Origin of the sequence: Pseudomonas cremoricolorata DSM 17059 = NBRC 16634 (assembly GCF_000425745.1) — a bacterium.
In the GTDB taxonomy this organism is placed as follows: Bacteria; Pseudomonadota; Gammaproteobacteria; order Pseudomonadales; family Pseudomonadaceae; genus Aquipseudomonas; species Aquipseudomonas cremoricolorata.
In genome coordinates, this window is sequence record NZ_AUEA01000006.1 from 167,537 (window position 1) to 280,308 (window position 112,772).

Here is a 112,772-nt window from a genome sequence, read left to right on the forward strand (position 1 = left end):
GCAGGCGGAAGATCCGTGGCTTGGGATTACCGGGCTGCGGACGCGGGGTGACGGTGCCGATTTCGACGAAACCGAAGCCCAGCTGGGCGAAACCGTCGATGGCGGCGCCGTTCTTGTCCAGACCCGCAGCAAGCCCGACCGGGTTGGCGAAGTTCAGCCCCATCACCGTCACTGGCGCTGCCGACGGACGCTTGCACAACAGGCTGTTGAGCCCCAGACGACCACCGGCACCGATCAGGTCCAGGGACAAGTCATGGGAGGTTTCCGGGGAAAGTTTGAACAGCAGCTGGCGGGCCAGGTTATACATGGGCAGGCGAGACTCGAGGGGCGTGGGTGGGCGATTATAGCCAGCCCGTCGACGCAACGACAGTTCAGTCGATGCGATAGGGTCATCTCGCAGGTTTGCGCGGGGATGGAGAGGCGAACGGTAAATCGCAGGCAAAGAAAAACCCGGCCGAAGCCGGGTTTTTCATGAAGCGTCAGACCAATTACTTGGCTTGGGCTTCTACTTGAGCTTCAACGCGACGGTTGATAGCGCGACCTTCTTCGGTGGCGTTATCGGCAACCGGACGGGACTCGCCGTAGCCAACCGAATCAACACGGTTGGATTCTACGCCGTACTGCTGAGTCAGTACTTGCTTGACAGCGTTGGCACGACGCTCGGACAGCTTCTGGTTGTAAGCGTCTGGACCGACGGAGTCAGTGTGACCTTCCACGGTGGTGGTGGTCTGTGGGTACTGCTTCATGAAGTCAGCCAGGTTCTTGATGTCGCCGTAGCTGTTAGGCTTGACGACCGACTTGTCGAAGTCGAACTTGACGTCCAGTTCAACGCGAACGACTTCGGCAACAGCCGGGCAGCCATCAGCGTCAACGGTAACGTTGGCTGGGGTGTCTGGGCACTTGTCGACGTTGTCGCAAACGCCGTCGTTATCGCTGTCGGTGCAGACGTCAGCAACAGGTGCTGGGGTCGGAGCGACTTCTTGCGATTTCGGGCTGCCACCGAAGTTCAGACCAACGCCAACGCTCGGTGCCCACTCGGTGTCACCTTGGTCGATGTTGTACTGAGCTTCAACGCCTGCACGGGCGTAGAACATGTCGGTGATGTACCACTTGGCACCAGCGCCCAGGTTGGCGAAGGTGGAGTGGTTACGACCGCCGCGGAAGCTCTGGCCGATCGACTGGTGAGAGAAACCAGCCGATACGTACGGACGGATAGCGTCGTACGGGTTGTTGAAGTGGTAAACGGCGTCCAGGGCGGTGTTCGAGCCCTTGATGTTCTTGCCGTCGTCGCCACGGGCGTTGTGCACTTCGTCGTAGCCCAGACGCAGTTCAACGTCGTCGGTCAGGAAGTAACCGATCGAACCACCGAACAGGTTGCCGTCGTTTTTGAAGTCACGCTGGCTGTCGAAGTATTCTTTTTTGTAGAAGATCTCGGTTTCAACAGCGCCCTGGCCTTGAGCCATGACACCAACCGAGGTAGCTGCGATGAGCGAGCCAATGGCCAAGCCCAAGGTATTTTTCAGTTTCATCCGTTAAATCCCCATCTGATGGTAGTTAAGCAGTCCCGCCACCATCCGGGTGGGGGCACAACTCGACGGCAAGTCTAGCAGAACTCACCGGCTGGTTAGAGGTATTTGCCGTCGACTAAGTTTCAGCCAGGCCTGCAAATTTTTCCCTCAATTTATCGAGTGCGCGCTTGTACCGCATTTTCGTTGCGCTCAGCCCCATGTGCATGATGTCAGCGATCTCCTGAAATTCCAGCTCTGCGACAAAACGCAGCACCAGGATTTCCCGATCGATCGGGTTGACATGCACCAGCCACTTATCCAGTCCGCCTTTTTCTTCTGGCTGCGGTGCCTTGTCTTCGGTGGCCTCTTCGACCGGGTCGAGACTCAGAGCATCCATCAGCCGTCGCTTGCGTCGCTCCTTGCGATACTGGGTAATGCACTCGTTGTACGTGATGCTGTAGAGCCAGGTCTTGAATTTCGATTTCCCCTCGAAATTCTTCAACCCGTACAGCACCTTCAGCATCACTTCCTGACAGACATCATCCGCGTCACGGTCGTTCCCCAAATAACGCGCACAGACGTTGAACAGAGTGCGCTGGTAACGCCGCATGAGTTCTTCATAGGCGCGGGTGACGTGGAAAAGCTCCTCATGCGAGCGCGCCACCAACTCTTCGTCCGTGAGCTCGCGGGGGTCGTAACGCATGGGCAGCGAGTAGACTTTATTCAAAACGCATCTGGCCGACAGTCAGGTCAATGTCGCCGCTCGGCCCCCAGGGCCCTTTTCAGCGGCGGCATACATTAACAGCTTTTGCCCGATTAGCGGCGGGTGACACGCTGTTCGAGCAGCTGCCGGTTGGACAGCGACACCAGCTCACCGTCGTCGGTCAGAAGCGTCGTCTTGACCGTGCCGATCTCCTCGATCAACCCTTCTACCTCGCCGATCTGCACGCTCTGACCGACCTGGAACAACTCACGCACATAGATGCCGGCAAGGATCTGCCCGGCGATTTCGCGACTGCCAAGGCCCATCGCCAGGGCAATCGCCAGACCAACGGTAATCAGACCGATGACGATCACATGGTTGAGCAGGTCGGTCTTGACCTCCAGCTGACTGATCGCGACCGAAATGGCAATGATGATCACCAGCCCCTGAACGATGCGTCCGACGCCCGCCGCGTACTCCAGGCCAATGCCTTCGGCGGCGCCGCGCACCAGGCCGTTGGCCAGTTGTGCCAGCAGCACGCCTGCCAGCAGCACCAATGCCGCACCGAACACCTTGGGCAGGTACAGAGCCAGCATGTCGAGGGTGGCCGAGACCCGCTCCAGACCCAGCGACTCAGCCGCCGAAACCAGGAAGATCAACAGCACGAACCAGTAGACGATCTTGCCGATCAGGGTCGACACCGGCACCTGGATACCGACCCGGCTGAACATCTTGGTCAGCCCGGTACCGCTCATCAGGCGGTCGAGGCCGAGCTTGGCGAGCAGTTTCGAAAGCAAGGTGTCGAGCAGCTTGGCCACCACGAAACCGAGCAGTACCACCACCAGCGCACCGAACAGGTTCGGGATGAAGTTCGCCACTTTAGTCCACAGCGCGGTCATTGCAGTGACCAGGCTCTGGGTCCAGAGATCGAGTTCCATAATCAGTCAGCCTTATCAGCTTTGCTGCCACCGGCAGCGGTGCGACGCACCGGCGCAACGTGCGCCGAGCCATTGTTGATGGCGACCATCAACGCCTGGCCGCAACGGCCCAGCAGGGTGAACAGGTCGCCAGCGCCAACCTGGCGGTTGGCAGTCTTGAGCACGCGTCCCAGGCAGGCGTCGTCATCACGGTCGTGGCCGGACGGCGACGCCTTGAGCAGGTCGCGCAGAGATTCTTCAAACGGATCGTGCATGGGCACCTCGCGCAATGTCAGTCAAAGACGAGGCCGTAGCGCCACAGGTCACAAAACCACCCTGCCCTTGCTCATACCCAGCGCAAACGCCGAAACAGCCACCACTGACCCAGCGCCAGGGCGACGACCACAAGGCTTGCGAAGATGAAGCCATTGGGGCTTTGCGACCAGGGGATACCGCCGACGTTGATACCCAGCAAGCCGGTGACGAAGCTCATCGGCAGGAAGATGCAGGTGATGATGCCCAGGCGGTACATGGTCCGGTTCATCCGTTCGTCGCGCTTGCGGTCCTCGCTTTCCAGCAGCAGCGCAGCTCGCTCGCGAGCCAGTTCCAGCTCTTCGAGGTAGCGGATCAGGCTGTTGTTGAGCTCGTTCCAGTAGTCGGCATCACGATCGGCGAACCAGCTCCACTTGTGCCTGGAGAGCTGCGCGTAGATGTCACGCTGCGGGGCCAGAAAACGCCGCAGTGCCGCGGCGCGGCGACGAATCAGTTGCAGGCTGCCCTGGGCCGGGGCGTGGCGAGCATCGGCCTCGACCTGCTCTTCTTCGAGGTCGACCTCTTCAGAGAGGTCGGTGACCAGCGCCTGGACCTTCTCGGTGAGCAGTTCGCCCATCACCACCAGCAGCTCGGAGGCCGTCTTCGGCCCACGGCCTTCGGCCAGTTGCTGAAGGATTTCATCGCTGGCGCGCAGGGGCCGCAAACGCAGGGAAATGATCCGCTGCGCCTGGGCGAAAATACGCACCGAGACCATGTCTTCCGGTTCGGCACCAGGGTTGAGGTTGACCCCGCGCAGGAACAGCAGCAGCTGTTCATCGGCCAGCGGCAACAGCCGCGGCCGGGTGTTTTCTTCCAGCAACAGCTCGCAGGCGAACTCGCTCAGGCCGCTGTCGCGCAGCAGCCAGGTGCGGGTCTGTGGGTGACTGCGATCCCAGTGCAGCCATAAGCTCTGCTCAGGCTGCAGTTGCAGATCATCCAGTTCGGTACGGGCGACCGCGCGCCCGCCGCCATTGCCATCGAGCAGCAGGGCGTGGACCAGCCCCCACTGCGCGTTTTCTTCTTCGAACATCGAAGCTCCATCAGCGCCGCCGGCGCGTTACTCGGGCATGGCCAGGGGAATCGCCGAGACGATCACGCCATTGTTGTCGGCATACAGGTATTGGCCCGGACGGAAGGTCACGCCGGCGAAGCTGACCTCCACATTCAGCTGGCCCTCGCCGCGCTTGTCGGTCTTAAGCGGATGGCTTGCCAGCGCCTGCACGCCGACGTCGGTCTGGATCAGGGCGTCGACATCGCGCACGCAGCCGTAGATCAGCAGCCCTTCCCAGCCATTCTTCGCCGCTTTCTCGGCGAGCATGTCACCGAGCAGCGCACGGCGCAGCGAACCACCGCCGTCGACCACCAGCACCTTGCCGGTGCCATCGAGGTCGACCTGCTCGCGCACCAGCGAGTTGTCTTCGAAACACTTGAGGGTGACGATCTGCCCGCCGAACGAATCGCGGCCACCGAAGTTGCTGAACATTGGCTCGAGCACCTGGATGTGCTCGGGGTAAGCGTCGCAGAGGTCGGGGGTGAGGTAGTGCTGCATGGCAAACTCCTGTCAGTCGTAACCAAAGGTAAGTTGTTGCAGTAGCGCGGGCCAAGGCTACACCGCCGAGGGCACCTCGGTCATCCGCGATGCTTCACCCTGCTCGGCGCCCGGCAGCGCCACCTGCGGCTGCTCGAGCCAATGCAGCACCCGCGGCCAGACGTCGGTCTGCGCAGCCTTGCTGACCAGCATGTCGACATGGCCGAAGGCCTCAGTGCCAGGAGCCTGCCCCAGGCACAGGTACTGCTTGTGCGCGCTGCCGATCTGCTCGAACAGCGCGCGGCAGGCCCAGGGCGGGTCCTGGCGATCCGCTGCACCCGAGACCGCCAGCACTGGCACGTTCACGCTTGCCAGCCCTTGCCACCAGTCGTTGCCCTTTTCGCCGAAGCGGCCAAACAGCCCCTGCCAGCGCAGCGCCTCGAACACCAGCCCCATCGGCTCGTCCTCCGGGCCACGCTTGAGCCGCGTTCCAGACACATGGGGAAAGCGCTTGAGCAGCATGCGTAGAGCCCACGCCAACGGCGGGATCTTCAGCGGCCAGCGGCGTCGGCTGACCTGGGTGCCGAAAAACGCCGCGCTGGCCACCTGGGTGTCATCCAGGTAGCCGCCGCCCATGGCGGCCGCCAAGGTGATGCCGCCCAGCGAATGGCCCAGCCAGTGCGGCGCCTGGCCGGTCTGCTCCATGACGAACGCGGCGATCAGCGGCAGATCCTCGGCGGCATAGTCGGCCACGCGGTTGTGCGCCCAGCACCGGTTGCGCGGCGACAGGCCGTGGCCGCGCATTTCCGGAATCCACACATCGAAGCCGGCACGCGCCAGGAACGCGCCCAGGCCGATGCCCTTGGGCGAGAACCAGAAACGCCGATTGGAGAAGCTGCCATGCAGCAGGATCACCGGAATGCCCAGGGCGCCGGTCGGCTCGACCTGGCCCAGGCGGGTCAGGGCGAGCTCCACGCTGGGGTCGGAAACGTTGCCGGCCTTGATGCGGTAGACGTCTTCACTGAGGTCGCCGCGCCGCTCGGCACTGAGCAAGGCGACGGGAAAGAGAGCACTGCTGCTTTGCATGGAATCTGGCGCACGAAAAAACGCCGAGTATAAATGCACACGCGGGCGCTGCCCAATGCCATTGAAGCCGGCATCCGGCGGCGCCCGCGCGTGCATCGCAGATCCGCTGCGGCCTGCGCCGCAGCGGCTGGCGGAATCAACCGGCGACTTGCTCTTCGGCGAGGAAGAACCAGGTCTCCAGCACCGAGTCAGGGTTGAGCGAAACGCTCTCGATGCCCTGCTCCATCAGCCATTTGGCAAGGTCGGGGTGATCCGATGGGCCCTGACCGCAAATACCGATGTACTTGCCGGCCTTGTTGCAGGCCGCGATGGCATTGGCCAGAAGCTTCTTGACCGCAGGGTTACGCTCGTCAAACAGGTGGGCGATGATCCCCGAGTCGCGGTCCAGACCCAGGGTCAGCTGGGTCAGGTCGTTGGAACCGATGGAGAAGCCGTCGAAGTATTCGAGGAACTCTTCGGCCAGGATGGCGTTGGACGGCAGCTCGCACATCATGATCACGCGCAGGCCGTTGTCGCCGCGGGCCAGGCCGTTTTCGGCGAGCAGATCGACCACCTGGCTGGCTTCGCCCAGAGTGCGCACGAACGGCACCATGATCTCGACGTTGGTCAGGCCCATGACATTGCGCACGTGCTTGAGCGCACGGCACTCCAGCTCGAAGCAGTCACGGAACGACTCGCTGATGTAGCGCGACGCGCCGCGGAAGCCCAGCATCGGGTTCTCTTCTTCCGGCTCGTACAGCTTGCCGCCGATGAGGTTGGCGTATTCGTTGGACTTGAAGTCCGACAGCCGCACGATGACCTTTTTCGGGTAGAACGCCGCGGCCAGGGTGCTGATGCCTTCGACCAGTTTGTCGACGTAGAAGCTGACCGGGTCGGCGTAGCCGGCCACGCGCTTGTCGACGCTGTCCTTGAGCTCCGGGGGCAGACCCGCGTAGTTGAGCAGCGCCTTGGGGTGCACACCGATCATGCGGTTGATGATGAATTCCAGGCGCGCCAAGCCTACCCCTTCGTTGGGCAGCTGGGCGAAGTCGAACGCACGGTCGGGGTTACCGACGTTCATCATGATCTTGAACGGCAGCTCGGGCATGGCATCGACCGAGTTCTGCTTGACGTCGAAGCCCAGCTCACCTTCGAAGATGAAACCGGTATCACCCTCGGCGCAGGAAACGGTCACGCCCTGGCCATCCTTGAGCAACTGGGTGGCATTGCCACAGCCGACCACCGCCGGAATGCCCAGCTCGCGCGCGATGATCGCGGCGTGGCAGGTACGCCCGCCACGGTTGGTAACAATGGCGCTGGCGCGCTTCATTACCGGTTCCCAGTCCGGGTCGGTCATGTCCGAGACCAGCACGTCGCCTGGCTGGACCTTGTCCATTTCCGAGACGTCGTTGATCACGCGGACCTTGCCGGCGCCGATACGCTGGCCGATCGCCCGGCCTTCGACCAGCACGGTGCCTTTTTCCTTGAGCAGGTAGCGCTCCATGACATTGGCACTGGCCCGGCTCTTGACCGTCTCGGGACGCGCCTGAACGATGTACAGCTTGCCGTCGTCACCGTCCTTGGCCCATTCGATGTCCATCGGCCGCTGGTAGTGCTTCTCGATGATCATCGCCTGCTTGGCCAGCTCGGCGACTTCCTCGTTGCTCAGGCAGAAGCGCGCGCGCTCGGCGCGGTCGACGTCGACGGTCTTCACCGAACGGCCGGCCTTGGCTTCCTCGCCGTAGATCATCTTGATCGCCTTGCTGCCCAGGTTGCGCCGCAGGATCGCCGGACGCCCGGCCTCCAGGGTCTGCTTGTGCACGTAGAACTCGTCCGGGTTGACCGCACCCTGAACCACGGTTTCACCCAGACCGTAGGCGCCGGTGATGAACACCACGTCGCGGAAGCCCGACTCGGTATCGAGGGTGAACATGACCCCGGCGGTGCCGGTTTCCGAGCGGACCATGCGCTGCACACCGGCAGACAGGGCGACCAGCTTGTGGTCGAAGCCCTGGTGCACGCGGTAGGCGATGGCGCGGTCGTTGAACAGCGAAGCGAACACTTCCTTGGCGGCACGGATGACGTTGTCGACGCCACGGATGTTGAGGAAGGTTTCCTGCTGACCGGCGAACGAGGCGTCGGGCAGGTCTTCGGCGGTGGCCGAGGAACGCACGGCGACCGCCATGTTGTCGTTGCCATCGGCCATGCTGGCGAAGGCGGTGCGGATTTCTGCGTCCAGGCGCGATGGGAATTCAGCGTCCATGACCCACTGGCGAATCTGCGCGCCGGTCTGGGTCAGGGCCGCGATGTCATCGACGTCGAGGGCGTCGAGCGCGGCATTGATGCGATCGTTCAGGCCACTTTGCTCAAGGAAATCGCGGTACGCCTGAGCCGTAGTGGCAAAGCCGCCCGGCACTGAAACCCCAGCACCGGCGAGGTTGCTGATCATTTCGCCCAGGGATGCGTTCTTGCCCCCTACGTGCTCTACATCATGGACGCCGAGCTTATCGAGGGAAACTACGTACTCTACCAAGGTGATCTCTCCGCTAACTGTGTTGGGAAAAGCTCAAAAAGGCGCCGCGAACCGATTCTGGCCGGACCGGGCGCTTGTGGCCTGGACGTGCAAATTGAGTAAGAATGCCGAACGTCGTGTTCGGCAAACCGAACCTATCATATCCAGAAACATTCAGCAGCTTAAGGCCCAAGGCGCACATGAAACGAACCGCGTTCTTCATCTCCGACGGTACCGGAATCACTGCTGAGACACTCGGGCAAAGCCTGTTGGCTCAGTTCGATACTACGCCTTTCAATAAATTCACCCGTCCTTATATCGACACTGCCGACAAAGCCCGCGCCATGGTTGCGCAAATCAACCTGGCGGCGGAACGTGATGGCGTGCGGCCAATCATCTTCGACACCATCGTCAATCAGGACATCCGCGAGATACTCGCTACCTCCAACGGCTTCATGATCGATATCTTCTCCTCGTTCCTGTCGCCGCTGGAGCAAGAGCTGATGGCCAGCTCTTCCTATTCGGTGGGCAAGTCCCACTCCATCGGTGGCAACTCCAACTATATGGAGCGCATCGAGGCGGTGAACTTCGCCCTGGACAACGACGACGGCGCCCGCACCCATTATTACGACAAGGCCGACCTGATTCTGGTAGGTGTATCACGCTGCGGCAAAACGCCGACCTGCCTTTATATGGCCATGCAGTTCGGCATTCGCGCAGCCAACTACCCGTTCACCGAAGACGACATGGAACGCCTGCAATTGCCTGCCGTACTGCGCAAGCACCAGAGCAAACTGTTCGGCCTGACCATCGACCCCGACCGCCTCACCGCGATTCGGCATGAGCGCAAACCCAACAGCCGCTATTCGAGTTTCGCCCAGTGCGAGTTCGAGGTGCGCGAAGTCGAGGGCCTGTTCCGTCGCGAGAACATCGCCCACATCAACTCCACCCACTTTTCCGTAGAAGAAATCGCCGCCAAGATTCTGGTCGAGAAAGGCGTCGAACGGCGCTTCAAGTAACCCTAAAGGTGCAGGTGGGCGCGCCGTTGGCTGAGAGCGACGGCGTAGCATGCGGTTACGACATTTCCATGACCGACCCAGCCGGTGGCAAAAAATCCCTCAACAAATCCCTCGGCGTGCCGATAGTTCAAAAAACCTTGCGACTATCTTCGGACACCTGCCGCCATGCGTAACAACCAACCGATCACTCAGAGAGAACGGACTTTCCCTGCCCAGCAGCGGTTGATCTCCACCACCAACGTCAAAGGCGTGATCAGCTACTGCAACGAGGCCTTCGTCGAAATAAGCGGCTTCGAGCGCGACGCCCTGATCGGCTCGCCGCACAACCTGGTGCGTCACCCGGATGTGCCGGAGGCGGTATTCGCGCACATGTGGCAGACCCTCAAGCAAGGCCTGCCCTGGATGGGCATCGTCAAGAACCGCTGCCAGAACGGTGATCATTACTGGGTCAATGCCTACGTCACGCCGATCTTCGAAAGCAACCAGGTGGTGGGCTACGAATCGGTGCGGGTCAAACCGACCGCCGAACAGGTGCGCCGTGCCGAGGCGCTGTACCAGCGGCTCAACCAGGGCAAGTCGGCCGTCCCGCGGCGCGACACCTGGCTGCCGGTGGTGCAGGACTGGCTGCCGTTCATTCTGGTCAGCCAGATCGGCTTCGTCATCGGCAGCTATTTCAGCCATGGCGCAGGCTTCGCCCTGGCTGCAGCGCTGTCGGTGCCACTGGGGCTGATCGGCCTGAGCTGGCAGCAGCGCGGGCTCAAGCGCCTGCTGCGCCTGGCTGAGCAGACCACCTCCGACCCGCTCATCGCGCAGATGTACACCGACAGCCGTGGCGTCCAGGCGCGCCTGGAAATGGCCATGCTCAGCCAGGATGCGCGCATGAAGACCTGCCTGACGCGCCTGCAGGACAGCGCCGAGCACCTCAGCGACCAGGCCAGGCAATCCGACAGCCTGGCCCATCAGAGCTCGGCGGGGCTCGAGCGCCAGCGGGTGGAAACCGAACAGGTGGCCGCTGCGGTCAATCAGATGGCGGCAACCACCCAGGAGGTCGCCAGCCACGTCCAGCGCACCGCCGACGCCACGCAGCAAGCCAATCGCCTGACCAGCCAGGGACGCACCATCGCCGGGGAAACCCGCGACGCCATCGAACGGTTGTCCAGCGCGGTCGGCGACACGGGGCGCACCGTGACGCAACTGGCCAAGGACAGCGATGAAATCGGCGGTGTGGTCGACGTCATCAAGGGCATCGCCGACCAGACCAACCTGCTGGCGCTGAACGCTGCCATCGAGGCCGCCCGCGCCGGGGAAATGGGCCGAGGCTTCGCCGTGGTGGCCGATGAGGTGCGCCAGCTGGCGCAACGCACCGCCGAGTCCACCGGGCAGATCCACACCCTGATCGCCAAGCTGCAGCAGACTGCCAACAACGCTGTGCAAACCATGGAGACCGGCCATCGCCAGGCCCAGGAAGGCGTCGAGCGAGTGATGCAGGCTGACCAGGCGCTGGTCGGCATCAGCGATGCAGTGGCAAATATCACCGACATGACCACGCAGATCGCCGCCGCCACCGAAGAGCAAAGCGCAGTGGCCGACGAAATCAGCCGCAACATCAGCACCATCGCCGACCTGGCCGATCAGACGTCCGGGCAGGCGCAGCGCTCGGCACTGCTCAGCGAGGAACTGACCAGCACCGCAGGCACGCAATACTCGCTGGTCGAGCGCTTCAACCGCTGACCCCTCCAAGGCCCCGGCGCAATGCCGGGGCCGGCATTACCAGTCGAGGCTCAGCCGCGACTGGAAGCAACGCTCCCCTGCCCCCAGTGGATCATCGAAACGCAGTTGCTGCGCCAGCAGCTTGAGCGGACGCTGGTAATCGTCCTGGTCGTTGCGCAGCGTCGGGTAGAACGGGTCGTTGCAGATCGGCGCACCCAGCGCCGCCATGTGCACCCGCAACTGGTGGGTCTTGCCGGTGATCGGCGAAAGGCCATAGCGCCACCACTGACCGTTGCGCTCGAGCACCTGGGCGTGGGTTTCACTGTTGGCGACCCCTGGCACTTCGTGCATGCGAAAGAACGGCTCGCCGTGTTCCAGGCGACTGCAATGCACCAGCGGAAACTGCCGCTCAGGGAGCGCGGCAGCGATGGCCTGGTAGTGTTTTTCGATACGCCGCTCGGGGAACAGCCGCTGGTACAGGCTGCGGCTCTGCGGGTTGGCGGAAAACAGCACCAGCCCGGCGGTGTGCCGGTCGATGCGGTGCAGCGGCACCAGGTGAGGATTGTCCAGGCGGCGGATGAGACGGCGCAGCAAGGTCTGCTCGACATACTCGCCCGACGGCGTCACGGGCAGGAAATGCGGCTTGTCGGCCACCACCAGATGCTCGTCCTGAAACAGCACCTGCTCGTGCACCGGAATCGGCTTTTCCTGCGCTACTTCGCGAAAATAGTGCACCCGCAAGCCACGTCGGTAGGGCTGATCGGCACCCAGCGCACGCCCATCGGCGCCCAGCACGCGACCCCGTGCGAAACGGTCACACCACTGCTCACGGCTGATGGCCGGGAAACGCTCGCACAGGCAATCGAGCACCGTGGCCCAGTTGCCCGGGGGCAGACACACAGTGCTGGCTTGCTGCCGGGCCGGGTCGAAAGTAGAAGTCATGAAACGCTCAGGTGAGATCAAACGCCGGATTATCCGCGATGCCCGGTGCTTCAGCCAGCCTGCTCGACCGGCTCGCAGCGCGCCTTGAGCCAGCGCAGCACCTGCACGGCATCCCAGCGCGCCGGGTCGTACAAGGCATAGGCCAGGCCCTGGTAACCCACCACATCCAGTGACCGGTGATAGCCCGCACGCTGGAATGACGCCTCGACCTCGGCGAAACAGGTGTTGAAGTGGACCTTGCCGAACGGCGTGTGCTCGTCGAGCACCAGGCCCTCGAGGCGCAGTTCCAGCACGGCATCGTCCAGCCGCCGCACATCCATGCGGTTGACGCTGTACTTGAGTTGCTCGACGTTGAGCATGGGCGCATCTCTATACTGTATTTATATACAGCATACGGAGTTGCCCAAGCGCCCGTCAAATCGTTGCAGCACGTAGAAACGCAACTACTTGCGCGGTCTCGAACGGCCAGTCCAGTTCCGCCCCGGTATCGGCTCGGCGCAGCACTGGAATACGCAGCGACAGCCGCTCGTAGGTAGACGGATCGTCGGTGATGTCCAGCAGTTCGACCAACAGGCCGTGCTCGACCAACGGCATGAGCATGGCCTCGGCCACTTCGCACAGGTGGCACCCGAGGGTGCCGTACAGTTGGCATTCCGGCAGCATGGAGGTTTTCCACCTAGTCTGGATCGAGGCACTATTCTAGGTCGGCGCCGGGCCAAGCGCATCTGCGCCAAGTCAGCTCGGACCAACGGCCACGCGGCACAGGCCCGTTGCTCTTGAACGCGCAGGCATAGACCGACAACCCCTACTGAACCTTCCGCAGGTCGGGTCACTCGAAATACCCACAGACACTTACAGGGAGCGCCATTCATGGCCAGAAAATCGGCAAAGACTGCACAAGACATCCTCATGGCTGACTTCCAGGCTCTGGTGCGCGATACGGAAAAGCTGCTCGCCGACACCGCCAACCTGGCCGGTGACCAGGCTGATGAGCTGCGCGAGCAGGTTCACGAGCGTCTGGTGCAAGCCCGCGAGAGCCTGCAGCAAACCCAGGAAAACGTGCGTGAGCGAGGCGAGGAAGCGCTGCTCACCGTTGAAACCTATGTCCAGGAAAAGCCTTGGCACGCCGTGGGTATCGCCGCAGGCGTAGGCCTGCTGATCGGCCTGCTGGCCAACCGCCGCTGAGGATCAGGTAATGGATAAGGACGCCATCGGCACTGCAGCGACCGGCAAACGCCTGGGCGCTGCGGTGCTTGGATTGCTGCATAGTCACGTCGAACTGTTCGGCATCGAGTTGCAGGAGCAGAAAGGCCGCACCTTGCGCCTGCTGCTGTTCGCAGGCTTTGCCCTGGTCTTTGGCCTGCTGCTGCTGTCGGCACTCTCGGGACTGCTGCTGGTGCTGGTGTGGGACAGCTATCGCCTCGCCGGCATCATCGGCCTGTGCGTGTTCTACGCCCTGGCCGCAGTGTTCTGCGGACTGCGCCTGAAATCGGCCGTGTTCGATGAATCATCACCTTTCAGTGCCACGCTCGAAGAGCTGGCCAAGGACCGGGAGCGCCTGTTGCCATGAGCCTGCCGCAAATGCCGACCAGCCGAGACCCCAAGGAAATGCGCAAGGCGCTGCTGCGTCTGCGCATGGAAATGCACCGCCAGGAAGTGCGCCTTGAGACGGCGCAACTGCTCGACCCGATCCGCCGCCTGCGCAACATGGGCAGCTCGGTGCAACACGGCCTGGATGGCCGTCGCCTGTCGTTCTGGAACCTGGCAGCCGTGGTGGCGCTGGGCTTCGTGACCGGCAAAGGCGTGCGTGGCGGCGGCGTGGGCCGCTTGCTGGGCTTGAGCAGCAGCCTGGTGCCGCTGGTTCGCGCGCTGATCGAAAGCCGTCGACGCTAGGCATCAGCCGCTTGCGCGGGACCCCGCTGCCCGCGCAAGCTCGACGCTCGACCTGATGGAGATGCAGCCTTGGACTGGCATAGCCTGCTGAATCGCGAGCGTCTGGGCAAAGCCCATTCCAGCCCGCAGGAAATGGGCCGCAGCCCATTTCACAAGGATCACGACCGAATCATCTTTTCCGGTGCGTTTCGCCGACTGGGGCGCAAGACCCAGGTGCATCCGGTGTACAGCAACGATCATATCCACACCCGCCTGACCCACTCGCTGGAGGTCAGCTGCGTGGGGCGTTCGCTGGGCATGGGCGTTGGCCAGACCCTGCGTGATCAGTTGCCGGACTGGTGCGAGCCCAGTGACCTGGGCATGATCGTGCAGTCCGCCTGCCTGGCCCACGATATCGGCAACCCACCCTTCGGGCACTCCGGCGAGGACGCCATTCGCTACTGGTTCCAGCAGGCTGCAGGGCGCGGCTGGCTGGATGACATGAGCGATGCGCAGCGCGCCGACTTCCTCAACTTCGAGGGCAATGCGCAAGGGTTGCGGGTGCTGACCCAGCTCGAATACCACCAGTTCGATGGCGGCATGCGCCTGACGTACGCCACCCTCGGCACCTACCTCAAGTACCCCTGGAGCGCACGGCACGCCGACGCTCTGGGTTACAAGAAGCACAAGTTCGGTTGCTACCAGAGCGAACTGCCCTTGCTGCAGACCATCGCCGACAAGCTCGGCCTGCCGCAACTGGAGGCGCAGCGCTGGGCACGCCACCCCCTGGTCTACCTGATGGAGGCCGCAGACGACATCTGCTATGCCTTGATCGACCTGGAAGACGGTCTGGAAATGGACCTGCTGCACTACACCGAGGTCGAGGCATTGCTGCTCGATCTGGTGGGTGATGATCTACCGGAAACCTACCGCCTGCTCGGTCCGGGCGACTCTCGCCGACGCAAGCTCGCGATCCTGCGCGGCAAAGCCATCGAACACCTGACCAACGCCGCGGCCGAGGCCTTCGTCGAACAGCAGCCAGCCCTGTTGCGCGGTGAATTGGCTGGCGACCTGGTGGAACACATGCACGGTCCGGCACAGCGCTGTGTGCTTCAGGCCAAGGACATGGCGCGCAAGAAGATCTTCCAGGACAAACGCAAGACACTGCATGAGATAGGCGCCTACACCACGCTGGAAATTCTCCTCAATGCCTTCTGCCTGGCTGCGCTCGAGCAGCAAGGCGGACGCACGCCGTCGTTCAAGAGCCGGCGCGTACTCGACCTGCTGGGCAACCATGCGCCTGACCCCAACGGCTCACTGCACAGTGCGTTTCTGCGCATGATCGACTTCATCGCTGGCATGACCGACAGCTACGCCAGTGAGATGGCCTGCGAGATGACCGGACGTTCCAGCCCGGTATGACCTGCCCGCGTCACGCGCCCAGGCGGCGTGTGACGCATTGGGACTATTCCTACATGGCAGCCGCAGACAATAAACAGTTACCGGAGAATCCACATAACTGGACACCAACTTGGGGTTGACACATACACGCTCAAGAACATTTCGTAGCCGGACTTCTGTTTTACTGTAAGCCATTTCCTATATCCGCCTGATTGCCCCAACCACCATGTGCGACCTCCTCCAACTACGTTAAGGTGCCGGCTGCCTACCCTCTCCCGCATGGAAAGCCGATATGCACTCAATATTCATCGTGGACGATCATCCGGTCATTCGCCTGGCCGTTCGTATGTTATTGGAGAATCAACACTACAAGATCGTTGGCGAATCAGATAATGGCGTCGACGCCATGCAGATGGTTCGCGAGAGCAAGCCAGACCTGGTGATCCTCGACATCAGCATTCCCAAGCTCGACGGCCTTGAAGTGCTGTCGCGCCTGCAAACCCTGGGCCTGCCGATGAAGGTGCTCGTGCTCACCGCGCAGTCGCCTGCCTTGTTCGCGGTGCGCTGCATGCAGTCCGGCGCGTCGGGTTATGTGTGCAAACAGGAGGATCTTGGCGAACTACTCAGTGCGATAAAAGCGGTGCTTTCCGGCTATAACTATTTCCCCAGCCAGGCCATCAATACCAGCTTGCAGGAAGACAACCGCGACCTTGAGTTGTTTCGCCTGATCAATGATCGCGAATTGATGGTCCTGCAACTTTTCGCGCAAGGGCGAAGTAACAAAGACATCGCCCGCGGCATGTTTCTCAGCAACAAGACCGTCAGCACCTACAAGAAGCGCCTGATGCAGAAGCTTCAGGTCGAGACGCTGGTCGAGCTGATCGACATCGCCAAGCGCAATGCGCTGGTCTGAGGCGCTGCCATGAACCTGTTTGCAGGTCTGCTGCTGGCCCTGATCCTCTGCTCGTTCGCCAGCCAGGCCCATACACGTCCCCTCGATGCGCATACCTACCTGTTGCTCAGCCGCGCCAGCGCCCAGGCCATCGACATTCCACTGACACCGCGGCAACGCCAGTGGATCAGCGGTCGCAAGCGCCTGGTGGTCGGCACCACCGCCCCAGACAATCCGCCGTTCGATATCACCATCGGCGGTCGCGAATATCAGGGCCTGACTGCCGACTACGTCGGGCTGATCAGCACGGCTCTGGGGCTTCCAGTGGAAATCCTCCGTCTGCCCGACCGCAAGGCGGCGATCGAGGCACTCAAACGCGGACAGATCGACCTGCTGGGCAGTGCCAATGGCTTTGAAGCGGCGAAAGCCGGGCTGGTGCTGTCGCGGCCCTACGCGGTCGATCAACCGGTGCTGGTGACCCGCGAAGACGAGACCCGTGCCCTGGACATGGGTCTTGAGGGCATGCGCCTGAGCATGCTCTATCACTACCTACCCAGCGCCGAAATCAGCGCCGCGTACCCCAATGCACAGTTGCAGACCTACGAATCGACCACCCAGGCGATCAACGCCGTGGCCTTCGACCAGGCCGACGTGTTCATTGGCGACACCATTTCCACCCATTACCAGATCAACCAGGGGCATCTGCCGCACCTGCGCATGGCCAGCTTCGGCAAACACGAAATGGTCGGCTTCAGCTTCGCCATGCGCCAGAACGAGACCCTGCTGCTCGAACTGGTCAATACCATTCTCGACGCCCTGCCCAGCACTGCCCGCACGGAAATCTCGCGGCGCTGGAGCGCTGGCAGCGACAATCTGCTGACCGACCGCAAGCTGCAGTTGTCGCAGCGCGAAGCGCGCTGGTTGCGCAACAATCCGGTGATGCGCGTGGTGGTCAACGAGAACGCGGCCCCGCTATCGTTTCTCGACAGCAATGGACACCTGCGCGGCATCGCTGCCGACCTGCTTGAGCTGATTCGCCTGCGCACCGGCCTGCGTTTTCAGGTGCAGCGTGGCGGCGATATCAACGACATGATCGCCGGACTCGTGCATGGTCGCAGCGACATCATCGCCACCTTCGCCGCCAACGAAGGCATCGGCAAAGGCCTGGGCATCACCCGCCCCTACCTGGAAACCTCATACGTGCTGGTGACTCGTGCCGATGCCGGGCAACCCACGACCCTCGATCAACTGGCCGGCAAACGTGTTGCCGTCGCCGCCCACGGCAGCATCGAGCGCAAGCTGAGCGTGAGCCACCCGCAGATCGCGCTGGTGCCAACCCAGAGCTCGTTATATTCGATCGGCCTGCTGGCCAGTGGCGCGGTGGATGCCACGGTGATCACCCTGATCGACGCCAACCATGCCCTGACCACGCGAGACAATCTGGTCATTCGCATGACCGTGGGCAGCGAACCGGCCAGCTTCGCCATGGCCACAGCCCCAGGCGCGACGGAACTGGCCTCGATTCTCGACAAGGCGCTGTTGAGCATCACCCCCGAGGAGCTGGGGGTGATCCACAGCCGCTGGCGCAGCTACAGCCTGTTCGACGACGCGCAGTGGCCGCTGTATCGACGCATCATCCTGCAAGTGGTGCTGATCACCGCAGCCATGCTGGTGCTGGCCCTGATGTGGAACGCGCGCCTGCGTCGGCAGATCGGCCAGCGGCGTCTTGCCGAGCGGGCCCTGAGCGATCAGCTCGAGTTCATGCGCGCACTGCTCAACGGCACCCCGCACCCGATGTACGTGCGCGACCGCGAGGGACGACTGCAAAGCTGCAACGAAAGCTACCTTGAGGCGGTCAACGCCGACGCCGAGGACGTGCTGGGCATGCGTCTGGAAGAAAGCGCACTGACCAACTGCGCCTACACGCGGCAGATGCAATCGGACTACCAGACCGTCATGGAGCAGGGAACACCGCTGATTCTCGACCGACCGATGCGCTTCAACGACGAGGAAAAGACCCTCTACCACTGGATACTGCCGTACCGCGACTCGCTCGGCGAAGTGCAGGGCATCATCGGCGGCTGGATCGACATCAGTGACCGACGCGAACTGGTACAGGACCTGCGTCTGGCCAAGCAACAGGCAGACGACGCCAACCGCGCCAAGAGCACCTTCCTGGCGACCATCAGTCATGAAATCCGCACGCCGATGAACGCGGTGATCGGCATGCTGGAACTGGCCCTGCGCCGGGCCGATCAGGGCGAGCTCGATCGCCCCGCCATCGAGGTGGCGCACCAGTCCGCCAAGGATCTGCTAGGTCTGATCGGCGATATTCTCGACATCGTGCGAATAGAGTCCGGGCACCTCTCGCTCAACCCGGAGGTGGTCGACCCCATCGAGTTGGTCGAGTCGGTGGGCCGCGTGTTCGACGGTTTGGCGCGGCAGAAGGGCCTGGCGCTGCAGGTGGCGATCGCGCCCGGCATGCGCAGCCATGTTCGGGTCGACCCTCTGCGCTTCAAGCAGGTGATCTCCAACCTAGTCAGCAATGCCATCAAATTCACCGAACAAGGACAGGTGCGTATCTGCGTGGCGCTGCGCGAGACCGCCACGGCAGGTTCGCTGATGCTCGACCTCGAGGTACACGACACCGGCATCGGCATAGACGAAGAGCAGCTGCAGCGCCTGTTCAGTCCGTTCGTGCAAGCCAACCCCAACAGTCAGGAAGCTCGCAACGGCACAGGTCTGGGGCTGGTGATCAGCCAGAACCTGTGCGAGATGATGGGCGGCAGCCTGTCCCTGGAAAGCCTGCAGGGCGTCGGCACCCGTGTGCGCATGCAAATGAGCCTGCAACGTGCCGAGCCGTCGGCGCCGCCGGCGATCTGCGAAGAAAAGACGCCGCCACTCGATCCGCACCTGCATGTACTGGTGATCGACGATCATCCGGCCAACCTGATGCTGATGACCCAGCAACTCGACCAGCTCGGGCTGAGCCACGAAAGCGCCAGCGATGGGCGGGAAGGCTTGAACACCTGGCGCGCGGGTGACTTCGACGTGCTCATCCTCGACTGCAACATGCCGCACATGAGCGGTTATCAACTGGCGCGAATCCTGCGCGCGGAAGAACAGCTGCATGGCCATCGACGCTGCACGATTCTGGGCTACACCGCCAACGCGCAACCCGAGGTGCGCCAGCAATGCATCGATGCCGGCATGGACGACTGCCTGCTCAAACCGATTTCATTGTCGGCGCTCAATCAGCGCCTGAGCGGCATCCGTGCTACCGGTCAGCGCCACCGCGGGCGCTCGCATCCCTTCGACTTGAACGGTTTGAGATCGGTGGTCGGCGACAGCCAGGCAGACCGCAGGCGGCTACTGGAAACCTTGCTGTCGAGCCTTCAGCACGACTTGCAGGTGCTGATGCAAATCGACCCGCAGGATGCGCCCGGCGCCCTCGCTGATCAAGCGCACAAGATTCTCGGTGCGGCGCGCATGCTGGACGCCAAGCCGCTGATGCAGGCGTGCGAACTGCTGCAGCAACAGCGCCAGGTGCAGCACCTGCGACGCAACCGCCAGTGCCTGGCGCGTCACATGCGCCGGGTCGAGAAGGCCCTGAGCCGCGAACTGCAGATCAGCACAGGCCAGAACTGAAACGGCCACCCGAAGGTGGCCGTTGTGCGTGGATCAGGAAGCCGAGTTGATCGGCTTTTCCGGATACCAGGCGTCCAGCAGTGGGCTGACTTCGACGCTGGTCAGTTCGCTACGGCCCTTGAGCCATGCTTCTACTGCAGCGCGCTGCTCTTCGCTGACCGAGCCACGCTCGGCCAGGCAGACCAGACCGAAGTCATCACCGCCGACGTAGTCCAGGCCATTGGCATCCATGGCTTCAGCCAGGAAAGCGCCGAGGAAAGCGTCGATGGCGTCGTCAGACAGGTCTTCCTTGAAAGCCAGGTTCAGCTCGAAACCCAACTCCTGGAATTCATCCACGCACAGTTTCTTGCGCAGTCGACGGGAACGGTTGGTAGCCATGAAACAATCCTCTTGAGTAATTACGCGCGGCACTTTAGCAGTTTCCGCGGGGCGGCGGCGCTTTTGTCTCAAAGCTGGCGCATGTGGCCTACGCTTGGGGCATAATGCCAACGCTGTTTTCACGGGGCCACCATCTCATACAGCCCCTCTGCCCATTACTTTCGTGCGCAGGTTTTTCCGACTCATGATCACATCCCTCCGTCCCCTGCTGCTCGCCGGCCTGCTGTTGCCGCTGGCGTTGTCCAGCCACGCTGCACCGGTCAACACCACCCTCTCGCCCAAAGTGCAACAGGCACTCAAGACCAACAAACTGCAGGAATCGGCGTTGTCGCTGGTGATGCTGCCGCTCGACGGTCCGGGCGCGGCCACGGTGTACAACGCCGATGTCTCGGTCAACCCTGCCTCGACCATGAAGCTGGTGACCACCTACGCCGCACTCGAGCTGCTCGGCCCGACCTACCAGTGGAAAACCGAGTTCTATACCGACGGCCCACTGAGCAACGGCGTGCTCAACGGCAACCTCTACCTCAAAGGTGGTGGCGACCCGAAGCTGAACATGGAAAAGCTCTGGCTGCTGATGCGTGATCTGCGCGCCAATGGCGTGCGCACCATCACCGGCGACCTGGTGCTGGACCGCAGCCATTTCGTTCAGCCGAACCTGCCAGCCTTCAACGATGATGGCGGTGACGAGAACAAGCCGTTCCTGGTCAAACCCGATGCGTTGCTGGTCAACCTCAAGGCACTGCGCTTCGTGGCGCGCAACGACGGCGGCAAGGTTTCCGTCTCGGTGGAACCGCCCATCGCCAGCATCCGCATCGACAACCAGGTCAAGGCCGTCGCCTCCAAGCAATGCAGCGGCGATGTGCGCTACAACCCGGTGCAGCAGGCCGATGGCATGAGCGTGGTGGTCAGCGGCCAGTTGGGCGATGGCTGCAACTCTCAAACCTACCTCTCGCTGCTCGACCATCCCACCTACGCAGCAGGCGCTGTACGCGCCATCTGGAGCGAACTGGGCGGCATCCTGCAGGGCCGCGACCGGGTCGAGAACGTGCCGAAAGATGCCCGACTGTTGGCCCGCGCCTTCTCGCCTGACCTGGTGGAAGTCATCCGCGACATCAACAAGTACAGCAACAACACCATGGCTCAGCAGTTGTTCCTGAGCATCGGCGCGCGTTTCCGTACCGATGCCGATGGCGATGATGCCCGTGCCGCTCAGCGGGTGATTCGTCAGTGGATGGCCAAGAAAGGCATCACCTCGCCGCACCTGGTGATGGAGAACGGCTCGGGGTTGTCACGTGCCGAGCGGGTCAGTACGCGGGAAATGGCCATGCTGCTGCAGGCCGCCTGGAAGAGCCCATACGCCGCCGAGTTCATCAGCTCGATGCCGCTGGTGGGCATGGACGGCACCATGCGCAAACGTCTCAAAGGCACCGCTCTGCGCGGCGAAGGCCACATCAAGACCGGCACCCTGAACACCGTGCGCGCCATCGCCGGCTTCACCCGCGACAGCAACGGCAACACCTGGGCGGTCTCGGCGATTCTCAACGATCCCAAGCCATGGGGCGCGGCGTCGATCCTCGACCAGGTGCTGCTGGACGTTTACCGGCAACCGAAGCTGGCCGGCAGCACCGCACAACTGCCTTGAAATGCGCTTGACCTGAGCCTTGGGCCGCCCAGCGGCCCTTGGCGAATGGATCTAATGGCGATCAGGCGCTGCAGCGATTTGGCCTGGCATCGACCGGCAGACAGATGCAAGGCATCCGTTCGCTCCCCTTACTGCGCGAACGCCCTGCCAAGCCCACCCGGCACACCACTGCTGTCGGTTTCCTGCCATGGCCCCTCGGGGTTCACCGACCAGCTCCAGCCGTTGTTCCAGCGGTAGTAGGTGCGCTGCCGGTAGAAGGTATTGGGCTGTTTATCGAGCACGTAAACGCCCATCTTCGGGTCCCAATGGCTGGCGCCGCCCGGTGGCGGTGCGAAGCTGGCCGAGGTACGCGGCATCGGCTTGGGTGCCGCTGTCGGTTGATCGGCTTTGGGAGCACCGGGTTTTGGCCCTGGCAGAGGCGTGACCACTGGCCCTTTGGGCGGCGGCGCGGTTTCGATGGGCGGTGCTGGCTGCTCCACCGGGCGATGGCCGGTACAGGCTCCCAGCCCCAGAGCCAGGGCGATCACGGTCAGGCGGGCGAAGCTGTTCATGGCGCGGTCTCTCTCGAATCGGGGCGATCGATGATCAGGTGCTGAGCAGCCTGGGTCGAGGTCGCCAGCGGCGCGCTCTGCCCGATCCACTCACCCTGGGTTGGCTGCCCGCTACGGGAAATGCGGGCTACCAGTTCGACTTGCCCGGCATCGGACAGTTTCATCTGCGCCATCATCGCATCGGCATCGCTCAGCTCGACCTCGATGGGCAGTTGCGCCACGGTCACTCGCTTGGCCGCCAGCGGCATGCCAGGACCACTGCTGGCGCGGGCGAAGATGAACACGCTGTCGTCAGGCCTGACCTTGCCTTGCAGCGCCGGCGCCAGTTCGACACGCACCTTGAGCCGCACCGCCGCAGTCGGTTGCCCGCCAGCTGCGCGCAGCTTTTCAGCGGCGCGGTCTATGCCGCCTTGCAATGCCGCGCGTGAGCTGTCGCCGGCAGGCAGTTGAGCCAGCAACCGCTGCCAGTAGCCGATCGCATCGTTGAAGCGTTCGCCCTCGAAAGCGGCAATGCCCAGCAAGCCCAGGCTGGTCACTTCATTGGGGTCGGCCTTCAGCGCTTCGTCGGCCAGTGCCTGCAGTTGCGGGCTCCAGCGTTTGTCGTTGGCAAAATACTGCGCCTGCGCCCACTGCCCGAGCAGTTCCGGCTGACGCCCGGCAAGCGCCACTGCGCGCTCGAAGGCCCTGGCGGCGTCACCCGGACGCTGATCGGCCATGTAGGCACGGCCAAGGAAATACAGGCTTTCGGCGGAATCGGGCTGGGCGTCGACGGCGCGCTCCAGGCGAGTGGTCATTTCCGCCAGCGAGGCCGGCGGCCTAGCGAACTCCTGGGTCAGCTTGACCTGTTCAGCCGCACCGAAATGCCAGTACAGCCCCAAGGCCAGCAACGGCATCGCCACCGCCAGCAACAGAGGAATAGTGATGCCCAGCACCCGCTGACGCGCAGGCCCGGCCTGCTCGGTATCGGCCAGCAGCTCGCGAGCGGCTTCGGTACGGCCCTGTTCGAGCTGCGCCGAGTCGAGCACGCCGCGTTCGGCCTGGGCGCTGAGCTCGGCCACACGCTCTTGATACAGCGCCACGTTGAGCGCGGTACGGTCCTGTTCCTGCTGCTGGCGACGACCGCGCAGGATGGGCAACGACAACACGCCGAACGCTACGAGCAGCAGCAGGCCGGCGCCAAGCCAGAATTCAGTCATGGGGATGATCTTTTTTCAGCAGATGGGCCAGACGCTCGCGCTCGGCCGGTGAAAGGTGCTCAGCAGCGCCCGAGGTCGCGCCACGTCGACGGCGCACGATCACCGCCATTACCACCAGCCCGCCCGCCAGCAGCAGGCCGGGGCCGAACCACAGCAGCCAGGTGCGAGATGTGAGGGCGGGCTTGTAGCGGACGAAGTCGCCGTAGCGGTCGACCATGAAGTCGACGATCTGCTGGTTGTCCTTGCCCTCGCCGAGCATGCGGAAGATTTCCCGGCGCAAATCGGCGGCGATCGGCGCGTTGGAGTCGGCTATGTCCTGGTTCTGGCACTTGGGGCAGCGCAGTTCCTTGGTCAGTCGCTGGTAGCGCTCGCGCTCGGCCTGGTCACGGAACTGATAGGTGTCGATGGCCGCGTGGGCGGCGCCTGCCAGGGTGATTCCGAGCACCAGTGCGGTGAACCAGGCCCTCATGGCCGCGCCTCGTCGAGCAGGCTCTGGTAGCGCGGGGCCAGCTGCTCACGCCAGACCGTGGCGTCGACCACGCCAACATGCTTGTAGCGAATGACGCCCTTGGCATCGACCAGGAACGTCTCGGGCGCGCCGTACACGCCCAAGTCCAGACCCAGGGTGCCCTGGGCATCATCGATGTTCAGCTGGTAGGGGTTATGGAATTCGGCCAGCCACTTCAGGGCCGCGGGGTTGTCGTCCTTGTAGTTGATGCCGTGAATCACCACGCCCTGCTCGGCAAGCTGGTTCAGGTACGGGTGCTCGACCTTGCACGAAGGGCACCAGGTGCCCCAGACGTTGACCAGGGCTGGCTTGCCGAGCAGGTCGCGCTCGGTCAGGGTGCGCTCGCCCTGCACCGATTGCAGGGAAAAGCTCGGGAACGGCTTGCCGATCATCGCTGAGGGCAACTCGTCGGGCTTGAGGAACAGGCCCTTGTACAAGAACACTGCCAGCAGCAGGAACACCGCCAGCGGCAGCACCATCATCCAACGTTTCATGCAGCAGCTCCGGCCATGCCCAGGGCTTCGCGCACCCGGGTCTTGATCTTGACGCGGTAGCGCCGGTCGAGCGCCGCCAGCACCCCGCCCAGGCCGGTCAACAGACCGCCCAGCCAGATCCAGCGGACATAGGGTTTGACATGCACGCGCACCGCCCAGGCGCCATTCTCGAGTGGCTCGCCAAGGGCGACGTAGAGGTCGCGGGTAAAGCCTGCATCGATGCCGGCCTCGGTCATCATCGACTGCTGCACGGTGTACAGGCGTTTTTCCGGGTGCAGCACGGCCACCTCGCTCCTCCCGCGGGAAACCCGCAGCGTGCCCTTGTCGGAAATGAAGTTGGGGCCTTCGAAATGCTGCGCCCCTTCGAAAAGGAACTGATAGCCGGCCAACTCGACGGTGTCACCGGGGGCCATGCGCAGGTCGCGCTCGGCGCTGTTGTTGCTCGACAGCACCACGCCCAGGGCACACACCACCAACCCCAGGTGCGCCACCTGCATGCCCCAGTAGCTGCGCCCAAGACTGGTCACGCCTTTGACCAGGCCTTTGTGGCGGGTCTTGTCGAGCAGATCGCGCAGGCCACCGAACACCACCCACGCGCCCAGGGCGAAGGTGCTCAGTACCGGCCAGTCGAAGTCATCCACCAGCCAGCCGGCCACGGGAGCGGCCAGAGCAGTGGCGATCAGCACCGGGGTGATCATGCTCACCAGCCATTGCCCGGGCGTGTCTTTCCAGCGCACCAGCACGCCGACGCCCAGCACCAGCATCAACAAGGCCATCAGCGGCAGGAACAGCGCATCGAAGTACGGTGGGCCGACCGAAAGCTTGGCTCCGGTCAGCGCATCGAGCACCAGTGGGTAGAGGGTGCCGAGCAGAATCATCGACGCGGCCACCACCAGCACCAGGTTGTTGGCCAGCAGCAGGGTTTCCCGCGACCACAGGGCAAAGCCCACCTGGCTCTTGACCACCGGCGCGCGCAGGGCGAACAGGGTCAGCGAGCCGCCGACCACGAACAGCAGGAAAATCAGGATGAACACACCGCGCGAAGGGTCGGCGGCGAATGCATGCACCGAGGTCAACACCCCCGAGCGCACCAGGAACGTACCGAGCAGGCTCAAGGAAAACGCAGCGATCGCCAGCAGCACGGTCCAGCTCTTGAACACCCCGCGCTTTTCGGTCACCGCCAGCGAATGGATCAGCGCAGTGCCCACCAGCCATGGCATGAACGAGGCGTTTTCCACCGGGTCCCAGAACCACCAGCCGCCCCAGCCCAGCTCATAGTAGGCCCACCACGAACCCAAGGTTATGCCGACGCCGAGGAACGCCCAGGCCACCAGGGTCCACGGCCGCGACCAGCGCGCCCAGGCCGCGTCCAGGCGGCCGCCCAGCAGCGCGGCGATGGCGAAGGCGAAGGCCACCGAGAAGCCGACATAGCCCATGTACAGCATCGGCGGGTGAACGATCAGGCCAATGTCCTGCAACAGCGGATTGAGGTCACGGCCATCGGTCGGCACCTGCGGCAAGAGACGCTGGAACGGGTTGGAGGTGGCGATCAGAAAGCTCAGAAAGCCCACGCTGATCATGCCCATGACCGCCAGCACCCGCGCCAGCATCACCTGCGGCAACTGCCGCGAGCACACCGACACGGCGAAGGTCCAGCCGCCGAGAATCAGCGCCCAGAGCAGCAGCGAGCCCTCGTGGGCGCCCCACACCGCGCTGAACTTGTAGTACCAGGGCAAGGCGCTGTTGGAGTTGCTGGCGACATACGCCACCGAGAAGTTGTCGGTCATGAAGGCGTGGCTCAGGCAGGCGAAAGCGAACGCCAGGAAAGCGAACTGCCCCCAGGCTGCCGGGCGCGCCAGGCTCATCCACAGGCTGTCGCCGCGCCAGGCGCCCACCAGCGGCACACTGGCCTGCACCAGGGCGAAACAGATCGCCAGAATCATCGCCAACTGACCGAGTTCAGGTACCAGCAGCGCGGCGTTCATGGGCGAGCCTGCGCAGCGGCGGCCTGGCCGTTTTCCTTGAGGGCCTTGGTCACCTCAGGTGGCATGTACTTCTCGTCGTGCTTGGCCAGCACCTCGTCGGCCACCACCACCCCTTCGGCATTGAGCTTGCCCAGGGCGACGATGCCCTGCCCCTCGCGGAACAGGTCAGGGAGAATACCGCGGTAGGTGATCGGCACCGACTTGTTGAAATCGGTGACCACGAAGCGCACGTCGAGCGAATCACCCGAGCGCTGCAGCGAGCCCTGCTCGACCATGCCGCCGGCGCGAATGCGGGTATCCTGCGGCGCCTCGCCATTGGCGATCTGCGTGGGCGTGTAGAACAGGTTGATGTTCTGCTGCAGGGCGCTCAAGGCCAGGCCCACGGCCAGGCCGAACCCAGCCAGCAGACCGAGGATGATGAACAGGCGTTTCTTGCGCTGCGGATTCACGACTTGCTCTCCCGGCGCAGACGACGCGCCTCTTCTTGCAGGTAACGACGCCGGGCCAGCACGGGCGCTGCGACGTTCACGGCCAGTACCAGCAGGCAGACGCCATAGGCCGACCATACGTACAGGCCATGCTGGCCCATGGCGAAAAATTCGCTGAAGGACGCGAAGTTCATCGCAGTGCCTCTCGACCCAGGTTTTTCAGTACCTCGTCCTTGACCCAACTGGCGCGCGCCTCGCGCCGCAACACTTCCAGGCGCATGCGCGCCAGCAACACCGCGCCGAAGAAGCAATAGAAGCCCAGCGCGGTCAGCAACAGCGGCAACCACATTTCCGCCGGCATGGCGGGCTTTTCGGTGAGGGTGAAGGTTGCGCCCTGGTGCAGGGTGTTCCACCACTCCACCGAATACTTGATGATCGGAATGTTCACCACACCGACGATCGCCAGCACCGCACAGGCCTTGGCCGAGCTGTCACGATTGCTGATCGCCTGGCCCAGGGCAATGATGCCGAAGTACAGAAACAGCAGAATCAGCATCGACGTAAGTCGCGCATCCCAGACCCACCAGCTGCCCCAGGTGGGTTTGCCCCACACCGCGCCGGTGACCAGCGCCAGGGCGGTCATCCAGGCACCGATGGGCGCTGCGCATTGCAGCGCGACGTCGGCCAGTTTCATCTTCCACACCAGCCCCACCACCCCGGCCACGGCCAGCATCACGTAGCACGACTGCGCCAGCATGGCGGCCGGCACGTGGATGTAGATGATGCGGAAGCTGTTGCCCTGCTGGTAATCCTGCGGGGCGAAGGCCAGGCCCCAGACCATGCCGACCAGCAGCAACAGGCCGGCGGCCACGGACAGCACCGGCAGCAGGCGGCCGCTGATGGCGTAGAACCATTTCGGCGAGCCGAGTTTGTGGAACCATGTCCAGCGTGTCTTCATCACGGTGTATCCAGGCTTATGCCGGGCTCGCAGGCCCGGTACTCGTTATTCACCGACGCTGATCTTCAGCCCGGCGGCAATCGCAAAGGGTGCCAGGGTCACGCACAGGGCCGCGAGGCTAGCGAGCCAGAGCAAGTGTCCGGTGGCCGGCATAGCTTGCAACGATGCCTGCAACGCACCACTGCCCAGGATCAATACAGGTATATATAGCGGCAAAATCAGCAGCGCCAGCAGCAGCCCGCCGCGCTTGAGCCCCACCGTCAGCGCGGCGCCGACCGCACCCAGCAGGCTCAGCACCGGCGTACCCAGCAGCAGTGAGAGCAGCAGCACCGGCAGGCAGCGAGCGGGCAAGCCGAGCATCAGGCCCAGCAGCGGCGCCAACAATACCAGCGCCAGCCCGGAAAAGATCCAGTGCGCCAGCACCTTGGCCAGCACCAGCAACGGCAGTGGCTGTGCCGAAAGCAGCCACTGTTCCAGTGAGCCGTCCTCGAAATCGCTGCGAAACAGGCCATCGAGCGACAGCAACACGGCCAACAACGCGGCCACCCATACCAGACCCGGCGAAAGGGTTTGCAACAGCTGGGTTTGCGGGCCGACCGCCAGGGGAAACATCGCCACCACGATGGCGAAGAACACCAGCGGGTTGAGCAACTCGGCGGGACGCCGGCACAGCAGACGCGCTTCGCGGCGCAGCAACAGGCTGAAGACACTCATGCGGCCCACTGCCCCAGGTTCAGTTCGCGGTAGCCCGACGGGCGCAGCGCGAGGCTGTGGTGGGTAGTCAACACCACCGCGCCACCTTTCTGGCAATGCGCGGCAAGGTGCGCTTCGAGCTGCGCCACGCCCTGTTTGTCCAGGGCCGTGAACGGCTCGTCGAGAACCCACAGCGGTGGGCTGTCGAGGTACAGCCGGGCCAAGGCCACGCGGCGCTGCTGGCCGGCCGAGAGGGTGTGGCAAGGGACGTCTTCGAAACCGCGCAGGCCAATGGCGGCCAGCGCCTGCTCGATGGCAGCGGCGCTGACCGGGCGATGCAGCGCGCACAGCCAGGCGAGGTTTTCCTCGGCGCTGAGCAAGTCCTTGATGCCGGCGCTGTGGCCGATCCACAGCAGCAGCCCGGCCAGGGCCTGGCGACGCTCGGCCAGCGGCTCGCCGTCGAGCAGCAGTTGCCCGGCAGTGGGTTGCATCAGGCCGGCGAGCAGGCGCAACAGGCTGGTCTTGCCGCTGCCATTGGGGCCGCTGACTTGCAGCATGTCGCCTGGGCGCAGGTCGAGATCGAGGCCCTCGAACAGCAGGCGCCAGTCGCGTTCGCAGGCAAGGCCAAGGGCCTGGAGATGAAAGGTCACGGTTTCGCCTTATGCTGTACAAGGTGTGTCACATCGCGCATGGGCATCGGCGGGCCTTGGTAGCTGCCCGTCGATGCCGGCTCAAGTCGTCGCACTGGCTGCCGTTACACTGGCAGCGACAGACGTCGGGCGGGGCGAATAACGGCCGGCATTATACATGTACGGCGCCGAGGCCAAGAGGGCTTGGCTCAACAGGTTGTATACAATCATGACCGAAATCAATAGTCTCGCGCCTGTGTCCGCTCCCGGCGGCACTGCTGCCAGGCCAGCGGCCAACGCCGATGTCCTGCGTCTGACCCAGACCCAGGGCGAGCTGTTGCCACCTGGTACCACCGCGCAGGCCGATGTGCTGAGCGTGCGCCAGGCCGGGCAGGACTTCCAGATGCTGCTGCGCCTGACCTTGGCCAATGGCAGCCAGGCCAACGTCCAGGCCACCGCCAGCCAGCCGTTGCCACCTGGCAGCCAGGTCACCGTGAGCCAACCCTACAGCAGCCAGCTGGCCTTGCTCAGCCAGTCACTGGGCAGCGACAAACTGGCCGTGCTGACCCGCCTGGACAGCCGCGACGCCCCCGAAGGCACGCTGCTGCAAGGCAAGGTGCTGACTACCCAGGCCCTGCCCCAGGCGGCCGGCCAGGTGGCCATGTACCGCTCGCTGGTGAGCTTGCTCAACACTGCCCAGGCCGGCGCCACGCTGAGTATCGACAGCCCGCGCCCGCTGGCCCTGGGCAGTCTGCTGAGCGCCCGCGTCGAAGGCGATCAGTCGCTGCGCTTCGTGCCGCTCAGTGGCCGCCAGGAACAACTGGCGGTGACCCAGCAACTGCTCAGCCAGCAAGGCCGACAAGCCAGTCTCAGCGGTGTGCTCGATGCGCTGCTGCGTCTGCCGAGCGACACCACCGGCAGTGAGTTGCGCAGCGCCGCCGAGCGTCTGCTGGGCGCGCTGCCGGATATCCGCCAACTGGGCGATGCCAAGGCCGTGGCCCAGGCGCTGAGCAACAGCGGCGGCTTCTTCGAGGCGCGCCTGGTGGCCGGTCAGCCGATCACCACCGACCTCAAAGCGCAGCTGCTGCAGTTGGTCGGGCATACCAGCCTGGCCACCGGCAACGCCCCGTTCAATCCGGCGGCCAGCGCCCTCGCCCCTACCCTGCCTGCCTTGCCGGGCCTGGCCCGCGCCGCGCTGGGCATGCTCGGCAACGCTGCGCCACGCAACCAGCCCGGTGGCTTCCCGCTACCGTCAAAACTATTGCAAGGGCTGGCCGGGGAAGGTGACCTGCAACAGTTGCTGCGCCTGGCGGCCGCCGCCATCGCCCGCCTGCAAAGCCATCAGCTGGGCAGCTTGCAACAGAGTGGTATCGATCAGAACGGCAACCTGCAGACCACCTGGCAGTCGGAACTCGCGCTACGCAACGGCCAGGAATTCGTCCCGGTGCAGGTCAAGCTGCAACGCGAGGAAGCGAGCGAGCCCGACCCGCAAAACGAGCGCTCCGCCGCTGCGCGGGAAACCCCCGAACCGTTATGGCGCATCGAACTGGCCTTCGACCTCAATCCCCTGGGCCCTTTACAGGTGCTGGCGCAATTGAGCCAAGGCCAGTTGTCCGGGCAGCTGTGGGCCGAGCGTCCGGCCACCGCGCAACTGCTCGACAGCCAGCTCGGCGCCCTGCGCCAGCGCTTGCTCGACCGCGGCCTGCAGGTCGGCGAGCTGGCCTGTCATCCGGGCACTCCTCCCCTGGGGCCACGAACACGCCTCGAACAACGCTGGGTAGACGAAACCGCATGAACAGCACACCGCGCCAGGCCATCGCCCTCAGTTACGACGGCGAGCAAGCCCCGACTCTGAGCGCCAAAGGCGACGACGAACTGGCCGAAGCCATCCTCGCCCTGGCCCGTCAGCACGAAATTCCCATCTACGAAAACGCCGAGCTGGTGCGCCTGCTGGCGCGTCTGGAGCTGGGCGAGCAGATTCCCGAAGCGTTGTACCTGACCATCGCCGAGATCATCGCCTTCGCCTGGCAATTGCGCGGCAAGGTGCCGGAGGGCTTCGATGGCAGCCCGCGGCAACGCGACATCACCCCGGCGCCGCTGGCCTTGCCGCCCGGCAGTATGTAGCACCCGCGTTGGCAGGAAATGACCAAGGTGGCGCTTTTGCCGCCACCGAGGTCTCCCCATGCAAGACATTCCTGCCGAAAACCTGCCGCTGGTCAGCGCCGCGCTGCGCGACTTCCCCCGCCCCGACAGCCTCGCGCTGAACGCCCTGCGCCAGTGGCTGAGCGCTCGCGGTGTCGACGACTCGCCGCTCGAGCTGGACATGGTCACCTTCCATTACCAGCTCGAACCCTTGGGTGAAGGCCGTCAGCACTTTCGCGAAAATGCGGTCATCACGCAGAAGATGAACCTGGTCGAGGCGCTGCTGTGCAACTGGCAAGGCGAAACAGCCTCCGGTTACGGCGGATTCCACTACGGTGACTGGGCCGGTACCGCCCCCGCCGGGCCATTGCGCCTGGTCGAGCGCCTGGACACCCATGACGTGTTCTCCAACTATTCCGATCACCAGGTGTTCAATGGCCTGTACCGGCGCAGCGACCCCGCCGAGTACAGCCCGAGCACCCGCGTAGCGATCCGTGCCGAGGATTTCCAGGGCTTCATCTGGAGCCTGCACTTTCACAAATCCTACAAGTTGCTGCTGGACAAGTACTGGCAGGCCAACCTGGAGCTCTACCGCCGCGCCGTGAAAATCAATTTCATTGCCGCCTGCAACCGTCAGGTCATCCAGGCCAGCCTTAGCGAGGCAGGCCGGCAGCTGGCCTGGCAGGCAGCCGGGCTGCTGCCGACCCCGCATGCAACGCTGCACCTGTCGATGCTCAACGTGTATGGCTATACCAGCAGCTCGATCCTGTGCCTGCGCCAGATCCGTACGGGCCTGACCCTGCTGTACATCCCCGGCAACAGCTACCCGTTCCACGAGTTCGCCGACCACCCGAGCATGCAGCGCTGGTTCGCCGAGCAATGCCGCGATTCGGCCAGGCGCAAGGTACTGCTGCAGTGTTTCAGCCCGGCCGACTGGCCAGACGGTCTGGAATTCAGCGGCGTACGTACCGCGCTCAAGGGGCTAGGGGTCTATCCCAAGGCCTACCGTCTATCGACCCAACGCCCAGGCTTCACCACCAGCGGTACCTGGCAACCGGAGGAAATCGTCGACTATCGTGCCGAGCGCTACAGCCCGCCCATCAGCGGCGACCTGTTCGCCCACCTGGCGCGCTTGCGGCAGAAGCGCTCATACGCTGATACAGACAGCCAGATCGTCAGCAATCATCAGATCGACAAGGCCAACTGGACCCACTATCTCAACATCGCCCTGGGCATGCTTGCGCCGGTGGCGATGGTCTTGCCCGTGCTGACCCCGCTGCTGGCCCTCGGCGGTCTTGCCCAGTTCGCCCTGGGCATGGACAAACTGCTGCACGGACGCGACGCCGAAGAGCAGGCGGCCGGCGTGCAAATGGGAGTGTTCGGGCTTTTGAACGCCGTGCCACTGGCTGGCACCGGCGTCAGGCAGGCGAGCGCGGTATATCGCTACCGTCAACCGGGGTTCTTCTCCAGCACCCGCCTCGACACACTGTTGGGCGAGCGGGTCGGTGCAGCACCGGTGATGGACGAACTGGAACTGCAGCCGGCGCAGGCCGCCTTCCGCGAGTCGCTGCCCAGTCCCGAGGCAGCCGATCAGGCGGTGATCCGGCGTATCGACTCGGGGCTGTTGCACTGTTTTTCCGCCCGCCTGCGCAGCGAAGACGGCGTGGTCACTGAATGGGTGGAATACGAACTGGGCAGCGACAGCTTCGTGCGCCAGCGCCAAGCCGGTGAGCCTGAAGCACAGCGCTGGATACCTGCCGAGGACGACCCCCAGGTGCTGGTCAGGCGTGACGACCCGGAGCGCCCGGTCACTGACCAGGGACGCATGGCGCGGTTGCGCAGCCTGGGCATCGAAGTCGACCTGCCGATCGACTTCACGCCTTATGCCGCCCTGCCGCGCACCCCCATTCCACGCCTGATCAGCAGTATCTGGCTCGGTGACCGACCACTGACCAGCCCGTACATCGAGGCGTTGGCGCACAATGCCCGCGCCCTGGAAAACAGCGAGTACCACTATCGACTGCTGCTGTCGCAGCAAGACCTGATCATCTATCAGGACAACCTCGCCCTGCTGCGCGCCCAGGCCCCTGCGCTGGAGGTGCTCAGACTCGAAGAGCAGCCGTTCTTCCACGACTTCCTCGAGTCGCCCTACTACGCTCAGTATCAGGCGGCACTGGGTAACACCCCAGGCACGCTGAGCAACTTCGCCTCAGCCTGCGACATTCTGCGCTATCGCATGCTGGCGCACGCCGGGGGGCTGTATCTGGACGCCGACGACCTGATTCTGCTGCCCAACTCGGCCGAGCCCGCAAGCCTGCCTCTGAATCGAGTCGAGTTGAGTACCACGGCCGATGGCCTGCTGCTGGCACCGCCGGTGTCCAACGACCAGATGGGCATGTACATCAAATTCAACAACAGCCTGATCGGCAGCCATCCCGGCAATCCGACATTGGACGCCATCTCCGATGAAATCCTCGGCCGCTATCAGTTGCAGCCCACGTTCTACCAGAGCCGGCCGGATGCGCTGTTGCAGCCTGCGCTGTTCGACGCCTATGCGCGGCAGCTCAACCAGCTGACCGGACCTGCCGTGCTCAACGATGTCATCGATCAGCGCCTGCCATGGCTACGGCAACTGCGCGAGCTGTGCAACCTGATCGTCTCGCCTGTGCATGATCTGCATACCACGCTCAACCTCAGACGCTTTCTGGAGGTTCTGCGTGAACAGGTGCCACTCAACCAGGTCGCCTCGATCGGCAGCGCGCGCAGCTGGCAGCACCAATAGTCGGTTGCAGGCGCTGCCTATCTACCGTCCGTCGACACCATCGCCAGCCGATGCTGAGGCCTTTCCCTCAGCATCGGAGCGATCATGAACACCAGCCTCATCAACACCGCCGGCATTCAATACGTGCGCGATCACCTCGCGCACCTGCCGCGCCCCGACCGGGCGGCCAACCAGGCCATGGGCCAGTGGCTCGCGCAATACCACGTGCAACTGCCGCCAGAACAGATCGACGTCGTCACCTTGCATCTGCACCCGCATCAGCCCGGACACTACCAGGCCCAGATCATCCAGCGGGCGAGCCTGACTCAAGCCGTGCTGAGCAACTGGCAGGGCGAATCGGCCAATGACCTATTCGCGGCGCTCATCCAACAGCCCTGGGCCGGGCAGTGGCCAAGCGGCAGTACCTTCGAGCTGGTCGAAAAACTGCCGGAGCAGCCGTTGACCGACAACAGCGGCTGGTTCCAGGTATTCAATGGTCTGTTCCGCCGCACCGAGCCGCCGCGCTACGACGACAGCACCCGGCTGGACGTGCCGGCAGAGGCATTGCAGCGATACTTGCAGAACCTGGATTTTCACCAGCGCTACCTGCAAATGCTCGAGCGCTACTGGAACGAGCACCTTGCCGAGCACCGTCTGAGCTGCAAGCTCAGTCTGGTGGCGGCGTGCAACAAGCAGGTGGCCGAAGGCAGCCTCAGCGAGGCGGCCAGGCGCCTGGTGTGGCGCGCCGCTGAACTGCTGCCGCGTGGCAGTGGCTTGCGCCTGAGCACCTTGAACATCTATGGCTACGCCGCCACCGACCTGCTCTACCTGAATGAATCAGCCAGCGACCTGACCGTGCTGTACATGCCCGGCAACAGCTCGCCGCTGCTGGAGTTCGCCAGCGAAGATCAGCTCAAGGACTGGATCGGCGTGCAGTGCCAGGACCCGGCACGGCGCGAACGGCTCAAGCAGCACTTTCGCCTCGCCGATCGCCCCCAGGGCGTCGATTTCAGTGGCCTGGACACTGCGCTGGAGGGCCTGGGTGCCTACCCCGAGTGGCATCACTTGCCGCCGGAACATGGCCCGTTCAACGACGACGGAACCTGGCCGCCGCGCACTTACGTCAACTACCGCCCTGGCAAGTACAACCCGCACCTGCGTGGCGATCTGTTCCAGGCAATGGCGGAACGTCAGCGCCAGCGCAGCTTCGATGACGCGCAGTGGCTGATCACCAGCCAGGCCGAGGTCGATCAGCGCAAATGGCGCGACTACCTCAATGCCACCCTCAACCTGGTCTTGCCCATGAGCTTCGTGGTGCCAGGACTGGCGCCGCTGCTGGCGCTCGGCGGTATCGTGCAACTGGGCATCGGCCTGGATGATGCGATCAACGGCAAGACCTTGCAGCGTCAGCTCGAAGGGGTAGCAGACGTCAGCTATGGCCTGTTCAACGCCGCACCGCTGGTCGGCAGCGCGCTGAAGAAAGCCGAAGCGCTGTTCCAGAGCTGGCAGGACGGCTTCGTGCTGCCCCGCGAAGTCAACGGGCAATGGGGCTATCCGCTCAGTCCGCTCGATGCGCCGCGCTTGCCGGACATCGACGTTGCGCCGTATTTCCAGCAACCGACGCGGATCGAGCCACTGCCAGGTGCAGACCACGATGTGGCACAGGCGGTGTATCGGCGTGCGCAGTACAACGGTCATCTCGATCGACTCAGCGGCTGCCTGGAACCGTACCCGGGCTACATCGAGGAGCTGGAACTGGTCTACGACCTGGAGCGCGACCGCTTCATCGACCAGGCGCAGCTCAACGAAGTAGAACCCAACCTGTACGAAGCCGAGCCAGGCACCGGCAACCTGCGCCTGGCGCACCCGGGGCGCAGTGTGAATAACGCCAGCCGCCGCGCCTCACTGCTGGCGCTAGGTGTCGACTTGCCGCTGCCGTTGCCGGTGCCTGCGGTGTGGCCGGACGACGCCCAGGCCATCCCTCGCCAGATCCTCTCGCTGTGGGTGGGCGATCAACGCCTGCCGGCCAAGGTGCTCGAGGGACTGGCGAACAATGCCCGCTGCCTGCAAGACAGCACCTACCGCTATCGCTTGTTCCTCTCTGAAGCCAGCCTCCAGGCGTACACCGACAACCTGTTGCAACTGAGCATCAAGGCGCCCGGCATCGAGGTTCAGCCGCTGGAGCGACAAGCCTTCTTCGAGCAGTTCATGCAGTCCGACAACTACGCCCAGTACCAGGCGGCGCTCGACGGCAACGGCGGCGTGGCGCGCAACTATGCCTCGGCCTGCGACGTACTGCGCTACCCGATGCTGCACAGTGAAGGGGGGCTGTACATGGATGTCGATGATCGGTTGCTGACCCTGCGCGAAAGCACTGGCGAGGTCTCTCACGCAGCCGCGCTCGACAGCGTCGAGCTGAACACCAGTGCCGATGGCCTACTGCTGCACCCGGCGATGCAGAACGAAGGGCTGAACATGCATTGCCTGTACAACACCAGCATGATCGGCAGCCATGCCGGCAACCCAACCCTGCTGGCCATTTCCGAGGAAATGCACGCGCGCTACCTGGCAACCCCAGACGCCTATCGGTTCAGGCCCGACCGAGTCGCAGACCCGCGCGGCTTTCTGCACTTTGCCAGCGAACTGAGCCGCCTGACCGGCCCGGCACTGTTCACCGACGTGGTCGAGCGGCAACTACCTGAACTGCGCATGCTGCGGCAACTGTCCAACCTCTACCTGATACCGCTGATCAACAGCACCAGCCATATCGACCTGGCAGGTTTCACTGCCGTGCGTGACGCGCGGCTGCCGCTGGTCCGGGTGGCCAAGGTCGGCCACCTCGGCTCATGGGGTCATTCCTGAGCGGCATCGCCCAGCCGACCTGAGCAAACAAGGCCGATCAGCTGCTGCGGTGCAGCTTGCTCATCAGCTGCGCTTCAGCCTGGGTCAGGCCGCAGGTCTGGGTCAGCTCATCGACGCTGGCCCCCATGCCCACCAACTTGGCGGCCTGGCTGAAGGTGACGCTGCTTGGGTCACGCTGTTCGAGCTGTTGCAGTTTGTCGGGTAGCGGTGCCACCACCTTGCGCAACTCGAACAGCGCTTCGCCCATCTGCACCGTACCTTTCTGGTAGTCGTCCAGGCGCTTGGCCAGGTCCTTGATGCGCTGGTCGCGAATGGCATCGCCCAGCGCCTGCTCGGCCATCAGCTGACGCTGGCGCTTGCTGTAGTTGAGGAACAACCACAGACTCAGCGCCCACAGCAACGCCAGCAGCAGCACCGCCACCTCGAAGATCAACTCAGATGTTCTCCAGCTCGGACCATTCTTCTTCGGTCATCATCTTGTCCAGCTCGACCAGAATCAGCAGTTCGCCGTTCTTGTTGCACACGCCCTGGATGAACTTGGCCGACTCGTCGTTGCCGACGTTCGGTGCGGTCTCGATCTCGGACTGGCGCAGGTAGACCACCTCGGCGACGCTGTCGACCAGAATGCCGACCACTTGCTTGTCGGCCTCGATGATCACGATGCGGGTGTTGTCGGTGACCTCGGTCGGCATCAGGCCAAAGCGCTGACGCGTGTCGATCACGGTGACCACATTGCCGCGCAGGTTGATGATGCCCAGCACGTAGCTGGGCGCACCCGGCACCGGCGCGATCTCGGTGTAGCGCAGCACCTCCTGCACCTGCATGACGTTGATGCCATAGGACTCATTGTCCAGGCGGAAGGTGACCCATTGCAGGATCGGGTCTTCGGAGCCCTGCGCAGACGATTTTTTCATTCCCCTAACCCCTCGATGTCCGCCTCTGGCGGTGTGTACGGCTGTGTCATTGATGGTGAGCGTGCAGTTGCTTGACGGCGCCGCTGGCGATCAACTCGGCCAGTTCGGCGACGTCGAGCAACGCGCACATGTGTTCGATCACGGTTCCGGCCAGCCAGGGGCGCTGTCCGCGCTGGCTGCGCCATTTGATTTCATCCGGGTCCAGACGCAGCGAGCGGCTGACCTGATGCACGGCCAGACCCCACTCGTAACCCTGTACCGAGATCACGTATTGCAGCCCCTGGCGGAAATCGTCGCGGTAGCGATCGGGCATCACCCAACGGGCGGTGTCGAGCACCTTGAGGTTGCCGCCCTGGCAGGTAAGGATGCCGAGAAACCAGTCGGGCTGGCCGAACAGTGGCGTCAGGTCCTGGCCTGCCAGGGGATAGATCGAGCCAAGGCACACCAGCGGCACCGCCAGGGTAAGCCCGGCAACATCGAACAACAGGCATTCGAACGGCTCCGCCGCCCAGGCCGGACGACCATTGCCCGGCACCGCCGGGGGTGGCGTGACGGCCGCCGGCAGGTGCACCTCGGCAAGCGCGGCGACCGGCGGCTTGTGCGTGACCTCTTCGACTTGCGCGGGCGGCGCGCACGCCTCGACCCGCTCTGGGCTCTCGACCAGTGCCAACGGCGCCTGGGGCATAGCCAGCAGCTCGGGCAGGCGGCTGGGCGCAGGCTCGGCGAATGGCCGCGCAGGCGCGGCAGCGGGCTCGGCGGCCTGGCGGTCGGCGTCGCGGCGCTGTTCTTCGCGCACCGCGGCGGCGAACTCATCACCCTCGCCGCTTTCGGGCGTGGCCGCCAACGGCGCGACGTCGTCATCGAACCCTTCGGTGGCATCCTGCAACAGACCATCGAGGTAAGACTGCAACGCCAGTTGCGGCTTGCTGGTAATCGGGCGAATCGAACTCATCACGCCACCTGCAGTGCGTTGCGGTAGGTCAACAGGTGCTTGAGCAGCGCCCGGTAAGCGATCAGGCCACGGCTCTTGCCATCGTGCTGGCTGGGCGTGACGCCGGCACGGCTGGCATCACGCAGGCGCGTGTCGACGGGGATGTAACCCTGCCAGACGTGCTCGGGGTAACTGTCACGCAGCAGCTTCAAGGTGCCCAGTGACGCCTGGGTGCGACGGTCGAACAGGGTCGGCACGATCTGGAATGGCAAGGGCTGCTTGCGCGAGCGGTTGATCATCGCCAGGGTGCTGATCATGCGCTCCAGGCCCTTGACCGCGAGGAACTCGGTCTGCACCGGCACCACCAGCTGCTGGCTGGCAGCCAGCGCGTTGACCATCAGGACGCCGAGCAAGGGTGGGCTGTCGATCAGGGCAAAGTCGAAATCCTGCCACAGCTGCGCCAGACTCTTGGCGATCACCAGCCCAAGGCCACTCTGCCCCGGCGATTGCCGCTCCAGTACCGCCAGCGCGGTGCTCGAAGGCAGCAGCGAGATACGCTCATCGCTGGTCGGCAGCAGCAGTTGCCCAGGCAGGCCATCGGGAACCGCGCCCTTGTGCAGGAACAGGTCGTAGCAACTGTGCTCGAGGGCGTCGGGGTTGTGCCCGAAATAGCTGGTCATCGAGCCGTGCGGGTCGAGGTCGACGACGACCACGCGCTTGCCCGCCTCGGCCAGCAACCCGGCCAGAGCGATGGTGGTGGTGGTCTTGCCGACCCCACCTTTTTGATTGGCGACTGCCCAGACTCTCATCGTGCGCTGCTTCCTCCCGGGTTGGCAGAGCGCCAGGCCGGGATTGGTCCATTGATTCGGTGACGAAGATTTGACGGCATCAGGACTCTCCCGCCGTCGCTCGAGTGGCTGGTGCACTTTGTGTGCCAGCCCGGCGCAGGGCGGCATCAGGCGTGGCATTGGCCGCGCCGGTGGCGGTCAGGCTGCGACGCACTTCCAGGTTGCGGGAAATCACCAGCACCACGCGGCGATTCTGCGCACGGCCATCGGCGCTGTCGTTGCTGGCCACCGGCTGGTACTCGCCATAGCCGACCGAGGCCATGCGCCCGGGGTCGATGCCGTTGAGCGCCAGCAGGCGCACGATGCTCGCCGCACGCGCCGAAGACAGCTCCCAGTTGGTCGGGTACTGCGCGGTGCGGATCGGCTGGTTGTCGGTGAAGCCTTCGACGTGAATCGGGTTGGCGAACGGTTTGAGGATGCCGGCCACCCGGTCGATGATGGAAAACGCCGCGTCGCTGGGCATGGCATCGCCACTGCCGAACAGCAACGACGAATTGAGCTCGATCTCGATCCACAGCTCGTTGCCGCGCACGGTCATCTGCCTGGAGGCGATCAGGTCGCCGAACGCGGCGTTGACGTCGTCGCTGATGGTCTTGAGCGCGTCACTGGGGGTTTGCCCAAGGCCTGCGTCGTCCTGCTCGCTGTCCTTGATCAGGGGCTGCGCCGGACGCACGCTGAGCGGCCGCTCGTCGCCGATGGGAATGGCGCGCAGGCTGCGTTCCGGGTCGTTGAACACCCCCAGTAGCGCTTGCGAAACGACCTTGTACTTGCCCTCGTTGATCGAAGAAATCGAATACATCACCACGAAGAAGGCGAACAGCAAGGTAATGAAGTCGGCATACGACACCAGCCAGCGTTCATGATTTTCAGGCTCTTCCAGGGGGCGACGACGACGCATGGTCTACTCCATGAAGCCTTGCAGCTTCAGCTCGATGGAGCGCGGGTTTTCGCCCTCGGCGATCGACAGCAGGCCTTCGAGGAGCATCTCGCGGTAGCGCGACTGGCGCATGACGATGGCCTTGAGCTTGTTGGCAACCGGCAGCAGCACTAGGTTGGCACTGGCCACGCCGTAGATGGTGGCGACGAAGGCCACGGCAATGCCGCTACCCAGTTGCGCCGGATCGGCCAGGTTGCCCATGACATGGATCAGCCCCATCACGGCACCGATGATGCCGATGGTCGGCGCATAGCCGCCCATGCACTCGAACACCTTCGCTGCCTGAATATCGCGGCTTTCCTGGGTGATGAAATCCACCTCCAGAATACTGCGCACCGCCTCGGGCTCGGCGCCGTCGACCAGCAATTGCAGGCCCTTGCGCGCGTACGGGTCAGGCTCGAGATCCGCCACCCCTTCCAGGCCCAGCAGGCCCTCCTTGCGCGCGGTCAGGCTCCAGTTCACCACCCGGTCGATGCCACCGGCCAGGTCGACCTTGGGCGGGAACAGAATCCAGCGCAGGATGTACAGCGCCCGCTTGAACGCCGGCAGCGGCGATTGCAGCAACGCCGCCGCCAGGGTTCCGCCCAGTACGATCAGTGCCGCCGAGCCGTTGATCAGCGCGCCGGCATGCCCGCCCTCGAGGAAATTGCCGCCGACGATGGCTACGAAAGCCAGGATCAGACCGATCAGGCTGAGCACATCCATCAGATGCAGGCCTCGACCAGGTGCCGGCCGATTTCATCGAGGCTGTACACCGCATCGGCCAGATTGGCCTTGGCGATCGCCATGGGCATGCCATAGATCACGCAACTGGCTTCATCCTGCGCCCACACCGTGCTGCCGGCCTGCTTGAGCAGGCGCGCGCCTTCGCGGCCGTCGGCGCCCATGCCGGTCAGCACCACGGCCAGCACCTTGTCGCTGTAGGACTTGGCCGCAGAACCGAAGGTGATGTCCACGCAGGGCTTGTAGTTGAGGCGCTCATCGCCAGGCAGAATCTTCACCGTTCCGCGTCCGTCGACCATCATCTGCTTGCCACCGGGGGCCAGCAGCGCCAGGCCCGGGCGCAGCACGTCGCCATCTTCGGCTTCCTTGACGCTGATGCGGCAGAGTTTGTCGAGGCGTTCGGCGAAGGCCTTGGTAAAGGCCGCAGGCATGTGCTGGATCAACACGATCGGTGCCGGGAAGCCGGCCGGCAATTGCGTCAGCACCCGCTGCAGCGCTACCGGCCCGCCGGTCGAGGTGCCGATGGCGACCAGCTTGTAGGCCTTGCGCCGCGGCGCCGGGCTGCTGGCCGACGGTGCATGCGCGGCGGCAGGGGCGCGGCTGGCAATGCTTGCACGCGGGCTGCTGTGGCTGGGCTGCGGGGTGACGCTGGGCGTCGGGGAGGCCGCTGCGGCAGCAGGCGCCGGAGCGACTGCCGGGGCGCTGTAGCTACCGAAGCGGCGGTTGCTGCGCGCCAGGGTGTGCACCTTCTCGCAGAGCATCTGGCGGACTTTGTCCGGGTTGCGCGAGATGTCCTCGAAGTTCTTCGGCAGGTAGTCCACGGCACCGGCGTCGAGGGCGTCGAGGGTGACCCGCGCGCCTTCATGGGTAAGCGAGGAGAACATCAGTACCGGGGTCGGGCAGCGCTGCATGATGTGCCGCACCGCAGTGATGCCATCCATCATGGGCATTTCGTAATCCATGGTGATGACATCAGGCTTGAGCGCCAGCGCCTGGTCGATCGCTTCCTTGCCGTTGGTCGCGGTGCCGACGACGGTGATCGTCGGGTCGCCCGAGAGGATTTCCGAGACGCGGCGGCGGAAGAAACCCGAATCATCCACCACCAGGACCTTGACTGCCATAAACACTCCGTTAGGCGGCGCGCCGTCGAGGGTGCGCCGCCGAAATCAAATACGCCGTGCTGCGTAACGCTTGAGCATGCTCGGCACATCGAGGATCAGCGCGATGCGCCCGTCACCGGTGATGGTGGCTCCCGACATGCCTGGCGTGCCCTGCAACATCTTGCCCAGCGGCTTGATTACCACCTCTTCCTGGCCGACCAGTTGATCGACGACAAAGCCGATCCGTTGGGTGCCGACCGAGAGGATCACCACATGGCCTTCTGGCTGTTCCTCGTGGGCCTGACCCTGTACCAGCCAGCGCTTGAGGTAGAACAGCGGCAGCGCCTTGTCGCGCACGATCACCACTTCCTGACCGTCGACCACGTTGGTGCGCGACAGGTCGAGGTGGAAGATCTCGTTGACGTTGACCAGCGGGAAAGCGAACGCCTGGTTGCCGAGCATGACCATCAGCGTCGGCATGATCGCCAGAGTCAGCGGCACCTTGATGACGATCTTCGAACCCTGGCCCTTGGCCGAGAAGATGTTGATCGAGCCGTTGAGCTGGGAAATCTTGGTCTTGACCACGTCCATGCCCACGCCACGGCCCGAGACGTCGGAAATTTCGGTCTTGGTCGAGAAGCCTGGAGCGAAGATCAGGTTGTAGCAGTCGGTTTCGCTCAGGCGGTCGGCGGCGTCCTTGTCCATCAGGCCCTTTTCCACGGCCTTGGCGCGCAGCACGTTAGGGTCCATGCCTTTGCCATCATCAGAGATCGACAGCAGGATGTGGTCGCCCTCCTGCTCGGCCGACAGCACCACCCGCCCGGTGCGCACCTTGCCGGAGGCTTCGCGCTCTTCGGGCATTTCGATGCCATGGTCGACGGCGTTGCGCACCAAGTGCACCAGCGGGTCGGCCAGAGCCTCGACGAGGTTCTTGTCGAGGTCGGTTTCTTCGCCGACCAGCTCCAGGTTGATGTCTTTCTTCAACTGCCGGGCAAGGTCGCGAACCAGCCGCGGGAAGCGCCCGAAGACCTTCTTGATCGGCTGCATGCGGGTTTTCATCACCGCGGTCTGCAGGTCGGCGGTGACCACATCGAGGTTGGACACCGCCTTGGACATGGCCTCATCGCCGCTGTTCAGGCCCAGGCGCACCAGGCGGTTACGCACCAGCACCAGCTCGCCGACCATGTTCATGATCTCGTCGAGCCGCGCGGTGTCGACGCGCACGGTGGTTTCCGCTTCGCTGGCGGGTTTTTCCGCCGGTGCAGCAGCGCTGCGCGCGGCAGGTGCAGAGCTGCGCGCAGGTGCGGGCGCAGGCTTGGCCGCGGCAGGCGCGGCAGCAGCCGGTGCGCTGGCGGCCGCCGCGACCGGCGCTGGGCTCGATGCGGCCGAGAACTGGCCTTTGCCGTGCAACTGATCGAGCAGCGCTTCGAATTCATGCTCGGTGATGTGCGCATCGCTCGCACCCGCGGTGGCCGGTGCGGGCGCGTCGACGGACGCAGCGCTGGCGTTCGGCGCCGCGCTCACGCCCGGCAGCGCATCGGCGGCGAAAGTGCCCTTGCCGTGCAGCTGGTCGAGCAGTGCTTCGAATTCATCGTCGGTGATGTCATCGCTGGCCGGGGCCGCTGCCGGTGCTTCGGGCGCTGCGGCAACGGTCTGCGCCGAGAACTGGCCCTTGCCATGCAGTTGGTCGAGCAACGATTCGAACTCGGCATCGGTGATCTCGTCACCCTCGCCAGCGACCGGCGCGGCGAGCGGTGCAGCAGGCGCCTGCTGGGCCGCAGCGGCTTCGGCTTTCACCGCATCCAGCGAGTCGAGCAATTGCTCGAATTCATCGTCGGTGATGTCTGCGTCTGTCGCGCTCGCCTCGGCAGGCGCTGGCGCCACCGGCTCAGGGGCAGGCACAGGCTCAGCCGCAACCGGCACGGGCGCAGGAGCTTGGGCGCCGGCAGGTTCGGCCAGGCGCGACAAGGCAGCGAGTAATTCCGGCGTCGCCGGGGTGACTTCGCTGCGTTCGCGGACTTGGCCGAACATGCTGTTGACCGTGTCCAGCGCCTCCAGGACCACGTCCATCAGCTCCGAATCCACGCGGCGTTCGCCCTTGCGCAGAATGTCGAACACGTTCTCGGCGATGTGACAACACTCCACCAGCTCATTGAGCTGAAGGAAGCCGGCGCCCCCCTTTACCGTGTGAAACCCGCGAAAGATCGCATTGAGCAGGTCCGCGTCGTCGGGTCGGCTTTCCAGCTCGACCAGCTGCTCGGACAACAGCTCGAGAATTTCGCCGGCTTCTACCAGGAAATCCTGGAGGATTTCTTCATCGGCGCCGAAGCTCATTGAACGTGCTCCTTAAAAACCAAGGCTAGATAGCAAATCGTCTACATCGTCCTGACCGGACACGACGTCCTCACGCTTATCGGCATGAATCTGCGGACCTTCACCTCGGGCGGGATGTTTTTCATGATCTTTTTCATCGCGCAGCTGCTGATGGTCATGTTCGATGCCGGCGAAGCGATCGACCTGACTGGCCATCAACACCAATTTGAGCAGGTTGCTCTCGACTTCGGTCACCAGCGCGGTGACGCGTTTGATCACCTGACCGGTCAGGTCCTGGAAGTCCTGGGCCAGCAGAATGTCGTTGAGGTGGCCGGAAACCTTGCGATTGCCTTCGGCGCTGTGCGTCAGAAAACCGTCGACGCGCTTGGCCAAGTCACGGAACTCGCTGGCCGAGACTTCCTTGCGCATGAAACGCTGCCAGTCGCTGCTCAGCGCCTTGGCTTCTTCTGACAGACCGTTGAGCACCGGGGTGCTTTCCTCGACCAGGTCCATGGTGCGGTTGGCCGCGTTTTCCGTCAGCTTGACCACGTAGCTCAGACGCTCGGTGGCGTCGGTGATCTGCGACACTTCCTCGGCCTGCGGCATGCGCGGGTCGATCTGGAAACTGACGATGGCGCTGTGCAGCTCGCGGGTCAGCTTGCCGACCTCGTGGTACAGGCCGCGGTCGCGGGTCTGGTTGAGCTGGTGAATCAGCTGCACGGCGTCGCCGAAATGGCCACGCTCGAGGCTGTCGACCAGTTCACGGGCATGTTTTTTCAGGGTGCCTTCGAACTCACCCAGAGAGGTATCGATAGATTGCATTGCGCCCTCCGGCGACTCAGCCATTCACGCGCTCGAAGATCTTCTCGATCTTTTCTTTCAGCACTTGGGCGGTGAAAGGCTTGACCACATAGCCGTTCACCCCGGCCTGGGCCGCTTCGATGATCTGGTCGCGCTTGGCTTCGGCGGTGACCATCAGTACCGGCAGACTTTTCAGGCGCTCGTCGGCGCGCACCTTGCGCAGCAGGTCGATGCCGGACATGCCCGGCATGTTCCAGTCGGTCACCAGGAAGTCGTAGTGACCCTTCTCGAGCATCGGCAGCGCCGTGGTGCCATCGTCGGCCTCATCGGTGTTGGTAAAGCCCAGATCGCGCAGCAGGTTCTTGATGATCCGCCGCATCGTCGAGAAATCGTCAACGATGAGGATTTTCATGTCTTTGTTCAATTAACCATCTCCAAACAGTCTTATCACGCGCTCGGCGCCGAGCGCGCCCCTAAATATCAGCGGCAAGTTGTGAGCGGCAAGCGCCAAGCTGACAGGTGTCGCCTGAACTGCAGGGTGTCACAGGGGCTACGCGGTACGCTCACTTGTAGCTTGCGGCTTACAGCTTGTCGCTACCGCGCGCGCCATTCTCCGAGGCGACTGCGCAGGCGCGCGGCGCACTGGCTGTGCAACTGGCTGACACGCGACTCGCTGACCCCCAGCACCTCGCCGATTTCCTTGAGGTTCAGCTCTTCGTCGTAGTACAGCGCCAGCACCAGGCGCTCACGCTCCGGCAGGTTGGCGATGGCCTCGGTCAAGGCGCTCTGGAAGCGTTCCTCCTCCAGATCGCGGCCCGGCTCCAGCTGTCCGCTGGCGCCGTCTTCGTGCAGTCCCTCGTGCTCGCCGTCCTGCAGCAGGTCGTCGAAACTGAACAGGCGACTGCCCAAGGTATCGTTGAGAATGCCGTAATAATCGTCCAGCCCCATCTTGAGTTCGGCAGCAACCTCGTGATCTTTAGCGTCACGTCCGGTTCTGGCCTCTACCGCGCGCATGGCATCGCTGACCATACGGGTGTTGCGGTGCACTGAACGCGGTGCCCAGTCGCCCTTGCGCACCTCATCGAGCATGGCGCCGCGGATGCGAATGCCGGCGTAGGTCTCGAAGCTGGCGCCCTTGCTGGCGTCGTATTTGTTGGCGACCTCGAGCAGGCCGATCATGCCGGCCTGGATCAGGTCTTCCACCTGCACGTTGGCCGGCAGGCGCGCCAGCAGGTGATAGGCGATGCGCTTGACCAACGGCGCGTAGCGCTCGATCAGTTCGTATTGCGCATCCTTGGACGCTCGGCTGTACATCTTGAACCCGCTCGCGCTCATAGCACCGGCCCTGCGCTGGTGGGTTGTACCAGGCGCTCGACAAAGAATTCCAAATGGCCGCGCGGGTTGGCCGGCAGCGGCCAGCTGTCGACCTTCTGCGCAATGGCCCGGAAGGCCAGCGCGCATTTAGAGCGCGGGAAGGCTTCGTACACCGCACGCTGCTTCTGCACCGCCTTGCGTACGCATTCGTCATAAGGCACGGCACCGACGTATTGCAGCGCCACGTCGAGGAAGCGGTCGGTGACTTTGGTCAGCTTGGCGAACAGGTTGCGCCCTTCCTGCGGGCTCTGGGCCATGTTCGCCAGCACGCGGAAGCGGTTCATGCCGTAGTCGCGGTTGAGCAGCTTGATCAGCGCGTAGGCATCGGTGATCGAGGTCGGTTCGTCGCACACCACCAGCAGCACTTCCTGGGCGGCGCGCACGAAGCTCACCACCGAGTCGCCGATACCGGCGGCGGTGTCGATGACCAGCACGTCGAGGTTGTCACCGATCTCGCTGAAGGCCTGGATCAGCCCGGCATGCTGCGCAGGCTGCAGGTGCACCATGCTCTGCGTGCCGGAGGCGGCCGGGACGATACGCACGCCGCCCGGCCCCTGCAACAGCACGTCGCGCAGCTCGCAGCGGCCTTCGATGACGTCGGCCAGGGTGCGCTTGGGGGTCAGACCGAGCAGCACGTCGACATTGGCCAGACCCAGGTCGGCGTCGAGCAGCATGACTCTGCGCCCCAGTTCTGCCAGCGCCAGAGACAAGTTGACTGAAACGTTGGTCTTGCCGACGCCGCCTTTACCGCCGGTGACGGCGATTACCTGTACGGGATGCATGCTACCCATGTCTGTTATTTACCTTGTCTCGCTTGGACCCATGCCACTTGTGGAGCAAAACGCCCGCCCCGTTCTGTTGGTACTTTTCGCAGCACATCGCTCAACCCACCCGCTTCCCGGGATGGTGATAGAGATCAGCGAACATGTCGGCCATGGCCTCTTCGCTGGGCTCGTCCTGCATCTGCACGCTGACCGCGCGGCTCACCAGCTGGTGTTTGCGCGGCAGGTGCAGGTCTTCGGGAATACGTGGCCCATCGGTGAGATAGGCAATTGGCAACTGATGGCCGATGGTCAGGCTGAGCACTTCGCCCAGGCTGGCGGTTTCATCGAGCTTGCTCAGAATGCAGCCGGCCAGCCCACAGCGCTTGTAGCTGTGATACGCCGCCGACAGCACCTGTTTCTGGCTGGTGGTGGCCAGCACCAGATAGTTCTTCGACGCGATACCGCGCCCGGCCAGGGTGTCGAGCTGCATGCGCAGCGCCGGATCACTGGCTTGCAGGCCGGCGGTATCGATCAGCACCACCCGCTTGCGCAGCAGTGGCTCGAGCGCCTGGGCCAGCGACTCGCCGGGGTCGACGTAGGTCACCGGCACGTTGAGGATGCGGCCGAGGGTTTTCAGTTGTTCCTGAGCACCGATACGGAAACTGTCCATGCTCACCAGGGCCAGGCTGCTGGAGCCGTACTTGAGCACGTAGCGCGCCGCCAGCTTGGCCAGGGTGGTGGTCTTGCCCATGCCCGCAGGGCCAACCAGGGCGATCACCCCGCCCTGCTCGATCGGCTCGATATCCGGCACCTCGATGCGCCGCGCCAGGTGCGCCAGGACCATGCGCCAGGCGTGCCGCGGATCGTCGATCTCGGCGGTCATGCCCAGCAGCTCGTGGGCCAGAGCGCCGCTCAGGCCAATGCGTTGCAGACGCCGCCAGGCGTTGGCCTGCTGCGGCTTGCTGCCCTGCAATTGCGACCAGGCCAGCGAACCGAGCTGCACTTCGAGCAGCTCACGCAGACCCGACAGTTCGGCGCGCATGGCGTCGAACAGGCGCGGATCGACCGCCGCTGGGGCCGCTGCCGGAGCGCTGGCCGGGGCTTCGGTGTGTGGCTCGACCAGCGGCTCGGAGGCGGTCAGCGAAAGGCCGGCGAACAGCTGGCGGTTGCCTTCATCGGTGTCGTTGCGGCTGGACAGCTCGGCCTGGGCGCTGACGATGCGCGACTGGGTTTTGCGCAGTTCTTCTTCCAGGGCGATGTTGGGCACCCGCGGCGCCAGCGCCGAGGGCTTGTAGTCGAGCGCGGCAGTGAGTTCCACGCCGCCGGCAATGCGCCGGTTGCCGATGATGGCGGCATCAGCGCCCAGCTCATCGCGAACCAGCTTCATGGCCTGTCGCATATCGGCGGCGAAAAAACGCTTCACTTGCATATCCCACTACCTCAGCCGTTAGGGCCCACAGTGGCAACGATGGTGACTTGCTTGTTGTCCGGAATTTCCTGGTACGCCAACACATGCAAGTTCGGTACAGCCAGCCGGCCAAAGCGCGAGAGCATGGCGCGGATCGGGCCGGCCACCAGCAGAATGGCAGGCTGACCCTGCATTTCCTGACGCTGGGCCGCTTCGATCAACGAACGCTGCAGCTTCTCGGCCATGCTCGGTTCCAGCAAGACACCGTCTTCCTGGCCTTGTCCGGCCCTCTGCAAGCTATTGAGCAAGATCTGTTCCAATCTTGGCTCAAGGGTGATCACCGGCAGCTCGGACTCAACGCCGACAATGCTTTGCACGATGGCGCGACACAATCCGACGCGCACCTGCGCCACCAGCGCGGCAGTATCTTGACTCCTGCCGGCGTTGTTGGCGATGGCCTCGGCAATGGTGCGAATATCGCGCACCGGCACCTGTTCGCTGAGCAATGCCTGCAGGACCTTGAGCAGCCCCGACAGAGAAATGACGCCCGGCACCAGCTCCTCTGCCAGTTTAGGCGAAGCCTTGGCCAGCACCTGCAGCAACTGCTGCACTTCTTCGTGGCCGATCAGTTCGTGGCAGTGTTTCTGCAAGATCTGGTTGAGGTGGGTCGCCACCACGGTACTGGCGTCGACCACGGTGTAGCCCAGCGACTGCGCCTGGGAGCGCTGCGCGACGTCGATCCACACGGCCTCGAGGCCAAACGCCGGATCACGCGCGGCAATCCCGTTGAGGGTGCCGAACACCTGACCGGGGTTGATCGCCAGCTCGCGATCCGGGTAGATCTCGGCTTCGGCCAGAATCACCCCCATCAGGGTCAGGCGATAGGCGCTGGGTTGCAGGTCGAGGTTGTCGCGGATATGCACCGTTGGCATGAGGAATCCGAGGTCCTGGGAGAGCTTCTTGCGCACCCCCTTGATTCGCGCCAGCAACTGCCCACCCTGGTTACGGTCGACCAGCGGAATCAGCCGGTAGCCTACTTCCAGGCCGATCATGTCGATCGGCGTGACGTCGTCCCAGCCCAGCTCCTTGGTTTCCTGCGCGCGCTGTGGCGAGGGCAGCAGATCCTGCTGGCGCTTGACCTCTTCCAGGGCCACGGCCTGCGCCTGCTCCTTCTTCTTCCACACCAGGTAGGCACCGCCGGCGGCTGCCAGCCCCAGGCCGATGAAGGCCACGTGGGGCATGCCCGGGACCATGCCGATGACCATCATCAGCGCGGCGGAAACGCCCAGCGCCTTGGGCGAATCGAACATCTGCCGGTTGATCAGCTTGCCCATCTCTTCGGAGCTGGAGGCACGGGTGACCATGATCGCCGCGGCGGTAGAGAGCAGCAGCGACGGCAACTGCGCCACCAAACCGTCACCGATGGTGAGCAAGGCATACACCTTGCCGGCTTCGCCGAACGGCATGCCGTGCTGCAACATGCCCACCAGCATGCCGCCGATCAGGTTGATGAACAGAATCAGCAGGCCAGCGATAGCGTCGCCGCGCACGAACTTGCTGGCACCGTCCATCGAGCCGTAGAACTCGGCCTCCTGGGCAACCTCGGCGCGGCGCAGCTTGGCCTGGTTCTGATCGATCAGACCGGCATTGAGGTCGGCATCGATGGCCATCTGCTTGCCGGGCATGGCATCGAGGGTAAAGCGTGCGCTGACCTCGGAGATGCGCCCGGCACCTTTGGTCACCACCACGAAGTTGATGATCATGAGGATGGCGAACACCACCGCACCGACCACGTAGTTGCCGCCGATCACCACCTCACCGAAGGCCTGAATCACCTGGCCTGCGGCCTGGTGCCCTTCATGACCATGCAGCATCACCACCCGCGTCGAAGCGACGTTGAGCGCCAGGCGCAGCAGCGTCGCCACCAGCAGAATGGTCGGGAACGCCGCGAAATCCAGCGGGCGCAAGGCGTACACACAGACCAGCAGCACCACGATCGACAACGCGATGTTGAAGGTGAAGAACACGTCGAGCAGAAACGGCGGGATCGGCAACATCATCATTGCCAGCATCACCAGCAACAGCAGCGGCACACCCAGGCTGCCCCGACCGAGACCGGCGAGGTTGTTGCGGGCATGACTGATCAGATGCGAACGATCCACCGAGAGTCCTCTTCAAGCAAAACTTTGACGCCAGCGCGGCGCCTGGGCGTGGCTTTGCAAGAAGCTGTCCAACTTTGTCGATGGGTGCCGATGAGACGCGAACCCGAGGCTCATCGCTGCTTGGATAGAATGGCCAATTGGAGCAGAAGGCGCCCAGTGGCGCCTTTCACGAGTGCTGGGCGGTCAGCTTCACTCCCAACGCGTTGACTACCTTCAGCACCGTGTCGTATCGGGGCTTTGCACCTGGGGCCAGCGCCTTGTACAGACTTTCACGGTTGATCCCGGCATCGCGTGCAAGCTGGCTCATACCGCGCGCTTTTGCCACTTCCTGTAACGCGCGAAGGAATACATCAGGGTTCGGGTCCTGGAGGGAAATGCTCAGAAATTGCGCAATTTCCTCCTCATCATTCAGGTAATCCGATGCTTCGAAAACCTTGAGCTCTCTCATTGACTGTCTGCCTTCTCGATCTCGTCGAGGATGGATTTCGCGAGCTTTATATCGCGCTTTTGCGACGATTTGTTACCGCCACACAGTAGCAGATACACCACTTCAGCACGCCTGGCGTAATAAACACGATAACCCGGTCCAACAAAGATTCTCATTTCACTGATGCCACTTCCGACGGGCTCAGAGTCACCGAAATTACCTTCCTGTGCAGCCATGATGCGGCTCACGATCCGCAGACGCGCCGTCACATCCTTCAAGCCTTTAAGCCATGCATCGAATTCGTGGGTTCGGAGGAGTGTATTCATAGGCGCAATGTAGCCGAACGACTACACATCGACAACCAGCTTGATGGATCACTCACTCATCCCGCCGCAAATCCGGCGGAATCGGCAGGTCCGGCTTGAGCGGCTCCGGCGCCTTGCCCCGCCCACTGCGGTATTGTCGGATCTGGAATACGTAGGCCAGCACCTGCGCCACGGCCAGGTACAGGCCAGCGGGGATTTCCTGTTCGATCTCGGTGGAGTGGTAAATGGCCCGGGCCAGGGCCGGCGATTCGAGGATCTGTACCTTGTGCTCGACGGCGATCTCGCGGATTTTCAAGGCGATGAAATCGGTGCCCTTGGCCAGCAGCAATGGCGCTGCCGAGCCCTTCTCTGGGTCGTATTTGAGGGCAACGGCGTAATGGGTCGGGTTGGTGATGATCACGTCAGCATCGGGCACGGCAGCCATCATGCGCCGCTGCGACATCTCGCGCTGCAACTGGCGGATGCGCTGCTTGACCTCGGGCTTGCCTTCGCTGTCCTTGTACTCGTCGCGCACTTCCTGCTTGGTCATCTTCAGCTTCTTGTGGCTCTGCCAGAGCTGGAACGGCACATCCACCGCAGCGATCAGCAGCAAGCCGGCAGCCATCCACAGCGCGCTCCAGCCCACCACCTGCACGCTGTGGATGATCGCCTGCTCCAATGGCTCGTTGGCGATATCGAGCAGCGCCTGGCGATCGTTCGAAAGCACTACCACGGCGACGAGCAGAATCACCACGAACTTGGCGATGGCCTTGAGCAGTTCGGTCAGGGCATGCATGGAAAACATGCGCTTGATGCCTGACAGCGGGTTCATGCGGCTGAACTTGGGCTGCAGCAGGCTGCCGGAGAACAGGAACCCGCCCAAGGCAATGGGCGCCACGAACGACACCACGAACAGCACCACCAGCACCGGCTGGGTGGCCCAGATCGCCATCTTGCCGGCGCTGAGCAGGAAGATGCCCATCGAGCGCTCGTCTACCACCACTTCCCGGCTCAGGGTGAAGCTCATGCGCATCACCTCCATCAGCGTCTGCGCCAGAAAGCCGCCGAACACCAGCAGGGCAATGGCGCCACCGAGGGTCACGGCGACGGTGTTGAGCTCCTTGGAACGCGCGGTCTCGCCCTTCTCGCGGGCGTCGCGCTTTTTCTTTTCGGTGGGTTCTTCGGTCTTGTCCTGACCGCTCTCGCTCTCGGCCATGCTCAGCGCGCCCTCGCCAGTTCACGCAGCCATTGCAGGGTTTCGCTGGCAAGGCCCTGATAATGCGAGAGCATATCGGCCAGGCTCATCCAGAAGATCACCATGCCCATCACCAAGGTCAGCGGAAAACCGATGGAAAAGATGTTGAGCTGCGGCGCGGCGCGGGTCATCACGCCGAAGGCGATGTTGACCACCAGCAAGGCGGCGATGGCCGGCAGAATCAGCAACAGACCGGCGCCCAGCACCCAGCTCATGCGCCCGGCCAGCTCCCAGAACTGACTGACCACCAGCGCGCTGCCCACCGGCAAGGTGGTGAAGCTTTCGGTCAGCACTTCGAACACCACCAAGTGGCCATTCATCAGCAAGAACAGAATGCTCACCAGCATGGTCATGAACTGGCTGACCACGGTGACGTTGACGCCGTTGGCCGGGTCGACCATCGAGGAAAAGGCCATGCCCATCTGCACCGCAATGATCTGCCCGGCGATGACGAAAGCCTGAAACAGCATCTGCAAGGCCAGGCCGAACAAGGCGCCGACGATGATCTGCTCGGCGCACAGTAGCAGCCCTTGCAGGCTCAGCGGATTGACCTCGGGCAGCGGCGGCAGCCCGGGCACGATGACGAAGGTGATCGCCACCGCCACGTACAGGCGCACCCGCGCCGGCAGCATGCGCGTACCGATGATCGGCATGGTCATCAGCACCGCGGTGACGCGAAACAACGGCAGCACGAAGGTGGCGACCCAAGTGGAAATCTGCGCGTCGGTCAGCTCGAGCATGGCCGCGTCAACCGATCAGCTGCGGAATGCTGGTGTACAGGGTGTTGATGTACTCCATGAACTTCTGCACCAGCCAGGGCCCGGCGACGATCAGCGTGACCAGCATCACCAGCAGGCGCGGCAGGAAGCTCAGGGTCTGTTCGTTGATCTGCGTGGCGGCCTGGAACATCGCCACCATCAGGCCGATCAGCAAGCTCGGCACCACCAGCACGGCGACCATCAAGGTGGTCAGCCACAGCGCTTCGCGGAACAGGTCGACGGCAACTTCAGGGGTCATGAAGGGTTCTCCCGGGTGATGTCACACGCCGCCGAAGCTGCTGGCCAAGGTGCCCATGATCAGCGCCCAGCCATCGACCAGCACGAACAGCATGATCTTGAACGGCAGCGAGATGATCAGCGGCGAGAGCATCATCATGCCCATGGCCATCAGCACACTGGCCACCACCAGGTCGATGACCAGAAACGGGATGAAGATCATGAAGCCGATCTGGAATGCAGTTTTCAGCTCGGAAGTGACGAACGCCGGTACCAGGATGGTCAGCGGTGCCTGGTCGGGGCTGGCGATGTCGGTGCGCTTGGACAGGCGCATGAACAGGTCGAGGTCGTTCTGACGGGTCTGCGCCAGCATGAAGTCCTTCAGCGGACCCTGGGCCTTGTCGATGGCCTGCTGGGCGGTGAGCTGCTCGTTCAGGTAGGGCTGGATGGCGCCCTCGTTCACCTTGTCGAACACCGGCGCCATGATGAACAGGCTGAGAAACAGCGCCATGCCGGTGAGGATCTGGTTGGACGGTGTCTGCTGCAGGCCCAGGGCCTGGCGCAGAATCGAGAAGACGATGATGATGCGGGTGAAGCTGGTCATCAGAATGACGAACGCCGGGATGAAGCTCAGCGCGGTCATGATCAGCAGAATCTGCAGACTGACCGAATATTCCTGCTGGCCGTCGGCGCTGTTCGACAAGGTGATCGCCGGAATCGACAACGGGTCAGCGGCCAGAGCCAGCGGCGCGGCCAGCAGCAGCGCCAGGGTCAACAGCATGCGCGCGGCGCTGGTCATCAGCTTTTGTCCTTGTGGTCCTTGCCCATCAGCCTGAGCAGCTGTTGAGCGAATTCCGGCGTCGCCGGGCGATTGGCGGGCGCGACGGCGACCGGCTCGGCGAGTACGTGCAGCGTCTTGATGTCGCCTGGGCTATGGCCGAGCAGAATCTGTTCCTTGCCGATCTGAACCAGCAACAGGCGGTCGCGTGGGCCAATGGCGCGGCTGCTGATCACCTCGATCAGCTGGTTATTGCCCGGCGCCACACCCTGCACCCGGCGCAGCAGCCAGGCGAGGAAGAAGATCAGCCCAACCACCAGCAGCAGGCCGAGCACCAGTTGCAGCACTTGCCCACCCAGGCCAGCTGGGGTGGAGGCGGCGGCGGTCTGCACCGGTGCTGCCCAGCCCGTGCCGCTGGCCAGCATCCAGGCGCAGGCGAGCATGCCCATGAGTGCGCGCTTCATTCAGCGCAGCTTCTTGATGCGTTCGCTGGGGCTGATCACGTCGGTCAGGCGAATGCCGAACTTCTCGTTGACCACCACCACCTCGCCATGGGCGATCAGCGTGCCGTTGACCAGCACATCGAGCGGTTCGCCGGCCAGGCGATCGAGCTCGATCACCGAGCCCTGGTTGAGCTGTAACAGGTTACGGATGTTGATTTCGGTGCTGCCCACTTCCATCGAGATGCTCACCGGAATGTCCAGAATCACATCCAGGTTGGGCCCGTCCAGGCTGACGTTCTCGTTCGACCTGGGGGCGCTGGCGAACTCTTCCATGGGCAGGCGGCCGGGGCCTGCGCTCTTGCCGGCATCGCCGTTGAGCAACGCGTCGATATCGGCCTGCCCGGCGCTGCCGGTCTCTTCCAGGGCCGCGGCCCATTCATCGGCCAGGGCCTGGTCTTCGGCGGAGGTGATTTCGTTGTCGTTGGCCATGCTGTCCTCGACTGGCATTCAATTCTGGGGAAAACGAGCCTGGCGCGATCAGCGCCGCTCGATCGGATCGATGATCTGCAACGCCAGCGCACCCTTGTGCGAGCCAAGTCGCGCCTTGAACGACGGCACGCCGTTGGCACGCAGCACCAGGTGCTCGGGCAGATCGACGGGAATCACATCGCCCGGCTGCATGTGCAGGATGTCGCGCAATTTCAGCTGACGACGGGCGACGGTGGCGGTGATCGGCACGGCAACGTCCAGCACGTCTTCGCGCAGGGCCTTGACCCAGCGCTCGTCCTGGTCGTCGAGGTCGGACTGAAAACCCGCGTCGAGCATTTCCCGCACCGGCTCGATCATCGAGTACGGCATGGTCACGTGCAGATCGCCGCCGCCGCCGTCCAGCTCGATATGGAAGGTCGACACCACCACCGCTTCGCTGGGACCGACGATGTTGGCCATGGCCGGGTTGACCTCCGAGTTCATGTACTCGAAGTTCACCGGCATGATCGCCTGCCAGGCTTCCTTGAGGTCGACGAAGGCCTGGTCGAGCACCATGCGCACCACGCGCAGTTCGGTCGGGGTGAACTCACGGCCCTCGATCTTGGCGTGACGACCATCGCCGCCAAAGAAGTTGTCCACCAGCTTGAACACCAGCTTGGCGTCGAGGATGAACAGCGAGGTGCCACGCAGTGGCTTGATCTTCACCAGGTTGAGGCTGGTGGGCACGTACAGCGAATGCACGTACTCGCCGAATTTCATCACCTGCACGCCACCCACGGCCACGTCGGCCGAGCGGCGCAACAGGTTGAACATGCTGATGCGGGTGTAGCGAGCGAAACGCTCGTTGATCATTTCCAGCGTCGGCATGCGCCCACGCACGATGCGATCCTGGCTGGTCAGGTCGTAGCTTTTCACGCTGCCGGGTTCGGCGGCGGTCTCGGTCTGCACCAGCCCATCGTCCACCCCATGCAACAGGGCATCGATCTCATCCTGGGACAGCAGATCCTGCACGGCCATCGGGCGCTCCTACTGCAATACGAAATTGGTGAACAGCAACTGGTCGATGACCGGCTTGCCGACTTCTTTCTGCGCCACTTCCTGCACCACCGCGGTGGCTTTCTGACGCAGCATTTCCTGCCCGACCGGGCTACCGGCCAGGGTGTCGAAGCCTTGCCCGGAGAACATCATCACCAGGTTGTTGCGGATCACCGGCATGTGCACTTTCAGCGCGTCCAGGTCGGCCTGATTACGCGCCTGCAAACTGATGCTGACCTGCATGTAACGCTGGCGACCGTTCTGGTTGAAGTTGACCACGAAGGCTGGCGACAGGGCCTCGTAGATCGCCTTGGGCTTGGCATTGCCAGCAGCGGCCTCGGCCGGCGCGGCGGTTTCGCCCTTGTGCATGACGAACCAGGTGGCACCCACCGACAGACCGATCGCCAGCAACAGGCCGACCACGGCCAGAATGATCAGCTTGAGCTTGCCTTTTGCTGCGGGGTCTTTGTCCGTTTCGCTCTTGGCCATGCCAATAATCCGTCATCCGTAAGGGGTTGAAAGGAAGATGACGGGGTTGAGCAAGTGTTGTGCCAGATTGCCAATGTCGTGGTCGTCGAGCAGTTCGCCATCGGACTTTGAGTTTTAGGGCGGTGAGAGGAATGCGTTGGCTGGGCTGACTGGGCTGATGGGAGCCGGCTAAGCGCTGCAGTTGCCTTCACGGGCCAGGTTTCGCCTGGCGGCAGCCTTGCTCTTGGACTACGCAGGACATCATCAGGCGTAATAATCCACCGCACTATCACCAATCACCACCTGCTGCGCCTGCCCGGCGCTGGCGTGGCTGGCTGGCGCAACATCACCCGCTTCGGCGCGGCGTGCAGCGACGCCGGACAGCTGCGGCGCATCCTGCTGCTGGTTCGGCTGATGCTGCTGACGCGAATGGTCGGCGACGTTGACGTCAGGCTGCTGCAGGCCCTGTTGGGTGAACAGCTCGCGCAGGCGATGCATCTGGCTGTCGAGGGCATCGCGCACGCCGGCGTGGCCGCTGATGAAGGTGATCTGGGTGGAGTGGTCGCTGGCGACGTTGACGCGAATGTCCAGGCGCCCGAGTTCGGCCGGCGCCAGCTGGATATCGGCCGACTTCAGGTTCTGGCTGGAAAGGTACATCACCCGGTTGACCAGGTTTTCGGTCCACGCCCCCTGGTTCATCGGCAAGGGCTGGTTCATGGCGGCGGGCTGATTGCTGGCGGTCTTGGCGGTGACCGCCTCGCTGAGGTTCGCCAGACGATTGGCGAAATCATCCACACGCGTGTCGCTGCCGCTGGCCTTGGCGTCCTTGAGGCCATCGTCGAGCAGGCCGGCGAATGATTTGCCGCCCGACTCACCGGCAGACTCGTCGGTCTCGGCGCCGTCTGCGGGAATCGCCAAGGGATTGACGGCGACCCGGTCGTTGGCCGCCTCGCCATCCTCGGCATGCACCGAGGTCGTGCCCTGGGCCTTGGCGTTCTGCTCAAGCGCCAGGCGCAGGGTGGGCATGTCGGCCAGGGCATCGCCCTGCGGATCAAACGCCGCCTGCGGGTCTGCGCCTTCGCCGTCAGCGCCGACCAACGGCGCGGCCTGCAACAGCGGGGCGACGAACTCGGCCTGGGCCTGCAGCAACTGCGCACCGGGCGCGGCATCACTGACCTGCCCGGCCACCAGATCGGCATCGCGCGGCTTGCCGGCCTGCTCGCTGGAGGTCGATTGCTCTGCCGAATCCGGCAACGCCTTGCCGTCAGCGGCAACGCTGGCCGCCTTGGCGTGCGCGCCCTTGCCGTTACCCGCCTTGGCCGGTGCGTCGTTGTGCGAAGCCCTGGCGCTGTCGCGCCCCTGCCCGGCCATGACCTGATCGAAATCGCCGGCACCACCCTGCGAAGCCTTGTCGGCGGGCGCCGAACTGGCCTTGGAAGGTGCGCTAAGGCTGCTGGTTTGCAGCAAGGGATTGGGTGCGACGGGCATCGAGGGGTCTCCGTGCCAGGGTAGCTGGCATCAGTGGCTTGGCGTATCCGCTCAGGTACAGGCAAAACTCGCGCCACATTCACCCGCGCCGCGCAAGACTCAGCCAGCGACCAGCCGCCTCTGCTCGTCGCGGTAGAACAGTTGCACCTCCTGGTACTCCAGGTCGATGCGGTTGATGAGGTCTTCGATGCCATACAGCGGCTGCTGGCGCACCCGCTCTTCCAGTTGTCGGCACAGCTCGGCCAGGCCCACCGCACCCATGTTGCTGCTGCTGCCCTTGAAGCTGTGCGCAGCCAGGCCCAGCTCGGCCGCATCCCTGGCGTCGTGCAACTGGCTCAGGCGCCGCTCGGAGTCTTCGAGAAAGGTCTCGAGCAATTGCAGGTAGCCGCCCTCCATGACATCGCGCAAGTCATTCAACATCTCGTGGTCGATATGTACGTTCACCACTTGCTCACTCCTTGATCAAGTTCGTTTGCCTGGCTGAGTCCGCTGACCCGCCGGCCCCTGATACGTGCTGCACAGCCCTGCCCATCCTGGCAATCCTTGGTGATCTGTCGACGATCAGACGAGCACTTGCCGATCAGGTTCCGCAGGGTGGTCGAAGTGTAGCGCCCTCGCCCGGGAACGCGCGCCGATCAGTGCGACTTCGTCGGATAGCCGCGCCACGGCACCGGCCCGCTCATGGAAACTCATGCCGCGGCAAGCGCTGCGACAGTTCATCGAGCAGCTTCTGTTCGCGTTTGTCTTCGATCCGTCGCGCCTCGTCGAGGTAGCGCTGCACCAGCTTGCGCAAGCCTTCGACCCGCGCGTAGGCCTGCTGCCAGGCGTCACGGGCGTTGTTCAGGTTGGTCTGGTGCCAGGTCAGGCTCTGGCGCTGCTGGGTCATGGCGGTTTCCAGCTGGCCGAGAAAGCGCTGGTAGTTGACCAGCCACGAGCCATTGACTCCCTGACCACCACGGTTCAGCCACTGCTGCTGGTAATCCTCGCGAAACTGCTCGAGTTCCCTGAGCTTGGCCTGGGCCAGGCTCACCTGCTGCTGAAACTGACCGAGGCGCTGAGCAGCCTTGCGCTCGCCCTCCTCGGCCATTTCCACCACAGGCGCCAGACGCGCGGCGCGGCTAGGGGTCGCCATGGCTTAGGCGCCTGGCGCCGGGGCCGCGAACACCTCGGCCAACTGCGCACGGCTCTGCGCCATGCTGACGTTTTCGTCCAGCGCCTGGCGCAAATAGCTCACCAGCTTGCCCTGCAGGGCAATCGCCAGGTCGGTTTCCGGGTCGCCCCCGGCCACATAGGCGCCGACGCTGATCAGGTCGCGGCTCTGCGACAGGCGCGACCACAGCTGCTTGAATTTCTGCGCCTCGCGCAAGTGCTGGTGCTCGACCACCTGCGGCATCACCCGGCTGATCGAGGCTTCGATATCGATGGCCGGGTAATGGCCTTCCTCGGCCAGCCGCCGCGACAGCACGAAGTGGCCGTCGAGCACACCGCGCGCCGAGTCGGCGATCGGGTCTTGCTGGTCGTCACCCTCCGACAGCACGGTGTAGAACGCCGTGATCGAGCCGCCGCCCGCCTCACCGTTGCCGGCACGCTCCACCAGCTTGGGCAACTTGGCGAACACCGACGGCGGGTAGCCGCGGGTTGCCGGCGGCTCACCGATGGCCAGGGCGATTTCCCGCTGGGCCTGGGCGAAGCGGGTCAGCGAGTCCATCAGCAGCAACACGTTCTTGCCCTTGTCGCGGAAGTATTCGGCGATGCGCGTGCAGTACATGGCGGCGCGCAGGCGCATCAGCGGCGCATCGTCGGCGGGGGATGCGACCACCACCGAGCGCTTCAGGCCCTCTTCACCGAGAATGTGCTCGATGAATTCCTTGACCTCGCGGCCGCGCTCGCCGATCAGGCCGACGACGATGATCTCGGCCTCGGTAAAACGCGTCATCATGCCCAGCAACACCGATTTACCCACACCGGTACCTGCGAACAGCCCCAGGCGCTGCCCCCGACCCACCGTGAGCAGGCCGTTGATGCTGCGGATGCCGACATCCAGCGGTTGGCTGATCGGCTCGCGGTTGAGCGGGTTGATGGTCGGGCCTTCCATCGGCACCCAGTCCTCGGCCTTCATGCCGCCCTTGCCGTCCAGCGCGCGGCCAGCGCCGTCCAGCACCCGGCCAAGCATGCTCATGCCCATCGGCAGACGACCGTTATCGTCCAGCGGCACCACCCGCGCCCCCGGGGCGATGCCCGCGACACTGCCGACCGGCATCAGAAACACCTTGCTGCCGGAAAAGCCCATCACCTCGGCTTCGACTTCCACCGCGTGATAACCGTCGTCGTTGATCACCCGGCAACGGCTGCCGACTGCGGCGCGCAACCCTTCGGCTTCAAGGGTCAAGCCAACCATGCGCAGCAGACGGCCCTCGGCCACCGGCTGCGCGGGCAACGCGATGGCCTCGGCATAGGCGCCGATGCGCTTGGCGAAACTGGTGCGGTCAAGGCGCATCGGCGGTGTCCGGCGCGCTGGAAATGTCGATGGACAGGTCGGCCGGCGCCGGGTGCAGCGCCTGTTCGTGCAACTGGTCGAACAGCTGCGCCACGGCTTTTTCCATGCGCGTTTCCATGCTCGCGTCGATGCGGCTATGGGCCGTTTCGATACGGCAGCCACCCGGCAGCAGTGACTCGTCTTCGAGCAGCTTCCACTGCTCTTCATGGCGCTCGCGCAGCGCCTTGGCGGCGACGAAATCCTGTGGGTTGAGATGAATGCGGATGTTCTCGGCGCCCATGGGCAGCAATTTCAGCGCCTCACGCAGCACCTGGGTGATCTGGCTGGAATCGGTGTGCAGTTCGCGGCCAATCACCTGGCGGGCGATATGGCTGACCAGGTGCACCAGGCCACGCTCGATCTGCGTGTCCTGCTCGGCAATCGGCTCGAGCAGGTGCTGCATGACCTGTTCGAGGCTGGCCAATTTGGCGCTCAACGCCACTTCGGCCTCCTGACGCACTTTCAGCTGGGTGCTGTGAAAGCCCTCGCGCTCGCCGGTGGCGAAGCCTTCGTTGTAGGCCTCCTGGCGAATCGCTTCGAGGTCTTCGAGGGTCAGGGGCTGCACCTGCTCGATCGGCACCTCTTCGATCTCTTCCTCGACCGGCTGCGGCTCCTCAGGCACTTCTGCGGCCGGCGGTGGCGCGGGATCGAAGCTGGGCAGCGCCCACACATCGACGCCCTCCAGGTCGCGGGCGCGGATCAGGTCACTGGGGTGTTCGGTGGAGGACATGGCAACGCCTTAAAAGAATTCGCGCCGTGCCCTCAGGCGGCACGGCCACAGTCGACACGACGCAGCGCGGGGTCAGGCTCAGATCATTTCCTCGCCGCCCTTGCTGCCGAGCATGATCTCGCCAGCATCGGCCATGCGTCGGGCGATGGTGAGGATTTCCTTCTGCGCGGCCTCCACGTCGCTGACGCGCACCGGGCCCTTGGCCTCGAGGTCGTCGCGCAGCAGTTCCGACGCGCGCTTGGACATGTTCTTGAAGACCTTGTCCTTGACCCGGTCGTCGGCGCCCTTGAGCGCCACCACCAGCACGTCCGACGACACCTCGCGCAGCAGCGACTGAATGCCGCGATCGTCGACATCGCCCAGGTTGTTGAAGACGAACATCAAGTCTTCGATCTGCTCGGACAAGTCGCCATCGACCTCGCGAATCGAATCCATCAGCTGACCTTCGACCGAGCTGTCGAGGAAGTTCATGATGTCGGCGGCGCGCTTGATGCCACCCAGGGTGGTGCGCGCGGCGTTGGAGTTGCCGGAGAACTGTTTTTCCAGAATCTGGTTGAGTTCCTTGAGCGCCGCCGGCTGCACGGTGTTGAGCGACGACACGCGCAGGATGATGTCCAGGCGCACCTTGTGGTCGAAGTTGCTCAGCACCTCGCCGGCCTGGTCGGGGTCGAGGTAGGCGACGACGATGGCCTGGATCTGCGGGTGCTCGTAGCGGATCACATCGGCCACCGCGCGCGGCTCCATCCATTTCAGGCTGTCCAGGCCGCTGGTGTTGCCGCCGAGCAGGATGCGGTCGATCAGGCCGTTGGCTTTGTCTTCGCCCAGGGCCTGGTTGAGCATCTTGCGAATGTAGCCGTCCGAGCCTACGCCCAGGCTGGTCTGGTCGCCGACGGTTTCGACGAACTCGCTCATCACCTGTTCGACCTGGTCGCGATGGATGTTGCCCATCTGCGCCATGGCCACACCGACCCGTTGTACCTCCTTGGGCCCCATGTGGCGCAGCACCTGGGCGGCATCGGTTTCGCCCAGCGACAGCAGGAGAATGGCCGCCTTGTCGACGCGGCTGAGCTTGGCGTTCACGGCGCGGTTATCACTCATCGGCGTTAATCCAGTCCTTCACGACTTGGGCGACACGGCCCGGGTCTTCGGCCACCAGGCCTTTGATTGCGTTGAGCTGCGCCTCGTAGCCCTCGGTGGGGCTTGGCAGCAGAATGCTTTGCGGGCCGCCGAGGCTGACCCGGTCGTTGCCCAGCTCACCGTCCAGACCGAGCATGCCGCCCAGCTCGCCGTCAGCGCCGCCAGCAGCGGCCTGCTTGCCACCGCCGGTGATGTTGTTGAGCACTGGGCGCAGCACGCCGAACACCAGCACCAGGATGAACAGCACGCCCAGCACTTGCTTGACGATGTCCCAGAACCAGGGCTGTGAGTAGAACGGAATGTCCACCAGCACTTCCCCACGGTCGGCGGAGAACGGCACGTTGATCACGCTGACGCTGTCACCGCGGCTGGCGTCGAAGCCGACCGCGTCCTGTACCAGGCGAGTGAAGCGGGCCAGATCGTCGCTGCTCCACGGCGTGCGGGTGGCCTCGCCGCTGGAGGCATCGAGCTTGACCTGATCGTCGACCACCACCGCCACCGACAGTCGGGTCAGGCGGCCTTGCTGCTGGCGGGTGTGGCTGATCGAGCGGTCCAGCTCGAAATTCTTGGTGCTCTGCTGACGTTTGTCGCTGGGGTACGGCGCAAGCATCGGCTGGCCGGTGGCCGGGTCCATGATCTGCTGGCCGTTGGCGTCGAGCAGCGGCTGGCCAGGCTGAATCGCGCCGGCTGCCGCGGCTGCGGCGGTGGCGTTCTGCGGCGCACTGGCAGCCCCCGGCGGCTGATTGCTCAAGGCCCCCGGCACGCCCTGCGGGCCCTGGCTGCTGGAGCGCTGCTCGTCGACCGACTGCTCGCTGCGCAGCGCCGGCTGGTCGGGGTTGAACTGCTCGGAGGTCGATTCGACCGCGCTGAAGTCGACATCGGCAGACACTTCGGCCTTGTAGCGGTCGTTGCCCAGCACCGGTTGCAGGATGCTCTGCACGCGCTGGGTCAGCAGGCCTTCGATGCGTCGGCTGTAGTCGTACTGCTTGCCGGCCATGGTCAGCGCGGTGTCCTGCAACTGCTCAGAGAGCAGGTTGCCCTTCTGGTCGACCACGGTGACCTGCGACTTGTCCAGCTCAGGCACGCTGGTGGCGACCAGGTTGACAATGGCCATCACCTGACCGTTGTCCAGGGTGCGCCCGGGGTACATCTCGACCAGCACCGAGGCGCTGGGCTTGCGTTCGTCACGGACAAACACCGAACTCTTCGGAATCGCCAGGTGCACGCGGGCGCCCTTGACATTGTTCAGGCTCGACACGGTGCGCGCCAGCTCGCCTTCCAGGCCCCGGCGATAGCGCGTGGCCTCCATGAACTGGCTGGTACCCAGGCCCTGGTCCTTGTCCAGCAGCTCGAAGCCGACGTTACCGTCGCTCGGCGCCACGCCGGCAGCGGCCAGCTTCATGCGCGCCCGAGACAGGTCATCGGCCTTGACCAGCAGCGCGCCGGAATTGGGTTCGACGCGATAGCCGATGTCGGCCGCGCCGAGGGCTTCGATGACCTGCTTGGTGTCGAGCCCGGCCAGGCTGCCGTACAGCGGACGGTAGTCTGGCTGCTGCGACCACAGCACCACGGCGAAGCCCACCGCCACGCTTGCGGCCAGCCCGACCAGCAGGCCGACCTGGCGCAGCGCCGGCATGCGCGAGATGTTTTCCAGGAACGCCAGGCCTGGCAGACCTTTGCCTGCACGCAGACCGCTCTTGGCGGGTGGATTGTCGACAGCTGCATCGGCCACTTACTGAGCCCTCAAACTGGCATCTGCATGATGTCCTGGTACGCCTGGACCAGCTTGTTGCGTACCTGAGTGAGCGCCTGGAACGACACCGATGCCTTCTGCGAGGCGATCATGACGTCGGTCAGGTCGACATTGCCCTTGCCGACTTCGAAGGCATTGGCCAAGGCGTTGGACGACTGCTGAGTCTCATGCACCTTGCCGATCGCCTGGCCGAGCATGTCGGCGAACGAGTTCTGCCCCAGCTCAGGCGCAGCGACGGCTTTGGGCATGGACATGGCGTCGGCCTGCATGGCGCGCATGTCGAGCATCAGACGATTGAATTGAACACCTTGGGTCATGGATTTCTCTCTCCGGCGGCCGCATTTTTTTGACACTCATGCGGCAGGTAGAGAGGAACTAGCAACAAGAATGCCAGCCCGCCTGCAAGCCCTCGGAAAAGCCTCAACCGTACAGGCTGGCGTCGACGTCGAAGCCGGCATCGCGCATCTGCGCCAGCTTGTAGCGCAGGGTCCGCGGGCTGATGCCGAGGCGCTCGGCAGCTTCCTTGCGCCGGCCACGTTCGGCGCGCAGGGTGTCGAGAATCATCTGAAACTCGTGACGGCGCAGGTCGTCACCCAGGCCTGGCGCCTCGAGCGTATCGAGGCTCACCGCCGGTTCAGGCTCGGCAGGCGCCGCGCTGACCCCGGGCAGACAAAAATCCGCCGCCTCGATCACCCCACCCTGCTGCAGAATCAGTGCCCGCTGCAGGGCGTTGTCCAGCTCGCGCACGTTGCCCGGCCAGGGGTAGTCGCGCAAACAGGCTGCGGCCGCTGGCGAGAGGCGCGCCAGCGCCTGGCGCATCTTGCCGGCGTGGCGCGCCAGCAGGCGCTCGGCCAGCGGCAGGATGTCGTCGCGGCGCTCGCGCAACGGCTGCCAGGCCAGCGGGAACACCGACAAACGGTAATACAGGTCTTCGCGAAAGCGCCCCGCCGCCACTTCGCCGGCCAGGTCACGGTTGCTGGTGGCAAGCACGCGAATATCCAGGGCGATTGGCTTGCGTCCACCCACCCGCTCCACTTCGCGCTCCTGCAGCACCCGTAGCAACTTGGCTTGCAGGCCCAGCGGCATCTCGGAAATCTCATCGAGCAGCAGGCTGCCGCCGTCGGCCTGCTCGAACTTGCCAGGCTGCGCGGCGATGGCGCCGGTGAAGGCGCCCTTCTCGTGGCCGAACAGCGTGGCCTCGAGCATGTTGTCGGGAATCGCCGCGCAGTTGATCGCCACGAACGGCCCCTGGCTGCGCGCCGACTGCTGATGGATGTAGCGCGCCAGCACTTCCTTGCCGGTGCCCGACTCGCCGCAGATCATCACCGTCGAATCACTGCGCGCGACCCGCGCGGCCAAGGCCAGTAGTTGCTGGCTGCTGGCGGCGAGGGCCACTGGCCCCGCATCGTCGACCAGGCGGTGCGCGGCATGCTGGGCGACCAGTTCGAGCAAGGCGCGCGGCTCGAACGGTTTGACCAGGTAATCCACCGCACCCTGGCGCATGGCTTGGACGGCACGTTCTACCGCCGCATGGGCGGTCATCAACAGTACCGGCAGTTGCGGCTGGCGCTGGCGCAGTTCGGCGAGCAACTGATGGCCATCCATGCCGGGCATGTTGACGTCGCTCACTACCAGGCTGAAAGCGTGCTGGCTCACCGCCTGCAACGCCTCTTCGGCAGAACCGACGGCGTGCCAGGCGAAGCCCCCCACCTCGAGGGTGTCAGCCAGGGCCTGGCGCAGGTTGCGGTCGTCCTCGACCAGCAGCACCGCACCGGTCATGCCGGCGCCTCGCTGACGGGTGCGCCTATCAGCGGCAAGGTCAGGGTGACGCAGGTGCCGCGCCCGAGTCGCGAGCGCACGCGCACCTCGCCCTGGTGGGCACGCAGCACCGCCTTGACCACCGCCAGGCCCAGGCCGGTGCCGTTGGACTTGGTGGTGACGAAGGGCTCGCCCAGGCGCGCCAGCAGCTGCGGTTCGATACCGGCGCCGGCGTCGCTGATGCACAGCTGCAGGTGCTGCTCACGGCGCCACAGGTGGACTTTCAGGCGGGCACCGCCGGTGCTGGCCTGCACCGCGTTGTCGATCAGGTTGAGCATGGCGCCGACCAGGGTGTCGCGGTTGCACAACACCTCGCCCAGCCGCGCATCGCATTGCCAGCGCACGGCATGGCCGTCGAGGTGGCTATGGGCGGCCTGCTGCAATGCCTGGAACAGCGCCTTGGGGGTGAGGCGATCGGTCAGCGGCAGTTCGCCACGGGCGAACACCAGCATGTCGCGCACCTGGTGTTCGAGCTCGTGCAGGCGCTCCTTGAGCTGGGTGGCGAAGCGTAGACGGGTGGGCTCGGGCAATTGCTGGGCGCCATCGGCAAGGTGCGCGGCGTAGAGCATGGCGGCCGACAACGGCGTGCGAATCTGATGAGCCAGCGAGGCGACCATGCGCCCCAGGGTCGAGAGCCGTTCGTTGCGCGCGAGCTGGTCTTGCAGGCGACGGGTTTCGGTAAGGTCGGTGAGCAGCACCAACTGGCCCGGCTCGTTGCCGAGCGAACGGGTGGCAATCGATAGACGCCGACCATCGCGCAGTGACACTTCATGGCCGTCATCCTGGCGTGGCGCAAAACTGCGGGCGATGACCTCGCGCCACAGCTCGCCGAGCAGCGGCGCGCCCAGCAATTCGACAGCCGCAGGGTTGGCCTCGCTCACCCGCCCCTGGGCATCGATGACGATCACGCCGCCAGGCAGCACGTCCAGCAGGCTCAGCAAACGATTGGCCAGCCGCTCTTTTTCCGCCAGTTCGGCCATGCGCTGGGCACTGACCACAGCCAGTTCACCCTTGAGCTCACTGACCCGCGCCTCGAGCATGCCGTACGACTCGTTGAGCTGGCTGGAGACCTGACTGAACAGCGCGAACGCCTGCTCCAGGCCCTCACGACTCTGCTGTTCGACCGGGACACGGCGCTGCGGATCAGGAACTCGGGAAAAAGAGGCGGCCTGGGGCATCGTGGATTCTCGCGTGGCTGACCGTCATAAAAACGACCTGTTGGCGAGGGTGTAGCAAGGGGCGTGCCGGGGTGGCCGTATGATCTGCGCTACTGAGTGGCCTGTAGTGGGCCTGCTGCGCAGGCCCAGTCCAAGCGACTCAACCCGATCAGGTATTGAGGAGACTGCCCTTAGGCCCACAGAGACACAACCGCCGCCCGGCCCAGACTATTCCTCTGCCGACTCTTCACCATCACGGCGGCTCATACCGTACTTGCGCATCTTCTCGACCAGGGTGGTACGGCGGATGCGCAGGCGCTCGGCAGCGCGGGCGACGATGCCGTTGGCATCGTCCAGGGCCTGCTGGATCAGGCCTTGTTCGAGGCCGCCGAGGTAGTCCTTGAGGTCGAGCCCTTCGGGCGGCAACATCGCCTGGCTGGCGAAATTCGGCGTATGGCCGTTGATCGCCACACGCTCTTCGAGGTCGCTGCGCAGGCTGTCGACCAACTGCTCGTCTTCGTCTTCGATGTAGCGGAATTTCTTCGGCAGTTCGGCGACGCCGATCACCCCGTAGGGATGCATGATCGCCATGCGCTCGACCAGATTGGCCAACTCACGGACATTGCCTGGCCAGCCATGCCGGCACAGCGACATGATCGCTGCCGAGTTGAAGCGAATCGAGCCGCGTTTTTCGTGCTCCATGCGCGAAATCAGCTCGTTCATCAGCAGCGGGATGTCTTCGACGCGCTCGCGCAGCGGCGCCATCTCGATGGGGAAGACGTTGAGCCGGTAGTACAGGTCTTCACGGAACGAGCCCGCTTCGATCATGGTTTCCAGGTTCTTGTGGGTCGCGGCGATGATGCGTACATCGACGCTTTGCGTCTTGTTGCTGCCGACCCGCTCGAAGGTACGTTCTTGCAGTACGCGCAGCAATTTCACCTGCATCGGCAGCGGCATGTCACCGATTTCATCGAGGAACAGCGTGCCGCCATTGGCCAGCTCGAAGCGTCCGGCGCGGCTGGTGATGGCGCCGGTGAAAGCGCCCTTCTCATGGCCGAACAGCTCGCTTTCCAGCAACTCGGCAGGAATCGCCCCGCAGTTGACCGGTACGAACGGTCCGTCGCGGCGCTTGGAGTGATAGTGCAGGTTGCGCGCCACCACTTCCTTGCCGGTGCCCGACTCGCCAAGAATCAGCACGCTGGCATCGGTGTCGGCGACCTGCTGCATCATCTGCCGCACGTGCTGGATCGCCCGGCTGGTGCCGACCAGGCTACGGAACAGGTTAGGTTCGCGCTGGCGACCTCGCTCGCGGGCCTGGTCGTACATCTCGCGATAGACCTGCGCACGGTGCAGCGAATCGAGCAACTGGCTGTAGCTGGGCGGCATTTGCAAGCTGGAAAGCACGCGCCGGCGTTGCTCGTCAGGGAAGTCGGCGGAAGAAATTTCGCCTAAAAGCAAAACAGGAAGGAACTCATCCCACCCTGCCACGGTCTTAAGCTGCCCGAGAACTCCGCCAGGCGCGTCCACCGAGCCGATGAACACGCAGAGTATCTCGCGGCTCGAAGGCAACGACTCGACCGTCTGCTGCCATTGCTGGCTAGAGCAGGCAAGGTTGTCTTCGCCCAGAAAGTTCAGCACCACGGCCATGTCGCGGCGCCGGTCACTGTCGTCGTCGATCAGCAGAATCTTGGTTTCACGCCACATGCAATAGCAACTTCCCTAGTCATATCGGCGCCGGGGAGGCGAGGTCGACATCGTTCTGACAATATTGTCAGCGTTCGGACGCCTGAAATTCGAAAACAACCACTAGTAAAGTCAAAAACGCAGGTGCAGTCAAATTAATGGCGCCGAATGGGCGTTGTTTTTTGCGTGAATGCCCTCAGCTGAACAGATGGTAGAGCTTGGCCGCTGATCTGGACTGGCTGATCTGCGACATTTCATCGGCAATGGCCTGCCTTTCGCCCATCGTCGCGCTGAGCAGATCGCGGTAGACCTCCAGCAGTCCCTCGAGCTTGGCTTTGACTTCCCTCTCATCCACCACCGGCGCCGTGAGCATGTCATCGATGCACACGCGGCAGGTCTCGTCGAGCCGGCCGATGGCGTCCCAGTCACGCTCACCCAGGGCAGTGAGCAAGGCGTCGCGGGTTTGGTCGAAGCGTTGAATGGCGTTGCTCACGGCACTCCCCTTCCGGCTCAGCCGGCTTGTTGCGCTGGCGGGATCTGATCCCAGCCGCTCTTGACGGTAATCAGCAGCCGCGCGACCTCGTCGATCATCTCGGCATCGTTGGCGATGTTGGCCTGCATCAGGCGGTTGGTCATGTACACGTACAGGCTGGCGAGCTGCTCGATCGACCCTGGGTTTTCGCTCTTCTCAGGGTTCAGGCCGTCGCGCAGGCCGATGATGATGTCGATGGCCTTGCCGATCATCAGGCCTTTCTCTGCGACATCGCCACGGGCCAGCGCGCCCTTGGCCTGGGCCAGACGATCCAGGCCGCCCTCCATGAGCATCTGCACCAGCCGATAAGGCGTGGCTTCGGAGATCTGGGCATGGGAATTGACCTTCTGATACTGGCGAAGGGCTCTCATGGGGTTCATCGTGCAACCTCGGACAGGAAAAAGTTAACGGCTCGATGACATCTATGTCGGCCGAGCCGGAAAAAACTTGATGCTTCGATCAGTCGTCGCTATTGGCTTTGTTCAGTGCGTTGAGCGTGGTCATCACGCTGTTGCTCTGCGCGCGCAACTGAGCCACCAGGGTGTCCATGGCGTTGTACTTGTCCTGCAAGGTCTTCTGCAGGGCAGTCATGCGCTCGTCGAGCTTGCTCTGCTCGGTGGTGAGCTTGTTGAGGTTCTCGGTGAGGGTCTTGGTGCGCTCGGCCAGGGTACCGGTGTTGGCTTTGGCGAAGCTCTCGGTGGCGTTTTTCATGCGCGCCAACAAGCCGTCCTTGCCGTTGAAGACGCTCGTCAGGTCGGCGATGTTGGTGGCAGCGGCAGCCGACCACTTCTTGTCATCCAGGCTCAACAGGCCACCATCCTGGGACGTGGTGACACCAAATTGCGCCAGCGACTTGAACGCGCCCTGCCCCGACAGCTGGCTCAGCTCGTTGCGAATCGAGGTCACCAGGCCACGCATGGTCGCGTCACCGGTCAAGGCCCCGGCCACCGGATTGCCATCGGCACCTTTGGTCACCTTGGTTTCGGTATTGATGGTGGTCATCAGCGCGTTGTAGGTGTCGATGAACCCCTGCACACCCGACTTGAGGGTCGGGGCACTGGTGCTCAGCGACAGGTAGATCGGAGAACGCTCCTTGCTGGTGCCAGTTTCCGGAGTTGCTCCGGTCAGCGTGATGCTCAGGCCACTGACGGCGTCGGAAATGTCGTTGCTCTTGGAACTCATGGCGATGCCATCGAGCAGGTACTTGGCATTGGCCGGCGCGGTGATCTGCGTGTATCCGGTGTCGATGCCCGAACTGCCGCCCAGGGTGATGTCCGAGCCTTCGCCCATCTTGGTGGAGGTGACCACCAGACGCGAGCCGTTGGCGTCGGTCAGCACGTTGGCACTCAGACCCACGGTGCCGAACTGGCTGTTGATGTTGTCGCGCACCTGCTGCAGGGTCATGCCCGGCGTGACCTTGAGGTCGTAGGTCTTGCCCGACTGGGTGATGCTCAAGGTGGTCGTGGCATCGGTCTTGTTGACCACCGAGCCGGCCCCGTCGGCGTACACCTGAGTGGAAACCTTGGACGCGGTGGCCAGGTTTTCGACGACCAGCGAGAACGTACCGTTGGCAGCGCCATTGCCGGCCTTGACCGTGGCGACCTTTTCATCGGACGACTTCACGCTCAAGCCGCTGAAGGTGTTGCTGTCGGTCATGGTCTGCAACGCGCCGCGGAACGCATCCAGCGCCGCCTGCACCTTGCCGATCGAAGACAACGTGGTGGTCGCCTTGAGGGTCTGAGTATTGATCTGGGCCTGCTTCGGCGCTTTCTGCGAATTGACCAGTGCCTGCACGATCGCCTGGGTATCGATGTTCGAACCGATACCGCTGACTGTTGAACCTGCCATCGTTGTCTCCCTGTTTCAGTGGCCGCCAACTGCTTGACGAGCCATACGCCAGGCAGCTTGGGCAACAAGTTTCATGCCAACCTACGCTTCATCCTTGAACAGTAGACTGTTGGCATCGTTGAGGTTCTGCGCCAGCTTCAGCGCAGTCTCGGAAGGAATCTGACGCACCACCTCGCCGGTGTCGGTGGCAACCACCTTCACTACGACCTTGCCGGTGGAGTCATCTATGGAAAAATCCAGGTTGCGGTGGTTGTCGCTGGCGAACTCGCGCATCTGGCCCACGGCCTTTTCCAGGTCTTCGCGGGTCGCGGCCTTGTCCACCGGGGTCACGGCGTCAGGCGCCTTGACCGTTACTGCTGACGGGTCCTTGTCCGAAGAGACTGCAAGCGAGGTCACCATCGGCGTGTAGGCCTGGCTCAACTTGACGCTCATGTCCATCACTGAACTCCTCTAGTCAGAACGGCAAAAGGGCACGGAGTACGCGCCCTTTTGCCTCTAGCCCACTGCGCGGATTACTGAAGCAGTTTCAGTACCGAGGACGGCAGCTGGTTGGCCTGAGACAGGATCGCGGTGGAAGCCTGTTGCAGGGTTTGCTGCTTGGTAAGTTCGGCAGTTTCCGAGGCGAAGTCCACGTCCTGCACGGTGGAACGGGCAGCGGTGGAGTTCTTCTGGATGTTCTGCAGGTTGTCGACGGTGGTGGTCAGACGGTTCTGCGTAGCACCCAGGCCGGAACGAACGCTGTCGATCGAGGCGATGGCCTTGTCGATGACTGCCAGGGCGTTCATCGCGGTGGTGGCGTCGGTTACGTCGGTGTCGGAGATGGTGGTTTTCTGCGAAGTCAGCGCGGTACCAGTACCGAACACTTCTTCTGCACCCGCGCCGCTCAGCGAGTAGCCCTTGGCCGAGTCCAGCGACACTGCACCAGTGGCGACCAGGTCATCAGCGATCGCTACCGCGCCGGTGAACTTGCCGTCGCCGCCTTTGGAGGCAACTTCGATGGCCGCACCGCCGGTGACTGCGGAGAACTTGATGTTCTCACCGGAATCGGACTTGACCGACAGGGCGCCGCTGGATTGGTCGAAGTTGACGCTGATCCCCAGCTTGGCCGAGTTGGACTTGAGCTGGTCGGCCAGGCCGGCAACGTTGGTCACGCCTTTGAGGTCAACCTTCTGGCCGCCCACGTCCAAGGTGAAGTCCACAGGGGTGGTGGTGGCAGCAGCAGCGTCAACGGTGAACTTGACCTCGGTGCTGGCCGAAGCGGTCAGACCGCCGATCAGACCGTTCAGGCCTTTGGCAATGTCCTTGGCAGAAGCGCCGGCAGCGACGGTGTAATCTTCGCTCTGGCCGTTACCAGTCACGGTGATCAGGCCGCCGGTCAGACCGTTGGCTTTCGGATCAGCGCCAGTGGTCAGGCTCTTGATCTGCTGCGAACCAATGTTGTTGGCCGCGACGTTTTCCAGCGACAGGTTGATGGTTTCGTTGGCGTTGGCGCCGACCTGGATCGCCTTGGTGCCGTACGAGCCGTCCAGCAGCTTCTGGCCACCGAAGGTGGTGGTCTGGGCGATACGGGTCAGTTCGGCAGTCAGCGCCTGGTATTCGTCGTTGTTCGACTTACGGTCGTCGTTGCTCAGCGAGCCGGTGGACGAGGACAGGGCCAGGGTACGCATCTTTTGCAGGATGTCGGTCGAAGCCTGCATCGCGCCTTCAGCGGTCTGGGCGATCGAGATACCGTCGTTGGCGTTTTTCACTGCCTGGCCCAGGCCGTTGATCTGGCTGGTCAGACGGTTGGAGATCTGCAGGCCGGCGGCATCATCCTTGGCGCTGTTGATCCGAAGGCCGGAAGACAGACGCTGCATCGAGGTCGTCTGGGCGTTGCTTGCCTTGGTCAGGTTGCTCTGAGTGGTGATCGAAGCAATGTTGGTGTTAACGGTTAAAGCCATGACGAAATCCTCGGTGGATGAGTTACTGCGGCTTCCGGCCTTGGCAACCGCCGGATGTGGCCTAGAGAACCTTCGTAATGGTTATCGTCGGATGCGTCCGTGGCTTGAGGGCAATTTGCAAAAAAAATTACTAGCACCTGGCCATCTTTCGATAAATCAAGCGTTTAGCTCGCAGCTTTGGCGATGAACGGGCAAAAAAAAGCGCCCGGGCGGTGGGCCCGGGCGCTGCTGTTTGCATCGCTTCGGTCAGCTTCGCTGCAAGATCGCCGAGCCCCACGACAGCCCGACGCCAAAGCCACTGATCGCCACCCGGCGCCAGGTGCCGCCGAACATGTGCTTTTCCAGCAGCAAGGGAATGCTCGACGACACGGTGTTGCCGGTCTCGAGCATGTCCTTGACGAACTTCTCGGGGTGTTTTTCGTCCAGTTCTTCCTCGAAACGCCGCGCCACGGCATCGACGATCGCCGCACTGCCCTGGTGAATGCAGAAGGCGTCGATGTCGGACGACTGCAAGTCGCTGGCTTCGAGCAGCTCGCGCAGGTGCGCCGGCACCTTGAGCAAGGCGAAGTTGAATACCTGGCGGCCATTCATGAAGAAGGTGCCGTCACTGACCTTCAAGTGCGCAGCACCGGCACCGTCGGTGCCGAAGCGCGCCTGGCCGAGTTGCCAGTCGGCGCCCTCGGCCATCCAGGTGGCGGTGGCGGCATCGCCGAACAGCATGGTGGTGTTGCGATCATTCGGATCGACGATCTTCGAATACGGGTCGGCGGTGATCAGCAGGCCATTCTTCAAGCCTGCGGCCTCCATGAAGCCCTTGATCGCGTACAGCCCATAGACGTATCCCGAGCAGCCCAGGGAAACATCGAACGCAGCGACCGAGGTCGACAGGCCGAGCTTGTCCTGGACGATGGCCGAGGTGTGCGGCAGGCCTTCTTCGTCGCCATTCTGGGTGACGACGATCAGCGCATCGATGCTGCGCGGATCAAGGCTCGGGTTGTTGACGAACAGCGCGCGGGCGGCCTCGACAGCGAGGTCGGAGGTCTCTTGTGCAGCGTCCTTGCGCGGCAGGAAGGCCGAGCCGATCTTGCCGAGGATGAAGTCTTCGTTCTTCTCGAAACGTGCACCTTGGGCATAGTTGTCCACGCCCTGGGCCGGCACGTAGCTGGCGATGCTTTTAATGCCAATCATTCTGGCTTCCCAATCAAAACAGCCAAAGTCCGCCGCTCGTCGTGCGAGGGCGCCAAAAGTGGGGCTGGCGCGCGAAATCACGACGCGCAGGGCTCTCGTTGCCTGTAAGTCGAAAGATAAAAGGCAACAAAATGCGACAGCCGCCGACAGGATACAGGGAAGATGCAGGTTTTGACTCATTGGTCACATGCAAATAGCCAAACGCGACCAATCGCCCATGGCCCAGGCGCCGCCAACGGCGCCGGGCCGCCCTCCCCTGGCGGGCCGGCGCGCAGGATCAGAGCTTGTTGAACAGGCTCAATTGCGACACCCGGGCAAACGCCAGTTGCGAGGCTTCGAGCATGGCCTGCTGCAAGGTCAGGGTGATCGCCGCCTGGGACATGTCGGTGTTGCCGATGGCGTTCTGCGTGGTCTTGTTGGCCACGCCCAGGCTGGTGTTTTCCTGGCGCTGGATCTCCAGCGAGTTGCCCCGCGCACCGATCGAGCCACGGGTGATGTCGATCCGCTCGCGGCCGCTGGCGAGGTTGGCGACCGCCGAGGCCACGGCGTTGCGCAGGTCGACGTTGACGGTTTCGCCATCGATCGGCGCATCCAGCGCGGCGCGCAGTTGCGCCAAGGTTTGCAGCGGGTTCTGCGTCTGGTGAGTGTCGACGCTGACGCTGAATTCATCACCTACCGCGGGTGCATCGCTGACCTGGTAAGTGACCCCGGCCACGGTGAAGGCGTTGCCGCTCATGCTGCCAGTGGCCACCGGCTGGCTGTCATCACTCATCGGCTGGGCGTAGAGCGCGTAGTCGGTGGCGCTGGTAAAGCGAATCACCGCGCCGCCACTTGGGAACGTGCTGTGATAGTCGGCCGGGTTGCTGATGCTGCTGCCGGTGATCTGCGCGGTCGAAGGGTTGCCGGCGCCACGGCTGGCGGTGAGGCTGTCCGGGCGCGTTTGCAGGCTGAACTGGTGGCCAGCGACTGCAGCATCGGCATCCTCGCCGTCCTTGAGCGACAGGTCGATACGAAACTCCACGCCGCGCAGGGTGACCACGTTGCCGCCTTCGGTATTGGCATCGAACACGCCGTTGGTGGCGGTCTGTGCAGTGATATCGTTACCGCTGGCATCGGTGATGGTGAAGCGCGTCGAGCTGGTGAAGTTCAGCGAGTACGGCTGGCCGCTGGCGAAGCGCTCGTTGTAGCTCGAGGTGGAGGTCATCAGCCCTTGCGAGACCTGCACCTTGTTGTCGTTGGGCAGCGGCGCGGTCAGGGCCGACTCGGTACGGTTCTTGTTCACCGCTTGGTCGAAGACATTGAAACCGGTGTCGTTGGTCGCAAGGTTCAGGGTGTCGGACACCTGCAGGCTCAGCTGGGTCTGGTCGCCGTGGTAGCTGTAGGTGCCGTCGGCGTTGCGCTGGTAGGGCGGCTGGGCGGTCTTGGAGCCGCCGAACATGTAGTTGCCGTTGGCATCACGGGAGTTGAGCAGGCCGAAGACGTTGGCTTCGATTTCCTTGAGCTCGCTGCTGATCGAGGTGCGGTCGGCGTCGGTCAGGCCCGCACCGCCAGCGCGCACCGCCAGGTCGCTGGCGCGCTGCAAGGCCTCGTTGACCGTCGACAGCACGCTCTCCTCCTGCAACAGGGCGTTGTTGACCGTGTTCATGTTGGCGTCGTACTGCCCCAGCAGGGCCTGCTGCTGTTGCAGAATCAGCAGCCGCGCCGCACCGACCGGATCGTCGGCGGGGGTCTGAATGCGCACGCCAGAGGTGATCTGGTCGTTGGTCTTGGCCATGTCGGCGAAGTTCTTCGCGTAGCTGTTGGCGCTGGCGTCGTAGAACTGAGCAGTGGAAATTCGCATGGTCAGTTAGCCCTCACAGCGCGTTGATCAAGGTTTGGAAGGTTTCCTGCGCCGCCTTGATGATCTGCGACGAGGCCGTGTAGTAGTGCTGGAACTTGACCAAGCTGGCCGCTTCGTCATCGAGGTTGACCCCCGACACCGCGCTGCGGCTTTCCTTGGCCGACTTGAGCACGGCATCGGTCGCGGTGCCGTCGATCTTCGCTTGGTTAGCCTTGGCGCCGACCTGCTCGACCAGCGATGCATAGGAGGCGGTAAAGCTGGTGCCACCGCCGGACTGAGTGCCGACCGTGGCTTTGGTTTGCAAGGCCAGCAATTGCGCGGCGTTGCGGTTGTCGGACTTGCCGTCGCTGTTGAACGACAGGGTGAACGTATCGTTGCCGTTGGGGCTGCCGCCGATCTGCGTCTCGACCTTCAAGGTGCGCGGGTTGCCGCTGGCATCGAGCAATGGCGCGCCGTTGGCATCGCGCAGCGGCACACTCAGCGCCAGCTTGTTGTCTTGCCCCGGCACGATGCTGCCGGTGCCGATCGAGGCGCCCTTGGCATCGAACAAGGTGTAGCTCTGGGTACCGTTGCTGGGTGCCTGGAACACCATGCGCACGGGCATGGAGCTGCGCATGGCATCACGCACAGCGGCGGTGTCGGCACCGCCATACACGTCGAGTCGCTCACCCAGGGTCGGCTGGGTGATGCTGCCGGTGCCGCCGTTGCCACTGCCAGCCGCAGCGCTGATGGGCGCTGCGAACGCCAGTTTGTTGGCATCCTGGGTCACGGTGGTGATCGCCGAGGCCGCGCTGCGGGTCGGAATGATCTTGAAACTGTCGCCGGCCGCCAGCGCGCCGCCCTTGAGCGCCAGGGTGAAGCCGTCGATGACCGGCGCCGGATTGGCGCTGAGGTCGAAGTTGCCCATGTCGCTGCCGTCGGAGCGGCGCACGCTGTACTGGCTGGCGCCGGTGAACTTCACCTCATAGTCGTAGGTGGTCAGCGCGCCACTGTTGGCAATGGTCACATCCAGGTTGCCGGAACCTGCGCTGTTGCTCGACGAGGCCAGGCTGCGCTGGGCGATGGCCGTGGCGCTGTTGATGCTGGAAAACAGGTTGCTGCCGAACTGGCCATTGGCATCCAGGCCCTGACCGAGCTGGCTGTTGATGCTGTCGGAGACCACCAGCGCGACGCGGCCCAGCTCGTTCATGGCCGGCATCAACACGTCACTGCGATAGCGCAGCAGGCCGCCGATCTGCCCGCCGCTGATCACCGAGGTCACATCCGAGCTGAAGTCCTGGTACTGGATCTGCACGCTGGCCTGGCCCTTGTCGGCGCTGCCGGGCTGCACCGACAGCGGATTGGCGCGCACGCCGACCACCAGCGACTGGCCGCTGCCCAGCGACACGTCGAAGTTGCCTTCACGTTCCTGCACGGTGACACCGACCAGCTCATTGAGCTGGCGCACCGCCTCGCTGCGCGCATCGAGCAGGCTGTTCGGCGCGTTGCCTGAGGCCGACAGCGAGACGATCTGCTTGTTGTATTCGGCGATGTTATTGGTGAGCTTGTTGACCTGCCCGGTGAGGGTCTGCAACTGCGAGTTGATCAGCTCGTTCTGCTGGCTCATCTGTCCGGAGACGGCATTGAAGCGATTGCTCAGGGTCTGCGCCTGGGTCAGCAGCAACTGCCGCGAGGCCACATCGGACGGCGACGCCGAGGCCGTCTGCAAGGCCGAGAAGAACCCGGTGAGCACCGAGCTGATGCCGGTGTCGCGGTCTGCCAGTAGCTTGTCGATGCCGGTGATCTGGTCTTGGAACGCGGTGGCGTCGGCCTGCAACGACGTGGCGGTCTGCAACTGGTTGTCGAGATAGGCGCTGTAGATGCGCCGCACTTCCGACAAGGTGGTGCCGGTGCCGAGAAAGCCCGCGCCGATGTTCTGCGAGGGCGACGAGGTCTGGATGACTTGCTGACGCGAGTAACCCGAGGTCGCGGCGTTGGCGATGTTGTTGGAGGTGACCGACAGCGCCGCCTGGCTGGCACTCAGGCCGCTCAGCCCGATCGAGATCAGATTAGTCATGGGTCAATCCTTATAGAGTCGTTGCAGAGCCGGCCATGGCGTACTGGGCAGTGGGTTGCAGCTGTCGGGCGATGCTGATGATCTTGCGCGCGTAGTCAGGATCGGTGGCGTAGCCGGCCTTTTGCAGCTCTCGAGCAAACTGTTCCGGTTTATCGGCAGAAGCCACGGCATCTTTATAGCGGCCGTTGTCCTGCAACAGGCTGACCAGGTCGTGGAAGCTGTCGGCATAGGAGTCGTACGAACGGAACGCCGCACGTTCCTTGACGAACTTGCCATCGCGGAACTCGCTGGTGATGGCACTGGCTTCACCGCCCTGCCACTTGCCGGTGGCCTTGATGCCGAACAGGTTGTGGCTGCTGCTGCCATCGCTGTTGCGCATCACCGACTTGCCCCAGCCGGTTTCCAGCGCGGCCTGGGCCACCAGGTAGCGCGGATCGATGCCGATGCGCTTGGCCGCCTCTTCGGCCATCGGCAGCATGGTGCGAACGAATTCGTCGCTGCCGGAGAAGGCCTTTTGCGGGGCCAGTGGCGGTTGCGCAACGGCGCGACCGACGATCTGCAAGCCATTGCCGGACGCCACGGCCAAGGCCGCAGCCGGCTTGGCAGCGTGACCGATCGAGGTGTCGCGACCGCTGGCGTTGCTGCGGCCGAGCGAAGGCGCGTTGTCGCCAGTGCCGGGCGCACCGGCAGACGGCACGATGCCGGCCAGCAGGCGGTCGGTGAGCTTGCCGGGCAGGGCCAGCCGGCGTGAATTGAGCGCGGCCACGTCGTTGCGCGCCGTGCCGGTTTCGCCGCTGGCGCTGGGTGCTGCCACCTGCGCGCCCCACAGGGTCGGCGCATGGCCACCACGCGGGAACGGGCTGGCTGCCGCGCTGGCGGTGCTGGCCTTTGTTTTGGACAGCTGGCGCACCAGTACATCCTGCAAGCCGATACCGCCGCCCTCGCGGGACATGCTCACGGCCATCTGCTGGTCGTACATGTCCTGGTACTGCTTGACCGTGTCGGTGTTCATCGGGTTGTCGTCGGCCACCACGTTGCTGGCCTTGCGCGACGCCTTGAGCATTTCGCTGATGAACAGCGACTCGAACTCCTTGGCCACCTTGCGCACGTTGGCGTCGCTGTCGCGATCGCCATGCTTGAGCGAGCTCAGGCGGTTGAGGTCTGTGTAGGCACCACTGTCGGGCGTGTTCGATACCAGGCTCTTGGGCGTCATCGGCGCAGACCTCAGATCACGATCAGGTCGGCTTGCAAGGCGCCGGCCTGTTTCAGGGCTTCGAGAATCGCCATCAGGTCGCCGGGCGCCGCGCCGACCTGGTTCACCGCCCGGACGATTTCATCCAGGGTGGTGCCTGGGCCGAACTTGAACATCGGCTTGGCTTCCTGCTCGGCATTGACCCGCGAGCGCGGCACCACGGCGGTCTGGCCGTTGGAGAAGGCGCCTGGCTGGCTGACGATCGGGTCTTCGGTGATGGTCACCGTCAGGCTGCCGTGGGTCACCGCCGCCGGCGAGACCTTGACGTTCTGGCCGATGACGATGGTGCCGGTGCGCGAGTTGATGATGACCTTGGCCACCGCCTGGCCCGGGTCGATTTCCAGGTTTTCCAGAATCGACAGGTAATCCACCCGCTGACTGGGGTCCATGGGCGCGGTGACCTGCACCGAGCCGCCATCGAGCGCCTGGGCCACACCCGGGCCGAGCAGTTCGTTGACCTTGTCGACGATGTGCTTGGCGGTGGTGAAGTCGGGACGATTGAGGTTCAGGGTCAGGCTGTTGCCCTGGTTGAAGCCGCTGGGCACGGTACGTTCCACCGAGGCACCGCCGGGAATGCGCCCCGCCGACGGCACGTTGACGGTGATCTTGGACCCATCGCGGCCTTCGGCATCGAAGCCGCCGACCACCAGGTTGCCCTGGGCGATGGCATAGACATTGCCATCGATGCCCTTGAGCGGGGTCATCAGCAGGCTGCCGCCGCGCAGGCTCTTGGAGTTGCCGATGGACGACACGGTGATGTCGACCACCTGCCCGGGCTTGGCGAACGGCGGCAGGTCGGCATGCACCGACACCGCGGCGACGTTCTTCAGCTGCACGTTGCCCGAGCCTGGCGGCACCTTGATGCCGAACTGCGCGAGCATGTTGTTGAAGGTCTGCAGGGTGAACGGGGTCTGGGTAGTCTGGTCACCGGTGCCGTTGAGGCCGACCACCAGGCCGTAGCCGATCAACTGGTTGCTGCGCACGCCGGAGATGCTGGCAATGTCCTTGAGGCGTTCGGCGTGGGCGGCGAACGCGCAGGTGAACAGCAGGGTCGCGGCGAGCAGGTGCCTTGCGTTGAACATGGTCGTCGGTACTCAGAAGGGCCAAAGCGGGCTCATGAAGAAGCGATCCAGCCACCCGGGCTGGCTGGCGTCGGCGAACGAGCCGGTACCCGAATAGGTGATGCGGGCATCGGCGATGCGCGTGGACGACACGGTGTTGTCGGTGGCGATGTCATCGGCCCGCACCAGCCCTGCGATACGCACCAGTTCGTCACCGGTGTTGAGGGTCATCCACTTCTCGCCGCGTACCGAAATGATGCCGTTGGGCAGCACATCGGCCACGGTCACGGTGATCGAACCGGTCAGGGTATTGCCCTGGTTGGCCTTGCTGTCGCCCTTGGTGGAGCGGTCGCCGCTGTAGCCGCCGCTGAGCGAAAGATCGCCGCCACCGAACGGGTTGTTGGTGGTCGCCGAACTGCCGAACAGCGAGGTCAGACCGAGGTTGGCCTTGCTGTTCTTGGCGATCTGCGAGCCTGCGTTCTTGCTCGCCGAGGTGCGCTCGTTGAGGGTGATGGTGATGATGTCACCGACGCGGAAGGCCTTGCGGTCGCTGTACATGTTCTGCTCGAAACCGGCCTGGTAGATCGAGCCGTTGTTGGCCGCGGCCGGCAGCGGCGTGCGCGGTAGTACAGGGGCGTAGTACGGGTCGTTGGGCTTGGCGGCGGGCGCCACGCACCCGACCAGCGACACGGCCCCTGCCAGGGCGAACACGGACAACAGACGACTCATGGCGCGTACCTCACGGTGTAACGGGCGCGGGAAACGGGGTTCACAGTTGCTGGGTGACGAACGACAGCATCTTGTCGGCGGTGGAGATGACCTTGGAGTTCATCTCGTAGGCGCGCTGGGTGGTGATCATGTTCACCAGTTCTTCAACGGTGCTGACGTTGGAGTTTTCCAAGGTCATCTGCTGGGTGGTACCGAAGCCGTTGAGGCCCGGGGTGCCAACCTGTGGCGCGCCGCTGGCGGCGGTTTCGAAGAACAGGTTGTTGCCGATGGCCTGCAGGCCGGCCGGGTTGATGAAGTCGGCGGTCTGGATGTTGCCGATCACCTGTGCTGCCGGGTTGCCGGCGGTGGTGATCGAGACGGTGCCGTCCTGGCCAACGGTGAAGGTCTGCGCATCGTTGGGCACTACCACGGCAGGTTCGAGCGCGAAGCCGTTGGCGGTGACGATCTGCCCGTCGGAGTTGAGGTGGAAGGTGCCGTCACGGGTGTACGACACCGTGCCGTCCGGTTGCAGAACCTGGAAGAAGCCACGGCCGTTGATCGCCATATCCAGCGGGTTCTCGGTGGTTTGCAGGCTGCCGGCGGTGAAGCTCTTCTGGGTGCCGACCACGCGCACACCAGTACCGACCTGCAGGCCCGAGGGCAGCTCGCTGTCCTGGGTCGACTGGGCACCGGGCTGGCGCTTGACCTGGTAGAGCAGGTCCTGGAATTCAGCGCGGTCACGCTTGAAGCCGGTGGTGGAAACGTTGGCCAGGTTGTTGGAAACCACGGTCAGGTTGGTGTCCTGGGCGGACAGGCCGGTCTTAGCGACCCACAGAGCCGGAAGCATTTAGTGTTCTCCTGGTGCGCCTGTTTTACGGCACCCGTTCAAGTGTGATCAGCCGATTTGCAAAACACGCGCCATGGCTTCATCGCCTTCCTTGGCCGTGTTCATCATCTTGATGTGCAGCTCGAACTGGCGAGACAGCGACAGCATCGAGGTCATTTCTTCCACTGCGTTGACATTGCTCGCTTCCAGAAAGCCCGACACCACGCGCACGTTGACGTCGGCGTCAGCCGGCTGGCCGCTGCTGGTGTGGATCAGGCCATCGAGGCCCTTGACCAGGCCCTTGGTGTCGGGGTTGACCAGCTTGATGCGGTCGACCTGAGCCATCACCCGCGGGTCTTCACCCATGGCGCGGATGCTGATGGTGCCGTCATCACCGACCTCGACCTTCTGCTCGGGCGGCACAGCGATCGGTCCGCCATTGCCCAGCACCGGCATGCCGTTACCGGCACGCAGCACGCCGAGGGCGTCGATGTTCAGGCTGCCGGTGCGCACGTAGGCTTCGCTGCCATCCGGCGCCTGCACGGCCATGAACCCAGCACCTGAGACGGCCACGTCCAGCTCGCGCCCGGTCTCGATCATCGCCCCTGCGGAGAAGTCGGTGGCCGGGCGCTCGGTCATGGCGTAGGCGCGCGACGGAAAGCTGTCACCGAACACCGGCATCGACCGCGCCTGCTCCAGATCACGCTGGAAACCGGTGGTGGAAATGTTCGCCAGGTTGTTGGCATGGGCCTGCTGGGCCAATGCGTTCTGGCTGGCGCCGGTCATGGCCACGTAAAGCATCTTGTCCACGGAGGATCCTCTGGGTTCGAAGCGAAACGTTGTCGCTATGCGCGGCATCAAGCAAGTATCGAACCAACTCGGCAAAAGCCTTGTTTTACAGGGGTTCGCGCGTAACTGCGGCGGTCAAGGTGTCGGTTTGCTGGCAACTTCTTGCCAAGCGCCGGCAAGCCGGCTCAGCGTGGCCGGCAGCCGGCGTTGTCGAACGGCCCGGCATGCCACACCCAGCCGTCGCCCGGCTTGTGCTGGCTGCACAGGTAGCGTCCGGTGAGCTTGCTTTGCCACAGCTGAAAAGGCGCAGGCGCGGCCTGCACCCAGGCATGGCCGAGCAGCAGGCAGAGCGCGCTGATGAGGAAGGTTTTTTTCATGAAGGATTCGCGCCGGTACACAAGCCGGTGGCCGCCGTAGCGGCGCACCCGCCTGAAGCCGTGTCACGCCATCTGGATGATGGTCTGCAGGATGGTGTTCTCGGTCGAGATGGTCTTGGCGTTGGCCTGGTAGTTGCTCTGCGCCTTGATCAGGTTGACCAGCTCGCCGGTAAGGTCGACGTTGGAGTCCTCCAGCGCGCCGCCAGTGATCTTGCCCAGGGTGCCGGTGTCCGGCTCGCCCACCACCGGCACACCGGAGGCGTACGATTCTTTCCACGCGGTGCCGCCGACCGGGGTCAGGCCCTGCAGGTTGGCGAAGGTGGCCATCGCCACTTGGCCGATGACTTTGTCGCGACCGTTGGTGAAGCTGGCGAACAGGTTGCCGCTGGTGTCGACCGCAAGGCCGGACAACTCACCGGTGGCATAGCCGTCCTGGGCTTTGGCGGTGGTCGCCGAGGCGGCGTTGTACTGGGTGGTGGCGAGCATGTCCAGGCTCACCCCGGTCGGGTTGGCGGTGGCACCGTTGCTTGCCCAGTCGCCCAGGGCGTTCTTGTGACCCGGCACCCAGCCATCGACCTGGAAGGTCTTGTCGGCACTGATCGACAGGCCGCCGGCCACCGGGCCTGCGTTCATGGCGTCGACATCCAGCGAACCGTCGGACTTGAACGGCAGGTTGTTGACCAGCGGCGTGGTGTTGGTCGGGTCGGTCGGGTTGCGGCCGTTGACCGTGGTGTACATGGTCCACGAGTTGCTGGCCGTGTCACGTACGAAGTACTGGTTGAGCTGGTGCAGGTTGCCCTGGCTGTCGTACAGCTCGGTATTGAAGGTGTGGTTGTAGCTGTCGACGTTGGCCGGATCGAACGGGGTGACCTTGGGCGTCGTGGCGGTGGAATTGAGGTTGAGGGTTTCGCTGATCTTCGAGGTCGGCTTGGGCGCCAGGTTCGAGGTGTCGATCTGCAGGTCGGTCAGCGCGCCGCGCACCACCTGCCCTTCGGCATCGACCGGGTAGCCTTGCAGGTTGGCGCCGGAGGCGTTGACGATCTTGCCGTCCTTGTCGCTGTAGAAGGCACCGGCGCGGGTGTAGATACGCGAGCCGTTGTCATCCATGGCGAAGAAGCCGTTGCCGTCGATGGCAAGGTCAAGGCTCTTGCCGGTGCTGACGATGTTGCCGGAGCTGAACATCTGCGACACCGCGGCGGTGCGTACGCCGCTGCCGACATCGGTGCGACCGCTGGTGCCGCGCACCGAGGCCGAGTACTGGTCGGCGAATTCGGCACGCGACGACTTGAAGCCGGTAGTGGCCACGTTGGCGATGTTGTTACCGGTGACGTTGAGGGCCTTGTTGGCTGCATACAGCCCGCTCAGTCCGATATTGAAAGACATTTACTCACTCCTGCCGACGTCGGTCGGCCCTCAGATTCCGATCACTTGGACTTTCGACAGGGGCACACTGCCCAGCCCTGCCAGGTTCAACATCATTTCGCTGCCATTGACGCCGGTGGTGACGCTGTTGACCGTGGCCGGCAGATTGGTGGTCATCGCGGTCGCGGTGCCTTTGATATCGGCAGTGGCCTTGAAGGTATAGGCCCCGGCCGGTGCCACTTCGCCCTTGGCGTCGCGGCCATCCCAGGTGAAGTCGGCCAGCCCGCTGCTCTTGCTGCCCAGGTCGAGGGTGCGCACCAGGTCGCCCTGGCTGTTGTACACACCGACCTTGACCGACGTGCTCGAGGCGCTGAGGTTGACCGAGCCTTTCATGTCCTTGCTGGTGTCGACGCTGGCGGTATCGGTCTGCACCACCACGTTGCGCCCGACCAGCGATGAGGCCTGCAAGGCGGTCGACGACTGGAAGCCCTGGAGAATGCTGTTCACCGAGCTGTTCAGGGTCTGCATGCTTTCCAGGCTGCTGAACTGCGCCAGCTGGGCGACGAACTCGCCGTTCTGCTGCGGATCGAGCGGGTTCTGGTTTTTCATCTGGGTCACCAGCAACTGCAGGAACGCGTCCTTGCCCAACGCGCTGCCGGCGGTGCCGCTGCTGGCGTTGGTGGTGGAGCGCTGCTGTTGCAGTGAGGTCAGGTAGCTCGAGGCGCTGACGTTGTCTGTGCTGCTCATGGCGATATCCCGCTTACTGACCCAGGGTCAGGACTTTCTGCATCATGGTCTTGGCCGTGTTCATCAGCTCGGCGTTGGTCTGGAACGAGCGGCTGGCGGAAATCATGTCAGCCATTTCCTGCACCACGTTGACGTTGGGGTAATAGACGTAGCCGTCCTTGTTCGCCGCCGGGTGATTGGGCTCGTAGCGCGCCTGCAGATCGCTCTGGTCCTCGACGATGCCGGTGACCTGCACGCCGCGTCCGGCCTGGCCCTGATCCTCGAACAACGATTGCCCGGCGCCGTTTTGCGCCTGCTCGAAGGTGGTGGCGAACACCGGGTGGCGGGCGCGGTAGGTCTGGTCGATGCTCGAGGACACGGTTTCGGCGTTGGCGATGTTCGACGCCACGGTGTTGAGCCGGGTGTTCTGCGCGCTCATACCGCTACCGGCGATGTTGAAGACATTGGCAAGGGACATGGTCACTCTCCGCGCAGGGCCGATACCAGCCCTTTGAATTTGCTGTTGAGCAGGGTGAAGCTGGCCTGGAAGTCCAGCGCGTTCTGCGCGTAGTTGGACTGCTCCATCTGCGCATCGACGGTGTTCTGGTCAATCGACGGCTGGCTCGGAATGCGGTACTTGAGCGCTTCATCGGCCCCGCTCAGGCCCTCGGCCTCGATGTGCCGGCCGTTGGTGCGGGTCAGCGCCACGCGGCCGCTGTCCTGCTTCTGCGCCTCGGCTGCCAGCACTGCAGAGAAGTCCAGGTCGCGGGCCTTGTAGTTGGGCGTATCGGCGTTGGTGATGTTGTTGGCCAACACCTCAGCCCGCTGGGCGCGAAAATTCATCGCCTGCTGGTGGATGCCGAGCGCCTTGTCGAAGTTGATGCTCATGTCGGGGAACCTGCGCAGGTTGACCGGAAATAGGTTGAGCGAAACTTAGCAAGGGCTGTGCCAAACCGGCAAAAGCCTTGCCGGCCATGGGGTTGAATGAAAAAGCCTGGGGCCGGCTTGCCAGAAAAGCGGCAAATCGCTGCCGGTCGGGCGGCAGCGGGCGGCAAAAGTGCGGGGACGCAGAGAGCGGAGCAAAATTTTGACGGGGCGCCAGTTGCTGCTATTCACCCCGGAATGCGGCCGCTGCTGAATGAGCGGCCGTGGCGATCACTTGGCCTGGTAGATGATGCCCGGGCTGCACTGCACCATCTGGTAGTGGTCGGGCAGGCCATTGAGGGCCTCGGAGGCGCCGAGGAACAGATAGCCGCCGCGCTTGAGGGTGCCGTGGATGCGCAGGAGAATGTCTTTTTTCACCTGGGCAGAGAAATAGATCAGCACGTTGCGGCAGAACACCACATCGAACTTGCCCAGTGCGGCGTAGCTGTCGAGCAGGTTGAAGGCGCGAAACTCGACGCGGCTGCGAATCGCCGGCTTGACCGCATAGCGGCCAGCGCCCTTGCTGTCGAAGTAGCGCTGCAGGCGCTCGGGCGACAGGCCGCGGGCGATCGCCAGGCTGTCGTACTCGCCAGTGCGGCAATTGTTGAGCATCAGCCCGGACAGATCGGTGGCGACGATCTGCCCCCCCATCTTCAGTTGCCCCAGGTTGCTGCGCTCGAATTCATCGAGGGTCATCGACAGCGAGTACGGTTCCTGCCCCGACGAGCAGGCCGCCGACCAGATCCGCAGGCGCTGCCCAGGGTTGTTCTTGATGAACTCAGGGATGACCCGGTTCTTCATCACCTCGAAGGGGTAGTTGTCGCGAAACCACAGGGTTTCGTTGGTAGTCATTGCATCGACCACCTGCTCGCGCAGGCCGCCGCGCGGCTGGCTCTGGATGCGCTGCACCAGCTCGCCGAGCGACTTGATGCCCTGCTGTTCCATCAGTTTGTTGAGGCGGCTGGAAACCAGGTATTGCTTGTTGTCACCCAACAAGATGCCACAGGCTTTTTCCAGGAAGACCCTGAACTGTTCGAAATCTGAAGTCGCCGTAGACACTGTTGCCGCCCCTCTCAAATCACAGGTGCCGGGAGCAGCGCCCCCGGCCATTTCAATGTGTTGCCTTGATCCGGTCGACCACGCGCTGGGCGAGATCGTCCGGTTTGAACTTGGCGAGGAAATCATCCGCACCGACTTTCTTGACCATCGCCTGGTTGAAGACACCGGACAGCGAAGTATGCAGGACGATGTGCAGCTTTTGCATGCGTGGATCGCTGCGAATGGCTGCGGTCAGTGTGTAGCCGTCCATTTCCGGCATCTCGATGTCGGAGATCATCATCAGGAATTCTTCTTCCGGATGCTTGCCCTCATCGAGCATGGTGTGCAGGTAATCCAGCGCCTGACGCCCGTCGTTGAGCGCCACCACTTCGACGCCCACGGTTTGCAGACAACGGCTGACCTGCTTGCGTGCCACAGAAGAGTCATCGACGGTGAGCACCCGCAGCATGACCGCCTTGTCCTGCACCTCGGCATCGATCACTCCGGCCGACACCGACTCGGAGGTTGGCGCCACTTCGGCCAGCACTTTCTCGACGTCGATGATCTCGACCATCTTGTTGTCCACCCGGGTCACCGCCGTCAGGTAGTGGTCGCGACCGGTACCACGGGGTGGCGGGTGGATCTCTTCCCAGTTCATGTTGACGATGCGTTCCACCGAGTGCACCAGGAAGCCCTGGGTCTTGGTGTTGTACTCGGTGATGATCACGAAGCTGTTGCTGATCTCTTCCTGAAGCCCCGGCAGGCCGGTGGCCATGGACAGATCGAGAATCGGAATGGTCGCCCCGCGGATGTTCGCCACACCGCGCACCACCGGGTGCGACTTGGGCAGCACGGTCAGCGGCGGGCATTGCAGCACCTCGCGCACCTTGAACACGTTGATGCCATACAGCTGCGCGCCGTTCAGACGAAACAACAGCAGTTCAAGACGATTCTGCCCGACCAGCTGTGTGCGCTGATTGACCGAATCCATTACTCCCGCCATGCCAGACTCCTCTACCTTTCAGCCCTGATTACCAAGTCGGCACGGGCTTTGCTTTTTTGAGCGTCATGCACATGAAAACGACGATTTTCCGACGACTGACGCAACTGCTGAGCGCCCTACTGGCGTCTCTGTGCCTGCTGGCACCCGGCGCCAAGGCGCTGGCGCAGGCGTTTACCTCGCCTGAACAGCTTATCGGCGTGACGCAGGGTTTTCTTGAGTTCGCCGTCGAGGATTATCTGGCCAGCACGCAAACACCGGGGCGCTACGAAATCTCGGTCAACCCGCTCGACCCGCGCCTGCGCATGCCGCAATGCAGCCAGGCGCTTGACGCCTCGCTGGAAAGCCCGGCGCAGCCCCTGGGGCGGGTGACGGTGCGGGTGCGCTGCGCCGGCAGTGGGCCGTGGACGGTGTTCGTGCCGGCCACCGTGCGCCTGCATCGCGACGTGGTGGTGATGGTGCGCCCGCTCAAGCGCGAAAGCGTCATCGGCGCAGGCGACGTGGCGCTGCGCGAGCGCGATGTCGGTACGCTCAAGCAGGGTTTCATCACCGACCTGGAGCAGGCGGTGGGCATGAAGTTGCTGCGCCCGACCGTGCTCGACCAGGTGCTGACCCCACAACACCTGGAGCAGGCCGAGCTGATTCGCAAGGGCGACCACGTGGTGATCATCGCCCGCAGTGGCAGCCTCAGCGTGCGCATGCCCGGCGAGGCGTTGAGCAAAGGGGGGTTCGCCGAGCAGATCCGCGTGCGTAACCTCAATTCCAAGCGGGTGGTGAAGGCGCGGGTGACTGCGCCCGGACAAGTGGAAGTCGCCATGTAGGACAAGGGCTGGCAGGAACGTGGTGCTTTTCCTAAACTGTGCGGCAGCGCACAGTGCGTAGCCGTTGATCGAGGTCAACGCAGGAGTGCCTAAAGTTTTGCCTGGGATGGCCGAAAACAAGGCAAGCGTCCATATCCCCAGAGGTTTCCGACCATGGTCATCGACTTCAGTCGTTTGAATAACACACCCGCCCCAAGCGGCGGTGTGCGCGGCAATGCCGCTGCCGGCCCCGCTGAGAAAGCCGCTGGCGCCTCCGATGCCAAGCCCGCCAGCGCCACCAGCAGTGGCGAGGCCGTGCACCTGAGCCCCGAGGCCCAGCAGTTGCAGAAAATCACTGACACCCTGCGCGAGCAGCCAGTGGTCGACAGCGCCCGTGTGGCGCAACTGAAGCAGGCCATCGCCGATGGCAGCTATCAGGTCGATGCCGGGCGCGTCGCCAGCAAGATGCTCGATTTCGAAGCTCAGCGCTGAGTTCAGCGCGCTGGCCTTCCCGGACGCCAACGTAACGAGTGAGCCATGCACGACACCACCTTGCTGCACCTGATCGAACAGGACATCGCCCCGACCCAGGAGCTGCTCGAGCTGCTGCAAAGCGAGGCCGTGGCCCTGCATGGCCGCGACATGCCGCTGTTGGAGACGATCCTGGCGCGCAAGCAGTCGTTGATCGTGCTGCTCGAACAGCATGGCCGCAGCCGTGCGCAGTTGCTCGGCGAGCTAGGCCTGTCGGCCGACCGCGACGGCGTGCAGGCCCTGGCCGCACAGTCGGCGCAGGGTGAGGTGCTGATGCAGCGGCTCGACCTGCTCAGCCAGTTGCTCGACACCTGCCACCAGGTCAACGAGACCAACGGCCGGATCATCCAGGTGCAGCAGCACGTCACCTCCAACCAGCTGCGCATCCTCATGGGCGGCGACTCCCCTTCCCTGTACGACAGCCGCGGCGGCACCTCGCCGATGGCGCGACGCCGGGCGCTCAGCCAGGTGTAATCAGCCTCTATCAAGCCGCGCAGCATGCTGGCAAAATGCCGCAACCTGGATGTGTAGCTTTTTGCCTGGAGATTGTTTCCCCGTGTTCAATGACGCCGATGCTCCTCAGCCGCCGAAGGTGCTGACCACTCCCTTGGAGATCACCGCCAACCTTCGCCAACTGCTGGACAGCCACGACCCGCTGATTCTGACCTTCCCTGAACGCAGCCAGCGCTTCCAGAGCTATGTGGTGCAGGTGGACAAGGACAGCGACCTGCTGGCGCTCGACGAGTTGATGCCGCGCGATGGCGAACGCTTCATCGAAAATGGCGAGCCGTTCCGTATCGAAGGTTTCCACGATGGCGTGCGCGTGGCCTGGGAATGCAATCATCCATTGACCATCACCGAGATCGACGGCCACCGCTGCTACCGCGGTCCTTTGCCCAGCGAAGTCACCTACCACCAGCGGCGCAACGCCTTCCGTGCTGCGCTGAAATTGTCGCAACTGGTCGACATCGTGGTCGACGGCAGCCACCTCAAGGGTGATGGCCCACTGCGCGGCAAGCTGCTGGACATTTCTGCCACCGGCTGCAAATTGCGCTTCGACAGCGACGTGGAAAGCCGCCTGCAACTGGGCCAGGTGTACGAGCGCTTCAAGGCCGCAACCCCGCTTGGCCTTACTGACGTGATGGTCGAACTGCGTCACCTGCATTTCGAAGAGCGCATCAACACCACCTTTGCCGGGGTGCGTTTCCACAACCTCAACGGTGCTTCGCAGCGCCGGGTGGAAAGCTTCGTCTACCAGCTGCAGCGCGAAGCGCGTCGCTTCGACAAGGACGACTACTGAGTCAGCCATCCGGGGCCAAGGCCCCTTCTAGCTCCAAGCTCCAAGCTCCAAGCTGCTAACTCATAACTTGCAGCTTGCAGCTCATCGCTTTCAACTTAAAACGAGATTAATTGTCATTTGCGGTTGAGATTCATGTAGATTTCGCCCCGACGGATATCAACATGATCAAGGAGACCACCCGCAATGCGCCTGTCCATCCACCCTTCCATGACCCTCACCCTTGGCCTCTGGGCCTCGGTGTGCAGCCCGCTGTCCCTCGCGCAGGAAAGCAAGGAAGCGAAAGAGGAATCCGAGCAGCAGGTCCTGGAACTGGGCACCACCGATGTCTATGCCAACAGCCTGGGCAAGACCACCGAGAACAGCGGCTCGTACACCACCGGCAGCATGAGCGCCGCCACCCGCCTGAACCTGTCGATCAAGGAAACGCCGCAGTCGGTGTCGGTGCTGTCACGCCAGCAGCTCGATGACTTCCGCCTCAATACCTTGTCCGAAGCCATGGCCCACGTCACCGGGGTCACCGTGCAGCGCAACGACTCCGAGCGGCCCGCGTATTACTCGCGCGGTTATGCGATCAACAACTTCCAGATCGATGGCATGCTCAACACCTTCTCGGGTCTCAAGTCAGATTCCGACACCATCATCTACGACCGCATCGAAGTGGTTCGCGGCGCCACCGGCCTGACCACCGGAGCCGGTGACCCCTCCGGCACCATCGCCATGGTGCGCAAGCGCCCGACCCATCAGTTGGCAGTGAGCAGCGGCGTCAGTGCCGGCAGCTACGACAACTACTACAGCTACCTGGATGTCGGTGGCCCGCTGGGCTGGGACGGTCGCCTGCGCGGTCGCACGGTGCTGGCCTACCGCGACAACAAATCGTTCATGGACAACTACGCCAACCAGCGCGAGGTGGCCTATGGCGTGCTGGAAGCCGACCTCACCGACAGCACCGTGCTGGCGGTGGGCTACGACTACCAGAACAAGCACGTGCAGGGCAGCACCTGGGGCACCGTGCCGTTCTGGAATGCCGACGGCAGCAAAGCCAAGCTGCCGCGCTCGACCAGCATGACCACGCCGTGGTCGTCCTGGCCGCTGAAGGACCAGACCTTCTTCGCCACCCTCGACCAACGCCTGGGCAACGACTGGCTGATGAAGGTGGCCTACACCCACCGCCAGACCGACACCGACGGCAAGGTCTACTACGGCGGCAACGGTTTCCCCGAAGCCGACCGCAGCGGCATGAATGCGTGGTACCAGCACTTTAGCGGCGAAGAGAAAATGGACGCCCTGGATTTCAATCTCGCAGGCCCCTTCCAACTGCTGGGCCGCAGTCACGACTTCATGGTCGGCTATGGCGAATCGGAGCGGCGCAACAGCGAGCCGTACTACATCGGCCTGCCCGTGCCGGACGGCTACGATGAAATCCCCGACTGGAAGTACATGGGCTCGATTCCCAAGTTCTACGACCTCTCCACCGGTCTGGACCGTAGCCGCTCGTACACCCGGCAGAAGGCTGGCTACCTCGCCACCCGCCTCAACCCCACCGACCGCCTGCACCTGGTGCTGGGCAGCCGCTACGGCAGCTGGGAAACCCAGCGGCGCAGCTGGAACTACGATGCCAACTTGGTCGGCACCGAGCAGCCGAAAAGCCAGCAGACGCAGAACGACCAGTGGACGCCCTACGCCGGACTGCTCTACGACCTGACCGATGAATTCACCGCCTATGTCAGCTATGCCGACATCTTCAACCCGCAGAACGTGGTCGACGTCAACAAGCAGTACCTCGAGCCCATCGTCGGCAAGGTCTACGAGATCGGCCTCAAAGGCAGCCTGCTCGATGAGCGCCTCAACCTCAGCACTGCAGTGTTTCGCAGCAAGCAGGACAACGTCGCCGAAGTGGACGACTCGGTGCCGCCGAACGGCAACGAGGTCTACTACAAGAGCGGCGGAAAGGGGATCGTCGTGCAGGGCTTCGAAGCGGAGGTGGCCGGCGAGGTGATGACAGACTGGCAGATGAGCCTGGGCTACAGCTACACCCACGCCCAGACCGCAGACAAGAAACGCAAGAGCACCGAACAGCCGCTGAACCTGGTGCGCTTCTCCAGCACCTACAAGATCGATCCGGCGCTGACCGTCGGCGCCAGCGTCGACTGGGAAAGCGACAAGTTCCGCATGGCCAACCGCCCGGTCGGGCGCGACGGTGAAGACATCATCACCACCCGCGACAAGATCAGCCAGAAGGCCTTCGCCGTGGTCGGCCTGATGGCCCGCTATCAGATCGACGAACACCTGGCGGCGTCGTTCAACGTGAAGAACCTGTTCGATGAGCACTACTACAACAACGTCGGCTTCTACAACGGCGTCTACCACGGCGAACCACGCACCATGATGGTGAGCCTGGACTGGAAGCTGTGAGGCCCATGGCTTAGATCGGCGTGAGCGCCGTTCGCGGCCCATTCCGCTCCTACGCAGAACCCTGCAGGAGCGGCTTCAGCCGCGAACGGCCCGCCACGCAGCCGCCCCTGTCAGAACAACCATTCAACTGCGCGAAACCTGCTCATCGCCCGCCTGCTCGAGCTCCTCGGGCTGTTCCTCTTCTTCGGTATCCTCGGCCGCCACTGGCGCCTGCATGACATCCTGCACGGTCTGCTCGTCGACCCGTGGGTCAAGTGCAGCCGACAGCGGCGAGCTGGCTGCGGGCATGGCCACGTGGCTCAGTGGCGCGTCGTCGACCTGATGCAAACCCGTCACTGCCTGCGGGCGAATACGCCACACCAGCACCAGGGCGAAGAAGCTGAAGAAGGCATACAGCATCTGCTCGCCGAACAGCTTCATCAGCACACCGGCGGCCAGCGGCCCGATACTCGCGCCCACGCCGTAGGTCACCAGCAGCATGGCGGTCAGCGACACCCGCCGCTCGCTCTCGACATGGTCGTTGGAAAACGCCACCGCCAACGGGTACAGGCCGAACTGCAACAGCGAAATCAAGAAACCCATGCCGAACAACAGCTCCAGCGGCACTGACGGAAAGATCGCCAGTGGCAGCGCCATCACCGCAAGCCCACCGGCGACGCTGCGGATCAGCACCGCGCGGTCGTAGCGGTCGGACAGCCAGCCCAGCGGCCACTGCACCACCAGCCCGGCGAAGATGCAGCTACCCATGAACAGACCGATCTGCTCGGTCGAAAGGCCTTGGCTAGACGCATACAGCGGCGCCAGACCATAGAACGCACCGACGATCAGGCCCGCACCGAGCACGGTAGACAATGACTGCGGCACCCGCTTGATGAAAAAGCGCGGGTCCATCGGCGCGGGACGCAGCGGCGCCGGGTGAATACGCCGGGTCATCGCCACCGGCACCAGGCACAGGGCGAAGCACATCGCCACCAGCATCAGCAGTTCCAGGCCCAACTGCGGGTGCACGACCAGAATCAGCTGACCCAGTACCAGCCCCAGATACGAGGCGATCATGTAGCCGCTGAACACCGCGCCGCGCTGCTTGGCATCGGCCTGCTCGTTGAGCCAGCTCTCGATGACCATGTACTGGCACATCATCCCCAGGCCGACGATCATCCGCAGCCCGACCCAGGCCGGCAGCCAGTCGGTCATGCCATGGCCGAGCACCGCAGCGCCGACGATGCCGGCACAGGTGGCGTAGGCACGGATATGCCCAACCCGGCCGATCAGCCGGTGGCCGACCTTGCCGCCGACCGCCAGACCGAAGTAGTTGGCCGCCATCAGGGCACCCACCCACAGGCTGTCGACGTTGTCGGCAGCCAGGCGTAGCGCCAGGTAGGTGCTGAGCAGGCCCGAGCCGATCAGCATCATCAGCGCGGCGAAATACAACGAACGGAAGGACTTCCAGATATGGCGCATACGTCCCGGGCGGGCTCCCTTTTGGTCGATAACAGCAGGTGGACAACAGCTGGCAAGCATAAACCCGCCGGCGCCCGCGCCGCAGTCCATCAGACTAAGGTGGCGCATGGCGAGGATGTTGTGTCGCGCTCAGGCCATCGGCCGCCACGCGGTGCTGCCAACGGCCTTGGCAGCGCTTAGCCTTCGATGAATTGCCTGGCGAACAGTTCCTTCGCCACCCGGCCACCGCCAGTGCCTATTCGCGCAGGTTCAGGCCATTGGCCGGCAGCGGCAGCGCGGTTTTGTAGCGCACCTGCTTGAGGGCGAAGCTGGAGCGGATGTTGGCCACCCCCGGCAGGCGCGTCAGGTAGTCGAGAAAACGCTCCAGGGCCTGGATGCTCGGCAGCAGCACGCGCAGAAGGTAGTCCGGATCGCCGGTCATCAAGTAGCACTCCATGACCTCGGCGCGCTCGGCGATCTCTTCCTCGAAGCGGTGCAGTGACTGCTCCACCTGCTTCTCGAGGCTGACGTGGATGAACACATTCACATCCAGCCCCAGCACTTCGGGCGACAGCAGCGTCACCTGCTGGCGAATCACCCCCGCCTCTTCCATGGCGCGCACGCGGTTGAAACAGGGCGTGGGCGAGAGGTTGACCGAGCGCGCCAGCTCGGCGTTGGTGATGCGGGCGTTGGCCTGCAGGCTGTTGAGAATGCCGATATCGGTGCGATCGAGTTTGCGCATGAGACAAATTCACCGGGCTTTTGTGGTTATGCGGAATGTTTATCTGCGCCGGAGCGCAAAGGCAACCAACATCAGAGAAATATTCTCCCGCCAGGCTTCTACCCTATAGGCAACGCTGACCTGTCACTTTTTCAGGCAGGCCCGCGACCGCTGCAAGCTCACAACAACAATCATCCGAGCGAGCGTAATGAGCATGAACGAGTACGCCCCCCTGCGCCTGCACGTGCCCGAGCCGACCGGCCGGCCCGGCTGTCGCACCGATTTCTCCTACCTGCACCTGAGCGATGCCGGACAGGTGCGTAAACCTGCACTGGATGTCGAGGCCGCTGACACCGCCGACCTGTGCACCGGCCTGATTCGCGTGCTCGATGGCCAAGGCCAGGCCCTCGGCCCGTGGGCCGAGGACATCGACCCGCAGCTGCTGCGCCAGGGCATGCGCGCCATGCTCAAGACGCGTATCTTCGACAGCCGCATGGTCACCGCCCAGCGGCAGAAAAAGATGTCGTTCTACATGCAGAGCCTGGGCGAGGAAGCCATTGGCAGCGCCCAGGCGCTGGCGCTCAATCGCAGCGACATGTGCTTCCCCACCTACCGCCAGCAAAGCATCCTGATGGCTCGCGACGTGTCGCTGGTGGAGATGATCTGCCAGTTGCTGTCCAACGAGCGCGACCCGCTCAAGGGCCGTCAGTTACCGATCATGTACTCGGTACGCGAAGCCGGCTTCTTCACCATCAGCGGCAACCTGGCCACGCAGTTCGTGCAGGCCGTCGGCTGGGCCATGGCTTCGGCGATCAAGGGCGACACCAAGATCGCCTCGGCGTGGATCGGCGACGGCGCTACCGCCGAATCGGACTTCCACAACGCCCTGACCTTCGCCCACGTCTACCGCGCGCCGGTGATTCTCAACGTGGTCAACAACCAGTGGGCGATTTCCACCTTCCAGGCCATTGCCGGTGGCGAGGCGAGCACCTTCGCCGGGCGCGGTGTTGGCTGTGGCATCGCCTCGCTGCGGGTCGACGGCAATGATTTTCTGGCCGTGTACGCCGCCTCGCGCTGGGCCGCCGAACGCGCCCGGCGTGGCCTTGGGCCAAGCCTGATCGAGTGGGTCACCTACCGCGCCGGCCCCCACTCGACCTCGGACGATCCGTCGAAATACCGCCCTGCCGATGACTGGAGCCACTTCCCCCTGGGCGACCCGATCGCTCGGCTCAAGCAGCACCTGATCGCCATCGGCCACTGGTCGGACGACGAACACGCCGCCGTCAGCGCAGAACTGGAAGCCGAGGTGCTGGCCGCGCAGAAGCAGGCCGAGCAGTACGGCACCCTCGCCAATGGCCATATCCCCAGTGCCGCCTCGATGTTCGAGGACGTGTACAAGGACATGCCCGACCACCTGCGCCGCCAGCGCCAGCAACTAGGGGTGTGAGATGAACGACCAGACCACCAGCCTCGACCCACGCACCGCTGCCGCCACCAGCAGCATGACCATGATCCAGGCGCTGCGCTCGGCCATGGACATCATGCTCGGCCGCGACGACGTAGTGATCTATGGCCAGGACGTCGGCTACTTCGGCGGCGTGTTCCGCTGCACCGAAGGGCTGCAGAACAAGTACGGCAAGTCTCGGGTGTTCGATGCACCGATTTCCGAATGCGGCATCGTCGGCACCGCCGTGGGCATGGGCGCCTATGGCCTGCGCCCAGTGGTGGAAATCCAGTTCGCCGACTACGTCTACCCGGCCTACGACCAGATCGTTTCGGAGATGGCCCGCCTGCGCTACCGCTCGGCGGGCGAATTCATCTCGCCGCTGACCTTGCGCATGCCCTGCGGCGGCGGCATCTACGGCGGCCAGACCCACAGCCAGAGCCCTGAGGCGACCTTCACCCAGGTCTGCGGGCTGCGCACGGTGATGCCGTCCAACCCGTACGACGCCAAGGGCTTGCTGATCGCCTCGATCGAATGCGACGACCCGGTGATCTTCCTTGAGCCCAAACGCCTGTACAACGGCCCCTTCGACGGCCACCACGACCGTCCGGTGACGCCATGGGCCAAGCACCCGCAAAGCAGCGTGCCCGATGGCTACTACCGGGTGCCGCTGGACAAGGCGGCGATCACCCGCCCCGGCAACGAGGTCACCGTGCTGACCTATGGCACCACGGTCTACGTGGCCCAGGTGGCCGCCGAGGAAAGCGGCGTCGACGCCGAGGTGATCGACCTGCGCAGCCTGTGGCCGCTTGACCTGGACACCATCGTCGCCTCGGTGCAGAAAACTGGCCGCTGCGTGGTGGTGCACGAAGCCACCCGCACCTGCGGCTTCGGCGCCGAGCTGATCGCGCTGGTGCAGGAGCACTGTTTCCATCACCTCGAAGCGCCCATCGAGCGCGTCACCGGTTGGGACACCCCCTACCCCCATGCCCAGGAATGGGCCTACTTCCCAGGCCCGTCGCGGGTCGGCGCAGCATTGAAAAAGGTCATGGAGGTCTGAATGGGCACGCACGTCATCAAGATGCCGGACATCGGTGAAGGCATCGCCCAGGTCGAGCTGGTGGAATGGTTCGTCAAAGTCGGCGATGTGGTCGGTGAAGACCAGGTGGTCGCCGACGTCATGACCGACAAGGCGACGGTGGAAATCCCCTCCCCGGTCAGCGGCACGGTGCTGGCCCTAGGCGGGCAGCCCGGCGAGGTCATGGCCGTGGGCAGCGAGTTGATTCGCATCGAGGTCGAGGGCAGCGGCAACCATGTCGACAGTCCGACGCCGATCGCGCAGGCCACGGTCGCGGAGCCAGCCACCAGTACCCCGACAGCCGCCATGCAAGGCGCACCGGCGCCGCACACCACTGCTGCCACCACTGCGCCCGCGCCCGCTGCCGCCGCACGCCAGCCAGGCGAGAAACCGCTGGCGTCACCTGCGGTGCGCAAGCGCGCGCTGGAGGCCGGCGTCGAGCTGCGCTATGTACCCGGCAGCGGCCCGGCCGGGCGGATTCTGCACGAAGACCTCGATGCCTTCCTGCACGCGCCGAAAAGCGCCGACCTGCGCCCAGCCGGGCAGGCACGGCGCACCGACAGCGAACAGATCGCGGTGATCGGCCTGCGCCGCAAGATCGCCGAGCGCATGCAGGACGCCAAGCGCCGGGTCGCGCATTTCAGTTACGTCGAAGAAGTCGATGTCACCCAGCTCGAGGCCCTGCGCCAGCAACTCAACCAGCAGTACGGCCAGCAGCGCGGCAAGCTCACTTTGCTGCCGTTGCTGGTGCGCGCCCTGGTGGTGGCGCTGCGCGACTTTCCGCAGATCAACGCCACCTACGATGACCAGGCGCAAGTCATCACCCGCCACGGCGCGGTGCATGTCGGCATCGCCACCCAGGGCGACAACGGCCTGATGGTGCCGGTGCTGCGCCACGCCGAAGCGGCCGGGCTGTGGGACAACGCCCAGGAAATCATCCGGCTGGCCCAGGCGGCGCGCAGCAACAAGGCAAGCCGTGAAGAACTCTCGGGCTCGACCATCACGCTGACCAGCCTCGGGGCTCTGGGCGGCATCGCCAGCACCCCGGTGGTCAACACCCCGGAGGTGGCGATCGTCGGCGTCAACCGCATGGTCGAGCGCGCGGTGGTGGTCAACGGCCAGATCGTCGTGCGCACCATGATGAACCTGTCCAGCTCGTTCGATCACCGGGTGGTCGATGGCATGGACGCTGCCTCGTTCATTCAGGCGGTGCGCCGTCTGCTGGAACAACCTGCCTGTCTGTTCGTGGAGTGAGCATGGCTGAAATCCTCAAGACCACCCTGCTGATCATCGGCGGTGGCCCAGGCGGCTACGTCGCCGCCATCCGCGCCGGGCAACTGGGTATTCCCACGGTGCTCGTCGAAGGTCAGGCGCTGGGCGGCACCTGCCTGAACGTCGGCTGCATTCCGTCCAAGGCGCTGATTCACGTCGCCGAGCATTTCCACCAGGCCCAGCGCCAGGCCGAGCACGGCGAGCTGGGCATCGACCACAGCGCACCGACCCTCGACCTTGCGCGCAGCGTGGCCTGGAAAGATGGCATCGTCGAGCGCCTGACCGGGGGCGTCGCCGCGCTGCTCAAGAAGCACAAGGTGCAGGTAATTCACGGCTGGGCGCAGATCGTCGATGGCAAGACCGTCGCCGTCGGCGAGCAGCGCATCCACTGCGAGCACCTGCTTCTAGCCAGTGGTTCGAGCAACGTCGAGCTGCCCATGCTGCGGCTGGGTGACGCGGTGATTTCCTCCACCGAGGCGCTGACGCCGGCATCCCTGCCGCAACACCTGTTGGTGGTCGGCGCCGGCTATATCGGCCTGGAACTGGGCATCGCCTACCGCAAGCTGGGCGTGCAGGTCAGCGTGGTCGAGACCCGTGAGCGCATTCTGCCCAGCTACGATGCCGAGCTGACCGCACCGGTGGCCGACACTTTGAAGACCCTGGGCATCGGCCTGCACCTGGGGCACAGCGTCGAAGGCTATGAGGACGGCGCCCTGCGTCTGCGCAATGGCGCCGGCGAGCAGTTGCAACTGGCGGGCGACCGGGTGCTGGTGGCGGTCGGCCGCAGGCCGCGCACCCACGGCTTCAACCTCGAGTCGCTGCAATTGCGCATGAATGGCCCGGCCGTGGCGGTGGACGAGCGCTGCCAGACCAGCATGCGCAACGTTTGGGCCATCGGCGACGTTACCGGTGAGCCGATGCTCGCGCACCGGGCAATGGCCCAAGGTGAGTTGGTTGCCGAGGTGATCGCCGGCAAGCCGCGGCGCTTCCAGCCGGCAGCGATCGCCGCGGTGTGCTTCACAGATCCGGAACTGGTGGTGGCTGGGCTTACCCCGGAGCAGGCCACCGCGCAGGGGCTCGATTGCCTGGTGGCGCAGTTCCCATTCGCCGCCAACGGGCGGGCCATGACGCTGGAAAGCCGCAGCGGCTTCGTGCGCGTGGTGGCGCGGCGTGACAACCATCTGGTGGTCGGCTGGCAGGCGGTGGGCGTGGCGGTCTCGGAGCTGTCCACCGCGTTCGCCCAGTCACTGGAGATGGGCGCCTGCCTGGAAGACATCGCTGGCACCATCCACGCCCATCCAACGCTTGGCGAGGCGGTGCAGGAAGCCGCCCTGCGCGCCTTGGGGCATGCCTTGCACCTGTAACCGACGGCCTCCTCTGCCGTGCCTCTGGTAACAGGCAGGCACGGCAGAGGTTGGCGCTGACATGACGGCTTGATCCGCTGCACGTCGCCCGTGCACGCAGATCTCGCCAAATGTTATGTTATAGCGTAAACCACGGAGAACCCATCTTGAACCCTCGCGCTCCCCTACTCGCCGGGCTCACCCTCGGCCTGTTCGGCCAACCGCTGTGCGCGGCACAGCCCCTGACCCTGGAAGCCACCGCTGTCACCGACAGCTATGCCGAGGAGCGTGCCGATGGGCCGGTCCAGGGCTATCGCGCTACCCGCTCGGCCACCGCCACCCGCACCGACACCGACATCCGCGACACACCGCAGAGCATCGAGGTGGTGCCGGCACAAGTGCTCAAGGACCTCAACAGCACGCGCATCGACCGCGCCCTGGATTTTGCCGGGGGCGTGGCGCGGCAGAACAATTTCGGCGGTCTGACCTTCCTCAACTACAGCGTGCGCGGCTTCACCACCGGCGAGCTGTACAAGAACGGCTTCGCCATCAACCGCGGCAGCTACAGCGCCCCGGACGCCTCCAGCATCGAACGCATCGAAGTGCTCAAGGGCCCGGCAGCCAGCCTGTACGGGCGCGGCGACCCTGGTGGCCTGGTGAATATCGTCAGCAAGCGGCCGCAAGCAGACACCTTCAGCACCCTGAGCCTCAGCGCCGGCAGTTGGGACCGCTACCGCAGCAGCCTCGACGCCAACGCCCCGCTCGATGCCGAGGGAGCCCTGCTCGGGCGGGTCAACCTGGCCGTGGAAGACAACGGCAGCTTTCGCGACCACGTCGACAGCCAGCGGCAGATCGTCAGCCCCTCGCTGAGCTGGCAGCTGTCACCCGACACGCGCCTGCTGCTCGATACCGAGTTTTCCCGCACCGACGCTGTGTTCGACCGCGGCATTCCTGCGGTCAATGGCGAGCTGGGCGCGGTCAAGCGCTCGACCTTCATCGGCGAACCCAACGACGGCAAGGTGCGCAACGACAACCAGACCCTCGACCTGGCGCTGGAACACTACCTCAACGATGACTGGATGCTGCGCCTGGCCAATCACTACACCCAGGGCACGCTCAAGGGCGACAGCTCGGAGCCGCAGGCGCTGATCGGCAACCGCATCAGCCGTTTCTACCGCCAGCGTGATTTGGAATGGAACGACCTGATCACCCAGGCCGAGCTGCATGGCCACTTCGAGTTTGCCGGCTGGCAGCATCAGACCTTGGCCGGGCTGGAGTACGAAAACTACCGCAACAGCCAGAAGTACCCACAAAGCGCGGCGCTGCCCGACTACGGCCTGGACGTGTTCAACCCGGTCTATGGCCAGCCCAAGCCGGCGTTGACCCGCGCCAACGACTTCCACGAACACACCGAAAGCATCGCCCTCAACCTGCAAGATCAGATCGCCTTCACTGAGCGCCTGCGCGGCCTGCTCGGGGTACGCCTGGAGCGCATCGAACAGACCGCGCTGAACCGCAGCAGCGGCGTCAGCAACCACCAGGAAAAAGACGTCGCCACCCCGCGTGTAGGCCTGCTGTATCAACTGACCCCACAGGTTGGGGTGTTCGCCAATGCCTCGACCTCGTTCAAGCCCAACAGCCTTGGCAGCCAGGGCCAGGTGTACAAGCCCGAGAAAGGCTTGGGTTATGAAAGTGGAGTCAAGCTTGACCTGCTCGACAGCCGCCTGGGTGCGACCGTTGCGCTGTTCCATATCGACAAGGAAAACGTCATCACCACCGACGCACTGGGCGAAACCGTCGCCGCCGGTGAAGCGCGCAGCCAGGGCCTGGACATGCAGTTCAGCGGTCAGCTCAGCGATGCCGTACGGGTCATCGGCGCCTACGCCTACATCGACGCCGAGGTGACCAAGGGCGATGCCGCTGTACCCAAAGGCAGCGACCTGCTGGGCATCGCCCGCCACAGTGGCAGCCTGCTGGGGGTGTATGAATTCCAGGACGGCAGCCTGCGCGGCTCCGACCTGGGCGCCGCGTTCAACTATGTCGGCGAGCGTTCCGGGCAGGCCGGCAGCCGCTTTACCCTGCCGCGCTACAGCACCGTCGACCTGCTGGCCCACTACAAGGCCAGCGAACAGCTGACCGTTGGCCTGAACCTGAACAACCTGTTCGACCGCACCTACTACGAACGCTCGTACAACAGCGCCTGGGTGGTGCCGGGCGAGCCGCGCAATGTCAACCTGAGCCTGACGCTGAACCTGTGAAACAGGCATGAAAAAACCCGCTGCCACCCCTTGAAGGATGGCAGCGGGTTGCTGGCGCTATGGCTCAGGAGCCTTCCGCGCAGACCTTGCCGGCGTCACCGCCCATGCGTTTCATGTCGATGGGCGGGGCGACGAACTCCGGGCCCTGGCCTGCCACACGCCAGCGCACCTCGGTGATGCCATAACGCTCGGCCATGGGCCGGCTGACCTTCTTGATCTTGTGCTGACCAAAACGCGGGATGATCCCCACGCCGGCATCGCAACTTGCCCAATGCCAGGCTTCGGCGTTGTCCATTCGCTCAAGACGAATGATGAACGTCCGCGGCTCGCCATGAAGGGCGTACTCGATCACATACAACTGCTGTCCTGCCATTGCGGCCTCCCTAATCGTTCCACTGGCTATCGGAGCGCTCTGCGACGGGAAAGATTCATTCTATCTGGCAGCACCACGACATCCGTGCACAACGCCTCGGCCACGACGTCTCGCGTCAGCCGATTGGCACCCCGCAATGGTTGCGCAATGGCCCTTGGCCCAGGCCTTCGACGCGCTACAGTGAAGGCTTCTGCTGCCTTCCGGACCTGCGACGATGAACCGCACCAATGACTACGCGCAACCTATCGGCCCCCAACTGCCCGACTGGGCGCCGCGCCCGCGGCCGGGTTCTGTGACCTTGCAGGGCCGCTATTGCCGCCTGCAGCCGCTGGACGCCGAGGCCCATGCCAGCGACCTGTACCAGGCCTATGCCGCCGCCAGCGACGGCCGCGACTGGACCTACCTGTTCGTCGGCCCGTTCGACAACCTCGAGCAGTACCGCGCCTACGCACACAGTGCCGCGCAGAGCAGCGATCCATTGCACTACGCGGTCATCGACCAGGCCAGCGGCAAGGCGGTGGGAACCCTGGCGCTGATGCGCATCGACCCGACCCATGGGGTGATCGAAGTCGGCAGCGTGACGTTCTCCCCCGCGCTCAAGCAGTCGCCACTGTCTACCGAGGCGCAGTACCTGTTGATGGCCTACGCCTTCGATGAACTGGGGTATCGGCGTTACGAGTGGAAATGCGACGACCTCAACGCGCCGTCGCGGCGGGCAGCCGAGCGGCTGGGCTTCATCTACGAAGGCACCTTCCGTCAGGCCGTGGTGTACAAGGGGCGTAGCCGCGATACCGCGTGGTATTCGATCATCGACAGCCAGTGGCCAGCCGTGCGCGCCGCGCTGCAGGCCTGGCTGGCCCCAGAGAACTTCGATGAGCAGGGCCGCCAGCGTCAGGCCCTGAGCAGCTTCAGGGCCCAATGAGCTGACCGTTAGCGGGCGCTTTTGACGGCCGCGTTTGCGTCGTCGAGGTCTTCCGGGCGCCGCGCATAACGCTGCGCCAAGGCAGCGCAGACCATCAGCTGGATCTGGTGGAACAGCATCAGCGGCAAGATCAGCAAGCCAATGCTGCTGCCGGCGAACAGCACCTGGGCCATCGGTACACCAGTGGCCAGGCTCTTCTTCGAGCCGCAGAACAGGATGGTGATGCGATCGGCCTGATTGAAACCGAGCCAACGGCCCAGCAGTGCAGTGATGCCCAGCGCCAGGGCCAGCAGTACGCAGCAGCCCAGCACCAGCCAGCCGAGCATCGCCGGCGGCACTTGCTGCCACAGGCCGCCGATCACCGCGGCGCTGAACGCCGAGTACACCACCAGCAGGATCGAACCCTGGTCGACCACCTTCAGCCAGTTGCGGTTGCGCCCGACCCACTCACCGATCCAGCGCCGGGCGATCTGCCCGGCAATGAACGGCACCAGCAGTTGCAGGCTGATCTTGCGGATCGCCTCGACGGTGGAGCCGCTGTCGCCGTGCACGTTGAGCAGCAAGGCCACCAGCAGCGGGGTGATGAAAATACCCAGCAGGCTCGATGCCGCGGCACTGCAGATTGCCGCCGGAATATTGCCGCGGGCAAGCGAGGTGAAGGCGATCGCCGACTGGACCGTGGCCGGCAGTGCGCACAGGTAGAGGAAGCCCAGGTACAGGTCCTTGCCCACCAGCGGCAGCAACACTGGCTTGAGCGCCAAGCCCAGCAGCGGGAACAGCACGAACGTGCAGATGAACACCAGCAGGTGCAGGCGCCAGTGCCCGGCGCCGGCGAGAATCGCCTCACGCGATAGCTTGGCGCCGTGCAGGAAGAACAGCAGCCCAATGGCGATGTTGGTGATCCACTCGAACAGCACCGCGACTTGATCGCGGGCCGGCAGCAGCGTGGCGGCCAGGACCACGGCGACCAGGGTCAGGGTGAAGTTGTCGGGCAGGAAACGCGAGCGAGCCATGAAAAAGATCCTGTTGTTATCGGAATGGCATGCGCGCCCGCCAAGGTCGGCAGCCTGGCAGCGGTTCGGCGCGCGAGAAGCACCATACACCGACTGCCCGTTTGCGGAAATGTTACTGGTTCTTTCCGGCCCGGGCCGACACCGGTGCCTTCACAGGGCGTTGCACGGGGCGGCCGTGCGTGCGCCCAGCCAAGGGCGCAACAGGCTGACCACACCACACAGGGCCAGCACCGCGCCTACCCACAGCGGCGCGCGCAAGCCGTAGCCGGCCTCGATGGCCGCGCCCCCGGCCCAGCTGCCCAGCGCCAGGCCCGCGGTAATCACCGAGGTATGCAAGGCATTGACCAGCGCACCAGGCTCAGCGGCCTTCATCACCCGCGCGACCATGGCCGGGTTGAGCGCAACGCCGGTCAGGCCGATGGCGATGAAGCAGGCCAGGTTCAACCACACCACGTGCCCGGCCATGGCGAAGCCGCCCATCGCCAGGGTCAGCAGCACCAGGCCCCAGCCCAGTGCACTGTAGGTATGGCTGTCGGCGATGCGCCCCACCAGCAGGTTGCCGAGCACGTTGGCCACGCCATACAGCGCCAGCAGCGGCGCCACCTGGCTCGGCAGCACGCCCACCGCGTCGAGCAGAATCGGGGTGATGTAGCTGAAGCCGGCGAAGGTGGCGCCGATGATCAGCCCGCTGGTGAGGTAAGCGCCCCACAGCGCCGGATTGCCGAGCGACAGCCACTGCTGCCTGAGCGGGGTCTGCCGGTCGCCGGCACTGGGCTTGAGGCAGGTTGCCACCAACAGCGCACAAAGCAGCGACAGCGCCACGATCAGCCAGGCGCTGGCACGCCAGCCGAAGTGGTGCTCGACGATGTTGGTCAGCGGCACCCCGATCACCGGCGAAAGCATCAACCCGGCCAGCACCACCGCCACCGCCCGGCCGCGCGCCGCTGGCGTCACCAGACTGGCGCAGAGTGTCATGCACAGGCCGATACAGGCAGCGCTGGACACACCCATCAGCACCCGCGCCAGCAGCAGCACCGTATAGCTCGGCGCCGCCGCGCCCAGGGCCGCGGACAGCACGTACACCACCAAGAGGCCAAGCAACGCGCGCTTGTTGCCAATGCCACGGGCCACCACCAGCACCGTCACCGGCGGTGCGCCAAGGGCCATGCCCAGAGCGTAGAAGGCGATCAGGTTACCGACCTGCGCCAGGCTCACCGAGAAGTCTTCGGCCAGGGCCGGCATCATGCCAGCGACCATGAATTCGGCGGTCACCAGGGAAAAGATGGTCAACCCCAGCAGGTACACCGCTGCGGGCAAGGGAGAACGATCGGACATGGGTATCTCAGGCAGGCAAACAGCGCGATACCCTAGGCAGGTTTGCCGAACAGGTCAAATGTGCGCGAGGGATGCGCGCAACGACGGATGCTGGATAATGCCCCATCGCCTACGCCGCAGACTTTGGAAAGACCCCGACCATGCAAGCCTCCGAACGCCTCAAGGGCCTCGACGTGTTCGTCTGCGTCGCCGACCGTGGCAGCTTCGCCGCCGCCGCCGAGCACCTCAACCTCAGCGCCTCGGCGGTGAGCAAGAGCATCGCCCGGCTGGAGGCACGCCTGGGCTTGCGGGTGTTCGAACGCACCACCCGGCGCCTGGCGCTGACCGAGGCCGGCGCTGCCTATTACCAGACCTGCGCCCGTCTGCTGGCCGATCTGCAGCACTCCGAACAGGCCCTGCACAGCGACCGCTGCGAACTGCGCGGGCCCATCCGCATCGACCTGCCGGCCGCCTATGGCCGGCTGCATGTGCTGCCGGTAATCCTCGACTGGGCCAGGCGCTACCCGCAGGTACAGCCGCAGATTTCCTTCAGTGACCGCTTCGTCGACCTGGCCGAAGACGGCATCGACATCGCCGTACGCATCGGTGGCTCGGACGTTTGGCCCGAGGCGCTGGGACGTCGCTTCATCGGCCGCCAGCACTTCATCCTCTGCGCCGCACCCGCCTACCTCGAGGCTCACGGACAGCCGCGAACCTCTGCACAGCTGATGCAGCATGCCTGCGTGATCTACGGCCAGGCCAATGGCCTGGGCAGCCCGTGGCTGATCAGCGGTGACTCACCCGGTGAGGTAGAACGGCGCAACATGCCCGCGCGCCTGATCGTCGGTGACGGCGAGGCGATGGTCGCCGCGCTGCTGGCAGGCTTTGGCATCGCGCAGGTGCCGACCTGGCTGGTCAGGCAGCACCTGGAATCGGGAGCGTTGGTCGAGGTGTTACCGCAATTGGCGCTCGAGGGTCTGGCGATGAACGTGCTGTGGCTGAAGAAGCGCGAGTCGCTGGCCCGGGTCGATGCCCTGTTGCAGGTGCTGACCGCGGCGCTACGAACCGATGGTCACCAATTGAACGCGCCGATTAGTGAATCTGATTCATCAGTGACATGAAAATCCACCCGAAATCCCCCGCAACAGACTGATTAGACTGCCCGGTTCCTCACTGCTGGAACCTGTCATGACCGCTCACCCTGCTGCATCTGCCGTGGCTGGCACACCTCGTTCACGCGCCGGCATCGTCATCCTCGCGCTGTCGGCATTCTTGATTGTCACCACTGAATTTCTCATCGTCGGCCTGCTGCCGGGGCTGGCCCGTGACCTGGGCATCTCCATTTCCGCGGCCGGGCAACTGGTGACCCTGTTCGCCTTTACCGTGATGCTCGCCGGGCCGCCGATGACCGCAGCCCTGGCGCATTTGAATCGGCGCACGCTGTTTACCGGCATTCTGCTGCTGTTCGCCGCAGCCAACGCCTTGGCAGCGATGGCGCCGAATATCTGGGTACTGGCGCTGGCGCGCTTCGTTCCGGCGCTGGCGCTGCCGGTGTTCTGGGGCACGGCCAGCGAAACCGCAGCCAGCATTGCCCCACCCGAGGCGCAAGGCAAAGCCGTCGCGCGGGTCTACCTGGGCATTTCCGCCGCCCTGCTGCTGGGCATTCCGCTGGGCACCCTGGCCGCCGAAGCGGTGGGCTGGCGCGGTGCGTTCTGGGCGTTGGCAGCGTTGTCGCTGTTGATGGCGATCGCCATGGCCGTGTGCATGCCGACTCCGCCCAAGGCGGCCAAGGTCAACCTGGCAAGCCAGCTCAAGCTGTTCCGCGAACCGTATTTCCTGATCAACCTGGTACTGTCGGTGGTGGTCTTCAGTGCCATGTTCACCGCCTACACCTATCTGGCCGACCTGCTGGTGCAGCGGGCTGGGGTGGCGTCACTGAATGTGGGCTGGTGGCTGATGGCGTTTGGCGCAGTCGGGCTGATCGGTAACTGGCTGGGCGGGGTGTGGGTCAATCGATCGGCCATCGGCGCCACGGCAGTGTTCGCCCTGCTGCTGGCAGTGGGCATGGGCCTGTTCGGCGCATTGGCGCAATGGCCGGTGCTGCAGTGTGTGGCGCTGGCAGTGTGGGCGGTGGCCAACACCGCGCTGTATCCGATCTGCCAGGTGCGGGTGATGAATGCAGTGAGCCATTCCAAGGCATTGGCCGGCACCGCCAATGTGTCGGCGGCCAACGCCGGGATCGCTCTGGGTGCGGTCATTGGCGGCGCCGTGATCCCCACCCTGGGACTGGCTGCGGTCAGCTATATGGCCACCGCCCTGGCGCTGCTGGCCTTGCTGCTCACGCCCTGGGTGGCGCGCCTGCGTTCGCCAGGCTGACTCAGGAAGCGATGACCTGACCGCGCTGCCCTGCCCTCGGCGCGGCGGCGTGCTGCCAGTCGAGCTGCGCCTGTGCGCGGGCCACGGCCTCGCGCACCGCGCCGGTCCAGTTGGCGTCCTGCGGGTCGATCACCGCCACGCGAAAACCATGCTCATGGCCTTCGCTGCGCACGCCTTCGGAATCGTCGACATGCAGGTCGATGTCGAACGCCGACGGCAGTTTCGACGGCGTATTGACCAGGCCGCGGCTGCTCAGCACTTGCTGGTGGCGGTCACTGTTGACCACGCCGTCGACGCGGATGCCGTACATCAGCAGCCAGCGGCGGATGTACGCCTGGCTGCGCCCGGACGAGGTGTAGATCCAGATGCTGCAGCCTTGCTCGCGCAGCTCGCGGAACAAGCTGCGGGTGCCGGCGCGCAGCGGCTCGCCCAGCCAGCGGTGCAGGCAGCCGGGCAGCACCTCATTCTCGGCGGCGCTGTGTTCGGGCAGACAGGCCAGGGTGTCGTCGATATCGAAAGAAACGCGCAACTGCGGGCGCTTGAACGCGCGTTGCACGGCGTGCTGGGCCAGGCGGCTACCGCTGCGCCAGTGGTCGAGCAAAAGATAGCGGGCCATCAGTGGCGCTCCTGGTGAATCGGGGTTGGCGCTGGGCCAAGACTGAACCGTTCTGCAGCCGGCGCTTGAGCTTCAAGGAAAGCGGCGTACTTTTTCTTGATCTTGGGCAACTCGTACAACGCCTTCACGCCATGCTTGGCCGAATTGCGAATGACCGAGGACGGGTTGAAATAGCCTTCGGCGTTTTCCAGGGTCAGCACGAACGGTGGCAGCCCGGCGCGCATCAGCAAGTAGCTGACGATCAGCGAACCGGTGCGGTTGTTGCCTTCGATGAACAGTTGCGGCTTGCTCAGGATACGCACGTAAACACCTGCGACACGCTTCCACAGCGAATCGCTGCGGTACGCGTTGTACCAGTTGAACAGGTCCTTGATCCCGCCTTCGACATTGTTGAAGAAGCGCTCTTCGGTCGCAGCCAGGTGCGGGGCGAACTCCAGCCGACGTGCAGGATCGTTGCCACACAGCACGGTGGCGTTGATCTCCAGCATCAGGTTGAGCTGCTGCAGATCGAACAGGTCGACGCCGCGGGCGACATAATCGTCGATCAGCGCGTAGCCTTCAACGACGTTGTGCAGCACTTCGTCGGTGAACGGATCACGGGGCTCGGTGAACTGCTGGCTGAGCTGGGCGAAGCGCGCCTGGACGTCGCGCAGGGCACGTTCGATGGCGGGCAGATCGAGGCGACGCGTAACGGGCATTGGCAATCCTGTGAAGCGTTGAACGGAAAGCGGCGGGTGCAGCCTGCGCCGCCCCGCCCGAGTGCCAGCCCAGTGGCTGGCGACCTGCATCAGCTGAACTTGCCGCTGATGTAATCGCTGGTCAGTTGTTCGCGTGGGCTCTGGAAAATCTGCGCCGTCGGGCCCATTTCCACCAGGTAACCGGTACGCGTGCCCTGGGTGATGTCCACCGAGAAGAACGCCGTGGTATCGGCCACACGAATCGCCTGCTGCATGTTGTGGGTCACCAGGGCGATGGTGTAATCCTTCTTCAGCTCGACCATCAGCTCCTCGACCCGCCGCGTGGCGATGGGGTCGAGCGCCGAGCAGGGTTCGTCGAGCAGCAGCACTTCCGGCTCGGTCGCGATGGCGCGGGCGATGCACAGGCGCTGCTGCTGACCACCGGAGAGCGACAGGCCGCTGACCTTGAGCTTGTCCTTGACCTCGTCCCACAGCGCCGCGCCTTGCAGTGCGTGCTTGACGCGGTCGCCCAGATCGCCCTTGTAGCGGTTCAGGCGCAGGCCGAAGGCGACGTTGTCGAAGATGCTCATGGAGAACGGGTTGGGCTGCTGGAACACCATGCCGATGTAGCGGCGCACCACCACCGGGTCGACGCCCTTGCCATACACGTCCTGGCCCAGGAAGTGCACGTGGCCTTCGAAGCGGAAGCCTTTGACCAGGTCGTTCATGCGGTTGAGGCTACGCAGCACGGTACTTTTGCCGCAGCCGGATGGGCCGATGAAACCGGTGATCTTGTTCTTCTCGATCGGCACGTGGCTATCGCGCACGGCAAGGAAGTTGCCGTAGAAGATCTTGTCCAGCTTGCAGTCCATGACCACTGGCGCTTCGCTGGCCAGGGGAGCGGCTCGTTGCGCAGTTGATACGTTCACGTTCAGGGACTCCCGTTCTCAATACTTGGGCTTGCCGAAGACTCGGCTCACGATGTTAACCACCAGCACGATCATCACCAGTACCAGCGAGGCCGCCCAGGCGAGCTCGAGCTGGTTGTCGAAAGGCATGCCAGAGAAGTTGTAGATCAGTACCGCCAGCGACGCGGTGGGGTTCATCACCGCCAGGCTGCCGTCGTGGTAGATCCAGTAGTTGCTGAACAGCGCGGTGAACAGCAGCGGCGCGGTTTCGCCTGCAGCCCGTGCCACGGCCAGCATGACCCCGGTGAGAATCGCCGGCAGGCCGGTCGGCAGGATGATCTTCCAGACCACCTGGGCGCGGGTGCAGCCCATGCCGTAGGCAGCGTCCTTCATGATCTTGGGCACCATCTTCATCGACTCTTCGGCGGTCAGCACCACGATCGGCAGCATCAGCACCGCCAGCGCCACACCGCCGG

The 112,772-nt window shown here is 64.0% G+C and carries 113 protein-coding genes (2 of these 113 running past the window's edge); 26 read left to right on the plus strand and 87 right to left on the minus strand.

Features of this window, described 5'->3' with window-relative positions; all coding sequences use genetic code 11:
* From H618_RS0107445 to ppsA, 9 genes are all read right to left on the minus strand, one after another.
* On the minus strand, positions 1–307 hold the start of the coding sequence (locus H618_RS0107445; RefSeq protein WP_028694475.1) for a quinone-dependent dihydroorotate dehydrogenase. 719 nt of this gene lie to the left of the window's left edge; 307 of the gene's 1,026 nt are visible here — the first part of the coding sequence; it begins with the start codon at positions 305–307; its stop codon lies off the left edge, out of view.
* A gap of 181 nt (positions 308–488) precedes the next feature.
* Complete coding sequence (locus H618_RS0107450; protein WP_028694476.1) at positions 489–1,529, minus strand: OmpA family protein; 1,041 nt, start codon at positions 1,527–1,529, stop codon at positions 489–491.
* Between the two features lie 115 nt (positions 1,530–1,644).
* Complete coding sequence (gene sigX / locus H618_RS0107455) at positions 1,645–2,211, minus strand: RNA polymerase sigma factor SigX (RefSeq protein ID WP_033727558.1); 567 nt, start codon at positions 2,209–2,211, stop codon at positions 1,645–1,647.
* 113 nt (positions 2,212–2,324) lie between these two features.
* On the minus strand, positions 2,325–3,149 hold the full coding sequence (locus H618_RS0107460) for a mechanosensitive ion channel family protein (RefSeq protein ID WP_028694478.1): 825 nt from the start codon (positions 3,147–3,149) through the stop codon (positions 2,325–2,327).
* Positions 3,150–3,151: 2 nt separating this feature from the next.
* A complete protein-coding gene (locus tag H618_RS0107465; RefSeq protein WP_028694479.1) occupies positions 3,152–3,403 on the minus strand; it encodes a hypothetical protein in 252 nt (83 codons plus the stop codon).
* A 71-nt stretch (positions 3,404–3,474) separates the two neighbouring features.
* Entirely contained in the window at positions 3,475–4,470 is a 996-nt protein-coding gene (locus H618_RS0107470) for a CorA family divalent cation transporter (RefSeq protein ID WP_028694480.1), read from the minus strand.
* A 27-nt stretch (positions 4,471–4,497) separates the two neighbouring features.
* Complete coding sequence (gene rraA, locus H618_RS0107475; RefSeq protein ID WP_028694481.1) at positions 4,498–4,989, minus strand: ribonuclease E activity regulator RraA; 492 nt, start codon at positions 4,987–4,989, stop codon at positions 4,498–4,500.
* A 57-nt stretch (positions 4,990–5,046) separates the two neighbouring features.
* Positions 5,047–6,054 (minus strand): alpha/beta fold hydrolase, encoded by a 1,008-nt coding sequence (locus H618_RS0107480; protein WP_028694482.1) that lies wholly within the window; start codon positions 6,052–6,054, stop codon positions 5,047–5,049.
* Between the two features lie 136 nt (positions 6,055–6,190).
* Positions 6,191–8,566 carry a phosphoenolpyruvate synthase gene (ppsA, locus tag H618_RS0107485; RefSeq protein WP_028694483.1) on the minus strand — a complete coding sequence of 792 codons (2,376 nt, stop codon included), beginning with the start codon at positions 8,564–8,566 and terminating at the stop codon, positions 6,191–6,193.
* Between the two features lie 179 nt (positions 8,567–8,745).
* Here ppsA and ppsR point away from each other — a divergent pair, with 179 nt between their 5' ends.
* Both ppsR and H618_RS0107495 read left to right on the plus strand, forming a co-directional pair.
* Positions 8,746–9,564: a posphoenolpyruvate synthetase regulatory kinase/phosphorylase PpsR gene (gene ppsR, locus H618_RS0107490; RefSeq protein ID WP_028694484.1), complete on the plus strand. Its 819-nt coding sequence runs from the start codon at positions 8,746–8,748 to the stop codon at positions 9,562–9,564.
* Between the two features lie 165 nt (positions 9,565–9,729).
* Positions 9,730–11,295, plus strand: coding sequence for a methyl-accepting chemotaxis protein (locus tag H618_RS0107495; RefSeq protein ID WP_028694485.1), 1,566 nt, complete (start codon positions 9,730–9,732; stop codon positions 11,293–11,295).
* A 36-nt stretch (positions 11,296–11,331) separates the two neighbouring features.
* Here H618_RS0107495 and H618_RS0107500 read toward each other — a convergent pair whose 3' ends face one another.
* The 3 genes from H618_RS0107500 to H618_RS0107510 are packed head-to-tail and all read right to left on the minus strand — an operon-like array spanning position 11,332 to position 12,879.
* Positions 11,332–12,216: a pseudouridine synthase gene (locus H618_RS0107500; RefSeq protein WP_028694486.1), complete on the minus strand. Its 885-nt coding sequence runs from the start codon at positions 12,214–12,216 to the stop codon at positions 11,332–11,334.
* Between the two features lie 50 nt (positions 12,217–12,266).
* Positions 12,267–12,575, minus strand: coding sequence for a hypothetical protein (locus H618_RS0107505; protein ID WP_028694487.1), 309 nt, complete (start codon positions 12,573–12,575; stop codon positions 12,267–12,269).
* A 55-nt stretch (positions 12,576–12,630) separates the two neighbouring features.
* The gene (locus tag H618_RS0107510; protein WP_028694488.1) at positions 12,631–12,879 is read right to left on the minus strand and encodes a glutaredoxin family protein; all 249 of its coding nucleotides are present in this window, start codon (positions 12,877–12,879) and stop codon (positions 12,631–12,633) included.
* A 207-nt stretch (positions 12,880–13,086) separates the two neighbouring features.
* On the opposite strand from H618_RS0107510, the gene H618_RS0107515 reads away from it, so the two are divergent.
* The 6 genes from H618_RS0107515 (at position 13,087) to H618_RS0107540 (ending at position 20,029) form a co-directional block, all read left to right on the plus strand.
* On the plus strand, positions 13,087–13,401 hold the full coding sequence (locus H618_RS0107515; protein WP_028694489.1) for an ElaB/YgaM/YqjD family protein: 315 nt from the start codon (positions 13,087–13,089) through the stop codon (positions 13,399–13,401).
* Positions 13,402–13,411: 10 nt separating this feature from the next.
* Positions 13,412–13,786, plus strand: coding sequence for a phage holin family protein (locus H618_RS0107520; RefSeq protein ID WP_028694490.1), 375 nt, complete (start codon positions 13,412–13,414; stop codon positions 13,784–13,786).
* Positions 13,783–14,109: a hypothetical protein gene (locus H618_RS0107525; protein WP_028694491.1), complete on the plus strand. Its 327-nt coding sequence runs from the start codon at positions 13,783–13,785 to the stop codon at positions 14,107–14,109. The genes H618_RS0107520 and H618_RS0107525 overlap by 4 nt, the downstream gene beginning before the upstream one ends.
* A 69-nt stretch (positions 14,110–14,178) precedes the next feature.
* The gene (locus tag H618_RS0107530; protein WP_028694492.1) at positions 14,179–15,510 is read left to right on the plus strand and encodes a deoxyguanosinetriphosphate triphosphohydrolase; all 1,332 of its coding nucleotides are present in this window, start codon (positions 14,179–14,181) and stop codon (positions 15,508–15,510) included.
* Positions 15,511–15,781: 271 nt separating this feature from the next.
* Positions 15,782–16,402, plus strand: coding sequence for a response regulator transcription factor (locus H618_RS0107535; RefSeq protein ID WP_028694493.1), 621 nt, complete (start codon positions 15,782–15,784; stop codon positions 16,400–16,402).
* A 9-nt stretch (positions 16,403–16,411) separates the two neighbouring features.
* A complete protein-coding gene (locus H618_RS0107540; protein ID WP_028694494.1) occupies positions 16,412–20,029 on the plus strand; it encodes a transporter substrate-binding domain-containing protein in 3,618 nt (1,205 codons plus the stop codon).
* Positions 20,030–20,062: 33 nt separating this feature from the next.
* Here the strand turns inward: H618_RS0107540 and H618_RS0107545 are convergent, their stop codons facing one another.
* The gene (locus H618_RS0107545; RefSeq protein WP_028694495.1) at positions 20,063–20,407 is read right to left on the minus strand and encodes a YggL family protein; all 345 of its coding nucleotides are present in this window, start codon (positions 20,405–20,407) and stop codon (positions 20,063–20,065) included.
* 184 nt (positions 20,408–20,591) lie between these two features.
* On the opposite strand from H618_RS0107545, the gene dacB reads away from it, so the two are divergent.
* Positions 20,592–22,052: a D-alanyl-D-alanine carboxypeptidase/D-alanyl-D-alanine endopeptidase gene (dacB, locus tag H618_RS0107550; RefSeq protein WP_028694496.1), complete on the plus strand. Its 1,461-nt coding sequence runs from the start codon at positions 20,592–20,594 to the stop codon at positions 22,050–22,052.
* 128 nt (positions 22,053–22,180) lie between these two features.
* Here dacB and H618_RS0107555 read toward each other — a convergent pair whose 3' ends face one another.
* Genes H618_RS0107555 through ccmA form a run of 10 tightly spaced genes read right to left on the minus strand, consistent with a single transcriptional unit; the run spans position 22,181 to position 29,515 of the window.
* Complete coding sequence (locus H618_RS0107555; RefSeq protein ID WP_028694497.1) at positions 22,181–22,603, minus strand: hypothetical protein; 423 nt, start codon at positions 22,601–22,603, stop codon at positions 22,181–22,183.
* Entirely contained in the window at positions 22,600–23,799 is a 1,200-nt protein-coding gene (gene ccmI, locus H618_RS0107560; protein ID WP_028694498.1) for a c-type cytochrome biogenesis protein CcmI, read from the minus strand. Before ccmI ends, H618_RS0107555 begins: the two co-directional genes overlap by 4 nt.
* Positions 23,792–24,268, minus strand: coding sequence for a cytochrome c-type biogenesis protein (locus H618_RS0107565; RefSeq protein WP_028694499.1), 477 nt, complete (start codon positions 24,266–24,268; stop codon positions 23,792–23,794). Before H618_RS0107565 ends, ccmI begins: the two co-directional genes overlap by 8 nt.
* Complete coding sequence (locus tag H618_RS0107570; RefSeq protein WP_028694500.1) at positions 24,265–24,801, minus strand: DsbE family thiol:disulfide interchange protein; 537 nt, start codon at positions 24,799–24,801, stop codon at positions 24,265–24,267. Before H618_RS0107570 ends, H618_RS0107565 begins: the two co-directional genes overlap by 4 nt.
* The gene (locus tag H618_RS0107575; RefSeq protein WP_211232356.1) at positions 24,798–26,771 is read right to left on the minus strand and encodes a heme lyase CcmF/NrfE family subunit; all 1,974 of its coding nucleotides are present in this window, start codon (positions 26,769–26,771) and stop codon (positions 24,798–24,800) included. The genes H618_RS0107570 and H618_RS0107575 overlap by 4 nt, the downstream gene beginning before the upstream one ends.
* An 11-nt stretch (positions 26,772–26,782) precedes the next feature.
* On the minus strand, positions 26,783–27,235 hold the full coding sequence (gene ccmE / locus H618_RS0107580) for a cytochrome c maturation protein CcmE (RefSeq protein WP_028694502.1): 453 nt from the start codon (positions 27,233–27,235) through the stop codon (positions 26,783–26,785).
* Positions 27,232–27,408: a heme exporter protein CcmD gene (gene ccmD / locus H618_RS0107585; RefSeq protein ID WP_028694503.1), complete on the minus strand. Its 177-nt coding sequence runs from the start codon at positions 27,406–27,408 to the stop codon at positions 27,232–27,234. The genes ccmE and ccmD overlap by 4 nt, the downstream gene beginning before the upstream one ends.
* Entirely contained in the window at positions 27,405–28,172 is a 768-nt protein-coding gene (locus H618_RS0107590) for a heme ABC transporter permease (protein WP_028694504.1), read from the minus strand. The genes ccmD and H618_RS0107590 overlap by 4 nt, the downstream gene beginning before the upstream one ends.
* Before the next feature lie 45 nt (positions 28,173–28,217).
* A complete protein-coding gene (gene ccmB, locus H618_RS0107595; RefSeq protein WP_028694505.1) occupies positions 28,218–28,886 on the minus strand; it encodes a heme exporter protein CcmB in 669 nt (222 codons plus the stop codon).
* Complete coding sequence (ccmA, locus tag H618_RS0107600) at positions 28,883–29,515, minus strand: cytochrome c biogenesis heme-transporting ATPase CcmA (RefSeq protein WP_028694506.1); 633 nt, start codon at positions 29,513–29,515, stop codon at positions 28,883–28,885. Before ccmA ends, ccmB begins: the two co-directional genes overlap by 4 nt.
* A 208-nt stretch (positions 29,516–29,723) precedes the next feature.
* On the opposite strand from ccmA, the gene fliK reads away from it, so the two are divergent.
* The 4 genes from fliK to H618_RS21405 all read left to right on the plus strand — a co-directional run bounded on the left by fliK (position 29,724) and on the right by H618_RS21405 (position 37,259).
* Positions 29,724–31,289: a flagellar hook-length control protein FliK gene (fliK, locus tag H618_RS0107605; RefSeq protein ID WP_028694507.1), complete on the plus strand. Its 1,566-nt coding sequence runs from the start codon at positions 29,724–29,726 to the stop codon at positions 31,287–31,289.
* Complete coding sequence (locus H618_RS0107610) at positions 31,286–31,618, plus strand: EscU/YscU/HrcU family type III secretion system export apparatus switch protein (RefSeq protein WP_028694508.1); 333 nt, start codon at positions 31,286–31,288, stop codon at positions 31,616–31,618. Before fliK ends, H618_RS0107610 begins: the two co-directional genes overlap by 4 nt.
* A 58-nt stretch (positions 31,619–31,676) precedes the next feature.
* Entirely contained in the window at positions 31,677–34,418 is a 2,742-nt protein-coding gene (locus tag H618_RS0107615; protein ID WP_028694509.1) for a dermonecrotic toxin domain-containing protein, read from the plus strand.
* A gap of 84 nt (positions 34,419–34,502) precedes the next feature.
* A complete protein-coding gene (locus tag H618_RS21405) occupies positions 34,503–37,259 on the plus strand; it encodes a dermonecrotic toxin domain-containing protein (protein WP_033727559.1) in 2,757 nt (918 codons plus the stop codon).
* 37 nt (positions 37,260–37,296) lie between these two features.
* On the opposite strand, the gene H618_RS0107625 is transcribed toward H618_RS21405, so the two are convergent.
* From H618_RS0107625 to H618_RS0107895, 55 genes are all read right to left on the minus strand, one after another.
* Positions 37,297–37,692, minus strand: coding sequence for a DUF2802 domain-containing protein (locus tag H618_RS0107625; protein ID WP_028694510.1), 396 nt, complete (start codon positions 37,690–37,692; stop codon positions 37,297–37,299).
* Between the two features lies 1 nt (position 37,693).
* On the minus strand, positions 37,694–38,173 hold the full coding sequence (locus H618_RS0107630) for a chemotaxis protein CheW (protein ID WP_028694511.1): 480 nt from the start codon (positions 38,171–38,173) through the stop codon (positions 37,694–37,696).
* Between the two features lie 46 nt (positions 38,174–38,219).
* Positions 38,220–39,125: a CheW domain-containing protein gene (locus tag H618_RS0107635; RefSeq protein ID WP_028694512.1), complete on the minus strand. Its 906-nt coding sequence runs from the start codon at positions 39,123–39,125 to the stop codon at positions 38,220–38,222.
* Entirely contained in the window at positions 39,125–39,913 is a 789-nt protein-coding gene (locus tag H618_RS0107640; protein WP_028694513.1) for a ParA family protein, read from the minus strand. The genes H618_RS0107635 and H618_RS0107640 overlap by 1 nt, the downstream gene beginning before the upstream one ends.
* Before the next feature lie 79 nt (positions 39,914–39,992).
* Positions 39,993–40,850, minus strand: coding sequence for a flagellar motor protein MotD (gene motD, locus H618_RS0107645; protein ID WP_028694514.1), 858 nt, complete (start codon positions 40,848–40,850; stop codon positions 39,993–39,995).
* A gap of 3 nt (positions 40,851–40,853) precedes the next feature.
* On the minus strand, positions 40,854–41,594 hold the full coding sequence (locus H618_RS0107650) for a flagellar motor protein (protein WP_028694515.1): 741 nt from the start codon (positions 41,592–41,594) through the stop codon (positions 40,854–40,856).
* The gene (locus H618_RS0107655) at positions 41,594–42,733 is read right to left on the minus strand and encodes a protein-glutamate methylesterase/protein-glutamine glutaminase (RefSeq protein WP_028694516.1); all 1,140 of its coding nucleotides are present in this window, start codon (positions 42,731–42,733) and stop codon (positions 41,594–41,596) included. The genes H618_RS0107650 and H618_RS0107655 overlap by 1 nt, the downstream gene beginning before the upstream one ends.
* 45 nt (positions 42,734–42,778) lie before the next feature.
* Positions 42,779–45,046, minus strand: coding sequence for a chemotaxis protein CheA (locus H618_RS0107660; RefSeq protein WP_028694517.1), 2,268 nt, complete (start codon positions 45,044–45,046; stop codon positions 42,779–42,781).
* A gap of 12 nt (positions 45,047–45,058) precedes the next feature.
* Complete coding sequence (locus H618_RS0107665) at positions 45,059–45,847, minus strand: protein phosphatase CheZ (RefSeq protein ID WP_028694518.1); 789 nt, start codon at positions 45,845–45,847, stop codon at positions 45,059–45,061.
* A 16-nt stretch (positions 45,848–45,863) separates the two neighbouring features.
* A complete protein-coding gene (locus H618_RS0107670; protein ID WP_154660632.1) occupies positions 45,864–46,238 on the minus strand; it encodes a chemotaxis response regulator CheY in 375 nt (124 codons plus the stop codon).
* 182 nt (positions 46,239–46,420) lie between these two features.
* Entirely contained in the window at positions 46,421–47,161 is a 741-nt protein-coding gene (fliA, locus tag H618_RS0107675; RefSeq protein ID WP_028694520.1) for an RNA polymerase sigma factor FliA, read from the minus strand.
* Positions 47,158–48,000: a flagellar synthesis regulator FleN gene (gene fleN, locus H618_RS0107680; RefSeq protein ID WP_211232357.1), complete on the minus strand. Its 843-nt coding sequence runs from the start codon at positions 47,998–48,000 to the stop codon at positions 47,158–47,160. The genes fliA and fleN overlap by 4 nt, the downstream gene beginning before the upstream one ends.
* A gap of 82 nt (positions 48,001–48,082) precedes the next feature.
* Positions 48,083–49,393: a flagellar biosynthesis GTPase FlhF gene (gene flhF, locus H618_RS0107685; protein ID WP_028694522.1), complete on the minus strand. Its 1,311-nt coding sequence runs from the start codon at positions 49,391–49,393 to the stop codon at positions 48,083–48,085.
* Between the two features lie 11 nt (positions 49,394–49,404).
* A complete protein-coding gene (flhA, locus tag H618_RS0107690) occupies positions 49,405–51,534 on the minus strand; it encodes a flagellar biosynthesis protein FlhA (RefSeq protein WP_028694523.1) in 2,130 nt (709 codons plus the stop codon).
* 166 nt (positions 51,535–51,700) lie between these two features.
* Positions 51,701–51,982 carry an addiction module antidote protein gene (locus tag H618_RS0107695; RefSeq protein WP_028694524.1) on the minus strand — a complete coding sequence of 94 codons (282 nt, stop codon included), beginning with the start codon at positions 51,980–51,982 and terminating at the stop codon, positions 51,701–51,703.
* Positions 51,979–52,287 (minus strand): type II toxin-antitoxin system RelE/ParE family toxin, encoded by a 309-nt coding sequence (locus tag H618_RS0107700; RefSeq protein ID WP_028694525.1) that lies wholly within the window; start codon positions 52,285–52,287, stop codon positions 51,979–51,981. Before H618_RS0107700 ends, H618_RS0107695 begins: the two co-directional genes overlap by 4 nt.
* Positions 52,288–52,339: 52 nt before the next feature.
* A complete protein-coding gene (flhB, locus tag H618_RS0107705) occupies positions 52,340–53,482 on the minus strand; it encodes a flagellar biosynthesis protein FlhB (RefSeq protein WP_028694526.1) in 1,143 nt (380 codons plus the stop codon).
* A gap of 2 nt (positions 53,483–53,484) precedes the next feature.
* Positions 53,485–54,261 (minus strand): flagellar biosynthetic protein FliR, encoded by a 777-nt coding sequence (gene fliR, locus H618_RS0107710; RefSeq protein WP_028694527.1) that lies wholly within the window; start codon positions 54,259–54,261, stop codon positions 53,485–53,487.
* Positions 54,262–54,268: 7 nt separating this feature from the next.
* On the minus strand, positions 54,269–54,538 hold the full coding sequence (fliQ, locus tag H618_RS0107715; RefSeq protein ID WP_028694528.1) for a flagellar biosynthesis protein FliQ: 270 nt from the start codon (positions 54,536–54,538) through the stop codon (positions 54,269–54,271).
* A gap of 21 nt (positions 54,539–54,559) precedes the next feature.
* Positions 54,560–55,315 carry a flagellar type III secretion system pore protein FliP gene (gene fliP / locus H618_RS0107720; protein ID WP_028694529.1) on the minus strand — a complete coding sequence of 252 codons (756 nt, stop codon included), beginning with the start codon at positions 55,313–55,315 and terminating at the stop codon, positions 54,560–54,562.
* Entirely contained in the window at positions 55,315–55,758 is a 444-nt protein-coding gene (fliO, locus tag H618_RS0107725; RefSeq protein WP_028694530.1) for a flagellar biosynthetic protein FliO, read from the minus strand. Before fliO ends, fliP begins: the two co-directional genes overlap by 1 nt.
* Positions 55,759–56,226, minus strand: a complete 468-nt coding sequence (gene fliN / locus H618_RS0107730; protein ID WP_028694531.1) for a flagellar motor switch protein FliN — start codon at positions 56,224–56,226, stop codon at positions 55,759–55,761.
* Positions 56,227–56,274: 48 nt separating this feature from the next.
* Positions 56,275–57,243: a flagellar motor switch protein FliM gene (gene fliM / locus H618_RS0107735; RefSeq protein WP_028694532.1), complete on the minus strand. Its 969-nt coding sequence runs from the start codon at positions 57,241–57,243 to the stop codon at positions 56,275–56,277.
* 9 nt (positions 57,244–57,252) lie between these two features.
* The gene (gene fliL / locus H618_RS0107740; protein WP_028694533.1) at positions 57,253–57,750 is read right to left on the minus strand and encodes a flagellar basal body-associated protein FliL; all 498 of its coding nucleotides are present in this window, start codon (positions 57,748–57,750) and stop codon (positions 57,253–57,255) included.
* A gap of 243 nt (positions 57,751–57,993) precedes the next feature.
* Positions 57,994–59,217: a flagellar hook-length control protein FliK gene (locus H618_RS0107745; RefSeq protein ID WP_028694534.1), complete on the minus strand. Its 1,224-nt coding sequence runs from the start codon at positions 59,215–59,217 to the stop codon at positions 57,994–57,996.
* A gap of 99 nt (positions 59,218–59,316) precedes the next feature.
* The gene (locus H618_RS0107750) at positions 59,317–59,664 is read right to left on the minus strand and encodes an Hpt domain-containing protein (RefSeq protein ID WP_028694535.1); all 348 of its coding nucleotides are present in this window, start codon (positions 59,662–59,664) and stop codon (positions 59,317–59,319) included.
* A gap of 232 nt (positions 59,665–59,896) precedes the next feature.
* Entirely contained in the window at positions 59,897–60,349 is a 453-nt protein-coding gene (gene fliJ / locus H618_RS0107755; protein ID WP_028694536.1) for a flagellar export protein FliJ, read from the minus strand.
* Positions 60,350–60,352: 3 nt separating this feature from the next.
* Positions 60,353–61,714, minus strand: a complete 1,362-nt coding sequence (gene fliI / locus H618_RS0107760; RefSeq protein ID WP_028694537.1) for a flagellar protein export ATPase FliI — start codon at positions 61,712–61,714, stop codon at positions 60,353–60,355.
* Complete coding sequence (fliH, locus tag H618_RS0107765; protein WP_028694538.1) at positions 61,704–62,483, minus strand: flagellar assembly protein FliH; 780 nt, start codon at positions 62,481–62,483, stop codon at positions 61,704–61,706. Before fliH ends, fliI begins: the two co-directional genes overlap by 11 nt.
* 78 nt (positions 62,484–62,561) lie before the next feature.
* Entirely contained in the window at positions 62,562–63,581 is a 1,020-nt protein-coding gene (fliG, locus tag H618_RS0107770; protein WP_028694539.1) for a flagellar motor switch protein FliG, read from the minus strand.
* Entirely contained in the window at positions 63,574–65,352 is a 1,779-nt protein-coding gene (gene fliF / locus H618_RS0107775) for a flagellar basal-body MS-ring/collar protein FliF (protein ID WP_028694540.1), read from the minus strand. Before fliF ends, fliG begins: the two co-directional genes overlap by 8 nt.
* Before the next feature lie 11 nt (positions 65,353–65,363).
* Positions 65,364–65,690 carry a flagellar hook-basal body complex protein FliE gene (fliE, locus tag H618_RS0107780; protein WP_028694541.1) on the minus strand — a complete coding sequence of 109 codons (327 nt, stop codon included), beginning with the start codon at positions 65,688–65,690 and terminating at the stop codon, positions 65,364–65,366.
* A 103-nt stretch (positions 65,691–65,793) separates the two neighbouring features.
* Positions 65,794–67,152, minus strand: a complete 1,359-nt coding sequence (locus H618_RS0107785; protein WP_028694542.1) for a sigma-54-dependent transcriptional regulator — start codon at positions 67,150–67,152, stop codon at positions 65,794–65,796.
* Positions 67,149–68,369 carry a sensor histidine kinase gene (locus tag H618_RS0107790; protein WP_028694543.1) on the minus strand — a complete coding sequence of 407 codons (1,221 nt, stop codon included), beginning with the start codon at positions 68,367–68,369 and terminating at the stop codon, positions 67,149–67,151. Before H618_RS0107790 ends, H618_RS0107785 begins: the two co-directional genes overlap by 4 nt.
* A gap of 207 nt (positions 68,370–68,576) precedes the next feature.
* On the minus strand, positions 68,577–70,052 hold the full coding sequence (locus H618_RS0107795; RefSeq protein ID WP_028694544.1) for a sigma-54 dependent transcriptional regulator: 1,476 nt from the start codon (positions 70,050–70,052) through the stop codon (positions 68,577–68,579).
* A 175-nt stretch (positions 70,053–70,227) separates the two neighbouring features.
* A complete protein-coding gene (gene fliT, locus H618_RS0107800; RefSeq protein ID WP_028694545.1) occupies positions 70,228–70,524 on the minus strand; it encodes a flagellar protein FliT in 297 nt (98 codons plus the stop codon).
* A 17-nt stretch (positions 70,525–70,541) separates the two neighbouring features.
* Positions 70,542–70,943 (minus strand): flagellar export chaperone FliS, encoded by a 402-nt coding sequence (gene fliS, locus H618_RS0107805; RefSeq protein ID WP_028694546.1) that lies wholly within the window; start codon positions 70,941–70,943, stop codon positions 70,542–70,544.
* A 79-nt stretch (positions 70,944–71,022) separates the two neighbouring features.
* Positions 71,023–72,411 (minus strand): flagellar filament capping protein FliD, encoded by a 1,389-nt coding sequence (gene fliD / locus H618_RS0107810; RefSeq protein WP_028694547.1) that lies wholly within the window; start codon positions 72,409–72,411, stop codon positions 71,023–71,025.
* Positions 72,412–72,492: 81 nt separating this feature from the next.
* Complete coding sequence (locus H618_RS0107815; RefSeq protein WP_028694548.1) at positions 72,493–72,849, minus strand: flagellar protein FlaG; 357 nt, start codon at positions 72,847–72,849, stop codon at positions 72,493–72,495.
* 74 nt (positions 72,850–72,923) lie between these two features.
* The gene (locus H618_RS0107820) at positions 72,924–74,351 is read right to left on the minus strand and encodes a flagellin N-terminal helical domain-containing protein (RefSeq protein ID WP_028694549.1); all 1,428 of its coding nucleotides are present in this window, start codon (positions 74,349–74,351) and stop codon (positions 72,924–72,926) included.
* Between the two features lie 246 nt (positions 74,352–74,597).
* Entirely contained in the window at positions 74,598–75,539 is a 942-nt protein-coding gene (locus tag H618_RS0107825) for a ketoacyl-ACP synthase III (protein WP_028694550.1), read from the minus strand.
* Between the two features lie 277 nt (positions 75,540–75,816).
* A complete protein-coding gene (locus H618_RS0107830; protein WP_028694551.1) occupies positions 75,817–77,379 on the minus strand; it encodes a flagellar hook-associated protein 3 in 1,563 nt (520 codons plus the stop codon).
* A 13-nt stretch (positions 77,380–77,392) separates the two neighbouring features.
* Complete coding sequence (gene flgK / locus H618_RS0107835) at positions 77,393–79,435, minus strand: flagellar hook-associated protein FlgK (RefSeq protein WP_028694552.1); 2,043 nt, start codon at positions 79,433–79,435, stop codon at positions 77,393–77,395.
* A 10-nt stretch (positions 79,436–79,445) separates the two neighbouring features.
* Entirely contained in the window at positions 79,446–80,648 is a 1,203-nt protein-coding gene (gene flgJ, locus H618_RS0107840; protein ID WP_028694553.1) for a flagellar assembly peptidoglycan hydrolase FlgJ, read from the minus strand.
* 11 nt (positions 80,649–80,659) lie between these two features.
* A complete protein-coding gene (locus H618_RS0107845; RefSeq protein ID WP_028694554.1) occupies positions 80,660–81,769 on the minus strand; it encodes a flagellar basal body P-ring protein FlgI in 1,110 nt (369 codons plus the stop codon).
* A 12-nt stretch (positions 81,770–81,781) separates the two neighbouring features.
* A complete protein-coding gene (flgH, locus tag H618_RS0107850) occupies positions 81,782–82,477 on the minus strand; it encodes a flagellar basal body L-ring protein FlgH (RefSeq protein WP_028694555.1) in 696 nt (231 codons plus the stop codon).
* Between the two features lie 40 nt (positions 82,478–82,517).
* On the minus strand, positions 82,518–83,303 hold the full coding sequence (gene flgG, locus H618_RS0107855) for a flagellar basal-body rod protein FlgG (RefSeq protein ID WP_028694556.1): 786 nt from the start codon (positions 83,301–83,303) through the stop codon (positions 82,518–82,520).
* A gap of 48 nt (positions 83,304–83,351) precedes the next feature.
* A complete protein-coding gene (gene flgF / locus H618_RS0107860; RefSeq protein ID WP_028694557.1) occupies positions 83,352–84,092 on the minus strand; it encodes a flagellar basal-body rod protein FlgF in 741 nt (246 codons plus the stop codon).
* Positions 84,093–84,256: 164 nt separating this feature from the next.
* The gene (locus H618_RS0107865; RefSeq protein WP_028694558.1) at positions 84,257–84,448 is read right to left on the minus strand and encodes a hypothetical protein; all 192 of its coding nucleotides are present in this window, start codon (positions 84,446–84,448) and stop codon (positions 84,257–84,259) included.
* 63 nt (positions 84,449–84,511) lie between these two features.
* Positions 84,512–85,831 (minus strand): flagellar hook protein FlgE, encoded by a 1,320-nt coding sequence (flgE, locus tag H618_RS0107870; RefSeq protein ID WP_028694559.1) that lies wholly within the window; start codon positions 85,829–85,831, stop codon positions 84,512–84,514.
* Between the two features lie 30 nt (positions 85,832–85,861).
* A complete protein-coding gene (locus H618_RS0107875) occupies positions 85,862–86,557 on the minus strand; it encodes a flagellar hook assembly protein FlgD (protein WP_028694560.1) in 696 nt (231 codons plus the stop codon).
* A gap of 13 nt (positions 86,558–86,570) precedes the next feature.
* Positions 86,571–87,014 carry a flagellar basal body rod protein FlgC gene (gene flgC / locus H618_RS0107880; RefSeq protein WP_028694561.1) on the minus strand — a complete coding sequence of 148 codons (444 nt, stop codon included), beginning with the start codon at positions 87,012–87,014 and terminating at the stop codon, positions 86,571–86,573.
* A 2-nt stretch (positions 87,015–87,016) separates the two neighbouring features.
* Positions 87,017–87,424, minus strand: coding sequence for a flagellar basal body rod protein FlgB (gene flgB / locus H618_RS0107885; RefSeq protein WP_028694562.1), 408 nt, complete (start codon positions 87,422–87,424; stop codon positions 87,017–87,019).
* A 267-nt stretch (positions 87,425–87,691) separates the two neighbouring features.
* Entirely contained in the window at positions 87,692–88,519 is an 828-nt protein-coding gene (gene cheR, locus H618_RS0107890; protein WP_028694563.1) for a protein-glutamate O-methyltransferase CheR, read from the minus strand.
* A 52-nt stretch (positions 88,520–88,571) separates the two neighbouring features.
* A complete protein-coding gene (locus H618_RS0107895; RefSeq protein ID WP_028694564.1) occupies positions 88,572–89,501 on the minus strand; it encodes a chemotaxis protein CheV in 930 nt (309 codons plus the stop codon).
* 65 nt (positions 89,502–89,566) lie between these two features.
* Here H618_RS0107895 and flgA point away from each other — a divergent pair, with 65 nt between their 5' ends.
* The 5 genes from flgA to H618_RS0107920 all read left to right on the plus strand — a co-directional run bounded on the left by flgA (position 89,567) and on the right by H618_RS0107920 (position 94,541).
* Positions 89,567–90,319 (plus strand): flagellar basal body P-ring formation chaperone FlgA, encoded by a 753-nt coding sequence (gene flgA, locus H618_RS0107900; RefSeq protein ID WP_028694565.1) that lies wholly within the window; start codon positions 89,567–89,569, stop codon positions 90,317–90,319.
* A 153-nt stretch (positions 90,320–90,472) separates the two neighbouring features.
* Positions 90,473–90,790, plus strand: a complete 318-nt coding sequence (flgM, locus tag H618_RS0107905) for a flagellar biosynthesis anti-sigma factor FlgM (protein WP_028694566.1) — start codon at positions 90,473–90,475, stop codon at positions 90,788–90,790.
* Positions 90,791–90,835: 45 nt separating this feature from the next.
* Positions 90,836–91,303, plus strand: coding sequence for a flagella synthesis protein FlgN (locus H618_RS0107910; RefSeq protein ID WP_028694567.1), 468 nt, complete (start codon positions 90,836–90,838; stop codon positions 91,301–91,303).
* A gap of 49 nt (positions 91,304–91,352) precedes the next feature.
* Positions 91,353–92,129, plus strand: coding sequence for a flagellar brake protein (locus H618_RS0107915; protein WP_211232355.1), 777 nt, complete (start codon positions 91,353–91,355; stop codon positions 92,127–92,129).
* 183 nt (positions 92,130–92,312) lie between these two features.
* Positions 92,313–94,541, plus strand: a complete 2,229-nt coding sequence (locus tag H618_RS0107920; RefSeq protein WP_028694569.1) for a TonB-dependent siderophore receptor — start codon at positions 92,313–92,315, stop codon at positions 94,539–94,541.
* 123 nt (positions 94,542–94,664) lie between these two features.
* Here the strand turns inward: H618_RS0107920 and H618_RS0107925 are convergent, their stop codons facing one another.
* Together H618_RS0107925 and bkdR are read right to left on the minus strand one after the other, a co-directional pair.
* Positions 94,665–96,002 (minus strand): MFS transporter, encoded by a 1,338-nt coding sequence (locus tag H618_RS0107925; RefSeq protein WP_028694570.1) that lies wholly within the window; start codon positions 96,000–96,002, stop codon positions 94,665–94,667.
* A 235-nt stretch (positions 96,003–96,237) separates the two neighbouring features.
* Positions 96,238–96,723: a Bkd operon transcriptional regulator BkdR gene (gene bkdR / locus H618_RS0107930; RefSeq protein ID WP_028694571.1), complete on the minus strand. Its 486-nt coding sequence runs from the start codon at positions 96,721–96,723 to the stop codon at positions 96,238–96,240.
* A 193-nt stretch (positions 96,724–96,916) separates the two neighbouring features.
* Between bkdR and H618_RS0107935 the strand changes: the two genes are divergently transcribed.
* The 5 genes from H618_RS0107935 to H618_RS0107955 all read left to right on the plus strand — a co-directional run bounded on the left by H618_RS0107935 (position 96,917) and on the right by H618_RS0107955 (position 104,097).
* Entirely contained in the window at positions 96,917–98,149 is a 1,233-nt protein-coding gene (locus tag H618_RS0107935) for a 3-methyl-2-oxobutanoate dehydrogenase (2-methylpropanoyl-transferring) subunit alpha (protein WP_028694572.1), read from the plus strand.
* Between the two features lies 1 nt (position 98,150).
* Positions 98,151–99,206 (plus strand): alpha-ketoacid dehydrogenase subunit beta, encoded by a 1,056-nt coding sequence (locus H618_RS0107940; RefSeq protein WP_028694573.1) that lies wholly within the window; start codon positions 98,151–98,153, stop codon positions 99,204–99,206.
* Positions 99,207–100,478 carry a dihydrolipoamide acetyltransferase family protein gene (locus tag H618_RS0107945; protein WP_028694574.1) on the plus strand — a complete coding sequence of 424 codons (1,272 nt, stop codon included), beginning with the start codon at positions 99,207–99,209 and terminating at the stop codon, positions 100,476–100,478.
* Positions 100,479–100,480: 2 nt separating this feature from the next.
* Complete coding sequence (lpdA, locus tag H618_RS0107950; protein ID WP_028694575.1) at positions 100,481–101,860, plus strand: dihydrolipoyl dehydrogenase; 1,380 nt, start codon at positions 100,481–100,483, stop codon at positions 101,858–101,860.
* A 146-nt stretch (positions 101,861–102,006) separates the two neighbouring features.
* A complete protein-coding gene (locus tag H618_RS0107955; RefSeq protein ID WP_028694576.1) occupies positions 102,007–104,097 on the plus strand; it encodes a TonB-dependent siderophore receptor in 2,091 nt (696 codons plus the stop codon).
* Positions 104,098–104,161: 64 nt separating this feature from the next.
* Here H618_RS0107955 and H618_RS21410 read toward each other — a convergent pair whose 3' ends face one another.
* On the minus strand, positions 104,162–104,470 hold the full coding sequence (locus H618_RS21410; protein ID WP_050577241.1) for a DUF6555 family protein: 309 nt from the start codon (positions 104,468–104,470) through the stop codon (positions 104,162–104,164).
* A 214-nt stretch (positions 104,471–104,684) separates the two neighbouring features.
* Between H618_RS21410 and H618_RS21415 the strand changes: the two genes are divergently transcribed.
* Positions 104,685–105,392 (plus strand): GNAT family N-acetyltransferase, encoded by a 708-nt coding sequence (locus H618_RS21415; RefSeq protein ID WP_033727560.1) that lies wholly within the window; start codon positions 104,685–104,687, stop codon positions 105,390–105,392.
* 8 nt (positions 105,393–105,400) lie between these two features.
* Here H618_RS21415 and H618_RS0107970 read toward each other — a convergent pair whose 3' ends face one another.
* Together H618_RS0107970 and H618_RS0107975 are read right to left on the minus strand one after the other, a co-directional pair.
* Entirely contained in the window at positions 105,401–106,405 is a 1,005-nt protein-coding gene (locus H618_RS0107970) for a bile acid:sodium symporter family protein (RefSeq protein WP_028694577.1), read from the minus strand.
* 150 nt (positions 106,406–106,555) lie between these two features.
* Positions 106,556–107,740 carry an MFS transporter gene (locus tag H618_RS0107975; protein WP_050577242.1) on the minus strand — a complete coding sequence of 395 codons (1,185 nt, stop codon included), beginning with the start codon at positions 107,738–107,740 and terminating at the stop codon, positions 106,556–106,558.
* Between the two features lie 140 nt (positions 107,741–107,880).
* Here H618_RS0107975 and H618_RS21420 point away from each other — a divergent pair, with 140 nt between their 5' ends.
* On the plus strand, positions 107,881–108,840 hold the full coding sequence (locus tag H618_RS21420; protein WP_050577243.1) for a LysR family transcriptional regulator: 960 nt from the start codon (positions 107,881–107,883) through the stop codon (positions 108,838–108,840).
* Between the two features lie 67 nt (positions 108,841–108,907).
* Positions 108,908–110,095 carry an MFS transporter gene (locus H618_RS0107985; RefSeq protein ID WP_028694579.1) on the plus strand — a complete coding sequence of 396 codons (1,188 nt, stop codon included), beginning with the start codon at positions 108,908–108,910 and terminating at the stop codon, positions 110,093–110,095.
* Position 110,096: 1 nt separating this feature from the next.
* Here the strand turns inward: H618_RS0107985 and H618_RS0107990 are convergent, their stop codons facing one another.
* From H618_RS0107990 to pstA, 4 genes are all read right to left on the minus strand, one after another.
* Positions 110,097–110,711 (minus strand): hypothetical protein, encoded by a 615-nt coding sequence (locus H618_RS0107990; RefSeq protein WP_050577244.1) that lies wholly within the window; start codon positions 110,709–110,711, stop codon positions 110,097–110,099.
* On the minus strand, positions 110,711–111,409 hold the full coding sequence (locus H618_RS0107995) for a hypothetical protein (RefSeq protein WP_028694581.1): 699 nt from the start codon (positions 111,407–111,409) through the stop codon (positions 110,711–110,713). The genes H618_RS0107990 and H618_RS0107995 overlap by 1 nt, the downstream gene beginning before the upstream one ends.
* A gap of 89 nt (positions 111,410–111,498) precedes the next feature.
* Complete coding sequence (gene pstB, locus H618_RS0108000) at positions 111,499–112,260, minus strand: phosphate ABC transporter ATP-binding protein PstB (protein WP_050577245.1); 762 nt, start codon at positions 112,258–112,260, stop codon at positions 111,499–111,501.
* A gap of 75 nt (positions 112,261–112,335) precedes the next feature.
* On the minus strand, positions 112,336–112,772 hold the 3' end of the coding sequence (gene pstA, locus H618_RS0108005; RefSeq protein ID WP_028694583.1) for a phosphate ABC transporter permease PstA. The gene runs 457 nt beyond the window's last position; only the last 437 of its 894 coding nucleotides appear in the window; its start codon lies beyond the right edge, outside the window — the gene reads right to left on this strand; its stop codon occupies positions 112,336–112,338.

Coding starts and splice junctions, on each gene's coding strand:
- H618_RS0107450 (WP_028694476.1), bottom strand. CDS start 1,529: ATGAAACTGAAAAATACCTTGGGCTTGGCCATTGGCTCGCTCATCGCA.
- sigX (WP_033727558.1), bottom strand. CDS start 2,211: ATGCGTTACGACCCCCGCGAGCTCACGGACGAAGAGTTGGTGGCGCGC.
- H618_RS0107460 (WP_028694478.1), bottom strand. CDS start 3,149: ATGGAACTCGATCTCTGGACCCAGAGCCTGGTCACTGCAATGACCGCG.
- H618_RS0107465 (WP_028694479.1), bottom strand. CDS start 3,403: ATGCACGATCCGTTTGAAGAATCTCTGCGCGACCTGCTCAAGGCGTCG.
- H618_RS0107470 (WP_028694480.1), bottom strand. CDS start 4,470: ATGTTCGAAGAAGAAAACGCGCAGTGGGGGCTGGTCCACGCCCTGCTG.
- rraA (WP_028694481.1), bottom strand. CDS start 4,989: ATGCAGCACTACCTCACCCCCGACCTCTGCGACGCTTACCCCGAGCAC.
- H618_RS0107480 (WP_028694482.1), bottom strand. CDS start 6,054: ATGCAAAGCAGCAGTGCTCTCTTTCCCGTCGCCTTGCTCAGTGCCGAG.
- ppsR (WP_028694484.1), top strand. CDS start 8,746: ATGAAACGAACCGCGTTCTTCATCTCCGACGGTACCGGAATCACTGCT.
- H618_RS0107495 (WP_028694485.1), top strand. CDS start 9,730: ATGCGTAACAACCAACCGATCACTCAGAGAGAACGGACTTTCCCTGCC.
- H618_RS0107500 (WP_028694486.1), bottom strand. CDS start 12,216: ATGACTTCTACTTTCGACCCGGCCCGGCAGCAAGCCAGCACTGTGTGT.
- H618_RS0107505 (WP_028694487.1), bottom strand. CDS start 12,575: ATGCTCAACGTCGAGCAACTCAAGTACAGCGTCAACCGCATGGATGTG.
- H618_RS0107510 (WP_028694488.1), bottom strand. CDS start 12,879: ATGCTGCCGGAATGCCAACTGTACGGCACCCTCGGGTGCCACCTGTGC.
- H618_RS0107515 (WP_028694489.1), top strand. CDS start 13,087: ATGGCCAGAAAATCGGCAAAGACTGCACAAGACATCCTCATGGCTGAC.
- H618_RS0107520 (WP_028694490.1), top strand. CDS start 13,412: ATGGATAAGGACGCCATCGGCACTGCAGCGACCGGCAAACGCCTGGGC.
- H618_RS0107525 (WP_028694491.1), top strand. CDS start 13,783: ATGAGCCTGCCGCAAATGCCGACCAGCCGAGACCCCAAGGAAATGCGC.
- H618_RS0107535 (WP_028694493.1), top strand. CDS start 15,782: ATGCACTCAATATTCATCGTGGACGATCATCCGGTCATTCGCCTGGCC.
- H618_RS0107540 (WP_028694494.1), top strand. CDS start 16,412: ATGAACCTGTTTGCAGGTCTGCTGCTGGCCCTGATCCTCTGCTCGTTC.
- H618_RS0107545 (WP_028694495.1), bottom strand. CDS start 20,407: ATGGCTACCAACCGTTCCCGTCGACTGCGCAAGAAACTGTGCGTGGAT.
- dacB (WP_028694496.1), top strand. CDS start 20,592: ATGATCACATCCCTCCGTCCCCTGCTGCTCGCCGGCCTGCTGTTGCCG.
- H618_RS0107555 (WP_028694497.1), bottom strand. CDS start 22,603: ATGAACAGCTTCGCCCGCCTGACCGTGATCGCCCTGGCTCTGGGGCTG.
- ccmI (WP_028694498.1), bottom strand. CDS start 23,799: ATGACTGAATTCTGGCTTGGCGCCGGCCTGCTGCTGCTCGTAGCGTTC.
- H618_RS0107565 (WP_028694499.1), bottom strand. CDS start 24,268: ATGAGGGCCTGGTTCACCGCACTGGTGCTCGGAATCACCCTGGCAGGC.
- H618_RS0107570 (WP_028694500.1), bottom strand. CDS start 24,801: ATGAAACGTTGGATGATGGTGCTGCCGCTGGCGGTGTTCCTGCTGCTG.
- ccmD (WP_028694503.1), bottom strand. CDS start 27,408: ATGAACTTCGCGTCCTTCAGCGAATTTTTCGCCATGGGCCAGCATGGC.
- H618_RS0107590 (WP_028694504.1), bottom strand. CDS start 28,172: ATGAAGACACGCTGGACATGGTTCCACAAACTCGGCTCGCCGAAATGG.
- ccmB (WP_028694505.1), bottom strand. CDS start 28,886: ATGAGTGTCTTCAGCCTGTTGCTGCGCCGCGAAGCGCGTCTGCTGTGC.
- fliK (WP_028694507.1), top strand. CDS start 29,724: ATGACCGAAATCAATAGTCTCGCGCCTGTGTCCGCTCCCGGCGGCACT.
- H618_RS0107610 (WP_028694508.1), top strand. CDS start 31,286: ATGAACAGCACACCGCGCCAGGCCATCGCCCTCAGTTACGACGGCGAG.
- H618_RS0107615 (WP_028694509.1), top strand. CDS start 31,677: ATGCAAGACATTCCTGCCGAAAACCTGCCGCTGGTCAGCGCCGCGCTG.
- H618_RS21405 (WP_033727559.1), top strand. CDS start 34,503: ATGAACACCAGCCTCATCAACACCGCCGGCATTCAATACGTGCGCGAT.
- H618_RS0107630 (WP_028694511.1), bottom strand. CDS start 38,173: ATGAAAAAATCGTCTGCGCAGGGCTCCGAAGACCCGATCCTGCAATGG.
- H618_RS0107635 (WP_028694512.1), bottom strand. CDS start 39,125: ATGAGTTCGATTCGCCCGATTACCAGCAAGCCGCAACTGGCGTTGCAG.
- H618_RS0107640 (WP_028694513.1), bottom strand. CDS start 39,913: ATGAGAGTCTGGGCAGTCGCCAATCAAAAAGGTGGGGTCGGCAAGACC.
- motD (WP_028694514.1), bottom strand. CDS start 40,850: ATGCGTCGTCGTCGCCCCCTGGAAGAGCCTGAAAATCATGAACGCTGG.
- H618_RS0107650 (WP_028694515.1), bottom strand. CDS start 41,594: ATGGATGTGCTCAGCCTGATCGGTCTGATCCTGGCTTTCGTAGCCATC.
- H618_RS0107655 (WP_028694516.1), bottom strand. CDS start 42,733: ATGGCAGTCAAGGTCCTGGTGGTGGATGATTCGGGTTTCTTCCGCCGC.
- H618_RS0107660 (WP_028694517.1), bottom strand. CDS start 45,046: ATGAGCTTCGGCGCCGATGAAGAAATCCTCCAGGATTTCCTGGTAGAA.
- H618_RS0107665 (WP_028694518.1), bottom strand. CDS start 45,847: ATGCAATCTATCGATACCTCTCTGGGTGAGTTCGAAGGCACCCTGAAA.
- H618_RS0107670 (WP_154660632.1), bottom strand. CDS start 46,238: ATGAAAATCCTCATCGTTGACGATTTCTCGACGATGCGGCGGATCATC.
- fliA (WP_028694520.1), bottom strand. CDS start 47,161: ATGAGCGCGAGCGGGTTCAAGATGTACAGCCGAGCGTCCAAGGATGCG.
- flhF (WP_028694522.1), bottom strand. CDS start 49,393: ATGCAAGTGAAGCGTTTTTTCGCCGCCGATATGCGACAGGCCATGAAG.
- H618_RS0107695 (WP_028694524.1), bottom strand. CDS start 51,982: ATGAGAGAGCTCAAGGTTTTCGAAGCATCGGATTACCTGAATGATGAG.
- H618_RS0107700 (WP_028694525.1), bottom strand. CDS start 52,287: ATGAATACACTCCTCCGAACCCACGAATTCGATGCATGGCTTAAAGGC.
- flhB (WP_028694526.1), bottom strand. CDS start 53,482: ATGGCCGAGAGCGAGAGCGGTCAGGACAAGACCGAAGAACCCACCGAA.
- fliR (WP_028694527.1), bottom strand. CDS start 54,261: ATGCTCGAGCTGACCGACGCGCAGATTTCCACTTGGGTCGCCACCTTC.
- fliQ (WP_028694528.1), bottom strand. CDS start 54,538: ATGACCCCTGAAGTTGCCGTCGACCTGTTCCGCGAAGCGCTGTGGCTG.
- fliP (WP_028694529.1), bottom strand. CDS start 55,315: ATGACCAGCGCCGCGCGCATGCTGTTGACCCTGGCGCTGCTGCTGGCC.
- fliO (WP_028694530.1), bottom strand. CDS start 55,758: ATGAAGCGCGCACTCATGGGCATGCTCGCCTGCGCCTGGATGCTGGCC.
- fliN (WP_028694531.1), bottom strand. CDS start 56,226: ATGGCCAACGACAACGAAATCACCTCCGCCGAAGACCAGGCCCTGGCC.
- fliM (WP_028694532.1), bottom strand. CDS start 57,243: ATGGCCGTGCAGGATCTGCTGTCCCAGGATGAGATCGATGCCCTGTTG.
- fliL (WP_028694533.1), bottom strand. CDS start 57,750: ATGGCCAAGAGCGAAACGGACAAAGACCCCGCAGCAAAAGGCAAGCTC.
- H618_RS0107745 (WP_028694534.1), bottom strand. CDS start 59,217: ATGCCCGTCGCACCCAATCCCTTGCTGCAAACCAGCAGCCTTAGCGCA.
- fliJ (WP_028694536.1), bottom strand. CDS start 60,349: ATGGCGACCCCTAGCCGCGCCGCGCGTCTGGCGCCTGTGGTGGAAATG.
- fliI (WP_028694537.1), bottom strand. CDS start 61,714: ATGCGCCTTGACCGCACCAGTTTCGCCAAGCGCATCGGCGCCTATGCC.
- fliH (WP_028694538.1), bottom strand. CDS start 62,483: ATGTCCTCCACCGAACACCCCAGTGACCTGATCCGCGCCCGCGACCTG.
- fliG (WP_028694539.1), bottom strand. CDS start 63,581: ATGAGTGATAACCGCGCCGTGAACGCCAAGCTCAGCCGCGTCGACAAG.
- fliE (WP_028694541.1), bottom strand. CDS start 65,690: ATGACCCAAGGTGTTCAATTCAATCGTCTGATGCTCGACATGCGCGCC.
- H618_RS0107785 (WP_028694542.1), bottom strand. CDS start 67,152: ATGACCGGTGCGGTGCTGCTGGTCGAGGACGACCGCAACCTGCGCCAG.
- H618_RS0107790 (WP_028694543.1), bottom strand. CDS start 68,369: ATGCCCCAGGCCGCCTCTTTTTCCCGAGTTCCTGATCCGCAGCGCCGT.
- H618_RS0107795 (WP_028694544.1), bottom strand. CDS start 70,052: ATGTGGCGTGAAACCAAGATTCTGCTGATCGACGACGACAGTGACCGG.
- fliS (WP_028694546.1), bottom strand. CDS start 70,943: ATGAACCCCATGAGAGCCCTTCGCCAGTATCAGAAGGTCAATTCCCAT.
- fliD (WP_028694547.1), bottom strand. CDS start 72,411: ATGGCAGGTTCAACAGTCAGCGGTATCGGTTCGAACATCGATACCCAG.
- H618_RS0107815 (WP_028694548.1), bottom strand. CDS start 72,849: ATGGACATGAGCGTCAAGTTGAGCCAGGCCTACACGCCGATGGTGACC.
- H618_RS0107820 (WP_028694549.1), bottom strand. CDS start 74,351: ATGGCTTTAACCGTTAACACCAACATTGCTTCGATCACCACTCAGAGC.
- H618_RS0107825 (WP_028694550.1), bottom strand. CDS start 75,539: ATGATTGGCATTAAAAGCATCGCCAGCTACGTGCCGGCCCAGGGCGTG.
- H618_RS0107830 (WP_028694551.1), bottom strand. CDS start 77,379: ATGCGAATTTCCACTGCTCAGTTCTACGACGCCAGCGCCAACAGCTAC.
- flgK (WP_028694552.1), bottom strand. CDS start 79,435: ATGACTAATCTGATCTCGATCGGGCTGAGCGGCCTGAGTGCCAGCCAG.
- flgJ (WP_028694553.1), bottom strand. CDS start 80,648: ATGACGCCCAAGAGCCTGGTATCGAACACGCCCGACAGTGGTGCCTAC.
- H618_RS0107845 (WP_028694554.1), bottom strand. CDS start 81,769: ATGTTCAACGCAAGGCACCTGCTCGCCGCGACCCTGCTGTTCACCTGC.
- flgH (WP_028694555.1), bottom strand. CDS start 82,477: ATGAGTCGTCTGTTGTCCGTGTTCGCCCTGGCAGGGGCCGTGTCGCTG.
- flgG (WP_028694556.1), bottom strand. CDS start 83,303: ATGCTTCCGGCTCTGTGGGTCGCTAAGACCGGCCTGTCCGCCCAGGAC.
- H618_RS0107865 (WP_028694558.1), bottom strand. CDS start 84,448: ATGAAAAAAACCTTCCTCATCAGCGCGCTCTGCCTGCTGCTCGGCCAT.
- flgE (WP_028694559.1), bottom strand. CDS start 85,831: ATGTCTTTCAATATCGGACTGAGCGGGCTGTATGCAGCCAACAAGGCC.
- H618_RS0107875 (WP_028694560.1), bottom strand. CDS start 86,557: ATGAGCAGCACAGACAACGTCAGCGCCTCGAGCTACCTGACCTCACTG.
- flgC (WP_028694561.1), bottom strand. CDS start 87,014: ATGTCCCTTGCCAATGTCTTCAACATCGCCGGTAGCGGTATGAGCGCG.
- flgB (WP_028694562.1), bottom strand. CDS start 87,424: ATGAGCATCAACTTCGACAAGGCGCTCGGCATCCACCAGCAGGCGATG.
- H618_RS0107895 (WP_028694564.1), bottom strand. CDS start 89,501: ATGGCGGGAGTAATGGATTCGGTCAATCAGCGCACACAGCTGGTCGGG.
- flgA (WP_028694565.1), top strand. CDS start 89,567: ATGCACATGAAAACGACGATTTTCCGACGACTGACGCAACTGCTGAGC.
- flgM (WP_028694566.1), top strand. CDS start 90,473: ATGGTCATCGACTTCAGTCGTTTGAATAACACACCCGCCCCAAGCGGC.
- H618_RS0107910 (WP_028694567.1), top strand. CDS start 90,836: ATGCACGACACCACCTTGCTGCACCTGATCGAACAGGACATCGCCCCG.
- H618_RS0107915 (WP_211232355.1), top strand. CDS start 91,353: ATGTGTAGCTTTTTGCCTGGAGATTGTTTCCCCGTGTTCAATGACGCC.
- H618_RS0107920 (WP_028694569.1), top strand. CDS start 92,313: ATGCGCCTGTCCATCCACCCTTCCATGACCCTCACCCTTGGCCTCTGG.
- H618_RS0107925 (WP_028694570.1), bottom strand. CDS start 96,002: ATGCGCCATATCTGGAAGTCCTTCCGTTCGTTGTATTTCGCCGCGCTG.
- bkdR (WP_028694571.1), bottom strand. CDS start 96,723: ATGCGCAAACTCGATCGCACCGATATCGGCATTCTCAACAGCCTGCAG.
- H618_RS0107935 (WP_028694572.1), top strand. CDS start 96,917: ATGAACGAGTACGCCCCCCTGCGCCTGCACGTGCCCGAGCCGACCGGC.
- H618_RS0107940 (WP_028694573.1), top strand. CDS start 98,151: ATGAACGACCAGACCACCAGCCTCGACCCACGCACCGCTGCCGCCACC.
- H618_RS0107945 (WP_028694574.1), top strand. CDS start 99,207: ATGGGCACGCACGTCATCAAGATGCCGGACATCGGTGAAGGCATCGCC.
- lpdA (WP_028694575.1), top strand. CDS start 100,481: ATGGCTGAAATCCTCAAGACCACCCTGCTGATCATCGGCGGTGGCCCA.
- H618_RS21410 (WP_050577241.1), bottom strand. CDS start 104,470: ATGGCAGGACAGCAGTTGTATGTGATCGAGTACGCCCTTCATGGCGAG.
- H618_RS21415 (WP_033727560.1), top strand. CDS start 104,685: ATGAACCGCACCAATGACTACGCGCAACCTATCGGCCCCCAACTGCCC.
- H618_RS0107970 (WP_028694577.1), bottom strand. CDS start 106,405: ATGGCTCGCTCGCGTTTCCTGCCCGACAACTTCACCCTGACCCTGGTC.
- H618_RS0107975 (WP_050577242.1), bottom strand. CDS start 107,740: ATGTCCGATCGTTCTCCCTTGCCCGCAGCGGTGTACCTGCTGGGGTTG.
- H618_RS21420 (WP_050577243.1), top strand. CDS start 107,881: ATGCAAGCCTCCGAACGCCTCAAGGGCCTCGACGTGTTCGTCTGCGTC.
- H618_RS0107985 (WP_028694579.1), top strand. CDS start 108,908: ATGACCGCTCACCCTGCTGCATCTGCCGTGGCTGGCACACCTCGTTCA.
- H618_RS0107990 (WP_050577244.1), bottom strand. CDS start 110,711: ATGGCCCGCTATCTTTTGCTCGACCACTGGCGCAGCGGTAGCCGCCTG.
- H618_RS0107995 (WP_028694581.1), bottom strand. CDS start 111,409: ATGCCCGTTACGCGTCGCCTCGATCTGCCCGCCATCGAACGTGCCCTG.
- pstB (WP_050577245.1), bottom strand. CDS start 112,260: ATGGACTGCAAGCTGGACAAGATCTTCTACGGCAACTTCCTTGCCGTG.